This is a genomic window from Pseudomonas sp. LBUM1649, from assembly GCF_059716155.1.
Genome location: NZ_CP166807.1, coordinates 4,219,375 through 4,334,717, shown reverse-complemented (window position 1 = coordinate 4,334,717; position 115,343 = coordinate 4,219,375). Strand labels below are relative to the sequence as shown.

The 115,343-nt window shown below is 58.6% G+C and carries 106 protein-coding genes, 1 tRNA gene and 3 pseudogenes (2 of these 110 only partly in view); 57 read left to right on the top strand and 53 right to left on the bottom strand.

Annotated elements, in window-relative coordinates; all coding sequences use genetic code 11:
* The 3 genes in view from ACA058_RS20040 to ACA058_RS20030 are tightly spaced (at most 50 nt apart) and all read right to left on the bottom strand, a layout consistent with a single transcriptional unit that may run on beyond the window.
* A protein-coding gene (locus ACA058_RS20040; protein WP_162135896.1) for a FecCD family ABC transporter permease crosses the window boundary here: on the bottom strand, positions 1-263 show its 5' end (the start). 721 nt of this gene lie to the left of the window's left edge; 263 of the gene's 984 nt are visible here — the first part of the coding sequence; it begins with the start codon at positions 261-263; its stop codon lies beyond the left edge, outside the window.
* A 50-nt stretch (positions 264-313) separates the two neighbouring features.
* The gene (locus ACA058_RS20035; RefSeq protein WP_497635581.1) at positions 314-1,213 is read right to left on the bottom strand and encodes a heme/hemin ABC transporter substrate-binding protein; all 900 of its coding nucleotides are present in this window, start codon (positions 1,211-1,213) and stop codon (positions 314-316) included.
* A gap of 20 nt (positions 1,214-1,233) precedes the next feature.
* Positions 1,234-1,356 (bottom strand): hypothetical protein, encoded by a 123-nt coding sequence (locus tag ACA058_RS20030; RefSeq protein WP_497635580.1) that lies wholly within the window; start codon positions 1,354-1,356, stop codon positions 1,234-1,236.
* A 259-nt stretch (positions 1,357-1,615) separates the two neighbouring features.
* Here ACA058_RS20030 and ACA058_RS20025 point away from each other — a divergent pair, with 259 nt between their 5' ends.
* From ACA058_RS20025 to ACA058_RS20015, 3 genes are read left to right on the top strand one after another with little or no spacing between them, the layout of a single operon-like run.
* On the top strand, positions 1,616-2,164 hold the full coding sequence (locus ACA058_RS20025) for a PAAR domain-containing protein (protein WP_497635579.1): 549 nt from the start codon (positions 1,616-1,618) through the stop codon (positions 2,162-2,164).
* Entirely contained in the window at positions 2,161-2,886 is a 726-nt protein-coding gene (locus ACA058_RS20020) for an N-acetylmuramoyl-L-alanine amidase (protein ID WP_497635578.1), read from the top strand. Before ACA058_RS20025 ends, ACA058_RS20020 begins: the two co-directional genes overlap by 4 nt.
* A complete protein-coding gene (locus ACA058_RS20015) occupies positions 2,883-3,170 on the top strand; it encodes a hypothetical protein (protein ID WP_497635577.1) in 288 nt (95 codons plus the stop codon). Before ACA058_RS20020 ends, ACA058_RS20015 begins: the two co-directional genes overlap by 4 nt.
* A gap of 425 nt (positions 3,171-3,595) precedes the next feature.
* Here ACA058_RS20015 and ACA058_RS20010 read toward each other — a convergent pair whose 3' ends face one another.
* From ACA058_RS20010 to ACA058_RS19980, 7 genes are all read right to left on the bottom strand, one after another.
* On the bottom strand, positions 3,596-4,024 hold the full coding sequence (locus ACA058_RS20010) for a nuclear transport factor 2 family protein (RefSeq protein ID WP_497635576.1): 429 nt from the start codon (positions 4,022-4,024) through the stop codon (positions 3,596-3,598).
* Positions 4,025-4,078: 54 nt separating this feature from the next.
* Entirely contained in the window at positions 4,079-4,279 is a 201-nt protein-coding gene (locus tag ACA058_RS20005; protein ID WP_180203326.1) for a helix-turn-helix transcriptional regulator, read from the bottom strand.
* Positions 4,276-4,650, bottom strand: a complete 375-nt coding sequence (locus ACA058_RS20000) for a hypothetical protein (RefSeq protein ID WP_497635575.1) — start codon at positions 4,648-4,650, stop codon at positions 4,276-4,278. Before ACA058_RS20000 ends, ACA058_RS20005 begins: the two co-directional genes overlap by 4 nt.
* A gap of 268 nt (positions 4,651-4,918) precedes the next feature.
* Entirely contained in the window at positions 4,919-6,187 is a 1,269-nt protein-coding gene (locus ACA058_RS19995; protein WP_497635127.1) for an IS110 family RNA-guided transposase, read from the bottom strand.
* Positions 6,188-6,773: 586 nt separating this feature from the next.
* On the bottom strand, positions 6,774-7,343 hold the full coding sequence (locus ACA058_RS19990) for a chorismate mutase (RefSeq protein WP_497635574.1): 570 nt from the start codon (positions 7,341-7,343) through the stop codon (positions 6,774-6,776).
* Between the two features lie 103 nt (positions 7,344-7,446).
* The gene (locus ACA058_RS19985) at positions 7,447-7,731 is read right to left on the bottom strand and encodes a DUF7693 family protein (protein ID WP_497635573.1); all 285 of its coding nucleotides are present in this window, start codon (positions 7,729-7,731) and stop codon (positions 7,447-7,449) included.
* A gap of 120 nt (positions 7,732-7,851) precedes the next feature.
* Positions 7,852-8,253 (bottom strand): hypothetical protein, encoded by a 402-nt coding sequence (locus tag ACA058_RS19980; RefSeq protein WP_497635572.1) that lies wholly within the window; start codon positions 8,251-8,253, stop codon positions 7,852-7,854.
* A 236-nt stretch (positions 8,254-8,489) separates the two neighbouring features.
* Here ACA058_RS19980 and ACA058_RS19975 point away from each other — a divergent pair, with 236 nt between their 5' ends.
* The 3 genes from ACA058_RS19975 (at position 8,490) to ACA058_RS19965 (ending at position 11,770) form a co-directional block, all read left to right on the top strand.
* The gene (locus ACA058_RS19975) at positions 8,490-10,163 is read left to right on the top strand and encodes a tetratricopeptide repeat protein (RefSeq protein ID WP_497635571.1); all 1,674 of its coding nucleotides are present in this window, start codon (positions 8,490-8,492) and stop codon (positions 10,161-10,163) included.
* A gap of 175 nt (positions 10,164-10,338) precedes the next feature.
* Positions 10,339-11,274 carry a Ppx/GppA phosphatase family protein gene (locus ACA058_RS19970; RefSeq protein ID WP_497635570.1) on the top strand — a complete coding sequence of 312 codons (936 nt, stop codon included), beginning with the start codon at positions 10,339-10,341 and terminating at the stop codon, positions 11,272-11,274.
* A gap of 82 nt (positions 11,275-11,356) precedes the next feature.
* Complete coding sequence (locus ACA058_RS19965; RefSeq protein ID WP_497635569.1) at positions 11,357-11,770, top strand: arsenate reductase ArsC; 414 nt, start codon at positions 11,357-11,359, stop codon at positions 11,768-11,770.
* 6 nt (positions 11,771-11,776) lie between these two features.
* On the opposite strand, the gene ACA058_RS19960 is transcribed toward ACA058_RS19965, so the two are convergent.
* Genes ACA058_RS19960 through ACA058_RS19945 form a run of 4 tightly spaced genes read right to left on the bottom strand, consistent with a single transcriptional unit; the run spans position 11,777 to position 14,351 of the window.
* A complete protein-coding gene (locus ACA058_RS19960) occupies positions 11,777-12,469 on the bottom strand; it encodes an RES family NAD+ phosphorylase (RefSeq protein ID WP_497635568.1) in 693 nt (230 codons plus the stop codon).
* The gene (locus ACA058_RS19955; protein WP_497635567.1) at positions 12,463-12,867 is read right to left on the bottom strand and encodes an antitoxin Xre-like helix-turn-helix domain-containing protein; all 405 of its coding nucleotides are present in this window, start codon (positions 12,865-12,867) and stop codon (positions 12,463-12,465) included. Before ACA058_RS19955 ends, ACA058_RS19960 begins: the two co-directional genes overlap by 7 nt.
* A 50-nt stretch (positions 12,868-12,917) precedes the next feature.
* On the bottom strand, positions 12,918-13,382 hold the full coding sequence (locus ACA058_RS19950) for an MAPEG family protein (RefSeq protein WP_497635566.1): 465 nt from the start codon (positions 13,380-13,382) through the stop codon (positions 12,918-12,920).
* Positions 13,383-13,397: 15 nt separating this feature from the next.
* The gene (locus ACA058_RS19945; protein WP_497635565.1) at positions 13,398-14,351 is read right to left on the bottom strand and encodes a diiron oxygenase; all 954 of its coding nucleotides are present in this window, start codon (positions 14,349-14,351) and stop codon (positions 13,398-13,400) included.
* 212 nt (positions 14,352-14,563) lie between these two features.
* On the opposite strand from ACA058_RS19945, the gene ACA058_RS19940 reads away from it, so the two are divergent.
* Positions 14,564-15,520 (top strand): AraC family transcriptional regulator, encoded by a 957-nt coding sequence (locus ACA058_RS19940; RefSeq protein ID WP_497635564.1) that lies wholly within the window; start codon positions 14,564-14,566, stop codon positions 15,518-15,520.
* Positions 15,521-15,629: 109 nt separating this feature from the next.
* Here ACA058_RS19940 and ACA058_RS19935 read toward each other — a convergent pair whose 3' ends face one another.
* On the bottom strand, positions 15,630-16,055 hold the full coding sequence (locus tag ACA058_RS19935) for a hypothetical protein (protein WP_497635563.1): 426 nt from the start codon (positions 16,053-16,055) through the stop codon (positions 15,630-15,632).
* 158 nt (positions 16,056-16,213) lie between these two features.
* Here ACA058_RS19935 and ACA058_RS19930 point away from each other — a divergent pair, with 158 nt between their 5' ends.
* A complete protein-coding gene (locus tag ACA058_RS19930) occupies positions 16,214-16,876 on the top strand; it encodes a TetR/AcrR family transcriptional regulator (RefSeq protein ID WP_497635562.1) in 663 nt (220 codons plus the stop codon).
* 406 nt (positions 16,877-17,282) lie between these two features.
* Here ACA058_RS19930 and ACA058_RS19925 read toward each other — a convergent pair whose 3' ends face one another.
* From ACA058_RS19925 to ACA058_RS19895, 7 genes are all read right to left on the bottom strand, one after another.
* Entirely contained in the window at positions 17,283-18,167 is an 885-nt protein-coding gene (locus ACA058_RS19925; RefSeq protein WP_497639971.1) for a DUF2950 domain-containing protein, read from the bottom strand.
* Positions 18,168-18,205: 38 nt separating this feature from the next.
* Positions 18,206-19,738 (bottom strand): DUF3300 domain-containing protein, encoded by a 1,533-nt coding sequence (locus ACA058_RS19920; RefSeq protein WP_497635561.1) that lies wholly within the window; start codon positions 19,736-19,738, stop codon positions 18,206-18,208.
* 291 nt (positions 19,739-20,029) lie between these two features.
* On the bottom strand, positions 20,030-20,470 hold the full coding sequence (locus ACA058_RS19915) for a hypothetical protein (RefSeq protein ID WP_497635560.1): 441 nt from the start codon (positions 20,468-20,470) through the stop codon (positions 20,030-20,032).
* 287 nt (positions 20,471-20,757) lie between these two features.
* A complete protein-coding gene (locus ACA058_RS19910) occupies positions 20,758-21,078 on the bottom strand; it encodes an isochorismate lyase (protein ID WP_497635559.1) in 321 nt (106 codons plus the stop codon).
* Positions 21,079-21,582: 504 nt separating this feature from the next.
* Positions 21,583-22,023 (bottom strand): hypothetical protein, encoded by a 441-nt coding sequence (locus tag ACA058_RS19905; RefSeq protein WP_497635558.1) that lies wholly within the window; start codon positions 22,021-22,023, stop codon positions 21,583-21,585.
* A 196-nt stretch (positions 22,024-22,219) separates the two neighbouring features.
* A complete protein-coding gene (locus ACA058_RS19900; protein WP_497639970.1) occupies positions 22,220-22,597 on the bottom strand; it encodes a transposase in 378 nt (125 codons plus the stop codon).
* A gap of 290 nt (positions 22,598-22,887) precedes the next feature.
* On the bottom strand, positions 22,888-23,829 hold the full coding sequence (locus ACA058_RS19895) for a carbon-nitrogen hydrolase family protein (protein WP_497635557.1): 942 nt from the start codon (positions 23,827-23,829) through the stop codon (positions 22,888-22,890).
* A gap of 105 nt (positions 23,830-23,934) precedes the next feature.
* Here ACA058_RS19895 and ACA058_RS19890 point away from each other — a divergent pair, with 105 nt between their 5' ends.
* Both ACA058_RS19890 and ACA058_RS19885 read left to right on the top strand, forming a co-directional pair.
* Entirely contained in the window at positions 23,935-24,618 is a 684-nt protein-coding gene (locus tag ACA058_RS19890) for a winged helix-turn-helix transcriptional regulator (RefSeq protein ID WP_497635556.1), read from the top strand.
* A gap of 52 nt (positions 24,619-24,670) precedes the next feature.
* Positions 24,671-25,129: a metallophosphoesterase family protein gene (locus ACA058_RS19885; RefSeq protein WP_497635555.1), complete on the top strand. Its 459-nt coding sequence runs from the start codon at positions 24,671-24,673 to the stop codon at positions 25,127-25,129.
* Between the two features lie 189 nt (positions 25,130-25,318).
* Here ACA058_RS19885 and ACA058_RS19880 read toward each other — a convergent pair whose 3' ends face one another.
* The 14 genes from ACA058_RS19880 to ACA058_RS19815 form a co-directional block, all read right to left on the bottom strand.
* Positions 25,319-25,888: a GNAT family N-acetyltransferase gene (locus ACA058_RS19880; protein ID WP_497635554.1), complete on the bottom strand. Its 570-nt coding sequence runs from the start codon at positions 25,886-25,888 to the stop codon at positions 25,319-25,321.
* A 112-nt stretch (positions 25,889-26,000) separates the two neighbouring features.
* Positions 26,001-27,194, bottom strand: a complete 1,194-nt coding sequence (gene ampC, locus ACA058_RS19875; protein WP_497635553.1) for a class C beta-lactamase — start codon at positions 27,192-27,194, stop codon at positions 26,001-26,003.
* Positions 27,195-27,648: 454 nt separating this feature from the next.
* Positions 27,649-28,803, bottom strand: a complete 1,155-nt coding sequence (locus ACA058_RS19870) for an epoxide hydrolase family protein (RefSeq protein WP_497635552.1) — start codon at positions 28,801-28,803, stop codon at positions 27,649-27,651.
* A gap of 268 nt (positions 28,804-29,071) precedes the next feature.
* Positions 29,072-29,320 carry a hypothetical protein gene (locus tag ACA058_RS19865; protein ID WP_497635551.1) on the bottom strand — a complete coding sequence of 83 codons (249 nt, stop codon included), beginning with the start codon at positions 29,318-29,320 and terminating at the stop codon, positions 29,072-29,074.
* 308 nt (positions 29,321-29,628) lie between these two features.
* Positions 29,629-30,189: a PqiC family protein gene (locus tag ACA058_RS19860; RefSeq protein ID WP_497635550.1), complete on the bottom strand. Its 561-nt coding sequence runs from the start codon at positions 30,187-30,189 to the stop codon at positions 29,629-29,631.
* A 17-nt stretch (positions 30,190-30,206) separates the two neighbouring features.
* Entirely contained in the window at positions 30,207-31,862 is a 1,656-nt protein-coding gene (locus ACA058_RS19855; protein ID WP_497635549.1) for a PqiB family protein, read from the bottom strand.
* Positions 31,862-32,488, bottom strand: coding sequence for a paraquat-inducible protein A (locus ACA058_RS19850; protein WP_497635548.1), 627 nt, complete (start codon positions 32,486-32,488; stop codon positions 31,862-31,864). The genes ACA058_RS19855 and ACA058_RS19850 overlap by 1 nt, the downstream gene beginning before the upstream one ends.
* On the bottom strand, positions 32,485-33,081 hold the full coding sequence (locus ACA058_RS19845) for a paraquat-inducible protein A (RefSeq protein WP_497635547.1): 597 nt from the start codon (positions 33,079-33,081) through the stop codon (positions 32,485-32,487). The genes ACA058_RS19850 and ACA058_RS19845 overlap by 4 nt, the downstream gene beginning before the upstream one ends.
* A gap of 54 nt (positions 33,082-33,135) precedes the next feature.
* Positions 33,136-33,501, bottom strand: a complete 366-nt coding sequence (locus ACA058_RS19840) for a hypothetical protein (protein ID WP_497635546.1) — start codon at positions 33,499-33,501, stop codon at positions 33,136-33,138.
* Positions 33,502-33,616: 115 nt separating this feature from the next.
* Positions 33,617-36,712 (bottom strand): efflux RND transporter permease subunit, encoded by a 3,096-nt coding sequence (locus ACA058_RS19835; RefSeq protein ID WP_497635545.1) that lies wholly within the window; start codon positions 36,710-36,712, stop codon positions 33,617-33,619.
* Positions 36,709-37,821, bottom strand: coding sequence for an efflux RND transporter periplasmic adaptor subunit (locus ACA058_RS19830; protein ID WP_497635544.1), 1,113 nt, complete (start codon positions 37,819-37,821; stop codon positions 36,709-36,711). The genes ACA058_RS19835 and ACA058_RS19830 overlap by 4 nt, the downstream gene beginning before the upstream one ends.
* A gap of 30 nt (positions 37,822-37,851) precedes the next feature.
* Positions 37,852-39,369: an efflux transporter outer membrane subunit gene (locus ACA058_RS19825; RefSeq protein WP_497635543.1), complete on the bottom strand. Its 1,518-nt coding sequence runs from the start codon at positions 39,367-39,369 to the stop codon at positions 37,852-37,854.
* A gap of 116 nt (positions 39,370-39,485) precedes the next feature.
* On the bottom strand, positions 39,486-39,701 hold the full coding sequence (locus ACA058_RS19820; RefSeq protein WP_497635542.1) for a hypothetical protein: 216 nt from the start codon (positions 39,699-39,701) through the stop codon (positions 39,486-39,488).
* A gap of 246 nt (positions 39,702-39,947) precedes the next feature.
* A complete protein-coding gene (locus ACA058_RS19815; protein WP_497635541.1) occupies positions 39,948-41,408 on the bottom strand; it encodes an aldehyde dehydrogenase family protein in 1,461 nt (486 codons plus the stop codon).
* A 650-nt stretch (positions 41,409-42,058) separates the two neighbouring features.
* Between ACA058_RS19815 and ACA058_RS19810 the strand changes: the two genes are divergently transcribed.
* From ACA058_RS19810 to ACA058_RS19745, 14 genes and pseudogenes are all read left to right on the top strand, one after another.
* Positions 42,059-42,727 carry a haloacid dehalogenase type II gene (locus tag ACA058_RS19810; protein ID WP_497635540.1) on the top strand — a complete coding sequence of 223 codons (669 nt, stop codon included), beginning with the start codon at positions 42,059-42,061 and terminating at the stop codon, positions 42,725-42,727.
* 36 nt (positions 42,728-42,763) lie between these two features.
* The gene (locus tag ACA058_RS19805) at positions 42,764-44,038 is read left to right on the top strand and encodes an NAD(P)/FAD-dependent oxidoreductase (RefSeq protein ID WP_497635539.1); all 1,275 of its coding nucleotides are present in this window, start codon (positions 42,764-42,766) and stop codon (positions 44,036-44,038) included.
* 84 nt (positions 44,039-44,122) lie between these two features.
* On the top strand, positions 44,123-45,769 hold the full coding sequence (locus tag ACA058_RS19800) for an ABC transporter substrate-binding protein (protein ID WP_497635538.1): 1,647 nt from the start codon (positions 44,123-44,125) through the stop codon (positions 45,767-45,769).
* Between the two features lie 46 nt (positions 45,770-45,815).
* Complete coding sequence (locus tag ACA058_RS19795; protein ID WP_497635537.1) at positions 45,816-46,772, top strand: ABC transporter permease; 957 nt, start codon at positions 45,816-45,818, stop codon at positions 46,770-46,772.
* Positions 46,769-47,641: an ABC transporter permease gene (locus ACA058_RS19790; protein WP_497635536.1), complete on the top strand. Its 873-nt coding sequence runs from the start codon at positions 46,769-46,771 to the stop codon at positions 47,639-47,641. The genes ACA058_RS19795 and ACA058_RS19790 overlap by 4 nt, the downstream gene beginning before the upstream one ends.
* A 1-nt stretch (position 47,642) precedes the next feature.
* Entirely contained in the window at positions 47,643-49,487 is a 1,845-nt protein-coding gene (locus tag ACA058_RS19785) for an ABC transporter ATP-binding protein (protein ID WP_497635535.1), read from the top strand.
* Positions 49,484-49,792 (top strand): (2Fe-2S)-binding protein, encoded by a 309-nt coding sequence (locus ACA058_RS19780; protein WP_497635534.1) that lies wholly within the window; start codon positions 49,484-49,486, stop codon positions 49,790-49,792. Before ACA058_RS19785 ends, ACA058_RS19780 begins: the two co-directional genes overlap by 4 nt.
* The gene (locus tag ACA058_RS19775) at positions 49,774-51,165 is read left to right on the top strand and encodes an FAD/NAD(P)-dependent oxidoreductase (protein ID WP_497635533.1); all 1,392 of its coding nucleotides are present in this window, start codon (positions 49,774-49,776) and stop codon (positions 51,163-51,165) included. The genes ACA058_RS19780 and ACA058_RS19775 overlap by 19 nt, the downstream gene beginning before the upstream one ends.
* Positions 51,162-52,316: an NAD(P)/FAD-dependent oxidoreductase gene (locus ACA058_RS19770; protein ID WP_497635532.1), complete on the top strand. Its 1,155-nt coding sequence runs from the start codon at positions 51,162-51,164 to the stop codon at positions 52,314-52,316. Before ACA058_RS19775 ends, ACA058_RS19770 begins: the two co-directional genes overlap by 4 nt.
* Positions 52,313-53,470 (top strand): acetylornithine deacetylase, encoded by a 1,158-nt coding sequence (gene argE, locus ACA058_RS19765; protein ID WP_497635531.1) that lies wholly within the window; start codon positions 52,313-52,315, stop codon positions 53,468-53,470. Before ACA058_RS19770 ends, argE begins: the two co-directional genes overlap by 4 nt.
* 69 nt (positions 53,471-53,539) lie before the next feature.
* Positions 53,540-54,763, top strand: a pseudogene (locus ACA058_RS19760) (nitrate- and nitrite sensing domain-containing protein); the annotation flags it as partial.
* Positions 54,758-55,621, top strand: a complete 864-nt coding sequence (locus tag ACA058_RS19755) for a methyl-accepting chemotaxis protein (RefSeq protein ID WP_497639969.1) — start codon at positions 54,758-54,760, stop codon at positions 55,619-55,621. The pseudogene ACA058_RS19760 and the gene ACA058_RS19755, both read left to right, overlap by 6 nt.
* 200 nt (positions 55,622-55,821) lie before the next feature.
* A complete protein-coding gene (locus ACA058_RS19750) occupies positions 55,822-57,279 on the top strand; it encodes an NAD-dependent succinate-semialdehyde dehydrogenase (RefSeq protein WP_497635530.1) in 1,458 nt (485 codons plus the stop codon).
* A gap of 41 nt (positions 57,280-57,320) precedes the next feature.
* A complete protein-coding gene (locus ACA058_RS19745; RefSeq protein WP_497635529.1) occupies positions 57,321-58,403 on the top strand; it encodes a tartrate dehydrogenase in 1,083 nt (360 codons plus the stop codon).
* A 227-nt stretch (positions 58,404-58,630) separates the two neighbouring features.
* Here ACA058_RS19745 and tatA read toward each other — a convergent pair whose 3' ends face one another.
* The 4 genes from tatA to ACA058_RS19725 all read right to left on the bottom strand — a co-directional run bounded on the left by tatA (position 58,631) and on the right by ACA058_RS19725 (position 61,661).
* Entirely contained in the window at positions 58,631-58,822 is a 192-nt protein-coding gene (tatA, locus tag ACA058_RS19740; RefSeq protein ID WP_497635528.1) for a twin-arginine translocase TatA/TatE family subunit, read from the bottom strand.
* An 88-nt stretch (positions 58,823-58,910) separates the two neighbouring features.
* Positions 58,911-59,618, bottom strand: coding sequence for a cupin domain-containing protein (locus ACA058_RS19735; protein WP_497635527.1), 708 nt, complete (start codon positions 59,616-59,618; stop codon positions 58,911-58,913).
* 57 nt (positions 59,619-59,675) lie between these two features.
* Positions 59,676-60,533 (bottom strand): GNAT family N-acetyltransferase, encoded by an 858-nt coding sequence (locus ACA058_RS19730; RefSeq protein ID WP_497635526.1) that lies wholly within the window; start codon positions 60,531-60,533, stop codon positions 59,676-59,678.
* Positions 60,534-60,734: 201 nt separating this feature from the next.
* Entirely contained in the window at positions 60,735-61,661 is a 927-nt protein-coding gene (locus ACA058_RS19725) for a 2-hydroxyacid dehydrogenase (protein ID WP_497635525.1), read from the bottom strand.
* A gap of 288 nt (positions 61,662-61,949) precedes the next feature.
* Between ACA058_RS19725 and gabT the strand changes: the two genes are divergently transcribed.
* From gabT to ACA058_RS19710, 3 genes are all read left to right on the top strand, one after another.
* Entirely contained in the window at positions 61,950-63,242 is a 1,293-nt protein-coding gene (gene gabT / locus ACA058_RS19720) for a 4-aminobutyrate--2-oxoglutarate transaminase (protein ID WP_497635524.1), read from the top strand.
* Between the two features lie 91 nt (positions 63,243-63,333).
* Positions 63,334-63,990, top strand: a complete 657-nt coding sequence (locus ACA058_RS19715) for an HAD family hydrolase (RefSeq protein ID WP_497635523.1) — start codon at positions 63,334-63,336, stop codon at positions 63,988-63,990.
* Positions 63,991-64,036: 46 nt separating this feature from the next.
* Positions 64,037-64,525 (top strand): Lrp/AsnC family transcriptional regulator, encoded by a 489-nt coding sequence (locus ACA058_RS19710; RefSeq protein WP_048393171.1) that lies wholly within the window; start codon positions 64,037-64,039, stop codon positions 64,523-64,525.
* A gap of 106 nt (positions 64,526-64,631) precedes the next feature.
* On the opposite strand, the gene ACA058_RS19705 is transcribed toward ACA058_RS19710, so the two are convergent.
* The gene (locus tag ACA058_RS19705; protein WP_497635522.1) at positions 64,632-67,529 is read right to left on the bottom strand and encodes an ATP-binding protein; all 2,898 of its coding nucleotides are present in this window, start codon (positions 67,527-67,529) and stop codon (positions 64,632-64,634) included.
* Positions 67,530-67,866: 337 nt separating this feature from the next.
* On the opposite strand from ACA058_RS19705, the gene mhpA reads away from it, so the two are divergent.
* Positions 67,867-69,525: a bifunctional 3-(3-hydroxy-phenyl)propionate/3-hydroxycinnamic acid hydroxylase MhpA gene (gene mhpA / locus ACA058_RS19700; RefSeq protein WP_497639968.1), complete on the top strand. Its 1,659-nt coding sequence runs from the start codon at positions 67,867-67,869 to the stop codon at positions 69,523-69,525.
* Between the two features lie 2 nt (positions 69,526-69,527).
* Positions 69,528-70,175 (top strand): TetR/AcrR family transcriptional regulator, encoded by a 648-nt coding sequence (locus ACA058_RS19695; RefSeq protein ID WP_497635521.1) that lies wholly within the window; start codon positions 69,528-69,530, stop codon positions 70,173-70,175.
* A 4-nt stretch (positions 70,176-70,179) separates the two neighbouring features.
* Here ACA058_RS19695 and ACA058_RS19690 read toward each other — a convergent pair whose 3' ends face one another.
* Positions 70,180-71,418 (bottom strand): NADH:flavin oxidoreductase/NADH oxidase family protein, encoded by a 1,239-nt coding sequence (locus tag ACA058_RS19690; protein WP_497639967.1) that lies wholly within the window; start codon positions 71,416-71,418, stop codon positions 70,180-70,182.
* Between the two features lie 227 nt (positions 71,419-71,645).
* Between ACA058_RS19690 and ACA058_RS19685 the strand changes: the two genes are divergently transcribed.
* The 12 genes from ACA058_RS19685 (at position 71,646) to ACA058_RS19630 (ending at position 86,044) form a co-directional block, all read left to right on the top strand.
* Entirely contained in the window at positions 71,646-72,260 is a 615-nt protein-coding gene (locus ACA058_RS19685) for a TetR/AcrR family transcriptional regulator (protein WP_497635520.1), read from the top strand.
* Positions 72,261-72,345: 85 nt separating this feature from the next.
* The gene (locus ACA058_RS19680) at positions 72,346-73,437 is read left to right on the top strand and encodes a VOC family protein (protein WP_497635519.1); all 1,092 of its coding nucleotides are present in this window, start codon (positions 72,346-72,348) and stop codon (positions 73,435-73,437) included.
* A gap of 175 nt (positions 73,438-73,612) precedes the next feature.
* On the top strand, positions 73,613-74,569 hold the full coding sequence (locus ACA058_RS19675; RefSeq protein WP_497635518.1) for a fumarylacetoacetate hydrolase family protein: 957 nt from the start codon (positions 73,613-73,615) through the stop codon (positions 74,567-74,569).
* A complete protein-coding gene (locus ACA058_RS19670) occupies positions 74,569-76,470 on the top strand; it encodes an acyl-CoA synthetase (RefSeq protein ID WP_497635517.1) in 1,902 nt (633 codons plus the stop codon). Before ACA058_RS19675 ends, ACA058_RS19670 begins: the two co-directional genes overlap by 1 nt.
* 161 nt (positions 76,471-76,631) lie before the next feature.
* Positions 76,632-77,948: an outer membrane protein transport protein gene (locus ACA058_RS19665; protein ID WP_497635516.1), complete on the top strand. Its 1,317-nt coding sequence runs from the start codon at positions 76,632-76,634 to the stop codon at positions 77,946-77,948.
* A 553-nt stretch (positions 77,949-78,501) separates the two neighbouring features.
* Positions 78,502-79,299 carry a cupin domain-containing protein gene (locus ACA058_RS19660; RefSeq protein ID WP_497635515.1) on the top strand — a complete coding sequence of 266 codons (798 nt, stop codon included), beginning with the start codon at positions 78,502-78,504 and terminating at the stop codon, positions 79,297-79,299.
* Positions 79,296-79,844: a 2,4'-dihydroxyacetophenone dioxygenase family protein gene (locus ACA058_RS19655; protein ID WP_497635514.1), complete on the top strand. Its 549-nt coding sequence runs from the start codon at positions 79,296-79,298 to the stop codon at positions 79,842-79,844. The genes ACA058_RS19660 and ACA058_RS19655 overlap by 4 nt, the downstream gene beginning before the upstream one ends.
* 23 nt (positions 79,845-79,867) lie before the next feature.
* Positions 79,868-81,115 carry a CaiB/BaiF CoA transferase family protein gene (locus tag ACA058_RS19650; RefSeq protein WP_497635513.1) on the top strand — a complete coding sequence of 416 codons (1,248 nt, stop codon included), beginning with the start codon at positions 79,868-79,870 and terminating at the stop codon, positions 81,113-81,115.
* The gene (locus ACA058_RS19645) at positions 81,112-81,876 is read left to right on the top strand and encodes an enoyl-CoA hydratase-related protein (RefSeq protein WP_497635512.1); all 765 of its coding nucleotides are present in this window, start codon (positions 81,112-81,114) and stop codon (positions 81,874-81,876) included. The genes ACA058_RS19650 and ACA058_RS19645 overlap by 4 nt, the downstream gene beginning before the upstream one ends.
* Complete coding sequence (locus tag ACA058_RS19640) at positions 81,861-83,669, top strand: acyclic terpene utilization AtuA family protein (protein WP_497635511.1); 1,809 nt, start codon at positions 81,861-81,863, stop codon at positions 83,667-83,669. Before ACA058_RS19645 ends, ACA058_RS19640 begins: the two co-directional genes overlap by 16 nt.
* A complete protein-coding gene (locus ACA058_RS19635; protein ID WP_497635510.1) occupies positions 83,666-84,826 on the top strand; it encodes an acyl-CoA dehydrogenase family protein in 1,161 nt (386 codons plus the stop codon). Before ACA058_RS19640 ends, ACA058_RS19635 begins: the two co-directional genes overlap by 4 nt.
* A 123-nt stretch (positions 84,827-84,949) precedes the next feature.
* Complete coding sequence (locus ACA058_RS19630; RefSeq protein ID WP_497635509.1) at positions 84,950-86,044, top strand: SMP-30/gluconolactonase/LRE family protein; 1,095 nt, start codon at positions 84,950-84,952, stop codon at positions 86,042-86,044.
* Between the two features lie 278 nt (positions 86,045-86,322).
* Here ACA058_RS19630 and ACA058_RS19625 read toward each other — a convergent pair whose 3' ends face one another.
* From ACA058_RS19625 to ACA058_RS19615, 3 genes are all read right to left on the bottom strand, one after another.
* A complete protein-coding gene (locus ACA058_RS19625) occupies positions 86,323-86,817 on the bottom strand; it encodes a YbhB/YbcL family Raf kinase inhibitor-like protein (protein WP_497635508.1) in 495 nt (164 codons plus the stop codon).
* A gap of 337 nt (positions 86,818-87,154) precedes the next feature.
* Positions 87,155-87,988: a GntR family transcriptional regulator gene (locus ACA058_RS19620; RefSeq protein ID WP_497635507.1), complete on the bottom strand. Its 834-nt coding sequence runs from the start codon at positions 87,986-87,988 to the stop codon at positions 87,155-87,157.
* 118 nt (positions 87,989-88,106) lie between these two features.
* Positions 88,107-89,078, bottom strand: a complete 972-nt coding sequence (locus ACA058_RS19615; protein WP_497635506.1) for a ribonuclease Z — start codon at positions 89,076-89,078, stop codon at positions 88,107-88,109.
* A gap of 126 nt (positions 89,079-89,204) precedes the next feature.
* Here ACA058_RS19615 and ACA058_RS19610 point away from each other — a divergent pair, with 126 nt between their 5' ends.
* Together ACA058_RS19610 and ACA058_RS19605 are read left to right on the top strand one after the other, a co-directional pair.
* A complete protein-coding gene (locus ACA058_RS19610; RefSeq protein WP_497635505.1) occupies positions 89,205-89,813 on the top strand; it encodes a cyclodeaminase/cyclohydrolase family protein in 609 nt (202 codons plus the stop codon).
* Positions 89,804-90,115: a hypothetical protein gene (locus ACA058_RS19605; RefSeq protein WP_497635504.1), complete on the top strand. Its 312-nt coding sequence runs from the start codon at positions 89,804-89,806 to the stop codon at positions 90,113-90,115. The genes ACA058_RS19610 and ACA058_RS19605 overlap by 10 nt, the downstream gene beginning before the upstream one ends.
* A 53-nt stretch (positions 90,116-90,168) precedes the next feature.
* On the opposite strand, the gene ACA058_RS19600 is transcribed toward ACA058_RS19605, so the two are convergent.
* A complete protein-coding gene (locus ACA058_RS19600) occupies positions 90,169-90,519 on the bottom strand; it encodes a hypothetical protein (protein ID WP_497635503.1) in 351 nt (116 codons plus the stop codon).
* A gap of 213 nt (positions 90,520-90,732) precedes the next feature.
* Between ACA058_RS19600 and ACA058_RS19595 the strand changes: the two genes are divergently transcribed.
* The 3 genes from ACA058_RS19595 to ACA058_RS19585 all read left to right on the top strand — a co-directional run bounded on the left by ACA058_RS19595 (position 90,733) and on the right by ACA058_RS19585 (position 93,456).
* Positions 90,733-91,962 (top strand): acyl-CoA dehydrogenase family protein, encoded by a 1,230-nt coding sequence (locus ACA058_RS19595; protein ID WP_497635502.1) that lies wholly within the window; start codon positions 90,733-90,735, stop codon positions 91,960-91,962.
* Between the two features lie 37 nt (positions 91,963-91,999).
* Positions 92,000-92,509 carry a flavin reductase family protein gene (locus ACA058_RS19590; protein ID WP_497635501.1) on the top strand — a complete coding sequence of 170 codons (510 nt, stop codon included), beginning with the start codon at positions 92,000-92,002 and terminating at the stop codon, positions 92,507-92,509.
* A 215-nt stretch (positions 92,510-92,724) separates the two neighbouring features.
* Positions 92,725-93,456, top strand: coding sequence for a TetR/AcrR family transcriptional regulator (locus ACA058_RS19585; RefSeq protein WP_497635500.1), 732 nt, complete (start codon positions 92,725-92,727; stop codon positions 93,454-93,456).
* Between the two features lie 152 nt (positions 93,457-93,608).
* Here ACA058_RS19585 and ACA058_RS19580 read toward each other — a convergent pair whose 3' ends face one another.
* The 3 genes and pseudogenes from ACA058_RS19580 to ACA058_RS19570 all read right to left on the bottom strand — a co-directional run bounded on the left by ACA058_RS19580 (position 93,609) and on the right by ACA058_RS19570 (position 97,438).
* Positions 93,609-95,246, bottom strand: a complete 1,638-nt coding sequence (locus ACA058_RS19580; RefSeq protein ID WP_497635499.1) for a sensor domain-containing diguanylate cyclase — start codon at positions 95,244-95,246, stop codon at positions 93,609-93,611.
* Between the two features lie 390 nt (positions 95,247-95,636).
* Positions 95,637-96,017 (bottom strand): annotated as a pseudogene (locus tag ACA058_RS19575) (copper oxidase); the annotation flags it as partial.
* Positions 96,018-96,218: 201 nt separating this feature from the next.
* A protein-coding gene (locus tag ACA058_RS19570) for an IS3 family transposase (protein ID WP_497635498.1) occupies positions 96,219-97,438 on the bottom strand; the annotation gives its coding sequence in 2 pieces (ribosomal slippage) (positions 96,219-97,093 and positions 97,093-97,438; 1,221 coding nt in all).
* 577 nt (positions 97,439-98,015) lie between these two features.
* Here ACA058_RS19570 and ACA058_RS19565 point away from each other — a divergent pair.
* From ACA058_RS19565 to ACA058_RS19550, 4 genes are all read left to right on the top strand, one after another.
* Positions 98,016-98,091, top strand: a tRNA-Phe gene (locus ACA058_RS19565).
* A gap of 198 nt (positions 98,092-98,289) precedes the next feature.
* Entirely contained in the window at positions 98,290-99,066 is a 777-nt protein-coding gene (locus tag ACA058_RS19560) for an alpha/beta fold hydrolase (RefSeq protein ID WP_497635497.1), read from the top strand.
* 405 nt (positions 99,067-99,471) lie between these two features.
* Positions 99,472-101,244, top strand: coding sequence for an S-type pyocin domain-containing protein (locus ACA058_RS19555; RefSeq protein WP_497635496.1), 1,773 nt, complete (start codon positions 99,472-99,474; stop codon positions 101,242-101,244).
* Positions 101,244-101,516, top strand: coding sequence for a hypothetical protein (locus tag ACA058_RS19550; protein ID WP_497635495.1), 273 nt, complete (start codon positions 101,244-101,246; stop codon positions 101,514-101,516). The genes ACA058_RS19555 and ACA058_RS19550 overlap by 1 nt, the downstream gene beginning before the upstream one ends.
* 71 nt (positions 101,517-101,587) lie before the next feature.
* Here the strand turns inward: ACA058_RS19550 and ACA058_RS19545 are convergent, their stop codons facing one another.
* Positions 101,588-101,860, bottom strand: coding sequence for a hypothetical protein (locus ACA058_RS19545; protein ID WP_129442062.1), 273 nt, complete (start codon positions 101,858-101,860; stop codon positions 101,588-101,590).
* A 441-nt stretch (positions 101,861-102,301) separates the two neighbouring features.
* Between ACA058_RS19545 and ACA058_RS19540 the strand changes: the two genes are divergently transcribed.
* The gene (locus ACA058_RS19540) at positions 102,302-103,663 is read left to right on the top strand and encodes an MATE family efflux transporter (protein ID WP_497635494.1); all 1,362 of its coding nucleotides are present in this window, start codon (positions 102,302-102,304) and stop codon (positions 103,661-103,663) included.
* A 194-nt stretch (positions 103,664-103,857) separates the two neighbouring features.
* On the opposite strand, the gene ACA058_RS19535 is transcribed toward ACA058_RS19540, so the two are convergent.
* Positions 103,858-104,853: an IS110 family RNA-guided transposase gene (locus tag ACA058_RS19535; protein ID WP_497634894.1), complete on the bottom strand. Its 996-nt coding sequence runs from the start codon at positions 104,851-104,853 to the stop codon at positions 103,858-103,860.
* 542 nt (positions 104,854-105,395) lie between these two features.
* On the opposite strand from ACA058_RS19535, the gene ACA058_RS19530 reads away from it, so the two are divergent.
* The 6 genes from ACA058_RS19530 to ACA058_RS19505 all read left to right on the top strand — a co-directional run bounded on the left by ACA058_RS19530 (position 105,396) and on the right by ACA058_RS19505 (position 112,561).
* Entirely contained in the window at positions 105,396-106,064 is a 669-nt protein-coding gene (locus tag ACA058_RS19530) for a phosphoribosyltransferase (protein WP_497635493.1), read from the top strand.
* Between the two features lie 86 nt (positions 106,065-106,150).
* Positions 106,151-107,260 (top strand): DUF3616 domain-containing protein, encoded by a 1,110-nt coding sequence (locus ACA058_RS19525; protein ID WP_497635492.1) that lies wholly within the window; start codon positions 106,151-106,153, stop codon positions 107,258-107,260.
* A gap of 131 nt (positions 107,261-107,391) precedes the next feature.
* A complete protein-coding gene (locus ACA058_RS19520; protein ID WP_497635491.1) occupies positions 107,392-107,961 on the top strand; it encodes a YceI family protein in 570 nt (189 codons plus the stop codon).
* Positions 107,962-108,190: 229 nt separating this feature from the next.
* Positions 108,191-109,198 (top strand): patatin-like phospholipase family protein, encoded by a 1,008-nt coding sequence (locus tag ACA058_RS19515; RefSeq protein ID WP_497635490.1) that lies wholly within the window; start codon positions 108,191-108,193, stop codon positions 109,196-109,198.
* A 38-nt stretch (positions 109,199-109,236) separates the two neighbouring features.
* A complete protein-coding gene (locus ACA058_RS19510; protein ID WP_497635489.1) occupies positions 109,237-111,138 on the top strand; it encodes a hypothetical protein in 1,902 nt (633 codons plus the stop codon).
* Between the two features lie 4 nt (positions 111,139-111,142).
* Positions 111,143-112,561: a ComEC/Rec2 family competence protein gene (locus tag ACA058_RS19505; RefSeq protein WP_497635488.1), complete on the top strand. Its 1,419-nt coding sequence runs from the start codon at positions 111,143-111,145 to the stop codon at positions 112,559-112,561.
* Positions 112,562-112,715: 154 nt separating this feature from the next.
* Here the strand turns inward: ACA058_RS19505 and ACA058_RS19500 are convergent.
* Both ACA058_RS19500 and paoC read right to left on the bottom strand, forming a co-directional pair.
* A pseudogene (locus ACA058_RS19500) lies at positions 112,716-113,237 on the bottom strand (LysR family transcriptional regulator); the annotation flags it as partial.
* A gap of 39 nt (positions 113,238-113,276) precedes the next feature.
* Positions 113,277-115,343, bottom strand: the 3' portion of a protein-coding gene (paoC, locus tag ACA058_RS19495) for an aldehyde oxidoreductase molybdenum-binding subunit PaoC (protein ID WP_497635487.1). Its footprint extends 132 nt past the window's final position; 2,067 of the gene's 2,199 nt are visible here — the last part of the coding sequence; its start codon lies beyond the right edge, outside the window — the gene reads right to left on this strand; its stop codon occupies positions 113,277-113,279.

Genomic DNA, 115,343 nt, shown 5'->3' with positions numbered 1-115,343 from the left:
CCGCCGGACACCCCGACCAGCCCCGGGTCCGCCAGCGGATTGCGAAACAACCCTTGCATGGCCACGCCGGACAACGCGAGCACCGAGCCGACCGCGATGCCCAGCAAACTACGCGGCAAGCGGATCTGACCGAGGATCAGCTGCGCCTGTTGGCTGTCGCCGCCATCCACCGGCAACCCGAGCAGCCGCAGCCCGGCCAGCAGCGTATCGCCCAGCGGCAGGCTGACCGGCCCCAGGGCCAGGGACAGCCAGAACACCAGCAGCAGTAACAGACCCAGGGTAATCAACATCGGCCGCGGCCGAACGATGGCTGTCATCGGTTGCTCTCTGTTGTCTGGAGCTCGGCAGTCTGCACCTGTGCCGACGGATAGAATGCCTTCGACAGTGTGTTCAGTGCGTCCGGCACTCGCGGACCCAGACCGCCGACCAGTAGCGTCGGGTCGATTATCAGCACCCGACCTTCACGACCGGCCGTGGTTTGCGCCAGGATCGGATTCTGCTCGAGCAGCGCTGCCCGCGCGGCATCGCCTTCAAGCTTGCCACCGGCGAAAATGATCACCTGTGGGTCCAGGGCCAGCATGGCCTCGTTGGACACCGGCTTGTAGCCGTTGTGGTCGGTGAGATTTTTCCCGCCGGACTGATCGATCATCCAGGCGGCCAGGGTGTCCTTGCCGGCGGCCTGGAGATTGCCGCCGGCATGGCTGAGCAGCATCAATACCCGAGGGGCGGGGTTGTGCTGTTGTACCTGCTTGACCCACGCCGCCTGTTGCTCCAGACGCTGCTGGTAACCGGCCATCAGCGCCTGTGCTTCAGCCTGTTTGCCGAGCAGTTGTCCGAGCTCGGTCAGGTTGTGTTGCAACGAGGGCACATTGGCCTTGATCGACAGCAGCTCGATGCGCACACCGGCAGCCTTGAGTTGCGCCAGTACCGGCGGCGGCCCCATTTCAGCGCTGCCCACCAGGATGTCCGGTTTCAACGCCAGGATGCCTTCGGCCGCTAGCGCCCGCTGGTAACCGATGCTCGGCAGGCTGTGCAATGAGCGCGGGTACTGGCTGGTGCTGTCGACACCCACCAGTTTGCCCTGGCCACCGAGGGCGACCACCCATTCGCTGAACGCGCCACCGGCGCTGACCCAGCGCTGGGGCAGGGCGTCGGCCACGGCCATTTGGCTCAGGAGCACGCCGGCGCAGGCCAGCAGTGATTTGATACGCATCAGGACGCTTCCTTAGTCGATCAGGACAGTGGCGGTTTCGGCCAGGGCACGCCGAACAACGGGATGACCCATTCACCGTCGGCATCGAAACCTTCGAAGCGGGTGATGATGCCATCGACGCTCGGCTTGCGCACACGCAACATGTTTGCATTGTGTAGGGCTGGCCTTATGCCGGGGATGCGGCATTTGCGCAGGGCCACTGTCCTTCTGTGTTCCGTTCTTCAAACCTGCGTTTGATGGCCGCTGCATTCCAAGGGACTGAATCAGAAACGTCCTACTTACTTTCGATGAACCAGGCTCTATCATCGAACAGTTGGCCGTTCTTCTCGCCCTCATTGTCCTGATTATCACCACCAAAAAGCTCCAAGGATAAGGAGCATCGAAATTGCAGAGGGATTCAGATTGAGAGCATTAGCCTGTCTTGGAGACAAAACCACATACGGCGAAGTCCTATCGGCTTCGGCAACATGGTTTGAAGGTAATAAAGCAATTGCTCAAACGGGCGACCTCGCTCGTTGCAGTAAGTGTAAGGGGGCGTTCCCTATCATAGGGACGGCTTTTGACTGGTCTGAACAACAACCCTATATTGCAACGGGCGATAAGGTAGCCTGTAGTTGCGCTGATCATGTGGTGTACGGTTCAACTACTCAATACACTACTGTTGCAACCAACTCTGTGCATGCCTCTGTCCAAGCGTCGAGCGTCGGGATTCCCACCCCAACTTCAACTCACTTCGCAAAATCTTTCGCCATCACCGATAGCCGCACTGGTCAGCCGCTGGCTAACCGGACTTACATTGCGCTGGTTGATGGATGCCGGAAAATAGGTCTCACAGACACTAACGGCATAGCTATTGTCGAGGCACCTACTGCAGGCTCGATGATCGAGCTTCACGTGATGTTCCAGGCCCCTGCGCGCGAGCTGACTGAGTTTTCGGAGGCGACCCTATGAGCGGAGCGACCTTTACGACGACAGCAAAAGCGCAGGAGGTGAAACCGGGCCAGCCGGCAATTCCTGTCTCCATCACCGTTAATGATCGCGCCGCCACACGCGAGGCGATTATCAAAAAGGTTCGAGCACTGAACGCAACGTTCGTCGAACGATCATCCTGGGGAGCGCTGAACGGCAAGACGGGCATGGTCATGGATTGGGATTACTCCATGATTGCCCTGCACCATGCAGGGCGAAGTCATAGCTGCACACCCGGTGCAGAACAGATGCAGGAGATACAAAAGGGTCATCTGAGTCAGAAGTACGACGATATCGGCTATCACTACGGGATCGACTGCACCGGACAGATTTTCGAAGGTCGTGATATCCGGCTTCAGGGTTCGAGCGTTTGGAAGTTCAACACTGGGTTGATCGGTATTGTACTACTGGAAAACCTGACAACGCCGGAAGAAGGGGGCGACTGGGTTGCCAAGGGGCGCATCGCCCTCGACAGCATCGGCTACAGCACCACAAACGTGATTCCGGCGGCTCAAATTGTCGCACTGATGCACCTGATCGATTCGCTGAAAAGCGTGTTCGTTATCAAACATTTTGGTGGGCATAGGGAGTACCCAGGGCAGGCTTCCGAAGGAAAAATCTGTCCGGGTAATATCGGGATGGAGTTGGTGAGAAATCTTAGAGTCAAGACCCATCTGTTGCCCCCTCCGGCGCCGCGAGAATGAAAAAGTTGTTGATTGCCGCGGTATTGGCGGTGCTGGCTGTGCTCTACCTCGGCTACTACGAATCCCTTGAAGATGGCGATATTGAGACCCACTTGTTCATCAAGAAATACCCGACGTTTCAGATGAGGTTTTACAACATCCACGCCAATGATGGTGAGATCAGGGAAGTCGAACGTCTTACGGACAAAGAACGAAAGTGGATCATCGACTACTGCAGGTATAGGCTCGGGATCGACACTGAGTTAAAAGTACAGAACGACATCGAGATGTGCAGTAAGAAATAGAGTCATCGCGGAATAAGACTTTCACGTACCGGCTGGTCATGCCCGATGGGCGAATTAAGCATGTGCAGATGCTCGCCAACCCGCTGCCGAGGTCGGCGAGGGTTTGGGTATTGATCAGTATCCCGTACGCCACGATCAGCCACATCAGCCACACCAACAGGTTTTCCAGCGGCTTGAAACTCAGACCGAGCAAGAGGCGATACGTCTTCTGGCCTGAGTCGTGCTGCATCTTGCTGCCGGTTAATTTTAGAAGGGGGTGCGCGCTGCGGGCGTGGGCAGGATTTTTTGTTCGGGGGGGCGAGCATGCACGCCTCGGTTGTTCGTTCGGGCTGGGATCGGAGAATCGGTTGAGTATCCTGGAAGCACGCGATCTCATTCCGTTAGGACAAAAAACCCGAAAAAACAGCCAAGGCGCTGCACAACGATCAGGCTTTGCTGGCGGCCAGGTAGGCGCCGAGGCGCCGGCCCATTTCCTCGCCCAGCGCCTGCAAGCCACTGAGGGGTCGGACCATCACTTCGAAATCGACGATTTTTCCTTGCTCGTCAAAGCGGATCATGTCGATGCCCTTCAGCTGTTTCTCGCCGACCCTGGCGCTGAATTCGAGGATCACATTCAAGCCGTCGGCGCTCGCCAGTTCGCGGTGATAGGTGAAATCTTCGAACACGCTGAACACCGTGTTGAGAATCATCGAAACCACCGGCGCACCCGGATAGGGCGTGTGCGCCATTGGCGAGCGAAACACTGCTTGCGGGTCCAGCAGCGCAGGCAAGGCCTTCAAATCGCCGGTGCGGATCATCCCGTGCCACAGGCTCAAGGATTCTGCGGCTTTGGGGTGCAGTTGCAGTTCAGACATATTCAACTCCTGTTTTTTGTTGTTGTGCAAAGCTTGCCTGCTGGGCGCCATGGATCAGCCGGTGAACTCATCGTCGAAAATGCTTTCGATGGGCAATGCAAACGTCCGGGCGATCTGGAACGCCAGCGGCAGGCTTGGATCATAGCGGCCATTTTCGATGGCGTTGATGGTCTGTCGCGAGACATTGAGCATCGCCGCCAGATCCACCTGCGACCACTTGCGTTCAGCACGCAGTTCTTTGAGTCGGTTTTTCATTGGTAGCGACGTCGGGCGAGGGCAAGCCCGATGATCCACATCAAGCCCATCACCGGCCATACGCAGATCCAGGAGATGTGGGGGAAGCCGACATTCTCCAGAAAACCGTAGCTGAATGTCAGCAACGCGGAAGCGGCGAAGGCAAACCCGAGCGCCTCGAATTGAATGCGCAGGTGCATTTCATCCAGCGTACGCATCATCCGTACGATGGCCCAACACATCAGCGCCGCTGGAATCACTGGCAACAACGTGATGACGATACGCAAACCGGTACCCAGGTCTTGCGGATTCTTGAGCAGGGTCAGCGAAAGGATCAAGAACACCATGTACAGCGCCAGCGCTGCGCCCATTTCCATGTAGTAGCGTTTCATTGCATCGTCCTGATGTAAAAGTACCTTTACATATTCGCTGGAGTTTTTGTGAATGTAAAGGGTGTTTTACATCGGGGTTCTTTGGGATGCTCGCCGGCGAAGGCGCCTCGATAGCCTGATGAAACATTCAACGGCCCCATCGCCAGCAAGCCGGCTCCTACAGGGGAAATACGTACGGCTCCCGATCAGGCCGGCCGGCAGGCCGCCTCGCTTTGGCTTTTGCTTTGGCTGTTGATTTTCTTGCCCCCTCACGCCCTGAGCCTGTCCGTCAACCTGTGACTACCTCCATCGGCGCCTCTACCAACGTTGATCCGCGCCGCGTTAAAGCCTGCAAGTAAGCCATTTCGTCATAGACGGTGCCGTTTTTCCAGCAGCGATAGACGATTCTGATCCACTTGAAAGCAAGTGCTCTCAGGGTCGCCTGGTATGAGCAGCCTTTAGCCCGCTGCTGCCGATAATAAGCCTCGGCCCACGTTGATTGAGTGATGCTGTGAGCGGCCCATTCGACAAAGGTCTGACGCAAGAAGGTTGAGCATTGGTAGCGCCAATACACGACTTTCTTCTTTCCGCTACGCTCGGTAACGGGTGCGATTCCGGCATATCGCTGCATCGCATTGGCGTCGCTAAATCGATCACGCTGTTCACCAAAAGCCACCATCAGGCGCGGCGCAAGATGTTGGCCGGCGCCAGGGAGTGCCTTAAAGATCGGGTAATCGGCCAAGGTGCTGGCCGTTTCTTCGATCTCGCGATCAAAATCCTTGATGGTGGAAAGGAGCCCTTTAAGTTGCGACGCCAAGGCTGTTGCGTACAACTGCGAAGGACGTATTACCCCCGGGTCCTGTGTCAAAGGCATCGCTTGGGTGATGATTTCCCAGCGCGTTTGATTGAGTTGAGCGTGACGAGCGTTGTGCTCATTAAAGAACTTGAGAAAAGTACTCTGGCGAGAACGCTTGATGTGCTCAAGCGTGGGCCAGCGCATCAGAAAGTCACAGAACACCACGGTGTCATGACTGCTAAACAGCTCCAGGGCCAATGGATAATACTGTTTGAGCGTACAGATCAAGCGGTTGCTGACCTTCACTCGCTCATCAACCAGTGCACGTCGATGTTCTGTCAGGCTGGCCAAAATACGCATGGCCGGGCTTTGCGGCATCAGCTGCGCAAACCGTTGGGGATAGGTGAGCAACAACTCAAGCGCCCATTGAGCATCGGTCGGATCATCCTTGGCACCGCTGCGGACAAAGGTTTTACGGTGTTTGGCCAAGGTGCTCGGATTGATTGGAAACAGGCAAAAGAACTCGTACTTTTGCAGGGCCGCCACCAACGGGCCCTTGTTGAGCTCAAGAGCAATCGCGATCGGAGCGCCGTAGCGCTCAAACAACGATTTCGCCCAACGATCAATCGATTGGGGTGTGTGGTCGATGACAGAGAAGTGCCGCCGGGTTTCCCCCGCGACCTGCAAACACACGTCATGCTTGGTATCTGCCCAATCTATTCCGACATAAGCAGTGAATTTCTGAGACAGGAGCGTTTGCATCAACAACCTCCACAGGCGCTAAAGTACATGCAGGAACATGCATGCTTACGTCCAGCGAAAGCGATATAGAGAGCCGTGTCGGGCTTTCCCTGAGTATTCGTTAGAGGGCGCAAGCGCACCTGTGGGCTCGAAGGTGAGGAGGTAATCATCGCGTGCTTGAGAGGCATATTCGTAGCCCACAGGTGCATGCTCCTTCCCTTGATTAAAACTGACTTCCAGACACCGAAGTATGGAAGAGGAAAGGAACGGACAACCTATATCGAGAGGCTTCGTTCCGGTTCTGCGCAGTGGGTAAACCGGCATGGATGCCGGTTTAGCCGCGCACGGCCATGGATGGCCGATCGCGGCGGGCCCACGGAGCAGGACCGGAGCGAGGGTATGCCGAGCCACAGCGAGGCACCGAACGCCAGGGGCAAGAGCCCTTGGTTACTTGGGGCTTTTCCAAGTGACTCGCCGTAAGGGCGAAACCATAGGTGGCCGTGACCGCAGGAATGGATATGTACGCCGAAAGAAAAGGGTCGGCTGTCAGGCCGCCATCGCTGCGATGCGGCGACCCGACAAGCCTGCTCCTACAAATTGGCTTCGATTACAGATCCGTAACGCACAATTCCCCCGTAGCGCGAATCAGCGCCTGGCCATGCAGGGCATCCTTGATCAGCCCCGAGCGCTGCTCAGCCAGCCACTGCGGGCATTCCGGGTCGACGCGATAGGGCACGAAATCGGCGTATTGCTGCAACAGACGGGCTTGCAGCTCATCCTGTTTTACCCGCAGTTGATTAAGGTCCGGCCGTGGCAAGTCGGGTGCCTTGTGCGCCGCTTGCCATTGCGCGATCAGTCCGTACTGCACCAGTTTGTTGGCTTCGATCTGTGCGGCGATCAAGTCGGCGGCTTCGTCCGGATTCACGTTGCTACCGGTTGCCTGCTTCCGGGCGTTATTGATGAGCAGGGTTTCCCGGACGGTATCCTGGATCGGTTTGCCACTGTCCCACTTGGTCAGCGCCACCAGATCGGAAATGTTCAGGCGCTCGTTGATGGTGTTCAGCAGTGGCTGCAGCGTTTCGGGTGCCGGGGAGGGCGTGGCGGCATTGGCGACGCTGGCGAGTAAGCCGAACAGCGAGCAAGTCAGGACTTGTGGCAAGCGTGGGCAGTGGAGCATAAGCAACCTCTCGGGCACGGGATGCGCATCAAGTCCTATGTATCACAGCTGAGTCAGATGAACGATAGTTCAACGAGCACTTTCGCAATCGCCCGGCCCGGACTCAGTCGCCAGCCAGTATCCGCTCGATCTGCGCCAGCTCCCAGGTGCTGAGTAAACTCACAGGGTCGGTACCGAAACGCTGCCCACCGTCGAACACTCGGCCGTCCGCGCTCTGGCAATACAGGCAGTGGCGCAGGTGAGTGTGGTCGACATCGAGGCTCAAGCGCCAACCCTCGATGTCGACCAGTACCGGGCCGGGTTGCTCATCAAAGCGCTTGAGCGGGCGCAAGCCCAGGGCGGCATCGCGCAGTTGCTGGTAAACCTCTCGGGCTGTCAGGGTCGGCACAGATGTCTCCGGCGGGATGGCGGCAAGGGTAGAATCGGGCACACAGGATAGACGATTACAACGACGAAAAAGCCCGGCTGATCAGGCCGGGCTTTTTGTTGGTGCGGTGAAGCGATGAATTCAGGCGACGGTGTTGCCTTGCAGACGATCCGAGCCATCGGCGGCGACAGTGTTGCCTTGCAGACGATCCGAGCCATCGGCGGCGACAGTGTTGCCTTGCAGACGATCCGAGCCATCGGCGGCGACAGTGTTGCCTTGCAGACGATCCGAGCCATCGGCAGCGACGATGTTGCCTTGCAAGCGGTCCGAGCCATCGGCAGCGACGGTGTTGCCTTGCAAACGATCCGAACCATCGGCAGCCACACGATTCTCGATCAAACGATCCGAACCACCCTCGGCCACTCGGCTTTCAATCAGACGATCCGAGCCACCTTCAGCCACAACAGGCTGAACAGAGGTAGCGGCAAAAGCGTTAACTGCAAAAACCGAGAAAGCGATGCTGAGGAGGGTTTGGCGTTTCATGATCGTGTACTCCGGGGTGTTGTCAGTTGGTATGGAGCTGATGTTACGCCGCGGATTTTTTAAGAGAACTTCATTGACGTGATGGTGAACATCGATGGCATTGATATAGCCAGCGGCACACCTGTGGTGGGCGTGATGATACGACGCAGCCTGTCGTCGGCTGTGGCGCCCGATCAGGAGCGCAGGGGTATGCTGGTTTTTCGCAGGTTCCACACTCTGATCGAGAGGATAAACCGATGCACGACTACTACGATCTGGGCAGCTATAGCCGCCCCGTGACAACCAGTTCAGCCCAGGCCCAACTCTGGTTCGACCGTGGCCTGATGTGGTGCTACGGCTACAACCACGACGAAGCCATCCGCTGTTTCCAGAAGGCCCTGGAACACGACCGCAACTGTGCGATGGCCTACTGGGGCATCGCCTATGCCTCGGGGCCCAACTACAACAAGCGCTGGGACGCCTTCATCGAACAAGAGCTCAAAGAGGCCGTGGCCCAGGCGCGACTGGCGACGCAAATCGCGCTGGTGCACCTCGACGGCGCGACGCCAGTTGAGCAGGCCCTGATCCGCGCGCTGCAGCAACGCTACCAGGCCGAGCAGGCGAGTAGCGTTGAGGAGCTTTTCACCTGGAACGATGCCTATGCTGCGTCCATGCGCGATGTCTACCACAGCTTTGCCGACGATCCCGACGTGGTGGCGCTGTTCGCCGAAGCGCTGATCGACCGCACACCCTGGCAGTTGTGGGACCTGAAAACCGGTCAGCCGGCAGCCGGCGCCGATACCCTTGAAACAGTGGCCGTGCTCGAACGGGCCCTGCAACGCATGGAACAACACGGCGACGCACCGCACCCCGGCGTGCTGCACATGTATGTCCACACCCTGGAAATGTCGCCGTACCCGGAACGGGCCTTGCGCGCGGGCGATATTCTGCGCGACCTGGTGCCGGACGCCGGACACTTGCGCCATATGCCGTCGCACATCGACGTACTCTGCGGCGATTATCGCGGGGCCATGATCACCAATCACCGGGCAATCCAGGCCGACAGCCTCTATCTGGCCGAGGAAGGGCCGATCAACTTCTACACCCTGTACCGCAGCCACAATTACCATTTCAAACTCTATTCGGCGATGTTCCTCGGCCAGTACCAGCCGGCCCTGGAAGCCGCCGAGCAGTTGGCCGATACCATCAAGGAAGACCTCCTGCGGGTGGAAAAACCGCCCATGGCCGACTGGCTGGAAAGCTTCGTGTCGATGAAGGTCCATGTACAGATCCGCTTCGGTAGATGGCAAGACATCCTCGCCACACCGCTGCCCGACGACCAGGCGCTGTACTGCGTGACCACGGCCATGCTGCACTACGCCAAAGGCGTGGCCTTTGCTGCCTGCGGGCAAGTCGCCAGCGCCGAAACCGAGCATCACCTGTTCCTCGAGGCCTGGGCCCGGGTGCCGGACACTCGCTACCTCTTCAACAACCAATGCAACGATATCCTGGCCGTGGCCGCGGGCATGTTGCGCGGTGAAATCGAGTACCGCAAAGGCAACTTCGACGAAGCCTTCGCCCACCTGCGCGAGGCGCAATCGCTGGACGATCACCTGCCTTACGACGAGCCCTGGGGCTGGATGCAACCGGTGCGCCATGCACTGGGCGCGCTGTTGCTGGAACAGGGCAGGGTGGAAGAAGCCCTGCAGGCCTATCGTGCCGACCTGGGCCTGGACAACACCCTCAGTCGAGCGTCCTGGCACCTGGACAATGTGTGGAGCCTGCACGGCTACGTGGAATGTTTGAAGCGACTGGGTCGCGATGGCGAAGCGGCCGCTGCGCAGGTTCGCCTCAACCTGGCCATGGCCCGGGCTGATGTGGAGATTTCGGCATCGTGTTTTTGCCGGGTCGGCAAGCGTTGTTGCCAATGATGAGCCTCTGAAGTGTAGGAGCGCTTCAGCGATGTGACGAACCGGTGACGCAGATAAGGCAGCACAATTAATCGCAGTGTCATCTGGGTGTCACTGAACCCATGGCAACATCCGCGCAACCGCCACGGGCGATCAGACTCGTCCACGGGCCGATGAATTTGCCAGGAACCCCACCATGAAAGGCGACGCTTCGCTATTTGCGGCCATTGACCTGGGCTCCAACGCGTTTCGCATGATGATTGGCCAGCAAGTCAAGCACAGCCAGCAGATCCTGATCCAGGAAGTGAAAACCCTGCGTGAGCCCGTCCGTCTCGCGGAGGGTTTGCAGGGCGGCGCGCTCGACGAACTGGCGCTGGACCGCGGCTGGCAAGCCCTGGCACGCTTCGGCAAAAAACTGCGCGGTTTCGAAGCGGGCCGGGTGCGGGCGGTGGCCACCAGTGCCGTGCGTGAAGCCGAGAATGCGCAACTGTTCCTCACCAGCGCCGAGCGCCACCTGGGGTTTCGTATCGATGTCATCTCCGGGCATGAAGAGGCCCGCCTGGTGTACGCCGGTGTTGCCCATACGATTCCTGATCCCGAGCGCATGCGGCTGGTGGTGGACATTGGCGGTGGCTCCACCGAATTGATTCTGGGCAAGGGTTCACAGCCGCTCGTCACCGAAAGTATTGCCATCGGCAGCGGCACTCTGGGGGCGCGTTACTTCGCCGGAGGTGTCATTACGGCCAGGGCGCTGCTCGAAGCCGAGCGAGTCGCCACCCTGCAGTTCGAAAAGGTCGCACGGCGTTATCGAACGCTGGGTTGGCAGCAGGTCATTGGCTCTTCCGGCACCGCACGGATGCTGGCCAAAGTGCTCAAGGCCAACGGGCTGAACGACGACCGCCAAAGCGGTATCACCTACAGCGGCCTGCTGCGCTTGTCATTGCGACTGCTGGAGGTCGGGCATGTCAAACAACTCAAGCTGGCGGGCTTGCAAGCCCATCGCCTGAGCATCCTGCCCGGTGGCCTGGTGACGATGTTGGCGGCGTTCAAGGTGTTCGGTGTGTTGCACATGACGCCCTCCGAACCGGGATTGAGGCTGGGCGTGCTGCATGGGCTGATGTCCAAACACTAATATGGCTGCAGGCGCGCCAAGCCTTGGCGTCTAAACTGACTGGACACTTGTCCGCGAGATGGAATCAGGGGGGAAAAGAGTCATGACAGACAAACGTCGGGTGCTGTTCGTTTGCGCGCACAATGATGTTCGCTCACTGATGGCCGAAGCACTGCTGCGCCACACCGATTCCGAGCATTTCGAATCCTTCAGCGCCGGGCTTGAAGCGACTGAAGTCGACCCGCGCACCCTGGAAACTCTGGACCATATCGGTATCGATAGCACCGGGCTGCGCAGCAAAGCCATCGATGAGCTTGAAGATCGGCCCTTCCACTACGTCATCACGCTGTGTGACAAATCCTCGGAAGACACCTCGCGCATGCCCGCGTCCGACGAAGTCATCGTGTGGAATTTCGAAGACCCGACGCTCAGCGAAAGACATGAACCGTTCCGCCACACCGTCCAGGAAATCCACGACCGCATCAAAATGTTCACCACGGTGAAGACCCGGTCGTGATTTCCCTCAGGCCTCGCTGATCTGGCTGACGCTGGTGATCTGACCATTCCAGACCATCTCGTAATGGGCGGTCTGGATGATCGAAGAGACAGGCCTGGGCGTCATCAACGCCCAGCAAACACCGCCCGGCAGGCGCACCGAGCGATAACGCAGGCCCGGGCAACCGGCCTTCCGAATAGCCCGGCCCAGTGTGCGGGAATGGCTGTAATCGTCAGGCGCATACACCGGATCATTGATCGGCAGGGTAGTGGCGTCTTTCATCCCCGTATCCATGAATGAACACGACAGCCCCCGGAACACAAACCGCTCATAGTTCAGGCCCGGCACCTTCGACCAGTACAGGCTCTGGTGATGCCGCACCTCGGCCAGCGCGGTTTCCATCGAATCCGCCAGATACAACACCCCGAAGCTGCCATCGCTGAACCGCGAGCCCGCCGGGTTGATGTGAGTAAAGGGCGCGGTGGCGTACGAGCAGCCAGCAATCCCGAACGGGATTTCGCCCCGCGGGATCAACTCAAGCTGACCGACCTCATTCTTCAACCTGGGATTGGTCAGTGCCTGGATCTCGAACAGCACCTCAAATTCATCCGCGTTCGCTACGTCATCGAACAACGCAATCGGTGGAAACTTCGAATTGACCAGCCGGTAAGCCTGCAACGCCTGCCCGGCAAACACCGCCAGCGCGCTCAACTTCACCATTGCGCGCCCCGCAACATATCGATGCGCCGAAAGGTCTCATACAGCGAAATCATGTCGCCCTGGGCCATGATCGCCAGCGGCGAGCGTCCATTGAAAAACTCGTTGTCGTTGGCCATCGACACGAAGCCATACACGTTGTCCGGGTTGTCGAACACCAGGCGCAACGTGGCGTGAATGTTCAGCACAAAACTGATGCGCTGCATCTGGTCCGCATCCAGCGCCACCGCCCAGTCAGGGTCATGCTGCCGCGCGCGGGTGTAGGTGCTGCGGGAAATGCGCAGAATGTGGCAGGCCTGCTCGCTGCTGGCGTGCCACTTTTCAAGAATGCCTACGGCGGCGCGCAGGCCGGTGACGCATTGGTTTTTACTGAAAGATTGGGGCTGGGAGGCGACGGCCATGCTCATTACCTTTCTTTGAATCCATGGACTCAAAGATAGTTAGATTGCATCTACAGAACAAGGTCCTCTCGACCAGCGGCACAGCCTGTAGGAGCCTGGCCAAAACAGGCGGCCATGACAATGAGCGTGAGCAAACAGGCCAGTTGAACGAAAAAGAAGGTAAACCGAACCGCCACGAACCTATTGGTTTGCACATGGCAGACATGAACCAGCGACTGGCACACCCGAGCAACCAGGATGAGTATGGACAAATAGTTCACGGCAGGGCCGTCGATACCAAGGGCTGAAATCACGGCCACGATCGCGCCAAAGACAGGCAGATTTTCCACACAGTTCGCGTGCGCTCTGGTTGCGCGCCGATACCAATCCTCGCCTTCGAGCCGGTCGCTTCGGAAAGAGGCAATCGGCACATTCGAGAACAGTATTCTGACCCAGCGATATACCCCGACGGTTGCCATCAACAGCAGCAAAGTCCAGGTCGCAAATCCAAGCAACATCCACATAGGTATCGTCATGGCTGCCATCCTCGATCAACGGCTCATGATGGGTGCCAGTGCGGTCTGGATCCTGGACATCTGGGCTGGCGTTGTCATGCGCGTCAGTAGCCGGCCAAAATGTGGATGCTGCACGCCCGAGATAATGTATTGCCAGCGGTAGGCGCTCAGCACGCAGGCGTTGATGCGCGCTGTCTGGTCGACACTGAATGACCGTGAAGCATTGCGAGTAAAGTAATCGGCATCGGATGCCGATTGTGCCTGCAGGATGGCGTCGACGGCCGCCACCAGCGCAATCAGATCGTTCACCGCCTGGTCGCACTCGGTGGGCGAAAGTTTCGCGTGCTCGGCCTTCCACTCCAGTTCATCGAGCACGACGTGCCGGCTTTCATCGATCCAGTGAAATTTGAAGACGTCCTTGAACAGTGGGCATAACTCCTCGCGCGGGGCGATGCTTTGCGCGTAGTGCGTTTGAACGAACAGCTCGATATGACAGGTCAGCGCCAGTACCGACCAGGTGCTCGCCGCCAGTACCGCGCGCGCCACTTCGTTTGGATCGGCCACCTGACGATATCCCGCTGGCAATTGCGAGCCAATCATCGTCTCCATGCGCCGGAACAGCTCCTGATGCTTGATCTCGTCGTTGGAAAAGCGCACCAGCGCTTCGAGTGCGAGCTGATCGTCAAATACATGGGCGCGACCTTGATCGAGCATTTTGGCACTGATAAAGCGCTCGACCAGGCCAAAGAGGTACGCATAGGTCCGGCCTTGAATCTGACTGAGCAGGCGCGCCTCGTGCGCGGCGAGAAAGGTCAGGCGGTCGACCAGCGACAGTGAGTCGGGCAAGAATTTGCGCGAGAAGTCGAAACGCCGGTCCTGCAGCAAATCACGATCGATCTGCCATTCGGCTTTCTTCGATGATCTGACAAGTTGAGCGTAACGGGCGGCGTTGCCCGAATCAGGGGTGGGTAGGGTCGCGAAGGTGTTCATATCGATCTCCTGCTTTCCAGGTCGAGTTGCAATGGGGCGGTTACGGTTGCCGTCGGAGCCAATGACCCTGGGTGAAGCTTCTGGGGAGAGCCTCTGGGAAGAGCCTCGATCGCTGAGTCCGCGTTGGTGCTAATCTAGGCCTCGCCGTTCAGGCGAAGAATGACCGGTGCGCCTGATTACTTGCTCCAGACTCCGCAAAGGAGGGGTGGCAATTGCTGGATGCGCTTTCTGATGTCTTGCGTGTGATCCGGCTGTCTGGAGGGGTGTTCCTCGAGGCGGAGTTCACTGCGCCCTGGTGCATGAGCGGAAGAATCTCTGCCGACGATTGCAAACCGTTCCTGGCGGCACCTCGACATATCATTGCCTCGCATTTTGTCGCGGCGGGGCACATGCAATTGCGCATCGACGATGGCGCCCCCCTCGACGTGCGGGCAGGCGAACTCATTCTGCTTGCTCGCAATGACGTTCATACTTTTGGCAGTGATCTGGGCATTGCGCCCATGTCGGCGCGCGACGTCATTGCGCCGCCGCAAGTTGGCGGCATTTCACGAATCAAGTACGGCGGGGGCGGCGAGGCCACACAGTTGTTGTGCGGATTCCTCGGCTCCGAAACCCCCTTCAGTCCGTTGCTTTCGTCGCTGCCATCGGTATTGAAACTGGACGTGCGCGCGACGGCTTCGGGGGCCTGGATTGAAAGCTCATTCCGTTTCGCGGTGAGTGAGATCGCGGCGGGGCGTGTCGGCTCGACGGCGGTGATCGCCAAACTATCGGAATTGCTGTTCGTTGAAGCCGTCAGCCAGTATGTCGCGAGCCTCCCGGCCGAGCGGCGCGGGTGGTTGGCGGGTTTGCGCGATCCGCATATCGGGCGCGCACTGGCGCTGCTCCATGCTCGTCCGACCGAGGGCTGGACTGCGCAAACCCTGGCGCTTGAGGTGGGCATGTCGCGCTCGGTATTCGCCCAGCGATTCACCGCATTGGTCGGACAGCCACCGATGCAATACCTGACGCTCTGGCGTATGCACGTGGCGGCTCAACACTTGTGCGAAGGTCGCGGGAACGTGGCGCAAATCGGCTTTGCAGTTGGCTACGAATCCGAAGCGGCGTTCAGTCGCGCATTCAAACGCCAGTTCGGCACATCTCCCGGCGCCTGGCGCCGGCAATCAGCATGACCCGGATTAAATGGCACCGTTGCGCAGCCGGGTGACGAGCCTGGGGTTGCTTGGGCAAAGCACCGCCTGCGCGGGTGAGCTTACGGCACCCGCGGCAGCGGCTACCGGGTCATGACAGGCGCGATTCGCCTGTCGCGCGGCTCAAGTATCCGGCAGCAACGCCGATGCGCGAGTACACCAGCCAGACAAAAAGCAGCACACTCACGCCAATCAGGATCGATGCGACGCCAATCAGTGGCTCGATCGACGCGAAGCCCTTCAGGCGCAGGGTCAGTGCGCCGAGCATCACCGGCACGCCCAGGTTGTACGTCCAGAACTGCACTGCAGCGGCGCGACCTTCGGTCATGCACGGGTGCAGTGTGCCGATGACGCCGAACAGTGCCATCGACACCCATCCCAACAGATTGATGTGGGCATGTACCGCGAAGAGCGAGTGGTCGCCGGATGCGCCCATCACCACCCCCAGCATCACGCCAATGGCAAAGTACAGGGCAGCGAGTCGAAACCAGGCCCGCGAACGGGGATTGTGATTCATGGCATTCACCTCAAGCGCCCGGAGGCGCGCTCAGTTGCTGGAAAATCCCTGAAATCGTGATGCCCGCAGGTGCCGCGCACAGGGGCGGTGGCAGATCCCGTGCCGTGCGTCTATTATGAGACTTAAGTCTCATTACAAGACAAGGTATCATTTATTCCATGTCGAGCCCCCAGTCAAGACCCAAGCCAAGCCCGTCGATCGGCGAGGGCGATCTACAAGGCCGTGTCAACCAGAAGTTGCGCACCCGCCAAGCGCTGATAGAGGCCGCCGTCGCCTTGCGCGACGAGGGCCATCACCCCACGGTTGCACAAGTGGCCGAGCGCGCCAGGGTGTCGCGCGCCACGGCCTATCGCTACTTTCCCACGGTTGAGGCGTTGATCAGCGAGACGGCGGCCGATCGTGACATGCCGCCGCTGGAGCGCATCTGGCGGCCGGGTGACGATCCGGTAAAGGGCATGGGCCTGGCGGCGAACGCGTTGAACAAACTCTTGATCGACGACGAGATCGGCCTGCACGTGATGGAGCGTTCGTTCATGACCGTGTGGCTCGAAAGCGAGTCCCACGAGCCCCTGCGACCGGGCCGACGCCTGAGCTACATCGAGCCGATTGTCGACTCGATGAAAGACGTGCTTTCACCAAGGGCGCGCAAACGCCTGAAGCAGGCGCTGTCGATCGTCATGGGCACCGAGGCGTTGATCGCCGTGCGCGATATCGGTGGCGCGAGCCTCTCAGAATCACTCGCCACTACCGCCTGGGCGGCGCGGGCGCTGGTGCGCCAGGCGCTGGATGAGGATGAAAAAGCCCGTCGAAAACGTGGCTGACGACCTTTGCCCGCTACTGATGAAAGGTGCAGGATGAAGCAGAGGTGGGGCTGATGCCAATCAGGCAAGCCTGACGATGACCCTGTGGTGAGGGAGCTTGCTCCGGTTGCACACGAGCACGGGACGTTTGAACGGGAGCAAACTCCCTCGCCACAGGGTCATTTGTTGTTTTTTGGGTTGGTTGAGGTGTGTAAGAGAAATCGGGGAGAGAGTAGCCGTTAGCCATCATTGTTGAAGTGAGCGATGGCGTGCGTGGGCAATAATGTCAGATTTAGAGGCAAGTAATGCGCAATTGGCGCAATGGTGACGCGGAGCGTCACAGGATGCATTAGCACGCACAGCGTGGGAACGATCAACGGGCGTCTTGCGCGCCCGGTTTCATTGACTCTTGCGCCTGAGGTTTGAGTCAATCCGGCTTTTCTTGATCGGCCGGCACTTCTGTCCAGCTGTCATCCGGATCAAAGCGCTTCATCGCCGGCGCCAACTTTTCACCACCAGGTCCCAGGTCTTTTTCGAAGACCTGCCCTTCATGACTGATCATGAAACTCATCACCCCGGTTTCACCGTATTTCGCCGGCCAAGCGATCAGTGCAAAGCCGCGGCTCATCTTGTCACCGATGAGGTAGCTGTAGGCTCCGCCCGGTGCAGAAGGCCCCTGGCCAAGCAGGATGCGGAAGTGGTAACCATGCCAGGCTTCGCCGGCAATGGTTTTGCCGAACGAGGGGCCCACCGGGCTGATCTGCCCGCTATCGTCGTCCGCCCAATAGAGTCCGTCGTGCTTGCCGGGGGTGCTGAAGATTTTCTGCGCATACTCGAGTGCGCCGTCCCCGTCGCGATCCACCGAGGCATAGTCCATCTGGGCATCGTGATAGGCCAGTGCCGATTGCACCGCGGCCAGCTCGTTGCGGCCAATTTGCCGTGCACGAAGTTCGGCACTACCGGCCTTGACGTCGAAGCGCCAACCGTTCGCGCCTTTTACCATGGGTATCGGCAGTGTCCAGTGGTCACTTCCCACCGATAGAATCGCCTTGTTGTCGCCGGTTTTTTCGATCTGATGTTGCTCGTGGTATTGCTTCAAAAATGCCTCCACGTCTTCGCGTTCCGCGCCGTCGCGAGGGATGAAACTGCGCCAATCTTCACCCAGCAACTCGGTCAGGCGTTTCTGATCGGCGTTTTTCGTACCCAATGCTTCGACGAACGCTTGAGCGGCCTTTTCCGGCGTTGGAAACTCCTGCTGCGCCACGACAATGCACGACCATGCCAGGCCGACAGTGATCGCCAAGGCATGCACAATCACGCCCTTGCGTGCCTTTACTCGAGGATGGTTATTCAACGGCGGCCCCCCCTTGAACGCGCTGGTGGACTGGACGGCCGACTGATCTGATGGCCGGCTGCTCGCGAGGCGCTGGGGCGCTGATAGGATGCCTGGCTGGCCCGGCCACGATTGGCTTGCAGGTTGGCCTGGGACGGTGAGCGCGCGCCGGCGAAGGCATTGTTGCGGGCACCGCCTCTATTGGCGGCCGGCGCGGTCTGGCGGTTTTGCGCCGTCTGGCGCGCCTGAGAATTGCCCTGTGCGCGTTGATTCGCCTGGTTGGCCTGATTCCTCGGTTGCTGATTCTCCCGAGTGTTTCTGGCAGCGCCTTGGCTTCTGTCCGATGCCTTCGGTCTATCGGACGCTTTCGGTCTGTCTGTACCGGCCTGCATCCGATTGCTGGCCGAGGCCCGGGACTGGGCTTCGCGCGCCCGATCGCGGGCTTCGAGGTTGCTGGTGGCAGGTCGTTCGATACCGTGGCTGTCCATTGAACTACGGGCTCTATCACGAGCCTGGGCTCGTTGGGCATTTTCCCCTCTATAAGCTGCACGCTGAGTGGCACCGTCCAGTTGCCGACCGTACTGTTCACGGCTTCTGGTGTCTCGATAGGGCACGCCATTGCGATGGGCGGAGTTGTGCTGCCACTTGTTCTGATTATTGGTGATTCGGTTGTTGGCGTTGATGTTGTTGTAGCGATTGACGTCGATGTCGACGTCGTTATTGCCCCAGTCACAATCACCCCACAGCGCACCGACGATCGCCACCCCGGTACCAAACGCCAGCCCGGCCATCAGCGCCTGACCGGGGTAATAGGCGGGCGGCGGTGGATAGTACGCAGGAGGCGACGCGGGATAGGCCCAAGTGCCGTACGTGGTTGTCGGGTTATAGGTGGGGACATACACCACCTGAGGGTCGGACGGCTGAATGATGATGGTGGAGCTGCTGCTGGCAGGGGCCTGAGCAGGGGCCGGGGTCGCAGTTGTGGTCGTGGCGGCCGGTGCGGGTGCCGGTGCCGCAACGTTCTGGATCGTCACGTTCTGATACTGGTTGCTCTGCAGGTTGCCTGCTGCCTGGGCCTGATGACGCAAGCGTTGCACTCCATTCATGAGATCGTCGGGCTGCGCCAGGAAGGCATCACCCAGGCGTTGTACCCAGACGGGATCCTGTCCCAGCGTTGCCAAAACCTGCGGGAAGGCAACCAGCGCCTGCACACTCGGGTCCCAGGGCTGGTTCGCCACTTGCTTGACCGCGTCATCGCCCTTGGCGTCCGGGTGAGCTTTGGACCAGGTGACCGCTTCGGCCACTTCCCCAGGGTAGGTGGACGCCATCAGTACCTGCGCCAGCAGTGGGTCCGGGTAGAGCGCAATCGGCGCCAGCATTTGATCCAGCTGTTCCTGGGCAAATACCGGATCTTTGGCGGGCGCCGTGACCGGTGCTGTACCAGCAACGTTAGCTGTTGGGGTGGGGGCTGTATCCGCTGCCTGCGCCACGCAGGGAGGGCCGCTCAGAAAAAGCACCGCTGACAACACGTAAAATAGTGGAGTGCGCATCACAGCTCCCAGTGGTCAGGCAGATTTGAAATGAGTGGATCAATGCCAGGCAAATGCAAGCCGACTGTGCAAACCCCGGACCTCAGCTTCGACGCCGTCCATTGATAGTAGCAAACATAAAAATTCTGCCCGGAATACGTTCGGCTCCCAGGCTAATAGCAGTCGATGCGTCCCCGCCGCGCTGGACGGTGTGTGAGTATTGCCTCACATCATGCAGGCTGAAATGCAGAGAACACGAAAAAGCCCGGCTGATCAGGCCGGGCTTGTTTTTGGCGCGGTGAAGCGATGGATTCAGGCGACGGTGTTGCCTTGCAGACGGTCGGAGCCATCGGCGGCTACGGTGTTGCCTTGCAGGCGGTCGGAACCATCGGCGGCTACGGTGTTGCCTTGCAGGCGGTCGGAACCATCGGCGGCTACGGTGTTGCCTTGCAGGCGGTCGGAACCATCGGCGGCTACGGTGTTGCCTTGCAGGCGGTCGGAACCATCGGCGGCTACGGTGTTGCCTTGCAAACGGTCAGAACCATCAGCAGCGATGCGATTCTCGATCAGGCGGTCAGAGCCACCTTCAGCTACACGATTCTGGATCAAACGATCCGAACCACCTTCAGCCACTCGGCTTTCAATCAGACGATCCGAGCCGCCTTCAGCGACAACAGGCTGAACAGAAGTAGCGGCAAAAGCGTTAACTGCAAAAACCGAGAATGCGATGCTGAGGAGGGTTTGGCGTTTCATGATCGTGTGCTCCGGGGTGTTGTTGGTTGGTATGGAGCCAATGTTACGCCGCGGATTTTTTAAGAGAACTTCATTGACGTGATTGTGAACATCGATGGCATTGATAGGGCCAGCGGCCTACCTCTGGTGAGCCTGATGATGTGCCACCGAGCATTGATTTCATTGCTTATCATCTGTAATGCGCGATCACGCCGTTATTATCAATGCCAATCACCCATAGAGTCAGCGTGACGAATTTGTTTACGGCGTAGTCAAGGTAAAAGGCGCCTTCGGTGAATGCACGGGAATCAGGTTTTGGACAATTGCGCCGACCAGTGTTTCATCTCCTCGGCAATAAAATGCTTAACCAAATCGCTATACATCTTTTCGATTGCATCCGGGCTCAGACCTTCTGCCTCAGCCCATTCACGACGTGTCGCCAGCATGGTATCGAATCGCTCCTGGGCACGCACCGACGCCGCAGAGGTCTTGAATTTCGAAGCAGCAAGCACGTACTGAAAACGCCTGCCCAACAGCTTGATAACGGCTTGGTCGAGGGCATCGATCTCGCGTCTGATGTCCTCCATTCCTGTGCATTCTGCAGGTTGCAATTGGCTGGAAACTTCCATGTAGGTAACTCCGTCATGCCAGTGAAGGAGTGAGCTTGCTCGCGAAAAAATCCAAGGGTACCGCAGGTATGGGGTTATACGCGTTATCGTTTCACGACCAACGTCGGAGCTCCGCCGGGAGCCTGCTTCGCATTTAATTTCACATTGGAACTAGTTGCTTGTCCCCAATTTCATTGGGGTCTTGGCAATTGCTTGGCACCTTCTATCATGATTGCCTTCACATTTTTGTTCATGAGTTTAAGTTAAAAATAAATCGTCCCGTTTGTACGGTCATCGATACGTTCAAAGTCATCTCCAAATGAGGAGCGGGCGCCAAGGACCTGGTGGCTGCCATGGAGAATGGTAGAAACCCTGAACCTGGATTGCCGGTGAACAAGGTGGGTGCGGTGCCTTGATAGACGGTGTGTGAGTATTGCTTCACATCATGCAGGATGAAATGCAGTGAACACGAAAAAGCCCGGCTGATCAGGCCGGGCTTGTTTTTGGCGCGGTGAGGCGATGGATTCAGGCGACGGTGTTGCCTTGCAGGCGGTCGGAACCATCGGCAGCGACGGTGTTGCCTTGCAGGCGGTCGGAACCATCGGCAGCGACGGTGTTGCCTTGCAGGCGGTCGGAACCATCGGCAGCGACGGTGTTGCCTTGCAGGCGGTCGGAGCCATCGGCAGCGACAGTGTTGCCTTGCAGACGATCCGACCCATCGGCAGCAACGGTGTTGCCTTGCAGTCGGTCCGAACCATCGGGAGCAACGCGATTTTCGATCAGGCGATCCGAACCGCCTTCAGCCACACGATTCTGGATCAAACGATCCGAACCACCTTCAGCCACACGGCTTTCAATCAGACGATCCGAGCCGCCTTCAGCGACTACAGGTTGAGCAGAAGTGGCGGCGAAAGCGTTAACTGCAAAGATCGAGAAAGCGATGCTGAGGATGGTTTGGCGTTTCATGATCGTGTGCTCCGGGGTGTTGTTGGTTGGTATGGAGCCAATGTTACGCCGCGGATTTTTTAAGAGAACTTCATTGATGTGATTGTGAACATCGATGGCATTGATAGGGTCGGTTTCTGGTTGCTTATGTCCAGGCAGGCATACGGGGTAGCGCCTGAACCTGAACTGACCCCCAAATGTTGGACGGTCTTTGTCGCTAGCCAGCGGATCGTGTTCTGCATTCCACAGGGCTCAGTCCGCCGAGCTTCGATTTGATTCGGTCATGGTTGTAGTAACGGATGTACTTGTCCAGGCCCGTTTGGAGTTCTTCTATGCTTTCAAAACGGTTGAGGTAGAAAAACTCGGACTTCTGCGTTCCGAAAAAGCTCTCTATTACCGCATTGTCCAAGCAGTTCCCCTTTCTCGACATGCTTTGCTTTATGCCTCGATCCTTCAGGGCATGCCGGTATCGGGGCTGTTGGTATTGCCAACCCTGGTCGGAGTGCAGCACCAAATTAACCGGGCCTTGCAGCTGTTCAATAGCCCCATCCCCGGATGCTCGGTGAAGAGATGCCCGCCGCGATGCCCGCCGCAAAGTCGTGCACCACTTGCGGTAACTCTGTGGTGTCTTGTTGTAGGTGCCGATGTTGTCGGCACCCCGAGTCACTTGCACCGCCTCGGGTTTCCACAGCGTGAAGGCATTGACCGGCCCCGCTGACCAATGCCGGCACGACTCGTAATGGCGATAGCCCATCCCGGCCGGCTCACCGCTGACGGTGAACTCGACTGCACCGCAAAAACAACTGCCTTTGTAAGACCGTTCAATGTTCATGGAATCACGCCTTGATCAATGGTCAGGCGATGCCGCCGAATATGGCAGGACCTTCACCCGTCGATATAGCGCACCGCTGTCGCCGGAGTGCGCCGCACCTGCAGTTCGAAAATGTCCGGGCGCGCATAGTGCCCGGTGACGTCGAGCGCCCGCCGCGCTGGCGCCACGAGTGAGACGTCGATGTCCGCATACAGAATGCCTGCCTCTCGGTGCAATGGACCGGCCACGATCCGGCCTTGAGGATTGACCACCACCGAGTCGCCGTCGTTGATCCACTCGTCCGGATCGGCAAACAGTTGTGCGCGAGACGGGAAGTCATCGGGTATGTCACTGCCGCGCAGCGCGGTGCCACTGCCGAGCACCCAGCAACGGCCTTCGAGTGCAATGTGACGCATCGTGCTGATCCAACCCTCGCCGGTGTCATACGTGGGTGCGACGTAGATTTCCACCCCTTGGGCATACAGTGAATAGCGCGCCAGCGGCATGTAGTTTTCCCAGCAGATGAGCGCGCCCACGCGGCCGACCGGTGTATCGACCGGACGCAACCCGGTTGCATCACCAAAGCCATGCACCATGCGCTCGGGATTGGTTGGCATCAGCTTGCGGTGTCGGTTGAGCACGGCGCCGCTCGCGCCGATAACGACTACGCTGTTATAGAGCGTGCCGCCACCATTGCGCCGGTCGCATTCATTGATGCCGCACACGATCGTCACCGCGTGGACGCGGGCCACCTCGCACAATTGGCTCAGGTCACCGTTGGCGATATCGACGGCGTTGGCCAGCAGCCGCGCGTGCAACTGACCCATTACCGCCCCGTCCTTTCCCGCGGCCAGTCGCCAGATCCACGACGGGTAACCTGGAATGAACGATTCGGGTAAAACAATCAGCGAGGCTCCCGCCGCCGCGGCCTCAGCGACCGATTGCACGGCCCGGGCGATCGTCGCACTGCGATCGAGCAGCACGGGCGGGCGCTGAATGATGGCTATCTTGGTCATGGCGTTCTCCTGGGGCGGTTGACTGTCGGAGGCTTCAGCGTGCGCGTGGCGAAGTCGCGGGGCTAGTTCAGAATCTGAAGCGTTGCAGCGATGGGAGAGCAGGCGATGGACGAAAGCTACGGTCAGTTCTGCACGGTCGCGCGCGGTGCGGAAGCACTGTGCGAGCGCTGGACACCGTTGGTGGTGCGCGAACTTCTGTGTGGGAGCAAACGCTTCAATGAACTGCACCGTGGCGTACCCCGAATGTCCACCGGCTTGCTGGCACAGCGGCTGCGCCATCTGGAAGAAATCGGTGTCGTGCATCGCACGGCTGTTGGAAAAGTCTGGGAGTACAGCCTGACCGAAGCGGGCGAGGAATTGCGCCCCATCATCATGGCGCTGGGGCATTGGGGCGCGCGCTGGATCGGCAGTCGCCTGCGCGACGACCAACTCGACGCGGGCCTGCTGATGTGGGATGTACGCCGGTTCGTGCGCCTCGAGACTTTTCCGTCCCGGCCGGTAATCATCCAGTTCAAATTCCGCGACGCGCGGTCCGGCGAGCAAGAGTGGTGGCTCGTGGTCGAACAGGGTGTGGCAGACCTGTGCCGCGACGATCCCGGGCGTGAATTGACGCTCGTTGTCGACTCCAGCGTACGCGCGTTGACCGAAGTGTGGGCGGGCGACCGCACACCGCAGGAGGTGCTTCAGTCGCGAGAGCTGCGTGTAGACGGCGCAGTGCAGGACTCGGAAAACCTATGGCGCTGGCTTGGCACGAGTGCATTCGCGAGTACCCGGCGCGCTGCACGCTAGCCTTGGCCGCCTGAACCCTGTGTTCATTCTTGAATCTGGCCTGGAGCCTTGCATGATAGTTGGCGTGATCTCCGATACCCACGGCTTGCTCCGCGCTGAAGCCCTCGTGGCATTGCAGGGCTGTGAACGGATCATTCACGCCGGCGACATCGGCAAACCGGAAATCATCGAACAACTGGCGTCGATTGCGCCCCTGCATGTCGTGCGTGGGAATACTGACCTGGCGTTGCCTTGGGCAGAACACTTCGCTGACCACCTGAGTTTCGACCTCAATGGCTGGCAGACTCTGCTGGTCCATGACATGGCCGACGTCCCGGCCCTGCTTGATGCAGGCACAATGCTGGTAATTACCGGGCATTCCCATAAGCCACGCATTGAGTGGCGCGGCGAACGTCTATTCCTCAACCCGGGCAGCGCGGGGCCGCGGCGGTTCAAGTTGCCGGTTGCGTTGGCGTTACTTGAAGTGCATAAGGGCTTGATTGAATCGCGATTGGTTTCGTTGTTGGAATGAACGTTTTCTGAAGGGCTGGCCGTTCTATGCCTTTGACAAAGGGGACGACAGGTAAAGCTAAATCGGAGGGGTAAAGGGGCTGGGAACCTGACTTATCTACCCGTCAGCGTGGAAACAGTCACGGCCACGGATTTATCCGCCGCGCCATTCGGCGCCAGGCCGTGCTGGTCGATCACTGGCCTTATAAAACTAGGGCGCTAAAATATACTCATGAAAAATCTGCGGACCATGCTGGTCATCGTTTCTGCTGGTAAATCCCATACTCATGGCCAAGCCGTGCATCGGCTCGTTACCTGACGAATCCATTGAAGAGATTTTGCTGAAGCCCTGGCGTGTTGCGGTGTCCATCAAATGTTGTAACAGCGCAGTGGCGACACCCCGTCGTTGCCACCGGTCACCAACAGCAACGGCGAACTCGCAATGAGCATCGCCTTCGTATGCCCCGTAACGCGCGGTACCGATTTCAATGAGCTGGTTGCTTTCGTATGCCAGAGCAATGTAGGCCATGCGATTGTGCAGATTGATGTCCATGAGCTGGTCGTGGGGTTCTACCAGATTGCTGAACGAGGCAAGAAAATGAAAATGCGGTTTGCTTTTGCCCAGCTCGTTGAAAAAGGCTAAATCCCGCTCTCGATCAGACTCTGCCAACTCACGAATCAGTATGGGAGTACCGTCCGGCAAGAATTCCACCCAGTATTCGCCAGTCAGCCCATCAGTTTCATCCTTGAAGCGTGTGTTGATGTTTGCGTCATATGCCATGCGATGAACTCCGCCCATGAATGGAACTGCTCATTCACCCTAGTCTTATGCGACGTTAGCTGGAGCAATATCCGCTCGCTGACAGGTTTAAGGGACAGTCGGTATCAAGCGCTCACTGACGTGCACTCGAGCCAATCCGAGTATCCAGGGCAGTCAATACTTCATGGGCGGCTTTCACCTTCGCAGGGAGGGGATAGTTCTTGTTCGCCAGCGTCACGATGCCCATGCTCTTGGCTGGAACAAAGGCCACATAGGCGCCGAAACCGTCCGTCATGCCTGGCTTGTTGATGAGCACGTTACCCTGCGGTGGCAGCGGAGGGTTGAGCCGGGTAATTTCATGGGCCTCAAGGAGCATTGGGTACGAGTTGCCCGCGAGCAAGCGGTCGAGCTCTATCGGGAGTGGGTAAAACTCCCATCCCAAGCCCTGCGTCATATCTGCGACCTTGTAGTAGCCTGTATGCGTTGCAGTGATCGCACGTTGCAGAGGCTCATCCAGGTCCACCCCCTGCATGTTTGCCTCGACGAAATGAATCATGTCCGCCGAGCTGGATTTCACGCCATAACCCTCGGCATACAGAACACCTGGGACCATCCTGGACGGTACGCCCTCATTGCTATAGCCGTACGCGTAATGACTCATCTGCGCTTGAGGGACCCTGACGTAACTTTGCTTCAGGCCGAGCATCGGAAACAGCCTCTTTTCCAGTAGATCTTCAAAAGGCTCCCCCATGCTCTCGGCGGTCAGATAGCCGAGCAGACCGATGCTCGGGTTCGAGTAGAGCCTGGTTGTTCCGGCGGCATGGATCGGTTGCCAGTTTTTATAATAACCGATCATCTTTTCGTGACTGTCCACATCGCTCGGAAACCGCCGCGGCAGACCGCCGGCCGTGTAGGTTCCAAGATCGAGCAGGCTGATGTTGTCGAGACTCCTGCCACGCAGCGAAGGCAGGTATTGGCTGGTGGGATCAGACAGGGAGAGCTTTCCGATTTCCTGCGCGTAGGATGCGAGGGTCGCCGTGAAGGTTTGACTAATCGCGCCGATCTCGAAAATCGTCTCCTCGGTAACTTTCGGCTTCCCTTCCTCCATGGAGATGACGCCGTAGTTGAAGTAATACTGCTTCCCGTGGAGTGTCACGGCCACCGCCATGCCAGGAATGCCATACTCTTGGATAACCGGCCGGATAGCCGCGTCCACGACAGCCCTGATCCTGTTTTCTACATCATCCCCAGCGACGCAGCAGCCTGCGCTGAGGAAAAATGCGGTAATGGCAAAGCCGCCCAGCCTGGCCAGAATTTTTTCGTACATGATTGAAAGATCCTTCATGAATTATGAAAAGTAGTGGAACTTTCTTGATCTTCATGATCGACAAAAAACTCTACCAAGTATTATGTTTTGTGCCTCATATGATTAATATTGCTTACGTCGAACCGCCATATTATCTGGCGATAACTCAATCTTGCACATATATATTCAAGAGCATTTGCTCGTTGCCTTGATACTAGTCCGCCAATATAGATGCATTAGAATCAATGGAAGTATTTATTATAGTTAATAGCAGTACGCATTCGTTTTCACCGAGCGGCGCCGCACGCAATCTCGGATTTCGGGCCGATTGCTGCCTGTCGAGGCTCGGATTTGCGAGGAGGCGGTGCTTTTTCAAGTAACGCTGAGCGTCGGGGAATAACGAATTGTTTTAAATGTGAAACAGTCTGCCGGAAGGAATCACGGGCCCAATAAGGCGCCCTTTTTTTTTCTGGATCTAGCTCCTAAAAGGTCTAAAGAATGCCCTGATCTCTTCAGCAAGGATTTCGGGCTGCTCCAGCGCTGCGAAATGACCGCCACGCGCCATATGCTCCCATCGGTGGACATGAAATACGCGCTCGACCCAGCTGCGTGGTGGCATGGGCAGCTCTTTGGGAAATAACGCCACACCCAACGGAGTCTCCACTCGCTCGTTGTCTTGGAAAACGAGCGGATCAAGTCGATTTTCCTTGTATAGCCTCAAGGTTGCTTGAATGCTCCCGCTGAACCAATAAAGCGCTATGTCGCTGAGGAGAGAGTCAAACGGCACCACTTGTTCAAGATCGTCGGGATGATCTACCCATGAGTGGAATTTTTCGACAATCCACGCAGCAAGACCCGCTGGCGAGTCTGCAAGTGCGAAAGCCAGGGTTTGAGGTTTCGTACCGTGCAAAGCAGCGTAAGCTCCTTCGGTCGCCGCGAATTGGCTGCTTCGATTCAGAAAATCCTGTTCTTCTTCGCTCAAGGCGTCTTGGGTCCCCCCTAGAGATGGCCTGAAACTACCCGGGATATAATTGAGATGGGCACCTATCAAGTTGGGGCCGAAGTTACGAGCGAGCCACATTGATACACCAGCACCGATATCTCCTCCCTGAGCGCCAAATCGATCGTAGCCCAGTTCTCCCATCAACGATGCCCATAGTCCTGCGATTTGCCTGGAGCTGATACCCGCTTTGGTCGGAGCAGGAGAGCAACCGTAGCCTGGTAGAGATGGCACGACTACATCAAAGGCATCCGAGGCATGACCTCCGTATTTCGCAGGATCGGTTAGAAGCGGTAGTAACCGTTCCATCTCTAAGAAAGAGCCGGGCCAGCCGTGGGTAATTATCAGTGGCATAGTCTTGGGCCCAATCCCACGCTGGTGCAGAAAATGAATCTCCTGGCCGTCAATTTCCGCCAGGAACTGTGGCAATTGATTTATTCGCTGCTCATGAATGCGCCAATCAAATTGGTTGCCCCAATAATCCAGGAGGCGCGCAAGAAAACTCGCATTAGTACCGTCATCCCAACTGTCCGCTGCCAAGGTGTCTGGCAAACGTGAAGAGCGCAGGCGTCGATCAAGGTCGTCTAATTGCTCATTGGTAATGGCGAGCGTGAAAGGGCGGATAGACATGACGATTCTCTATGCGATGGGGTACGGCCCAATATCGGCTGTGTTCATGAAGGGAAAATTGTGGATTTCCTGGCATCAGGTGCAGCGCAATTGATGGTGAGTGACTTTGCAGCGTGAAGCTCCTTACTTCGGCCGCAGGTCACCGCCGGGCTAGCGATTGCAACCAAAACGTGACTAACCAAGCCTGAAATTTTACGGCTATTGATAGCTATCGAAGGCAACACGGCCTGAGGATGCTAGGGCGTAAAGCCCTAGCAGATAGCAAATGTCACTTTTTCTTTTTCGACGGCTTTTCTGCCTTCGCTGATTTCTTAGCCTTTTCTGGCTTGCTATCAGCTTTTTTTGCAGATTTCGTTGGTTCGGCATCTTTTTTCTTGTCTTTCTTGTCGGAAGATTTTGAAAGAGCCGAGGCCGCAGCTGATTTCTTTGCCGGTGATGACTTTTTGTCTTTCAATTCCTTGCTGGCGTTCGAAGCGTCACCTTTGCTTTTCTTCTCGTCTTTAGCCACGTTGACCACCTCTCGGAGTATGCCGGTATTGGCACATTGCCTGTGCGATTATCCACAAGCTGATCATTAGGCGACTGCGTCCAAAAGCGGTTCAAATTTTTTTGATGCGTCGAGATAGGCTTTGGGTGATGCACCGATAGGTACTGAGAGCTGAACATCCTAAAAAGCTCATCGGCTACGCCTCGGAGTACTCCAATGATTTCGCGTAGTAACGCAAACCTTGAATTTCATCGGGAGTTTTCACACAGCCTGGAGCCAAAGCTGGCATTCGCAGCAAAAAATAAATCAGTCCCCGTTTCCTGGCTTTAAAACATTTTTTACCGTTCGACGGGGCAGTCACCAGATGTCCTGCCCGAAGCCTCACTGATTACCCCGGCCAGGCGTTTTACATTGTCTTGGTGAGCTATCACCAAGTCATCGATGGTAGGGCCGGATGGCGAGCGAAGGGTCGTTCGGCAAGTCATCAGCGAGTTATTGGCTTCGCCTGTTGTGCGCAGGCGCCATTTCACGTCGAGCAAGGCGAACTGGTCGGGAATCGAGTCAAAGCGCTGCACGTCCAGCCGCACCGACAGTTTGCGCTGGGGCGAGCTGTTGGTCAGTTGATCGACCAACGCACTGCGCAATTCATCTACCAGACTCGCGGCCCACCATTGGGTTTCCAGAATGGCCAGGCCACTGTTTCCTTGGCGGATGACAATCTGCGGGCGATCGACCTGGGGCGGAACGCTGATACCTTCGATCCGGATATCCGCGGCGCCTGGCTTTGAACTACCGCTCAACTGGGCCGGCATTAGGGTGTGGAATTGAATCGGCTCACTGCGGCAAGCGGCGAGCAGCAACAATGCAGTGACCAAGCTGATCTTCAGCGGAAAAACCATGAGTGTTGCTCCTGTAGTCAGTTGCGTGGAGGGGCCTTCAGATCCATCGGCGCGGCATTTTCGGGACGACCGCGGAGTAGCGACTCCGGATTCCGGCCCAGGTAGTCTGAGAGTTCTCGCAAGGAGCGCGACATGCGTCCGAGTTCGTCGAGGGTCTGGGTCAACTGCTCCCGTTGCGGCGAATCTTCGGCGAGTGTCGAATTGGCCGATTGCAAGGTTTTGCTGACGTCCGCCAAGGTGGTCTGCACGCCGGGCAGGGTCTTGGCGTTGAATTGAACGAGACCTTTACGCAGTTCGACAAGGTTGCTGTCCAGATTGCCGGCAATGCGTTCGATCGGCAGATCGTTGATTTTGGTAACCATGTTTTCGAGTTTTTCCTGCAACTGCTCAAGGCTGCCAGGAATGGTCGGGATAGTGACGGGCCGAGCGGTCGGGTTGAACACGACCTTCTCGGCTTTCGGGTAGAAGTCGAGCGAGATGTACAGCTGACCGGTCAACAGGTTGCCGCTGCGGGCCTGAGCGCGCAGACCATTTTCAATGAACGTTCCCATCAGACGAACGCCAGCGGCTTCGTCATTGGGGTCATGCTTCAAGACCTCAAGCATTTTGACGTGGGCCTGACCCAGTCGTTGCGGGTAGATCACGATACCGACGTTGACCGGGAAGCTGCGTTTTTTCGCGTCGAAATCCAGATTGACCGAGACCACCCTGCCGACCTCGATGCCGAGGAATTCCACCGGCGCACCGACCTTGAGCCCGCGCAAGGCCTGATCGAAACGCAAGCTCAGGTATTGCGGCTTGCCGTTGGGCGGGGCGAGGGCGGTTTGTTGATCGTCGAACAGGTCGAAAGTTTTTTCTTCGGTGGCGGGTACATCGTTGGGGCTGTACTCCGGGGCACGGAAGGCGATGCCGCCGACCAATATGGAGGACAGCGACTCGGTCTTCACTGAAAAACCATTGGCGCCGACATTCACATCAATCCCGCTGGCGTTCCAGAACCGGGTGTTTTCGGTGACGTAGGCATCGTTGGGTGAATGAATGAAGACTTCGATGTTAACCCCTTTGCCGTCGGCATCCAGGGCATAGGCGACCACCTGGCCGACTGGAATCTTGCGGTAGTAAACGGGGGAGCCAATGTCCAGCGAACCCAGGTTCTGGGTGCGCAGGGTGAAGCGTTTGCCCGGCTCGCCATAGGTAATCGGCGGCGGGTTTTCGAGGCCCGTAAATTTTTTCGCACGAGCGTTGGACTGTCCAATATCCGCGCCGATGTAATCCCCAGAGAGCAGGGTATCGATGCCCGAGACGCCGCCAGCACCGATACGCGGTCGCACCACCCAGAATTGCGAGTCTTCGCGGGTAAAACTTTCGGCTTGTTTGGCCAGTTTGATGGTGGCGTTGACACTCTTCTGGTCGTCGCTCAATTCCACGTCGGACACTGTTCCGATCACCACGTTGCGGTACTTGACCACGGTTTTGTTCGCAGTCAGACCGCTGCCGGTCTTGAAGTTCAGAGTGATGGTCGGTCCTTCCTGCATCAAGCTGTGCACCACCAGCGAGATCCCTACCAGCACCGCAACGATCGGCACGATCCACACCAGCGATACACTGAAACGTCGGGTTTTGATGGGGGCTTGACCCGGGATTTTCGCGCCGTCAGCGGCTTGCAGCGTCATCAATTTTGCTCCTTGTTTTGTGGGTTGTCCCAGATCAGGCGTGGATCGAAACTCATCGCCGACAGCATGGTGAATATCACCACCAGGCCAAAAAATAGAATGCCCATGCGCGGCTCGATATCGCCCAGCGCCTGGAACTTCACCAACGCTGCCACCAGCGCGACGACAATCACGTCAAGCATGGACCAATAGCCGATCAGCTCGACGAAACGGTACAGTTTTGATCGTTCCTTGCGCGCCCATTGGCTGTTGCGTTGCACGGTCACCAGCAGCAACGTCAGGGCGACGAATTTGATACCCGGTACGGCGATGCTGGCGATGAAAATAATCAGGGCAATATCCCAGGCACCGTGCTGCCAGAAATCCAGCACACCGCTCATGATGGTGCTGTCGGCTCCGGAGCCGAGCATGGTTGTATTCATCACCGGCAGCAGATTGGCCGGGATATAAAACACCAGCGACGCCAGCAAGTAAGCCCAGGTTCGGGTTAGAGAATTGATTTTTCGCTCGTGCAGCGGAGCGTCACATCGGTCGCATTGATGCGCACGATTGCTCAAGTCGCAGGCCCGGCCACAGGTATGACACAAGCAAAGGTTGAGTTCGCTGGAGGTCGGTGGCGCATTCATAGGATGTCCCACAATTCTCGAATATCACGCCCGGCAAGGCGGATCATCATCAGGCTGAGCACGGCCAGGGCAAACAGGCCGATACCGGGCATTACCTCGAGCAAGCCTGCGAGTTTGAACACCGCCACCATCGCCCCCAACAGGCAGACTTCCAGCATGCTCCAGGGCCGGAGGGTTTCCAGCCAGCGCATACACGGCTTGAACGCCGGCGAACGTCTGTTCGCTACTGCGAAACTCAAGACCCACATTAATAAAAGCAGCTGAAAAATTGGCGCGATGATGATGGCAATCGCCGCCACCATGGCAATAAACGTGATCGGTCCCAGGCTGAGGGCCAGTATCGAATCCCATAACGTGGCGCTGCTTTTCATACCTTGGAGGTTGATACTCATGACTGGATAGAAATTGGCGAAAACCCACAGCACCGCCGCGGTAAAGGTCAACGCTAAACGCTGCTCTATCGACAGGCCGTTAAAGCGCTGCAGCACGCCATCGCAACGCGAACAATAGGAAGTTTGATAGTTGACGAGGGTAACTTTTTCATACACGCAGTCACAATGCTCACAGATGACCAAGTGGTCGCGATTTGCCATGGATCTTACTCATAAAAAGCTGGTGAATACTGAAGGTGAGCCAATACAAAGAGGTTATAAAAATTCGCAAATATCATTAAATAAAACGCCTAATTCTGTGGGTCGACGCAACTCCTGCCAAAGAATTCTCTTTCGACAAACTTCTGCGATTACGCTTTTCCCGACCGCCGGGCCCGAGTAGCTGTTTACGTCCTGGCGGCATAGTTCGACGGCATCTCGGACCTTCATTCTTTCCTTGTCTTGCGGCGTTTCACGGACATAAAAGCCGAAAGCCAAGTACAAGGCGATGGCAATAATGATTCCGACAAGGACCGTGCTGACACGGCCCGTTCTCTTTTCTGACGGTAGTGGACCCCCAGGCGGAATCCGTTTTTTCTGCCTCACGGATTGGCAGTGTTTGCATAACATGGCTTCAGCCATGATGGCTTCCGCGCAATAGGGGCAACTCTTTTTACCAGCCTCAGATGAAACTCCTTTTTCAAAACAAGATTCTATCTTTAGGCTTTAGTCCCGAGGCATAACGCCACGGCACTCATCACCCAGAAGCGAGCGTGGCCTCACCCCTCACCGGTTGGGTGTCAGCGGCCGTCCGGCGACCCACCTTGAACCATGCGGCGTACAACGCCGGGACGAAGAAAATCGTCAGCAGCGTCGCCACGGTAAGGCCGCCCATGATCGCAATTGCCATTGGTCCCCAGAACACACTGCGCGTTAGCGGGATCATCGCCAGCACGGTGGCCAGCGCCGTCAGCATCACCGGACGGGCCCGGTGAATGGCGGCATCCAGCACAGCATTCCACGGGTCGCGCCCTTCGGCGATCTCGATTTGTATTTGATCGATCAGGATCACTGCGTTGCGCATGATCATGCCACCCAATGCGATGATGCCCAGGATGGCGACGAAGCCCAGCGGCGACTGGAACACCAGCAGCGCCGGCACCACGCCGATCAGGCCCAGCGGTGCGGTCAGCACTACCATCCACATGCGGGAAAAGTTCTGCAGTTGCAGCATAAGCAGCAGCAGGATGGTGATCAGCATCAACGGGGCCACCGCGAGTAGCGCCTTGTTGGCCTTGTCACTTTCCTCAACCGCGCCGCCCACATCGATGCGGTAACCGGTTGGCAGCTTGGCTTCGATGTCTTTGAGTAATGGCAGGATTTCCTGAGTCACCGATACACCTTGCTCACCATCCTTCACGTCGGCACGCACCGTGATCGCCATGTCGCGATTGCGGCGCCACAGTACTGGCTCTTCCAGTTCTGAGCGCACCTGTGCGACTTGCGACAGCGGCACCACCGTGCCCTGGCGTGTGTAAAGGTTGATGTTTTTCAGTGTGTCGAGGTTCAAGCGCTCCTCTGGCACGGCACGGGCCACGATGTCGATCAGGTCCTCGCGCTCACGTAGCTGCGACAGGGTTGCGCCGTTCATCACGGTCTGAGTCGCCAGCGACACGTCGGCCGGCGTCAGGCCCAGCGCGCTCGCCTTGTCCTGATCAAGCTCCACTTTCAGCGTACGCACCGGGTCGTTCCAGTCGAGCTGAAGGTCGCGCACCTTCTGGTTGGACGCCACCACCTTCTCCACATCACGGGCAATTTTGCGCACCACCTGGGTATCCGGGCCTACGACGCGGAACTGCACCGGGTAGCCGACAGGTGGTCCCAACTCGAGCCGGGTCACGCGTACCCACGCCTGTGGGAATTGTTGGTCAGCCGAGGCCACCAGCCGCGCACGTACTCGCTCGCGTGCATCCAGATCCTTGGTCATCACAACGAACTGGGCAAAACCCGGATTGGGCAGCTCGGGGTTGAGCGAGAGATAGAAGCGCGGTGCGCCAGCACCGGTGTAGGCGGTATAGAAACGCACGTCCTCGTCTTTCGCCAGGATCTCCTCCATGTGCTTGACCTGCTCGGTCGTTGCGGCGAACGAGGAGCCTTCCTTGACACGCAGGTCAATGACCAGTTCAGGACGCGAACTGTTGGGGAAGAATTGCTGCGGTACCAGCTTGATACAGGCCAGAGCAAGCACCAGAGCGCCAACCGTCGCACCGATGACCACCCAGCGGCGCTCGATGGCGGCGTCGATCAGGCGGCGCAGGCTGCGGTAGAACTTGGTGTCGTGCGGATCAGCGTGCTGGTGCGCGCCCAAGTCGTTGGGCAGCATCTTGACCGCCAGGTACGGTGTGAAGATGCCGGAACATATCCACGAGAACAGCACCGCGGCGCCAACGATCCAGAAAATGCCACCCGCGTACTCGCCGGTGGTGGACTTCGAGAGTCCGATCGGCAGGAAGCCTACGACGGTGATCAGCGCGCCGGTCAGGCGCGGCATGGCGGTGGACTGATAGGAAAAGGCGGCCGCCTTCACGCGGTCCATGCCGGTTTCCATCTTCGCCACCATCATCTCGATGGCGATGATGGCGTCATCCACCAGCAGTCCCAACGCGATAATCAGTGAGCCGAGCGAGATGCGCTCGAGGTTCCAGCCCATCGCCAACATCACCAGCGCTACGCCGCCCAGCACCAACGGCACCGTGGCTGCGACCACGAGGCCGGCGCGCCAGCCAAGGCTGGCCAGGCTCACCGCGATCACGATGATCAGCGCCTCGGCCAGCGCACGCCCGAAGTCCAGGATTGCATCCTTTACCGTGGTTGGCTGGTCGGCCACCAGCTCCAGTTCCACGCCGTGCGGAAGTTCCGACTGGATCTTGGCGACTGCCGTGTCCATCGCCTTGCCAAGATCAACGATGTTGCCGTCACTGGTCATTGTGATGCCGAGCATCAGCACTGGCTGGCCGTTGTGGCGTACCGTGTAGGTCGGCGGATCCTCGAAGCCACGTGTAACGGTCGCGATGTCACCGAGCTTGATCAGCCGGCCGCCCGCGGAGATGGGCACGTTGCGGATAGCCTCTTCGCTGGCGAATTGGCCGCTTACGCGCACCATGACGCGGTCGCCGCGGGTGTCGACCTGGCCTGCGGGCAACATGGTGTTCTGGCTCTTGAGGCTGTCGGCGATGGTCAGCGGGGTAATCCCCAGTGCGGCCAGGCGCTCGTGCGAGAACTCGACGTAGACACGCTTGGCCTGCTTGCCGATGAGATCGATCTTCTTGACCATCGGCACCTTCAGCATCTGGCGCTTGATGTCCTCGGCCGCGTCCGACAGGTCGGCGTGGCCAACGCCGTCGCCCTTGACCGCGTACATCAGGCCATACACGTCGCCATACTCATCGTTCAGGATCGGGCCGATCACGCCGTCAGGCATCTCGAGGCTCAGGTCGTTGAGTTTCTTGCGCGCCTGGTACCAGGCTTCTCGCTGGTCAGCCTTGGAAGTGCCGCCGCGCACGGTGAGCGTCATGCCTGCGTAACCTTGCCGCGCGTAGGTGACCACCTTCTCGAAGTTGTCGATCTGCTCGAATTTCTTCTCCATGCGGTTGAGGACCTGGTCCTGCAACTGCTGGGCAGTGGCGCCCGGCCAGATGACCATGGCGGTCATGGAGGGCACGGAAAAGTTCGGATCCTCGAGTTGGCCGAGCTTGGTGAAGCTGAAGGCGCCAGCTGCCGCGACAATCAGAAGCATGAACAAGACGATGGCGCGATGGCGCAGCGCCCAGTCGGTGAGGTTGAGGTTGTTCATCGGGCGGCCTGCTGTGTGGTATTCGTGTCAGCGATCGCCGCACCGGGGAGCGCGACCTTCAGTCCGGACGTCATCTTCTGGACGCCGGCGGTGATGACCAATACGCCAGCCTGCGGCCCGGAGACGAGCACCTCGTCATTGCGGTAGCCCCAAACTGCCACAGGCTCCAAATCGACGATGCCTGCTGGATCCTTGCCCGTGGGCGTGACCACCCATAGCGCCGGCTGACCGCCGTTCTGCGTCAATGCCGTGGCTGGCACTGCCGCCACAGAGACACTTGTCATGACTCGCTCGGCCATCACTGTGGCGGTGGCGCCAAGCGGCAGCGCCTGTATCGGCTTGAGCCGCGCGCGATAGGTGCGCGTCTGCGCTGCAGCCTGTGGCGACAGCTCGCGCAGCGTGACATCGAAGATCTCCTTCGGCGCACTGGCCAGCGAGGCCTTGAAACGCGCCTCCTTGAAGTCGGCTAGCTGATCCTCGGGCACGTCGATAACGATCTCGGATTCGCCCGGATTCGCGATCGAGACTACCGGTTGCCCCTCCGGTACGACCTGTCCGGCCTCAAAGCGCACAGTCGTGACGACGCCGCTACGTGAGGCGCGCAGCACGGTGTACTTGAGGCGGTTGCGCGCGAGTTCGAGCTTTCGCGCCTCGGCCTCGGCGGTCGCGTGCGCGGTTTGGGCATTGGTCTGCGCGCGCTCGGCGTCGGCCGCACTGACCGAGCCATCAGTCTTCAACGCGGTCAGGCGCTGGCGGTCCGAGTCGGCTTGGCGCGCCTGCTCGACAGCAACCGACCACTGGTGTCGCGACGTTTCTTCAGCGAGGCGGTAGTCGCTGTCATCCAGTACAGCCAGGATGTCGCCTTCACGCACAAACTGGCCCACATCGACCTTGCGCTGGGCGACCTTGCCACCCACGCGGAAGGCCTGGTCGACTTCATGTCGCGACTGTACGGTGCCCACGTAGCGACTGGCGTCGCGGGCATTGTCGTAGTTGATTGCAACGGTGCGCACCGGTCGTGGTGCCTGCACGGTGGGCTGGTCAGGGCTGCACGCGGACAGCATGACGGCTACGGCCAGGGCGCCGGCCGCAGTAAGGGAATTCTTCAAGACGGTTCCTCTTTGGAAAACGACAGATTCTTAGGACAGTGGTGGCCGGTCGGCTTTGGCGGATGCGGTTGGATTGGAGGGTTGTTCGAACACCTGCCAGCCCCCGCCCAGTGCCTTGTAGAGCTGCACGCTATCGAGCAGCAGGCGGGTGTTGCTTTCGTTGGAATTCAGGCGTGCCGCCAGGCGCGCCCGCTGCGAATCCAGCAGCGGCAACAGGTCGATTTGCCCGCGGTTATAGAGCGACTGGGCGCGGTTCTGCGCAGCCTCGGACGACGCGGCGGCCAATTGCAGCGACCCGGAACGGCGGCGTTCCTGGGCCAGCGTGACCAGGGCGTTTTCCACATCCTCGAGCGCCCGCACGATGCCGTCTTCGGCGCGCAGCAGCGCCTCTTGTTGAGCACTTTCAGCCGCTTCGTTGATCGCTTGCGTGCGCCCGGCGTTGAAGAGCGGCATCGCCAGCAGGCCTGCGACGTTAGTGAAGCGCGCAGCACCGAGATCGGCTCCGTTCAGGCTCAGGCCCTGACGGCCAAAGGACGCACCAAGGAAGAGTTGCGGGAACCACTCAGCTTTCGCTTGCTGGCGACGCGCATTGGCGGCGTCGAGCTGTGCCATCAGCGCCAGTACGTCGGGTCGGCGCTGCAGCAACTCGGCGGGCTGACCGGGCTTGGCCTCGGGCACGTCGATCGAATCACCGCTTGAAGGCTGGATGTTTGTGGTGTTGAAAGACTGGTCGGCGATCAGCACTGCGATACGGTGACGTGACACCGCCGCTTGGGTTTCCAGCGGCGGAATCTGCGCCCGAGCCGACAAGGCGTCGGTCTGCGCGCGTTCTACGTCGAAGGCCGATGCCAGCCCTACCTGTTGACGCGCGGTAACCAAGCGCAGCGTTTCATCCTGCATCGCCGAGATTGCGCGCAGCGTCGCGACTTGGCGCTGTGCACCTACCAGTGTGAAATAGTTGCTGACGACATCGCTCATCACCAGCAGGCGCACTCCACGCATGCTGTGTTCCGCGGCTAGCGCATCGGCGTCAGCCGCCGCTGCTCCGGCTCGCAGACGGCCGCTCAGGTCGAGTTCCCAAGAGACGTCCAGACCCACACTGGTGGTCTTTGTATCCGGATAACCCTGTTTCGTGGTCGAGTTGTAGCCGCTGCTGCGGTCACTGCCGGAGACAGATGCTCCGACGCTCGGGAACAGCCAGGACTGGCTGACCGTTTCGCCGGCTCGCGCGGCACGCAAGCGTTCGGCGGCAATCTTGACGTCGCGGTTTTCTCGCGCGGCTCGGCGCACCAGATCCGTCAGCAACGGGTCGTGGTAGACCTCCCACCACGCCGCTTCGGGTTCCATCTCGGAGGCAGTGCTTGCGGCGAAGTTACTCGGCAGGTCGACCGATGGCTTGACGACCGGTGTGGAGCAACCGGAAAGGGCGAGGGAGATCGAAGTGGCAAGGGCTGCCGCAATAACGAAGCCGGTCATGCGCCTGGTGCACTGTACGGTTGTCTGACCGGTGTGATGGGGCAGCGGATGGCAGGTGGAAAGTCGCGGCATTAGAGTGGACTCGTGTAGATTCGAGGTTGCATCAGCGTAAGTTCGGGGGCGCGCGAAGTCGTCAGCGAACCGTCGCGGTTCGGTCGCCATGCACGCGTTTGCAGAGGTTGAAGGGGTCACTCGCGATGGGGGTCTGTCGCCTGCTCACTGACCGCCGCCGCTAGATCCAGGCCAATCGACTCCAGCAATTCTTCAGCGCACGAGAACTCTCGCTGACGGCCGGTGACCAGGTTTTCGAGGCGGCCCACCAGGGCCCCCGGCGCGGCATCACTACGCAACTTGACTACGTATGAGCGGCGGCTCGGGTACTTGGATTCAGGGTTAAGGCTCATCGCAGACCTGGGGATCGAGAAAGTTCGATGACAGCGTAAGCCGCCCCTTGGGCTGAGTCGTAAGCGAAAGGTCAGAATAAGGTCGGGACAGCGTTCGCCCTGTCCCCTCGGGGGGTGATCTGAATGGCGGTTTTTCAATCTGAAGACAGCAGACGTTCGTTCAGTCACGAAATTCGATTTTCCGGCGCCCACTGCCGAGCGCAAGTCCAGGCAGCGGAGCACGCGTTAAACCAGTAATAAAAGTGATCAGCCGAATCCAATGATTGCTTTGGTTTCCAGGTACTCCTCGAAGCCGTGGACACCAAACTCCCGGCCATTGCCGGATCGCTTATAGCCGCCGAATGGTGCCATTGGATTCCAGGCGGGATAATTCAGATGCACTTGTCCTGCGCGGATACGAGAAGCAACTGAACGTGCAAGATCAAGGTCCTGAGCCTGAACATGAGCGCTCAGCCCATACACCGTATCGTTGGCGATAGCGACCGCCTCATCGATGGTTTCGTAGGGAATGATGCACAGCACTGGACCAAAAATTTCTTCTTGGGCGATCCGCATTGCGGAATCTACCTCGGAGAAAACAGTCGCTCGGGCGTAGAAGCCCTTTGCATAACCCTGTACACGTCCAGGTCCGCCGCAAACGAGTTTCGCGCCCTCATTCAGGCCCGTCTCGATCATGGCTTGCACGCGATTGAACTGGGCCTCGTTGGCAATGGGGCCGAGTATCGTCTCCTCCGATTGTGGATCCCCAATGACGATCGCATTGGCCGTTGCGGCAGCCAGCGATTCGACTTCCGCCAGCCTGTCCTTTGGAACGATCATTCTTGTCGGGGCGCTGCACGATTGTCCGACGTTTCGGAACGCAGACATTACTCCCAGCGGAACGGCTTTGGCGAAGTCGGCGTCGGGCAGCAGAACATTAGGGGACTTGCCTCCCAGTTCTTGCGTGACGCGCTTCACCGTATGGGCGGCCGCTTGTGCGACCAGCGCGCCGGCGCGGTTTGAGCCGGTAATCGAAATCATATCGATATCCGGGTGCGCAGCGATTGCTGCGCCGACCTCGGGACCACTTCCGTTCACGAGATTGAAAACGCCAGATGGAAGGCCCGCGTCATGGACCAGTTGTGCAAAAAGTAGGGCGCTCAAAGGCGACAGTTCGCTTGGTTTGAGGACCACTGTGCATCCAGCAGCTATAGCTGGGGCGACTTTCGCGGTGATTTGATAAAGCGGCCAGTTCCACGGAGTGATGAGACCGCAGACGCCTATGGGTTCGCGTTCAATCGCGGTGCCTTCTTCAACCGTCTGGAAACGATAGGTGGACAGGAGATCACGTGCGACCCTAACGTGTTCGGCAGCGAGGGGCACTTGCATTGCCCGCGCGAAACCGATGGCAGCGCCCATTTCGAGAGAGAGCGCCTGCGCAAGAACCTCTTTTCGCTCAAGGATGAGGTCATGGATCTTTCCAAGGACAAGCGCGCGCGACTCTGCCGAGGTGGCAGCCCAACCAGGAAACGCTGCACGCGCCGCAGATACCGCCCGATCAACGTCCTCGGCAGACCCTTGCGCGACCTGCGCAACAACATCTTCGCTTGCCGGATTGACCACCGGCAAACTTGCCGGGATTGCCGGGGAAGACCAACAGCCATTGATATAAAATTTGTGAGACGTTTGCGGATCGACGCCGTAGCTATTCGAAGATTGTATTGTCATCCAACTGGCTCCCGAGAGCGGTAATAGGTACTGCAAGCAGCAGAGGGTGCTCTTTCTCGCGACCTGCAAGGCCGGTGAAACAAAGATCAAGCCGAACGCGGAAATCACCAGGACATCGCTATGTCGAGTCTTCTCAATAAGCTAACAAAGCGTGCCAGATAAAATGTGCTGTTCTTCCGGTTCGCAAGGGAGAATCTGCCGTATCTGCCAGGCTGACTTTGCATGAGGGCAAGTTGACCCGGTTTTCGGCTAATAAAAGCAAGGTTGTCCCCAAGCGCATTGACTCTTGACTGGCCCCGCCTGACCTCGCAGCACAATCAGCGGGCGCGCCCTCAGCGAATGCCCCGTTCTCCTTCAACCAGGCTTAAATACTGCCGCAATTCGCGTCGTGCGTGGCTTGTCAGTGCACCATGACAGCCCGCGAACGCTTGGAAACAGGGGTGGAACGCCCGAGTCTGGAGCATCCCGCAAAGTCTGCTGAGCAGGCCCTGTAAAACGGTGGTTTGTACCAAGCGGCCTATACTTTTAACCGTTTCTGCATGGTCTCTTGGTGTTGTAATAAATCCGTGATGCAGCGTTGCACCGATGCTTCCAGAGCGGAGTAACTGCTTGCCCCGTCATGACTTCAACAATCACAAAGGACCGCACTCATGAGCTTTCTTCGACCCAAGTTTATTACCTTTGACTGCTATGGCACGTTGACCAACTTTCAAATGGGAAATATGACGCGCGAACTGTTCGCTGATCGTGTCCCTTTCGAGCAAATGGATCAGTTCGTCAAGGACTTCTCCGCCTATCGCCTGGATCAGGTGATGGGTGACTGGCGGCCATATGATGAAATCATCAAGACCGCCTTGGCGCGCGTCTGCAAGCGTTGGGGTGTCGAGTACAAGGGCGAAGGCCAGCTCTACTACGACGCCGTACCGACTTGGGGTCCGCATGCCGACGTACCGGCTGGCCTGGCAAAAATCGCCGACAAGATTCCCTTGGTGATTTTCTCCAACGCGATGGACGAACAGATCATGTCCAACGTCGACAAACTCGGCGCTCCTTTCCATAAAGTCTTCACCGCCCAACAAGCCCAAGCCTACAAGCCGCGCCTGGCCGCCTTCGAGTTCATGCTCGATAACCTGGGCTGCGGACCAGAGGACGTTCTGCATGTGTCCTCGAGCTTCCGTTATGACCTGATGCCGGCCAGCGACATGAAGATCAAGAACAAAGCCTTCGTCGCTCGTGGTCATGAACAGCCAGCGAATGCGGTCTATGGCTACCATCAAATCCCGGATATCGGCGCATTGCCCGGGTTGGTCGGTCTCTAAGTCTCAGGGCTCTCTTCAAGGTAAAAGGGGTTAGACATGGGCAGTGAGTCCTATTGGCTCGATACCGCACCAGTATTCACCGGTGCTCAGCTCGGTGCGTTGCCCGGGCAGGTCGATGTGGCCATCGTCGGTGGTGGTCTCACCGGCCTGTCGGCGGCCCGCGCCTTGGCCTTGAAGGGGGCCAGTGTGGTGGTGCTGGAAGGGGGGCGGGTGATTGGCGAAGCTTCGGGGCGCAATGGTGGTCACTGCAGCACCGGGGTTGCCCAAGACTACGCGGCACTCAGCGCCAGCCTCGGCGCTGACAAGGCGCGTGCTTATTACCAGGCCTATGAAAGCGCAGTACAGAGCGTCGTCTCATTGGTGGAGCAGGAGCAGATTGCCTGCGACCTCAAGCGCAATGGCAAGCTCAAGCTGGCCGCCAAACCGATGCATTACGAAGGTTTGGCGCGCACCTGCGAATTGATTCGGCGGGAGGTCGACGCCGAGGTTGAATTGCTCTCTGCGCAAGAGGCCCGTGCTGAAGCCAACTCGGCCGAGTTCCATGGAGGCTTGTTGCAGCGCAACGGTGTGCAGATGCACGTCGGGCGCTTCGGTGTCGGGTTGGCCGAGGCGGCAGCACGACATGGCGCGTTGATCTTTCAGGGCGTGTCAGTGACGGACTGGAAAGCCAGGGTCGGCGGCTATCAGGTCAACACCACCAAGGGCTCGCTACACGCCAAGCAGATTCTGCTGGCCACAGGCACCTGCCAGCAGGGCGGATTGGGCTGGTATCGGCGGCGGATCGTGCCGGTGGGCAGTTTCGTGATTGCCACCGAGGTGCTACCGCAGGCCCTGATCGACAGCTTGCTACCGGCACGGCGTTCCTATGTCACCAGCCGCATGATCGGTAACTACTTCCGCCTGACGCCGGACAACCGCTTGCTGTTTGGCGGTCGTGCGCGGTTTGCCATGTCTGACAGCGTTTCCGACGCCAAGAGCGGCAAAGTGTTGCAAGCGGCGATGGTGCAGATGTTCCCGCAGTTAGCCAGCGTGAAGATCGATTATTGCTGGGGTGGGTTGGTGGACATGACCTCTGATCGGTTGCCCCGGGCCGGCCAGCATGGAGGCGTTTATTACTCCATGGGTTACAGCGGTCATGGGGTTCAAATGTCGGTGCACATGGGGCAGGTCATGGCCGAGGTCATGGCCGGAAAGGTCGAAGCCAATCCCTGGCGCGAACTCGATTGGCCAGCCATCCCCGGACATTTCGGCAAGCCTTGGTTCCTGCCTCTGGTGGGTGCGTATTACCGCCTGCAGGACTACTTGCACTGAGTTCGTGGGGACGCTTTACATTTCCACAAATTGCATTAATCGCGAGCAATCTAGCGTTATCCATTTGCCAAAGGTAGAACTGACATGACGGACAATAAAAAAAGTATCGACTCCCAGTTGATCACCGGTAAAGAAAGTCTGCGGGTTTTCGAAGGGCTCAATCGCGGGATGTCGCGCCGCAATGCATTGCAGATGCTGGGGTTGGCAGGGGTGGCTGTCGCGGGCGCCAGTAGTCTGTTCGGCGCCGCTGGCAAGCTGTTTGCCGATGATGAAGCTGCCAGTCCTGGCAAAGGCAAGCCCGGCGGTCGTATTCGCGTCGCAGGCTCGTCCAGTTCCACCGCCGACACCCTGGACCCAGCCAAAGGTTCGTCGTCCACCGACTACGTGCGTCATTACATGTTCTACAACGGCCTGACCCGTTTCGACAGCCATATGGTGCCGCAATTGGAGTTGGCCGAGCGTATCGAAACCACTGACGCTACGCTCTGGGTGATCAGCCTGCGCAAAGAAGTGACCTTCCACAACGGCAAGGCACTGACCGCCGCCGATGTGGTGTTTTCTCTGTTGCGGCACAAGGACCCCATCACCGGTTCCAAGGTCCTGCCGCTGGCGTCGCAGTTCGCCGAAGTCAAAGCCAACGGCTCCCACGAAGTGCAGATACGATTGAGCGGCCCCAATGCTGAACTGCCGTCTGTTCTTGCCGTCTCTCACATGTTGATCGTTCCCGAGGGGACGAGCGATTTCAGTCAGGGCATCGGTACCGGCCCGTTCAAAGCCAAGGAGTTCAAGCCCGGGGTGCGTTCGATTGGTGTGCGTAATACCAATTACTGGAAACCCGGCTTGCCGTATCTGGACGAGATCGAATTTATCGCCATTGCCGACGAGCCGTCACGGATCAACGCCCTGTTGTCGGGCGACGTACACATCGTCAACGAGGTTAACCCGCGCTCAACGGTTCGCATCAAGGGCAGCACCAAACATCGGGTCGTGGACTCGCCGTCGGGTAACTACACTGACTTGATCATCCGTCAGGACCAGATGCCAGGCCAGAACCCGGAATTCACCCAGGCCATGAAATTGCTGCTGGACCGGGAACAGATCAAGTCAGCGATATTCCGTGGCTACGCCAGGGTCGGCAACGATCACCCGATTGCACCCGGTGCGCGCTTCTTCAACGCTGACCTGCCACAACGTGCTTACGATCCGGAAAAAGCCAAGTTCCTGCTCAAAAAGGCCGGCATGGAAAGCATCACCATGCCGCTGATGTGCTCGCCGGCAGCGACCGGTTCGGTGGACATCGCTGTGCTGATGCAGCAGTCAGCCAAACAGGCCGGGCTCAAGCTCGACGTCAACCGTCTGCCGAGCGATGGCTACTGGTCCAACCACTGGGCGAAGCATCCGCTGAGCTTTGGCAACATCAACCCGCGTCCCAATGCCGACATGCTTTTCTCGCAGTTCTTCCAGTCGACAGCACCCTGGAATGAATCCGGCTGGAAAAACGATCAGTTCGACCAGCTGTTGGTTCAAGCCCGAGGTGAAACCGACGAGGCCAAGCGCGGCAAGATGTACGCAGACATGCAAACCCTGGTGCATGAGCACAGCGGCATAGGCGTGCCAGTGTTTATCAGCAACATCGATGGTGCCGATCAGCGAGTCAAAGGCTATGGCACCAATCCCCTGGGCGGTTTCATGGGGTACATGTTTGCCGAGCAGGTCTGGCTGGACGCTTGATGTCAGTCGGGTTTTTGCTGCAGCTACATTGCATGAGGATAGGGTGATGAATAGCAACACACTGTGGTTGATCGGCCGGCGCCTGGGCGCGGCGATCGTGACCTTGTTGATTGTGTCCATGGTGGTGTTCGCCATCACGGCGGTGCTGCCGGGAGACGCGGCGCAACAGTCTCTGGGGCAATTCGCCACGCCAGAACAAGTGGCAGCCTTGCGCTTGAAAATGGGGCTGGATCAGCCCGGTGTGTTGCGTTACCTGCACTGGTTGATGAACCTGCTCAGCGGTGACATGGGGGTGTCGGTGTCCAATGCCATGCCGGTCAGTGACTTGATGTCCGGACGTCTGCCCAACACCCTGATGCTGGCGGCCGCCACGGCGTTAGTGTCAGTACCGGTCGCGTTGATCCTGGGCATCGGTTCGGCCATGGGCCGGGGCGGACGTATCGACAGCGTCCTCAGTTTTTTCACCTTGACCATGGTGGCGGTTCCGGAGTTTCTGGTCGCGACCCTGGCGGTGTTGATATTCGCGGTAAACCTGGGCTGGTTGTCGGCGCTGTCCTACGCCAGTGACATCACGTCACCCTGGCAATTCATGCGTACTTACGCGTTGCCGGTGATGACGCTGTGCTGCGTGATTGTCGCGCAAATGGCGCGCATGACCCGGGCGGCAGTGATCGACCAGCTCGACAGCCCTTACGTGGAAATGGCCCGGCTCAAAGGTGTAAGCAAGATTCGGATCGTCCTGCGCCATGCCTTGCCCAATGCCATCGGCCCCATCGCCAATGCCATCGCCCTGAGCCTGTCCTACCTGTTGGGCGGGGTGGTGATCGTTGAAACGATCTTCAACTACCCCGGCATCGCCAGCCTGATGGTCGATGCCGTGACCAACCGTGACATGGCACTGGTTCAAGCCTGCACCATGTTGTTTTGTGCGGCGTATCTGACGTTGGTACTGATTGCCGACCTGTGCGCGATTCTTTCCAATCCGAGGCTGAGAAATCAATGAACAATCTCATTGTGAAATCGCCGGCTACTACCAAATTGGCGCTGGGCAAGGTTTCCCACGGATCGTCCTGGCTCGGCCTGATTGGCGCTGCGATGTGTGTGATCTGGTTGCTGGTGGCCATTTTCGGCCCTTGGCTGGCACCGCATCCGGTGGGGCAAGTAGTCTCTGATAATGTCTTTGACAACCTGAGTGCTGCTTACCCGTTCGGCACCGATTACCTGGGCCGCGACATGCTCAGCCGGGTCCTTGTCGGTGCACGATTCACTGTGGGCCTGGCGTTGGTGGCCGCGGTGCTGGCCAGCAGTCTGGGGACCGGTTGTGCATTGTTGTCGGTGGTGTCACCGAAGTGGCTGGATGAACTGATCAGTCGCCTGATGGACGCTTTCATTTCGATCCCCAGCAAGATGCTGGCGCTGATCATGGTCTCGGCCTTCGGCTCCTCGGTCACCTTGCTGATCTGCACGGCGGTATTGAGCTTCACCCCGGGTGCATTCCGCATCGCCCGCAGCATGGCGGTGAACATCGAAGCGCTGGAGTACGTGCAAGTGGCCCGTACTCGCGGCGAGCGTCGGCTATACATCGCCTGCGTGGAAATCCTGCCGAACATGCTCAACCCGGTGCTGACGGACCTGGGCTTGCGATTTGGCTTCATCGTGCTGCTGCTCAGCGGCATGAGCTTTCTTGGCCTGGGTGTGCAACCGCCGGATGCCGACCTCGGCTCGCTGGTGCGCGAGAACATTGGCGGCCTCAATCAGGGCGCACCGGCCATCGTGATTCCGGCCCTGGCCATCGGTACCCTGACCATCGGTGTGAATCTGTTTATCGACCGGCTGTCGTCGCGACGTAGTCGACGTTCGGGAGGTCATTGAAATGAGTGAATTAATTCGGGTTCAGGACCTGCGAGTGGTCGCCTGTGGCGAGCTTGGTGAGGTGGAAATCGTCAAGGGCGTAAGTTTCTCTCTGCGCAAAGGCGAAGTGCTGGCGTTGATCGGTGAGTCCGGCTCCGGCAAGACCACTATCGCCCTGGCGTTGCTCGGTTATGCCCGACGCGGTTGTCGGCTGGCTGGCGGCATGGTGCAAATCGGCGAGCACGACATGCTGGCGTTGAACGAAAGCCAGTTGCAAAAATTGAGAGGCAACCGGGTTTCGTATATCGCCCAGAGCGCCGCAGCGGCGTTCAATCCGGCGAAAAGACTCATCGATCAAGTGATTGAGGGCGCGTTGATTCATGGCTTGGGCAACCAGGCTGTACTTGAGGCCAAAGCCATAGAGTTGTTCCGCGACCTGGCCCTGCCAGACCCCGATCACATTGGCCAGCGTTACCCTCATCAGGTTTCCGGCGGGCAACTGCAACGTGTGATGGCTGCCATGGCGCTGATCAGCGATCCATTGCTGGTGGTGCTCGACGAACCGACGACGGCGCTTGATGTGACGACCCAGATCGATGTTCTGCGGGCGTTCAAACGAGTGGTACGCGAACGTGGCGCGACGGCGGTCTACGTATCCCACGACTTGGCTGTGGTGGCACAGATGGCCGATCAGATTGTGGTGCTCAATGGCGGCGAGATCTTCGAACAGAGCGCCACGGCACCATTGCTCAAAGGCCCGGCCCACGAATACACCCGCAGCTTGTTGGCGGCAGCACGGCCGGACACCACAATTCGTCCACCTTGTGGTGTTGCTGAAGACACGCCTTTGCTGACAATCCAGGGTCTGACTGCCGGTTATGGCAACAAGAACGGGCATGGCATGCCATCGATCCTCGTATTGGAGGACATTGATCTGACCGTGCGTCGGGGCCAGGCGATTGGAGTCATCGGTGAGTCAGGTTCCGGCAAGTCGACGTTGGCGCGGGTGGTCGCCGGGTTGTTGTCGCCAGCCCTCGGCGGGCTGACTTTCGATGGCCAGCCCCTGGGTGGCAGCCTGTCGTCGCGCACCGACGAGCAGTTCCGACGCATTCAAATGGTCTTCCAGAATGCCGACACCGCACTCAACCCGATGCACAGTGTCAGCGCTATTCTGAGTCGTCCGCTGAAGATGTATTTCGGCCTCAAGGGTGCGGCTTTGCGCGAGCGTATTGGCGAGTTGCTGGATCTCGTTCGTTTGCCGCGCACGATGGCTGAACGTCGTCCGAACGAACTGTCCGGCGGGCAGAAACAACGGGTCAACCTGGCCCGGGCCCTGGCCGCCAAGCCTGATCTGATTCTCTGCGACGAAGTGACTTCGGCGCTGGATACCGTGGTCGGTGCAGCGATTCTCGAACTGTTGCGCGACCTGCGCCAGCAACTGGGGGTGTCCTATCTGTTCATCAGCCATGACATCTCCACCGTGCGAGCCCTGTGCGACGACATTGTGGTGATGTACAGCGGCCACAAGATTCAGGCCGGTACTCGACAATCGTACGCTGAAGCACCATTCCATCCCTATACCGATCTGTTGATCCATTCAGTGCCGGAGTTGCGCCAGGGTTGGCTGGAAAGCTGTGGAACAACGACCTGTGGCACGCTGCCGCCCATCGGAGCAAAGGCCAATGTGCCAGGGCTGTGTACTTTCCTCAATCGCTGCCCGGTGCGGGTGGACGGTCTGTGCAATTGCGTCCCGCCGGAACGCCGGATGATTGTTGGCGGCAGTGAAATCCTTTGCCATCACGACAGTGCCGAGCTGATGAAAACCCAGCAGTATTCGAACAACATGATCGTGGGAGCCTATGCATGAACGGGCGTTTCGTCAGGCTGGCCGAACAAGCTCGGCCAACCGTCCAGTTGAAGGTCGACGGCATGCCCATCGAAGCGTTGCAGGGCGATACGCTGATGGTCGCGTTACTGACTCAGGGCTCGGCGTTGCGCCAATCGGAGTTCGATCCAGGTCGGCGCGCCGGATTCTGTCTGATGGGTGCCTGCCAGGACTGTTGGGTCTGGACCCGCAGCGGCGAGCGTCTACGCGCCTGTTCCAATGAGGTCCGTGAAGGCCTGGATATTGTCACCACACAACCGGAGGCGATATGGCCACTGCGCGGCTGAGCACTCATCGAGTCGTTATCGTCGGCGCCGGGCCGGCCGGTACGCGTTGTGCCGAAACCCTGGTCGCCGCTGGATTCAAGCCCATCCTGATCGATGAAAATCGCCGGGATGGCGGGCAGATCTACCGTCGCCAGCCCGAAGGTTTTACCCGGGATTACGCCACGCTGTATGGCACCGAAGCCGACAAGGCAGGGAACCTGCACCAGAGCTTCGACCGCTTGCGCGGGCAGATCGACTACCGCCCTGACACGCTGGTATGGAACCTGACACCGGGGCAACTGTGCTGTGTCAGCCAGGGCAAGCATTCGACGGTGGATTACGACGCGCTGATCCTCTGCACCGGCGCCACTGACCGCTTGATGCCGATCGAAGGCTGGCAATACGCGGGCACCTATAGCCTCGGCGGGGCGCAGATCGCCCTCAAGTCTCAGGCTGTGTCCATCGGCCACCGCGTGGTGTTCATGGGCAGCGGGCCGTTGCTGTATCTGGTTGCCAGCCAATACGTCAAGGCCGGCGCCGTGGTTGCGGCGGTGCTCGACACTTCGCCGCTGAGAAAACGCATCCTCGCCATGCCGAAACTGCTGGCGCGTCCCGGATTGCTGTTCTCCGGAATGAAACTGCTGGCGCAACTGTACCGAGCGAAGATCCCGGTGTATTTGGGGGTTGAACCCCTGCAAGTGTTGGGCGATGCGGCCCGTGGTGTCAGCGGGGTGCGGGTGCGTACCGCATACGGGAAGACCCTGGCGGTGGAGTGCGACGCCGTGGCGCTGGGTTACCACTTGCGTCCGGAAACCCAACTGGCCGACCTGGCCGGCTGCGTTCTGCGCTTCGATGAAGCGTCGAGCCAATGGGTCCTGGCCACTGACGAAGACGGTCGGACCTCAGTCAGCGGTGTATATGCAGCCGGTGACGGCTCCAGGATTCGCGGGGCCGATGCCGCTGAGTGCGCGGGGCGTCTGGCCGCACTGGCGCTGTTGCGCGATATGCAACATCCGGTGGATGCCAAACAGGTCGATGAACAACGCCATGCCTTGAAAGCGATGGATGAATTTCGCCTCGGTCTGGCCCAGGCATTTCCCTGGCCTTCCGCCCAGGCCAAAGCGCTGCCGGATGAGGCGATCGTCTGTCGCTGCGAAATGATCACGGCCGGCGAGTTGCGCCGGACCGTCAGTGAGAAGGGTGCCTGTGAAGTGAATCGGGCCAAAGCCTTCAGCCGGGTTGGCATGGGCCGTTGCCAGGGTCGTTATTGCTCCCAGGCCGGGGCTGAGGTGATCGCTGCCGCCGCGGGCGTCAGCGTGCAACAGGTCGGCCGACAACGGGGGCAGGCGCCGGTCAAACCCCTTTCGATACTCACCGAGGAGGTGGCGCCATGACGGTACAGAAAGCCGATGTCGTGATTGTCGGCGGCGGCCTGATGGGCTCGGCGGCAGCGTTTTTCCTGCGCCAGCGCGGGCAGTCGGTGATTTTGCTGGAACGCGACCAGATCGGTCAGTACGCCAGCGGTGTGAACTTCGGCAATGTGCGACGTCAGGGGCGTTACCTCGGGCAGCTTGAATTGGCCAATCGTTCCTGGGCGTTGTGGAAGCGTCTGCCGGAACTGATCGACGATGACCTGGAATTCATCGCCAGTGGGCATTTGCGGGTGTGTTACCGCGAAGACGAGATTGCCGAGCTGCAAGCTTACGCAGACGCTCCTGAGGCAGAGCAGCTGGACCTGAAGATCTTTCAGGGCGCCGAGTTGCACAAGCGCTTTGCGTTTCTCGGCCCCGATGTGAAGGGCGGCTCATACGCCCCACACGATGGGCACGCCAACCCACGTTTGGCAGCCCCGGCGTTTGCCCGCGCAGCTCGACGCCTCGGTGCGCGGATCGAAGAGCGGACTGAAGTGGCTGAGGTGCAGAAGGTCGGCGCAGAGTTCAACATCAGTACCACCGACGGCCGTCAGTTCAGCGCCGCTCAGCTGTTGATCACCGCTGGCGCCTGGGGCCAAAAACTCTCGGCGCAGTTCGGCGAACCGGTGCCGCTGGAGACCCATGGCCCGCAAATGGCCGTGACCGAGCCCGTACCCTACGCCTTGCCGACAGTTATCGGCGTCTACACCAAAATTCCCGAGGAAGTGATCTATTTTCGCCAGATCCCCCGCGGAAACATTGTCATCGGCGGTGGCTATCGCAGCAGACCGGACATGCTTACGCGTCGGGCTCAGGTTGAGCCGCGCAGCATCCTCAATCAGTTCGAGCAAATGCGTCGTCTGCTACCCGGTGTTGGCAACCTGAATATCATTCGGGTCTGGAGTGGTATCGAAGGCTACCTGCCTGATTCCCTGCCCGTGATGGGGCCGAGCGGCACCGTTGATGGTTTGTTCTATGCATTCGGGTTCTGCGGCCATGGCTTCCAGCTTGGCCCGGGCGTCGGCGATGTGATGGCCGAACTGATCAGCACCGGCAGCACCGGCACTTCGATTTTGCCATTCTCCATCAAGCGGTTCGCCACTAACGTCGAGCAACGGAGCAAGGCCTCATGAAACCCCGTGTACTGGACATCCTCAATCGCCTGATGGCCTTTGAAACCGTATCTTCGGAATCGAACATGGCCTTGATCGAGTATGTACGCGATCTGCTCCTGACCAAGGGCATCGAGTCGTTGATCGTCAAAGACGCCTCAGGCAAGAAAGCCAACCTGTTCGCCAGTACCGGTCCGCGGGAGGTGCCGGGGATTCTGCTGTCCGGTCATACCGACGTGGTGCCGGCAGCGGGGCAGGCCTGGACCGTTCCGGCGTTTCAGGCGACCGTGCAGGACGGACGGATTTATGGCCGTGGCAGTTGCGATATGAAGGGCTTTGTCGCCCTGGCAATCGACGCCATGCTCGATGCCGCCGATCATCCGTTGAGTCGGCCGTTGCAACTGGCGCTGTCCCATGACGAAGAAATCGGCTGCGTGGGTGTTCGACGCTTACTGGATGTGTTGCATCTGGCGCCGGTGCGGCCGTTTCTGTGTGTGATCGGTGAGCCAACCAACATGCAGTTTGTGCTTGGGCACAAGGGCAAGGGTTCTTACCGTTCTTACTGTCGTGGCCTGGAGGCCCATTCCTCCCTGGCACCACGCTCGGTCAATGCGATTCACGTGGCTTGCGATTTCATCGCCGCGCTGCGTCAGGGCCAGCAGCAACTGCAAGAGCAGGGCGCTCAGGATGCCGAATACGATGTGCCCTACAGCACCGTGCATGTCGGGCAGATCGTCGGCGGCAAGGCGCTGAACATCGTGCCGAACTTGTGCACCCTTGATTTCGAAGTGCGTAACTTGCCGGCTGACGACCTGGATCAATTCCTGGAGCAGATGCGCGAGCGGGCCGAAGTGATCGTGCGCGAAGCCAAAAAGTTGTCTAGCGTGGCGGATATCGAAATTGAGACCCTGAATGTCTATCCAGGCCTCGATACCCACCCGAGCGTCGAAGCGGTGCGGTTTCTGAAAAACTTCGCCGCCCCAGACACCGGTACTGCCAAAGTCTCATTCGGCACCGAGGGCGGGTTGTTCAAACAACGCCTGGATGTGCCGGTGGTGGTCTGCGGCCCAGGCTCGATAGAACAGGCACACAAGCCTGACGAATTCATCGAGATCAGCCAGATGGAAGCCGGCGAGCATTTCCTGCAAGGGTTGTTGGGCTCAATGCGGCTTTAGCGTTCTGTTTGCCTACTGCAAACACTTGATCACTGCGATAGCCCCTCGCAACCCTTGCGGAGCCCCTCCATGAAAGTGCTTGAACGCCTGTCATTTTCTGGCAAGTTCGCCTTGCTCGGCTTGCTGGCCGTGACCCTGATTGCCACTCCAACCACCCTCTGCGTGCTTGATGCGTATCACGACAGCGACCAGACGAACCTGGAGCTGCGCGGCATACGGCCGGTGCAGGCGTTGCTCCAGTTGATCCACTTGACGCAGCAGCATCGCGATTTGTCCTCCGTCGTGCTGGGTAACAGTTTAGCCTTGGGCCAGGCGCGTCTGGACAAACAGGCCGAAGTGGCTAGCGCCGTCGAGGCAACCGAGCGCGTGCTACAGGAGGCCGAGGTCGGCCCCGACATCCTGACGGCCTGGCGGCAGGCGCAACAACAATGGCGCGAGCTGGCCGGCGAAGTTGCCCAGGCAACAGTCAAAGGTCCGCAGAGTCTGGCCCGACATAGCCAGTTGATCGCAGCCTTCCTGCTGATCGAGGATGCCCTGCTTGATCACTTCGAACTGTCACTGGATCCGGTGTTGGGGACTTACTCGCTGATGGCGGGTGCCCTGATCGAATTGCCGCAAGCCACCGAGTTGTTAAGTCAGTTGCGCGGTGCCGGCGGCCTGTATCTGGCACAAGGCCGGATCCTGCCCGAGCAACAAGGTGCGCTGCGTGGCTTGGCCACCCAGACGCTGGGCAGCGTTGACAAGACGGCTCGCGCCATGACCAAGGCGAGTGCCGCCGAACCGGAACTCAAGGCTCTGCTTGAAGCTCCGCTAACGGCACTAGGTCCGCAAATCCAGCAGGCGCTCGAACTCACCAGTGCTCGATTGGTGTCGGCTGTGGAAATGGACCTGGATTTCGCGCCCAGCGTTAGCCCGGCAGGAAATAACGAGCCTGCCGATGCCTTGTACGCGCTTAAGCTGAACTACCCGGTTGCCGACTATCTGACTGCTTACAACAAACCTCTTGACGCTTTGTATGCCCTTGGCCGTTCAGCGCTGACGGCGCTCGATGAAGCGCTCATAAAGCGTCGCGACAATGCCCGACAGAGCCTCATCGTGATGTCTGCAGGTTTGCTGGCGCTGCTGTTGGCGGGCGGCACCTTGGCCACCTTGATCGTGCTGCGTCTTCTTGAACAGTTGGCTATTGCCATGGCGGCAGCCGAGCGTATCGCCGAGGGTGACTTGACCCAACCATTGGATACCATGGGTACGGATGAAGCGGCGCGCCTGTTGCAGGCGCTTGAGCGCATGCAAATGAACCTGCGCAGTACAGTCAGTCAGATTTTGAGTTCCTCCGAGCGACTGGCCACGACGTCCGCTCAGTTAAGTTCAGTGACCGATGACGCCACCCGTGGTGTGCAAAGGCAGAGCGCTGAACTCGACCAGGCGTCCACTGCGGTCACAGAAATGAGGGGTGCGATCGAAGACGTGGCGCGTAATGCCGCCTTGGCCTCGCAGGTTTCCCAAGCAGCAGACCAGCATTCGCGTCAGGGTCAGGAGCGCGTCAGCCGTACAGTCGGTGCCATCGAGTCGTTGACCGAAGATATCGGGGATACCGCAAGCGCCCTGCAAACCCTGGCAGGCCAGATAGGAGACATCGGCTCGGTGTTGGATGTGATTCGCGGCATTGCCGAGCAAACGAATCTGCTCGCCTTGAATGCGGCGATCGAGGCGGCTCGCGCGGGCGAAAGCGGACGGGGGTTCGCCGTGGTGGCCGATGAGGTCCGGGCCTTGGCGCAACGAACCCAGGAGTCGACCAAACAGATTGAGACCATCATCGGCTCGGTGCAAAAAAGCAGTCACGGCACCCTGCGAGCCATGCAAAGCAGTAATGGTAAAACCCGAGAGACCCTGGAGGTCGCCCGTGCGGCCGGCGCGGCACTGAATGCCATCGTAGACGGCATCGCCCAGATCAATGAACGCAATCTGTGTATTGCAAGTGCCACTGAAGAACAATCCCATGTCGCCCGTGAGGTGGATCGCAATCTGCTCAATATCCGTGATGTTTCCCAACAGGCCTCGGCCGGGGCCAATCAGAGCCAGGCCTCTAGCCGAGAACTCGCGGGCTTGGCCAGCGAGCTCAATAGCATGGTCAGGCATTTTATCGTCTGATCGAAACTGCGCTTCATTCATGCCCGATAACTGGCTGTATCTCGGCACCGGGAACCGTGACGTTAGCCATCACAAACCAACAGTAGAGCCTGCTGTCGAATGCTGATTTTCAGCATTCAAGGCTGCCGGAGCGATGCTTTCAGCATCCTCGCCTGTGCCGACAAAATAGACTGAAGGCTGTCTCGGAACAGGACTCGACCATGCTCAAGAATCGCCTGAAAGACCCCAGCCTGCTGGTAGAACTCGCTTACATCGACGGTCAGTGGATCAGCGCCGACAACGCCGCCACCCTGGACGTCATCGACCCGGCCAGCGGCCAGTTGCTAGCCCGCGTACCCGCGATGCAAGGCAGCGAAACCCGACGCGCTATCGAAGCTGCCGAATGCGCCTGGCCCGCTTGGCGCGCACGCCCCGCAGCAGAACGGGCGGTTCTGCTGGAGCGCTGGTATCAGGCGATGATCGACAATCTCGACGACCTGGCGCTGATCATGACCTGCGAACAGGGCAAGCCGCTGAATGAAGCCAAGGGCGAGATCCGCTATGGCGCCAGTTTCGTCAAATGGTTCGCCGAAGAAGCCCGCCGGGTTTACGGCGAGACCATACCGGCACCCAGCGGCGACCGCCGCTTGCTCACGCTCAAGCAGCCGGTCGGGGTTTGCGCCGCGATCACCCCGTGGAACTTCCCCAACGCGATGATCACCCGTAAGTGCGCGCCAGCCCTGGCCGCCGGGTGCCCGGTCATCGTCAAACCCTCGGATCTGACTCCGCTGTCAGCCCTGGCTTTGGCGGTGCTCGCCGAGCGCGTCGGTATTCCGGCCGGCGTGTTTAACGTAGTGACCGGTATGCCCGCCGGCATCGGCGAAGAACTGACCGGCAACCCGACGGTGCGCAAGATCTCCTTCACCGGTTCCACCGCTGTCGGTCGGCTGCTGATGCGCCAGAGTGCCGAACACATCAAGCGCTTGAGCCTGGAACTGGGCGGTAACGCGCCGTTCATTGTGTTCGACGACGCTGATCTGGAACAGGCAGTGGCCGGCATCATGCTCAGCAAGTTCCGCAACGCCGGACAAACATGCGTATGCGCCAACCGGATTCTGGTGCAGGACGGGATCTACGAGCGCTTCGCCCAGCGCCTGGTGGAGGAGGTGGGCAAGCTCAAGGTTGGCAATGGCCTGGACGCCGACGTGACCATCGGCCCACTGATCAATGCGGCGGCGGTGAGCAAGGTCGCTCGACATATCGACGATGCTTTGAGTCAGGGCGCCCGTCTGCTCTGTGGTGGCATCCCCGAGGGCGACAGCCAGTTCGTCCAGCCGACAGTGCTCGGTGAGGCCCATGCCGGGATGTTGCTGGCCAACGAAGAAACCTTCGGCCCAGTTGCACCGCTGATGCGCTTTACCACTGAAGAAGAAGCGCTGGCCCTGGCCAATGCCACGCCTTATGGCTTGGGCGCCTATTTCTTCACCCAGGACTTGCGCCGTTCATGGCGATTCGGCGAGGCGCTGGAGTTTGGCATGATCGGTCTCAACACCGGGCTCATTTCCATGGAAGTCGCTCCATTCGGTGGTATCAAACAATCGGGTCTGGGCCGTGAAGGCAGCAAGTACGGCCTGGATGAATACCTTGAAGTCAAAGCTTTCCACATCGGTGGGCTGTGATCGGATCACCGTTTGAACAGGACATTGAGGAGCCACCATTGATGAGCAAACCATTCAGAATCGCCGCGATCGCCGGCGATGGTATCGGCAAGGAAGTCTTGCCTGAAGGGCTGCGGGTACTGGAGCAGGCCGCGAAGAAATGGCAACTGGATTTGAGCGTCGAAGTGCTCGACTGGGCACACTGCGATTATTACCTGGAACATGGGCAGATGATGCCCGCCGACTGGTTCGAACAACTCAAGGGCTTCGACGCGATTTACTTTGGCGCCGTGGGCTGGCCGGACAAAGTGCCGGATCACATTTCCCTGTGGGGTTCGCTGCTGAAGTTTCGCCGTGATTTCGACCAATATGTGAACATCCGTCCGGTGCGGCTTTTCCCCGGCGTGCCGTGTCCGCTGGCCGGACGCGAAGCGGGGGACATCGATTTTGTGGTGATCCGCGAAAATACCGAGGGCGAGTATTCCTCGGTCGGCGGCAAGATGTTCGAAGGCACCGAGCATGAGTTCGTGCTACAGGAGTCGGTGTTCACCCGGCGCGGCGTGGACCGGATTCTCAAGTTCGCCTTCGATCTGGCCCAGACCCGGCCGCGCAAACGTCTGACAGCGGCCACCAAGTCCAACGGTATTTCCATCAGCATGCCTTACTGGGACGAGCGCACGGCGCTAATGGCGCAGCAGTACCCGGAGGTCAGCTGGGACAAGCAACACATCGACATTTTATGTGCGCGCTTCGTGCTGCAGCCAGATCGTTTCGATGTGGTCGTGGCGTCGAATTTGTTCGGCGACATTCTGTCCGATCTGGGACCCGCCTGCGCCGGCACTATCGGCATCGCTCCTTCGGCCAACCTTGATCCAGAGCGCCGCTTCCCCTCGCTGTTCGAACCGGTCCATGGCTCGGCGCCGGATATCTATGGGCAGAACATCGCCAACCCGATTGCGATGATCTGGTCCGGTGCCTTGATGCTGGACTTCCTGGGCAATGGCGATGAGCGCTACCGTGCAGCCCATGACGGTATTCTCAAGGCCATCGAACAGGTCATTGCCGAAGGACCGATCACCCCTGATCTGGGTGGACAGGGCTCGACCCAGGATGTCGGAATGGCAATCGCCGCGGCGTTGAACTGAGCAAACACCAAGGCGGCTTGACCGCTCCATACATTCTTGTGTGTCACTCTATTAGCCCGTCTCACTGCGGGCTTTTTTTATCACGCACAAATACCCCTCTGACAGTCTTCGCTCAAGGTGATCTACCGGGCGCCGCGCGTGGAACCGCATCGAACGGCTCGTTCCCGTGTTGCGAAGCGCCAGCGAAGAGGGATCAAGGAATGTGAGGGAAGTTGAGTAGGCGGATGTTATTGATGGTTTTGGCGCGCTGCGTTGGGCTCATCAGTGACTGGCTTATCGTCGCCCATGGATTTACGCAATCCCCTGATCGTTTCGCCGAGATCCGACCCCAAGCCTTTCAAGCGCCTGGTTCCGAACAGCATGACCACGATCAACAGGATGATCAGGATTTTTCCGGTACTGAAGCCACCTAATCCCATTATCTGTACTCCGTAACAAATGATTGAACAATTGGGTGGTGGGGCCGGCGCAGGATAAATCCATCTGCCGGCGCTAACGCAATTCGAGTTATTTGACGACGTAGAATTTGCGCACATAAACGCTGCTCTTCCAGGCGCATGGCGCGCCTCGGGGCACGAATACCGTATCGCCAGTGTTGACCGTCAGATGGGTCCCGTCCGCCACCTGGAGGGTGACGCTGCCTTCGATCAGGTGCATCAGTTCATGCAGCATGTGTGGCCTCGCCCTGCGGGTATAGGGTGTCGAGTCCCAGACGCCGATGCGCAGGTTGGTCGCTTCTTCGACAAACACATTGTGCGAGCGGCATTGCGGTGCCGGGCTTAGCAGAATTTCTGCATCCGGTGCTGCGGAGGGAGAGAGCAAGGTTTGCTGGGGGAGAGGCGTTAGTCCGCGATTGCGCGCCTCAACGGGCTGGGTATCCGCGCAAAATGCCCAAAGAGAGTCGGGTTGCGCCTCGACCTGAATCGATGTCCCCCTGGCAATCACTGCGCTGTCACCGGGATTGAGTTGGAGCGTGCCATCCTGGCTCTGCAGGGTGACTTGTCCCGTGTGTACGACGATCATTTCGCTGTAGGGGTATTCATTGACGCTGAATTGTCCGCTCGCCTGGACCACGCCGGCAGCAATGTCATCCAGCCCGACATAAGCAATGTGCCTGTCGAAAGGATCATTGGCCCCCAACGAACCGCGGGTGAATTTTGTCAGAACGGGACTGCCGTCGGCGTGTGCCAACAGCACTGCAGTGGGCTCTAGCATGAAGGTGTATCTCCAGGGAAAATGCATTGTGTCGCGTTGGATGTAACCGTGGGGTTGTCAGCCGATGGCCTGAGTCACCAGAGCAAACTGGCGCACTCCGCCGATCGCCTGCGGTGGAGTTCCACGAGCCATTTGGGCAACTGTGTCGACCTGCTTCAGCCCAGCCTCTTCCAGCCAAGGGGCTAGTCCGCTGTCGGAGGGTATATCCATGCGGACGAATGCGTTCGGCACCTGGGCCAACAACACCGCGATCAAGTGCCTGGCCTGATCTGGATTTTCCGCGATGACCGGGCCGATGCAGCGACCACGGCCGAATGGACGCAGTACGGCGAAGGCGCGTAGCTGACCATCGCGCTCGATACCGACCGAATGTTCGACAATATCGAACAGATCGTTGAGTACGGCGTTTCTGTTCAGGCCGCTGCCGGCGTTGGCCAGTTCGATTTGATCGCTTCGATCGGCTTCGATCAGCGGGCGGCAGCGCTCACCGGCTGGCAGATCCTTTGGTAAAGGGGGCATTGCGTTGCCCTGATGTTGTTGGATATGGCCAAAGTCAACGAATCCCTGACTGGCATAAAGTGGGGCGCCGGCCAGCGTCGCATTGAGCATGGCGGAGCGCGATCCGCAAGCCTCAAGTGCCTGTTCCATCAGCTTGCGACCTATCCCTTGGCCCTGATACTCATCACTGACAATCACCAGGCCGATAGTGGCGTAATCTCCCTGCGGGCAGGTGAACGCGGTACCGATCAAGCGGCCTGCGTCTTCTACGACAAAACCCTGCGCGATACGCTGCAACATGGCCCAGTCTTCCAGGCGGTGGGGCCACTTCAACTGCACCGATAAGGCATGGGCTGATGCCACATCGGCAGAAGTCATGGGGCGATAGATATACGCAGGGCGTTGCGATTTGGACATGACAGATATCCGTAGACAAGGAGCGTGACCGGTCGGATTTCTCCGCCGAAAGTATTTGTATCTCACCTGCTGCCAGGCCTGACAAGAGACGAACATTGATTCGGCAGATTCTGTAAGCGACGGCTCTGCAGGCCACAGTAATTGCTCAAATGAGAAGCAGGATCGGCAGCAAATACCGGGTCGATTTTCAACACCCGATGCTTAATAACTTCGCTTGCGGTCAACCTGGCCAAGCATTGACTCACCGCGTTGATGGCGGCGGATATTCTCCAGCAACACGCTAAACGCACTTTCCGGTTGGGTCATCGCAGCAATATGCGGTGTCAGCAATATCTGCGGATGGTGCCAGAAGGGATGGTCCGGCGCTGCCGGCTCCTGTTCCAGTACGTCGAGTATCGCCGCGTTGAGCTGGCCGCTGGCCAAAGCCTCGAGCAGATCCTCTTCTATGAGGTGCCCACCCCTGCCCATGTTGACCAAGGCAGCGCCTTTGGGCAGGTGCTGGAACAACTCACGGTTGAGAATCCCTTTAGTCTGTTCGGTCAATGGCAAGACACAAACCACGATGTCGCATTGGCCGAGGAAGGCCGGAAGTTGCTCGTCACCCGCAAAGCAGTCCACCCCGACAATGCGATGCTCGCTGCGTGCCCAGCCCGACAAGGCGAAACCAAAGGTCTGCAAGGTGGCCAGAATCTGTTGAGCCTGCGTGCCGAGCCCCATGACACCTACCCGACGTCTGGCTGCCGGTTGCAGCAAGTGAGCCTGCCAGCACCGAGCCATTTGTTGCTGGCGATAACGGAGCATATCCCGGTGCAGGCTAAGCACCGCAAAACTGGCGTACTCGCACATGCCCCGGGTGATACTCGGGTCGAGTAAACGTACCACCGGCAGGGTCGTTGGCAGACGGTCAAGGTCAAGCTGGTCGACCCCGGCCGACAAGGCAAAGAGTACCTGCAGGTTTGGCAACAGTGTGTCGAGATCGTCCGGCGCCTGCCAGGCTGCCAGGTAGCGAATATCCTTCGGATCGCCGATGTCCGGCCAGGCACGCCATTCGATATCCGGAGCGTGCTCAGCGAATAGACGCTTCCATTGTTCGCCGCGTACCGGGTCAGCTTTATAGAGCAGGGCCATGGGTAACTTCTCGCATTGGATTGGGAAGTATCCAGCATGCCCGATTGGCAGAGCAGGATATGTCGAAAGAATCTGCGTAAACGCATAACGTTGCGTTGTATGGGGCGCATGTCGGCAGATTCCATGGGGGCCAGCAACAGCTGAAGGATTCTGCTGTTTACCGGGGTGAAAACAGTCGTTCCGGATTTCTCAAAGGCCAAGTTCGGCTTAGACAATTGCGTCGAAAGCTTAACCTGTGGAACACATCGCAGCCGCTTCCCGGTTGCCAGGTTCACTATGGGAGATGCCATGAACATTAAAGTCGAAGAAACCCCGAGTTTGCTCCGTCAGCGCGATCAGTTCGTGCCACGGGGTTTGGTCACGGCACACCCGCTGGTCATCGACCGGGCCCAGGGTGCTGAGGTGTGGGACGTGGACGGAACGCGCTATCTGGACTTCGTCGGCGGCATTGGCGTTTTGAACATCGGTCATAATCACCCGAAGGTGGTGGCGGCAGTGCAGGCCCAATTGCAAAAGATCAGCCATGCTTGCTTCCAGGTGGTGGCCTACAAGCCTTACATCGACCTGGTACAGCGTTTGTGCGAGTTGGTGGGTGGTCAAGAAGCCTACAAGGCGGCGCTGTTTACGTCCGGTGCGGAGGCTGTGGAGAACGCGGTGAAGATCGCCCGCGCACATACCAATCGTCCAGCCGTTATCTCCTTTCGTGGCGGCTTCCATGGGCGTACTTTGCTGGGCACGACGCTGACTGGCATGAGCCAACCCTACAAGCAGAACTTCGGGCCCTTCGCTCCCGAAGTCTTCCATACCCCATACCCTAACGCCTATCGCGGTTTCAGCAGCGAAATGGCGCTGCAAGCCCTGAACGAATTGCTGGCGACCCAAGTTGCTCCAGATCGAGTAGCTGCGATCATCATCGAGCCGGTGCAGGGCGACGGAGGTTTCCTTTGCGCGCCACCGGAGTTTCTCCAGGCGCTGCGGGCTCTGACCGAGCAACATGGCATCGTGCTCATTCTCGATGAAATTCAGACCGGTTTCGGCCGTACCGGCAAATGGTTCGGTTTTCAGCACGCCGGGATTCAGCCGGATCTGGTCACTGTCGCGAAGAGTCTTGCGGGTGGTTTGCCAATATCGGGCGTGGTGGGGCGTGCGCACATCATGGACGCGCCATTACCCGGTGGTCTCGGCGGTACCTACGGCGGTAACGCCCTGGCTTGTGCGGCCGCATTGGCGGTGATCGAAACCTACGAACAAGATCAGTTGCTCGAGCGTGGCGAGGTATTGGGTGAGCGGCTGCGTCAGGGCCTTCTGCGCTTACAGGCGCGTCATCCTCGTATTGGTGACGTGCGTGGCACCGGCTTCATGCTGGCAATCGAATTGATCAAAGACGATGAGGCCCGCAGCCCCGATGCAGAACTCACCCAACAACTGATCGATCAGGCCAGGGTTGGCGGGCTGTTGGTGATCAAATGCGGGGTGTACCGGAATGTGCTGCGCTTCCTTGCCCCACTGGTAGCGCAAGAGGATCAGATCGACGAAGCGCTGACAATTCTTGAAGCGGCATTGTTACGAGTGTTGGATTAATCTCAGGTCTCGGTTGGCGCAATGTAGCAATGCGCCGACCGAGGGCATTTAGAGCACATGGATTGATGAATGCATCATGGGAGGCTAAACCATGTATCTGACTGATTATCGTGCACTGCTGATCGATTGCGACGAGGTCCTGGTCGATCGGGATTCCGGTATCTGGACGGCCCTGCAACCTTTGCTCGAAAACCACACGGGCAAGGCAGGCAGGGAAGAGGTATTGGCTGAGTTTGACGAGGCGGTGCGCACGCTCTATCCACGTTTTGCCGAGTTGGGTTTCAGTGGCTTATTGTGCTTTGCCCATCGTCAGCTGGCAGAGCGTTTTGGGCTCCAGGCCAGTTGGGAAGAGGGCATGAGTTTTGCCCGTTCGGCATCCAACTGGTCACTGTTCGAAGATGCGCCCGGTGCCATGTTGTATCTGCGTAAATTCTATCGGTTGCTGGTGTACTGCGATCGTGATGCCGAGGATCGCGAACAGCTCTGCGAACGGTTGGGGATTATGCCCGAAGACCTCTATTCCCGAATCAGCAATCCATTGGAGGACAGCGAATGGTTGCTGGCCAACAACCTTAAGCCCCAAAATATTCTGCAGGTTTCCAGACCTCCTGCGCAGCCGCCGAAAGCGGCTGGCTTGTGCCTGATCCGCCGTGGCCAAGAGAGTTATACTAAGGAGTATTCGGCAGATTTTTACATCACTAGCATGGCGGATCTGGTCACTCAGCATCAGCTATCTTTGCGACGTTGAGTTTGTTAAAACCACTGCCTAACTGAACGGTAACCAAGAGGATGCGATGGAAGGTTTAATTAAACTAGACCGAATTGATATTAGTATCCTGGTTGAACTTCAAAAAGACGGCCGAATGACCAACGTCAGTCTAGCCGATGCGGTGGGGCTGTCGTCCAGCCCATGCTTGCAACGGGTCAAGCGGCTTGAGTCGGCGGGTTATATTTCCGGATATAGAGCCCATCTCAATCTTGCCAAGATCACTGACTCGGTCACGGTATTCACGGAGATCACGCTCAGCGACCACAAGCGGGAGGACTTCGCCAAATTCGAGTCTAATATCCGCTTGGTCGACGAGGTGCTCGAATGCCACTTGATCAGCGGCGGCTACGATTATCTGGTGCGTTTCATGACCTGCAGCATCCAGCATTATCAGGAAGTGATGGAAGGCCTGCTGGACAAGAACATCGGTATTTCAAAGTACTTCAGTTACATCGTCATCAAATCGCCCGTACTGAAAGATGGGGTCCCGCTACGCAGGTTACTGCGTCACTGAGTGAAAAAATAAAGTGGCTATTGCCTCGGGGGCAGGCGGCCATGAATGCAGGTGAGATAAAAAGGTGCCCTCCATTGCGCATGGAGGGTGAGCCCTTCACATCACATCATGTCGCCTTTGCATCCTGAATCAGCGACCGCGCACGTTTTACCGTTTCAGTCCCATGCGTTTCGGGCAATTGGTCAATCAGCGTCAGCAATGTCTGGTGGTCCTCGGATGTAGCGTCATGGTGCTCGCACAGTTCGACCAGCGCTTGCAGTTCCAGCCACGGTGCATCCTGGGCGCGAGCTTCTTCAACCGCGCGCCGCACCGCGGCGATGCCGGCGTCGGGCCGCCCCTGTGCTTGCGAGATCGCTGCCTCCAGCAGCAATAGCTGCGGCAGGTAGACGCGCTCGCCCAGTTCCTCGCCCACCCGAAATGCTTCCTGCAGCTCGACTTGCGCTGCGTTGCAATCACCTGCGAGCAGCAACGCCTCGGTGGCGTAGCCGAGTACCTCGCTGGCACCGGAGCGCATTCCAAGCCCGGTGTGTTCTTCATAGGCCTCACGGATGCGAAGGTAGCCATCGCGCGACGCACCGTTGCGCGCGTCGGCCCAGCCGCGCCACCAGCGGCAAGCCGTCCGCCCGAGTGCGAGCGAATATTCATCGACCAGCGCCTGCATGTCGTCAGCCAGCGCGGCTACACGCCGAGGGTTCCCCAGCCGTACCTCGATCAGCACCTCCTGCCAGGCGGCGACCAGCCCGGTCATGGGTTGACGCAACGCCTGCGCGCGTGTCCGCGCCTGCTGCATGTGGGCTCGGGCTTGCTCAACCAGACCAGAACGCACGAGTTCTATAGCCAGCATGCCGTGCAGCGTAACCTGAGGATCAGCCGCAAAAATCTCGTTCGTCCCGATGTCCAGCGGCTCAGCGATCGCAAGGGCGCGTTCGAGCCAGCGGCGAGTCGTTTTCGTGCGTCCCTGGAGGTGATGCACCTCGCCCTGGACGATGCACGCCGCCAGCATGAGCTCTTGATCATTTGCATCTAAGGAGAGGGCTTCAGCATGCTTCGCCACCTCAAGCGCCAACGCATAGTCGCCGCGCAGCCCTAGCAGATAGCCGAATCCGTGCAGCAGGCGACCACGCATGGGGTGCTCGGGTACATCCGCCAGCAGCCTGTATGCACGTTCGAAGGCGCTACTGGCTTCGCTGCCGACACCGAACATGTGGAATGCCGAAACTCCCTGCAGCGTAGCCAGGGTAATTTCGAGGGAGTTGCGCTCCGTCCCTTCGGGTGTCTGCATGAGCAAGACCAAGGCGCGCTCAGTGAGGCCAATGCACAAGTCCGGGCTGAAGTGCAGTAGCGCGGCTTCTGCGGCCTCGGCGTAGTAGCGCAGCGCGATCATCGGCAGCCGGGCACGGTCGAAGTGCATCGCCAGCTCCGAGGCAGCAACCGGCACGCCGGTGGTGCGCTCGCGTTCGAGGGCACCGCCGACCTGGCGATGAAGATGAGTGCGCAATGAACGTGGCGTGCGTTCATACAGCACCTGGCGAAAGAGCGCATGCCGGAACGAGTAGGGTTGCTCTACCGTGTCTTCAACCTTGGTGGCCCGGGACTGTGTGAGCCAGACCTGCTCGCGCATCAGCTCCTCACAAGAGCTGGTGACCGAAGAGAAGTCGCATTCGAGGGCCAGCGCAACCGTCTCAACCCGGAATTCGACCCCGCACACTGCTGCTGCCGAGAGGAGGGTACGTTGCTCCGGACCCAGCCTGGCGATGTAGTGATCAATGATGGCGGCGAGGTTTTCGGGGACCGCCAGATCCGCAAGCCGAGCCTCGATGGTGGCTTTGTCGTCCTTCGGGTCCATCACTTCACTGGTGATGGACGAAACGAACAAGGGCACACCGTCGGTCCGCTCGTGCAGGGCGCGCACGAAGGCTTCATCGCGTGCCAGCGAGACTGAACGCAGCGCAACATAGGCGGCGACCTCGGTTTCCGAAAAGGGGTCGAGCACCACTTCCTCGCACAAACGCTGCAGGCGCAGTTCATGGCGCAACGAGTTGAGCGGATGCTCGAGTGCTACAACCTCGGCAAGGCGGAAGCTCGACAACCACATAAGCCGCGCGCGGCCACGTCGCCGCGCCACATAGTCGATAAGCTGAACCGTAGCCCGATCGCTCCAATGCAGGTCTTCGGTCACCAGCATTAGCGGGCGCTGCTCTGTGTATTGGTCCAGTAATTCACCCATTTCCCTTAGCATGCGATCCGGGCCGACGCCGGCAAGCTCGCGCCGCAATACGTCTTTCTCCTGCGTGGTACTCAGCCACGGGAGTTGCAGCAGCCAGGTCGGTGCCACTGCGCGCATCAGCGCCGGCAGGGTGGGGTCGCTGCGGCACAGATCGGCTAACGCCTCCAGCACCGGCAGATACGGTTCGCCGGCGCCGTAGTGCTCCACGCAATGGCCGCGAGCGCAGGCGATATCGCCAAGGTTCGCGAGGAAATATTCGATCAGCGTCGTCTTGCCAATCCCCGGCTCTCCGGCGAGCCAGACCACTGCGCGCTGTCCGCCATACGCCCGCTCCCAGGCCCGTTGCAGCCTGGAGACCTCCTCGGTGCGGCCGATGAATGACGATGACGGATGCGTGCCGGCCGCTGTAACCGTAGCGGGTGCAGGCGGTATCGAAAGTGCGCAGGAGGGTGGGGCGATGAAGCGATACCCACGCCGCGACACAGTCTCGATGAAGCGAGGCTGCCTGGGGTCGTCGCCCAGCACCTTGCGCAGATCGCTGATGGCCGTTTTCAGGACCGAATCGCTGACGAACCGATGCCCCCACACGGCATCAAGCAAGGCATCCTTGGTCACCAGCGAGCCTGGCTGGCGTGCCAGCACACATAACAACATGAAGGGCGTCGGCGCCAACGCCACCGCTTGCCCATTACGCGACAAACAGGCGTTGGTCTCGTCGAGCTCGAACTCGACAAAGCGGAGCAAGATTGGGTTTGGATGGGGTTGCGGACGTGCCACTGTTGATTCCTGAAGACTAAAACATGGTGTGCGCCGCGAAGCTTCACATGGGGTTCGATACTAAACCGATGTACCCGGCTTCCTGGGCCAGTGCTCCCATGACAACGCTGATCGGCACAGAAGCCAAGCGTCGCCGGTCGGAAAAAGGCACGCGCGCAAACTTGGTTCACGCCGCGCATTTCGGCTCGTCCCTTGGCCCCAGCGCGGCTTGACCATGATCCCAAAAAACAATGACAAAAACATCAATATTGAAATATTCCTCAATTTTGCATACCTTTCACCTTGCCTGACGATGAGACCTCGCGTCTCACGACTTCAATCACAACAAGGGCTCGAGATGAACAACAACAAGAAAGCTTCCGTATTGCCTCCCGCTGCCGTCGACGTGCTGGTCATCGGTTACGGTCCGGTAGGTGCGACAATCGCGGCGCTGCTCGGCCGCTATGGGATAACGACCCTGGTACTGGACAAGGTCCATGAGATCCTGTTGATGCCTCGTGCCATTGCTCTGGACAACGAGGCGCTGCGTATCCTGCAACTCGCCGGGTTGTCGGAAGACGCGTTCGAGAAGATCGTTATCCCTGAAGTGAAGATGCACTCCCCGGTGCTCGGGCAATTTGGTCGAGCCAATACTGAGGGGTGTATCGACGGCCATCCCAAGCTGGTGACGTTCTATCAACCCGACCTCGAGCGAGCGATGCGCGGCCAGGTTTCCCGGCTCAAGTCCGTAACCAGCCTGGGTGGCTTTGAGCTTGAGAGCCTGGTCGAGGTGTCGGATGGCGTCTTCGCTTCCGTACGGGATGAAGATGGGCAGTCGCATTCCGTTCGCGCCCAGTACCTGATCGGTGCGGATGGCGCAAGCTCCAGGGTCAGGGCGCTGATTGGCCAGGAGTTCGAAGGGCAGACCTATGCGGAGGATTGGCTGATTGTCGATGTCAAGAACCGGCACAAGACAGCGATTGATCACGTTGAGTTTCTCTGTAATCCGCGCCGCCCGACGCCGCACATGCCTGCACCCGGCGGCAGGGAACGCTGGGAGTTCATGCTGCAGCCCGGCGAATCCCGGGAAGAGCTGGAAAGCCCGGAAAGCATAGCCCGACTGATCTCGCCATGGATCAACCCGCAAGAGCTGGAAATCGAGCGCAAGGCGGTGTATCGATTCCACGCTCGCTGCTGCAACAAATTCAGCCAGGGGCGCGTTTTTCTCGCCGGCGACGCCGCGCACATCACGCCCCCTTTTGTCGGGCAAGGTCTCGTCGCGGGACTTCGGGATGGCGCCAACCTTGCCTGGAAACTGGCTTGGGTCCTTCGCGGCCATGCCGCGCCTGCAATACTCGATACCTATGACGTAGAGCGCCGCCCCCATGCTCAGGCGATGATCAATCTGGCGAAACTCATGGGGCGCCTGGTGATGCCCAAGAACAAGATCGCCGCATTCTTTATCCACGGCCTGATGCGTACGCTGGCGTTGACTCCCGCTACCAGGAGGTACTTCGAACAGTTGGACATCAAGCCGAAGAACACCTTCAAAAAAGGCCTGTTCGTACAGAATCGCCGGGGCGACAAGCTGGTACGTGGCAGCCTGTTTCCCCAGGCCTGGATTCGCAACCTGCAAAAGCAGATCAAACTGAGCGACGATGCACTTGGAGATAACCTGACCCTGGTTGGATTCGGTGTTGACCCGTTGTCACTGCTTACCCCTGATCAGATCGTTTCCTGGGAAAAAATGGGCGGCCACTTTTTAGAGGTCAGAGCACGTGGCCAACGCTCCGGCGGCAGCTGTGACTTCATCGAAGACATGAACCATGAGATCCTGCCCATGGCTGCTAAAGGTACGCTCGTCGCGGTTCGCCCCGACCGTATCATCATGCACCACGCCCCTGGCGCAGAGGCAGGAAGCCTCCTTCGAGACTGCAGGGACTTGCTGGTCAGCGAAGACGCCACGCCAAACAGCGTTTCCGTTACCATCAACGAGCCCATTAAATTACGAGCTTGATAATGCATTCTCCCACTCTTCCTTCAGAAGCTGATGCGCCGGAACCTCTCACGAGAGGTCACAAGAAGCGTGAGCGCACCCGTCGCGGCCTGGTGGACGCGGCATTGCGTCTTATCGCACGTAAGGAAGTGGGGGAGATCGCACTGCTCGAGGTGGCTGCGGAAGCAGCGGTATCCAACGGCACCATCTACAACTATTTTCGAACTCGCGACGAAGTACTGGAGGCGGTGGGCATCGCCATGGCCGCCGAGTTCTCCGATGCCATTTCCGCCATGAGCAGGGACGTGCACTGCGGCGCACAGCGGCTTTCGATCGGGGTGCGCATGTTTGTGTGCCGGGCCGCTGCCGACCACCAATGGGCGAATGCGCTGCTGCGCATCATCCATTTCGACCAGGCAATGCGCTCGCGTCTGGCTGACCATGTACAGGGCGATCTGCGTGAAGGACTGCGTGCGGGCACGCTTGCTTACGAGGACGAAGGGGTCGCCCTGGATATTGTCTTGTCGTGCACAACCGGAGCAATGCGCTCGGTTGTCGAGGGGCGGGCAGTGGCGGAGCACGATCTGCGGGTCGCCGAAATGGTTCTCCAGGCTCTGGGCGTCACACCTGCCAGAGCCAGGAAAATCGCCAGCAAGCCGCTACCGGCCTGAACCTCTACCTGGCTTGATCAATCCATTGCCGATAGCTCTTCGCCTGGCGACGAGCTTTCAGTTGATTGCCGATCAATGCCATGAGTGGCGAAGTCCCGGGGTTTGTCCGTTTCCCTTGACTCAGCAAGCCGAGCTGCTTCTTGATCACCGATGCCAATGCCAGCGATGCCAGCGTCTTGTTCTTCCAGCGGACGACGATGGGCTCCACCTTGATGTCCCGGCCTGCCATCCACTGTTTCGGCAGGGCTGGCTCGATTGCCAGCGCAGTGGCAAGGCCGACCATCGACACCGAGCCGCTCACCACTCGCTCCGCGACCTCCTTTCTACGTACGCCGCCGGTGACCATCAGCGGCATGCGCGCTATTTCTCCTATTTTCTCCGCGAAATCAAGAAAATAGGCCTCTCGAGCCAGGCTGCTGCCATCGCGGGTCTGTCCCTGCATGGCCGGACTTTCGTAGCTGCCACCCGACAACTCGACCAGGTCGACCGCCTTGGCGTTAAGCATTTTCACCACGCGAGCCGCATCCTTGGCGTCAAAACCGCCGCGCTGGAAGTCCGCGGAATTGAGCTTCACCGCGACGCAAAAGGTCGGTGCCACTTGCTGACGTATTGCGTCGATGGTTTGCAGGAGAATTTGTGCACGATTTTCCAGACTGCCGCCCCAGCGGTCGTTACGCTGGTTGGTCAAGGGCGACAGGAATTGGCTGAACAGGTAGCCATGCGCGGCATGAATCTCCACGCCGGTGAATCCGGCGCGCTCGGCCAGCACCGCCGCTTGGGTATAACGCCCGATCAGCTCTTCGATCTCCTGCTCCTCCAAAGCCCTGGGCGGCACAAAAGCTTTTGAAAGTCCGGGGATATCGACCGCAACGGCGGAGGGGCCTCTTGCCGGCTGTCCCATTGAAGCCAATAGCTGCCGTCCGGGATGATTGATCTGCATCCAGGCCTGCGCCCCACGACTTCGGCAAGCATCGGCCCATAGCTTGAATTTACCCAGGTTCCGATCGTCCTCAAGCACTACGCCAGCGGGTCCGGTCAAGGCGTGGCGGTCAACCATGACGTTGCCAGTGATGATCAGGCCGGCACCACCCTCCGCCCAGCGCTGGTAGAGCTTAACCAGCGCTTCCCCCGGAGCGTGTTCCTGATTGGCAAGGTTCTCCTCCATGGCAGCCTTGGCGATTCGGTTTGGAATCACCGTGCCGTTGGGCAATCGAAGCGGTTTGAAGAGATTTGAGCCGGTCATGTTCTGTCCTTCAGCTGATAAAAGTCGGCCAACATAATTGAACACGCGTGTTCAATTGTGTCAATGTGCAGTGCTTTTATTGATTCGGCGACCTCGATCCAGGCATCAGGATTATTAGGTTTCAGGCCGGTTTCAGACAGAAGAACCAACAGGCCATAAAAATATGGTTGACGCGGAATGAACACGAGTGTTCAATCGGTTCATAAGGTAATCCTGGAGAGAGAACCGTGGAATCCCTGAATCCAACACAGCGCCGCATTCATCAAGCTGCCTTTCGCCTATTCGCCGAGAGAGGCACCTCACAAGTGAACATCCTTGACCTCGCGCAAGAGGCTGGCGTAGCGCGCGGAACGGTTTATAGCAACATCGACAGCATGGAAAGCCTGTTCGAGGCGGTCGCCAGCCATCTCGCGAAGGAGATGCATGAGCGCGTCAACAAGAGCTTCAATTCCCTCTCTGATCCGGCTCAGCGCCTGGCCAATGGCATTCGATTGTTCATTCGTCGAGCGCACGAGGATTCCCAGTGGGGCGCATTCATCCATAAATTCGCCATGAGTAATTCTTCGTTGCGCGAAATATTTAGCAGCCAGGCGACCAAGGATCTTCTGAGCGGGCTTTCCATTGGACGGTACACGTTTGCGCAGGAGCAATTGCTCTCGGTACTGACCTTGATATCGAGCAGCACCCTGGGCTCGATTTTCCTGGTACTGGAAGGTCATAAAACGTGGCGCGAATCGGGCTCCGACACCGCCGAGCTGGTACTGCGCGCATTAGGTGTGCCGTCAGAGGAGGCTCGTGCGTTGGCGACCAAAGAGTTGCCGGCACTTCCAGCTCTCGACTGAGCCCGTAACTGACTTGATTGGCTAAACCCCTTATTTTTCATGGGTTTGGGACAGTTTTGCCCTAAAAAACCGGAAAACAACAACAATGAACAACAAAATCGAATTGCACCGGTTGGCCACGCCACAACCCGCCCGGCATCCGCAGCCGACGGTAAAGGCCCAGGATCTGACTCACCTGATCTTTCAACGGCCGGACTTGAACGAGGCGGCGCGTTTCCTGAGCGACTTCGGTCTGACGGTAAGACGGCAGGACGCCGAAACGCTCTATCTACGAGCCACCGATGCCACTTCATATTGTTACCGTGTCCATCGTGCAGAACAGGCACGTTTTATCGGGTTCGGCCTGGCAGTCCGATCTCTCAAAGATCTGGAAAAACTCTCTCGAATCCCAGGTGCGTCATCGGTAGAGAAGTCGGAACATCCTGGCGAAGGGTATTACGTCAGACTGACCGATCCTTCCGGTTTCGTTGTGGAAGCCGTTTTTGACCAGACACCAGGCAAGACGCTGGCACACAGAGCTCCTCTGCACTGGAATCTGGCGCAGGAGCAACCGCGAATCAACACCACGCAGCGCCCGCCGATTGCTCCCCCTGAAGTGCTCAGGCTAGGCCATATCGTGATCGAAGTGGCCGACTACCAGGCGACCTGTGCCTGGTATACGCAGCACTTCGGGTTTATTCCCAGTGATGTGCAGGTACTCCCCGACGGCACGCCTATCGTCACTTTCATGCGCCTGGATCTCGGTGACATTCCCGCGGCTCACCATACGCTCGCGATTGCACAAGGGTTCATGGCGACCTATAGCCACAGCGCCTATGAGGTCGTCGATGCAGACGCCGTGGGGATGGGGCAGCGCGTCCTGCGCGAGCGCGGTTGGGAGCACTCATGGGGCATCGGCCGGCACATCCTGGGCAGTCAGATCTTCGATTACTGGCAAGACCCTTGGGGCGACAAGCACGAGCATTACTGCGACGGGGATGTCTTCACGGCCGCTCGACCTATGGGCATTCATCCGGTGAGTCCCGAGGCAATGGCCCAGTGGGGGCAGCGCATGCCCAAGAGTTTTACCAAACCCAAGATGAGCCTGGCCAATCTGATTCTGCTGGTTCGCAACCTGCGGCGCAGCCCGGACCTGACCTTTCGCAAGCTGATAACACTCATGCGGATGTTCGGGTAGAGCTGCCGCCATGTCGGACAACTCAAACCGGTTTGGCCGGCGGGACGTGCTTAAAGCCGGCGCTGTGATTGCTGGCAGTGCGTGGGTCTACACCCTTGCCAGCGCTCCCTCAGAACAACACCACAATTCCCGCGCCACCGAGCGCGAGACAAACACCGCTCCAGGAGTACCTTCAATGTCTGCTGTACACGTAGTTCGCTTTGAGTTTCAGAACGGTATCCACTGGGGCGTACTTCGCCAGGGCCGTATCACAGTTGTTCCCGGTACTTTTGATACCACCGGTGACTTCATTAGCCAGAACAGTATCGACGACCTCGCTCAACTGAAAGGCACGGAGCTGGATGCGGGCGAAGTGAAACTGCTGTCGCCGGTGACCCGTAACCAGCAGTTCGTCTGCCAGGGCGCCAATTACCGTCAGCACATGATCGAATCGGGCATGGACCCGGATGCGAAGAAATTCAACATGATCTTCACCAAGGCAACCAGTTGCCTGGTGGCGGCTGACAGCGACCTGATCAAGCCGCGCCACGTGCGCTTCCTTGACTACGAGATCGAACTGGGCCTGGTGATGAAGCGCGCGATCACCGGCGCTGTTTCTGTCACCGACGCCAATCTGCATGAGTTCATTGCAGGCGTCGTCATAGTCAATGACTACTCGGCGCGTGACATTCAGATTCCCCAAATGCAGTTCTACAAGGGCAAGAGCTACCGCACTTTCGGCCCGGTCGGCCCGTACCTGTGCCTTCTGGATGACAAGAGCATGCATTACCTGAAAGAACTGCAGCTGCGCCTGACAGTCAACGATCAGGTGCGACAGAACGACAGCACGGCCAATCTGGTTTACGGCCCCGCTGAAACCCTGACCGAACTCTCCGCCTTGCAGGATCTCGCCGTTGGAGACCTGATCGCCACCGGTACGCCTGCAGGCTGTGCTCTGACGATCCCTTCGCCTGCCAAAATGCGCATTGCCGCCATGCTGCCCGAAGCCACCAAGTGGAAGCTTTTCCTCAAGGCGCAGGAAGGCCGGACGCAGTACCTCAAGGCCGGTGACGTGGTCGAGGCGCGCATTCGCAGCGCCGATGGTGTGATCGACCTCGGCGTACAACGCAACCGCGTCGTGGGGGAAGCCTGATGGTTGTGCAGACCCTGGATGACATCGAAAGTCTCGAACGAGTCCCTTTGTCGGAGCGTGGTCTGGCTTGCAGCACTTATGAAGCGCTGCGTCAGGCGGCCGAGCGCACCCCCCAGGCACCAGCGCTCAGTTTCTTCGCTGATGCCGCCGATTTCAAACGCACCTACAAGTGGAACTACTCCCAGCTTTTCGCGGATATCACCCGCGCGGCAAATGCCTTCCATGACCTGGGCATAAAACCGGGTGAGGTGATTGCCTTTGTTTTGCCCAATCTGCCGGAAACCCATTTCACGATATGGGGCGGGGAGGCGGCGGGGATCGTCATGGCGATCAATCCTCTACTTGAAGCCAAGCAGATGGCTGGCTTGCTGAATGCCGCGAAGGCATCCGTGGTGGTGACACTTGCGCCGACGGCGGGCAGTGACCTGTGGCCTAAATTGGCGTCGCAACTGGATCAGTTGCCCATGGTCAAGTCTGTTGTCTGGGTCAGCATGGAGCCCTATGTCGCGGAACCTGTACGTGAGGCCCTGAAAGCCGTGGCACTGAAGGAACGAGACTTGCACAGCGGCATCGCGATCCACGATTGGCAATCGCTGATGAATGCTCAGCCGCACACACACCTGCAGAGCGGTCGGCAAATCCGCCAGGATGAGTGCTCCTCCTACATCTGTACGGGCGGCACCACGGGACTTCCCAAGATCGCCGCGCGTACCCATGGCTCTGAAGTATTCAATGCATGGGCCATCGCCGCTCACATGCAGCCACGCAGTGGTGTCCAGGTTATGTTTTGTGGCCTGCCGCTGTTTCATGTCAATGGCCAACTGGTGACTGGACTGATGCCTTGGACTCAAGGCGACCATGTGATCCTCGGGACGCCTCAGGGGTATCGTGGCGAGGGCGTGATCCCTCGATTCTGGGAGATGGTCGAGCACTTCGGTATCAACCTCTTTTCCGGCGTGCCTACTGTCTATGCCGCACTTTTGCAAAATGAATGGCAGGGCCGCGACCTGTCCAGTCTTCGCTATGCAATCTGTGGCGCCGCACCGATGCCGGCTGAGCTTTTCCGGGAATTCGAGCGCCGTACCGGGGTTAAAATTCTTGAAGGTTACGGTCTGACTGAGGGCGCCTGCGTGTCCTCAATCAATCCGCCCTATGGCGAGCGCCGTATCGGCTCCATTGGGATACGGCTCGCCTACCAGAACATGCGCGCGGTCGTGCTCAATGATTCCGGAGAATACGTGCGCGACGCCAACGTGGATGAGATCGGTCTGATCACGATCAGTGGTCCGAACCTCTTCGAAGGTTATCTGGATGAGCGTCATAACCAGGGCCTTTGGATCGATATCGACGGCCAGCGCTGGCTCAATACCGGCGATCTGGGTCGCCAGGATGCGCAGGGTTATTTCTGGCTGACTGGACGCAAGAAGGAGTTGATTATCCGCGGCGGCCACAACATCGATCCCAAGCAAATCGAGGAGGCTCTGCAGGCGCACCCCGCCGTCGCCCTGGCCGCTGCCATCGGCAGCCCCGATGCCTACTCGGGCGAGGTGCCGGTCGCCTACGTTCAACTGCGTCCCGGGCAAGCCTGCAGCGCCGAAGAACTTGAGGCGTTTGCTCAATTGAACATCAGCGAGCGGGCAGCCGTTCCCAAGCGCATTGAAATCCTCGAAGCGTTGCCACTGACTGCCGTGGGCAAGATATTCAAGCCCGCTTTGCAGCAGCGCGAAATTGCCAAAGTGGTCCTGCAGGAAGTGGAACGTCTGGGGCTTTCGGATATTGCTGTTGAAGTCGTGCAGGACAATCGTCGTGGGCAGGTTGCCTACGTCAGGGCCGGCACTGGCCAGGAAGTCCTGGCTCCGCTCTTGGGGCGATATAGCTTTGCTGTCGAGTGGCTTAATTGAGTTTCTGAATCGCATCTGTAGTACAGCAATGATGCCCTGGCGCTGTTCAGCCAGGGCCTTTTACACAACTTCGATCAACTCCAACCGGCACTGGGAAGGGTACGGGAAGGCAAAGCTTTGCCTGCGTGCGATTAACAAAAACAATAAACAAGAGGTGGAAAATGCAGCTGAATAACCGTGCGATCCCATGTTTCTCCGCTCAGCGAAAATGTGCTGTATGGATTAAATTCAGCAGTGCCATGGCACTCCTCAGCGCCTCTACAATGGCAGGCGCCAACGGCATCGGCCTGAATGAACAAAGTGCCAGCAGTGCAGGGACTGCTTACGCGGGAAGGTCGTCTTCGGCGCTGGACGCCAGCACCATTTATGGAAACCCCGCAGGCTTGACCAAGTTGAAGCGCAGTGAGATTTCCGGCGGCACCGCGGTCGTCTCGGCCAACATCGACATCAGTGATGCGCAGAGCAGTGCCGCAGGGACGAATGAGGGGGACTCGGTACCTTTGGGGGTGGTGCCCTTCGCTTATATGTCGACGCCGCTTGATGATCGATTTTCGATAGGTGTGGGCCTGTATGCGCCGAGTGGTCTGATCAATGATTACGAGAGCAGTTTTCAGGGCCGCTACCATGGTTCCTATAGCACAACCAAAGAAATAACCCTGCAGCCCACCATTGCCTATCGGATCAATGATCACGTGTCCATTGGTGGCGGACCGACCATAAACCGTTTCAATGCCAAGCTTCAGAATTATATGGCCACCGGCGCCCTGAACAATGGCGAGGATACACTGGTCACCATCAAAGGCGATGACACGGCCATTGGCTACAACCTTGGCCTCCTGGTTGACTTTAATGAGGCAACCCGTTGGGGAATTACTTACCACTCGAAGGTGGACTATCACCTCAAAGGGCATACGGAAGTTTCCGGCTCCCCGAGCGCTGTCATGGACGGAAATTATGACAACAAAGTAGACATTACTATGCCCGAATCCGTGGATACGTCCATCACCCATCGATTCAATAGTCGCTGGACCGGATACCTGGGAGCCACCTGGACACGTTGGAGCCGGATCCAGGAGGTCAAGGCAATCAACAGCGGTGTTTCCCCCGTGGGCCAGGCGGTTGGCATGGAGACCATGACCGAACTAATGAACTGGCACGACACGTGGAGCACCGCGGTGGGCGCATCCTATCAATTGAACCCCCAATGGCTGCTGCGCGCAGGATACGCCTATGATCCATCGCCAGTGGGAAATGAGGATCGCAGCGTGCGCGTTCCGGTTGGCAACCGCCAGGCCGTCACCTTCGGCGCCGCTTATTCACCGAACACCGATCTGACGATAGACCTTGCTTATGGTTATCTCTGGGATTCCAAAGTTTCAGTAAACCAGTCGAACGACTCCGGTCTGCAACCGGCATACAGTGCCAACTACGAAAATAGCGCGAATGGGGTTTCTGTGCAGGCGACCTATCGGTACTAATCGATTTGACCCAGAGCATTTCCACTACGAATTGATTGAGTAGTTTTTCCAGCGCCCATTACTGAACCTGTCATGGGGGCTCTTTACAGCGGGCGGACGCTACGCGTTCCACGGCGTTAGTAGCCATGCCTGATCGAGGCGCTTTACCAAGCTCCTTGCTGTCGGTGCACTCTCCACAAGAGAGTCTCTGTTTTATCTCTGCGCCTGTCTGAAGGTCGTCGCTATCCGTGGCGATTTGAAAGACTCCGAACTCGCGCTCTGCGAGTTCGGGACGGCGCCACCGAAATACGCAAATCAAAGTCTAGAGGTGTTGTGTTGCCAAGCCGCTATCACTTACTTAAGTGGATGGCAGCTTTTGGCTGTGCTGTCTGTCGGGAAGGGCAACAATCGACCCGCAGGAGGCGTTTAATCCATTGAAAACAGATCCGCCTCTGCTTCGTACCGTCTGGCCAGAATCTCTGTGGTCACCCCAATGAGGTGCTTGACGAGGGTCATTTTTCATGGCAAAACTCCTAACATTAGATCTTTAGGTTTAAGTCTCGTAGGAGGTTCTATGCTTACGCATAACGTTCAGGATCCAGCTGCAATAAAAGCCATCCCCACTGTGATCAGGGCGGCGGACCTTGCTGCCTACTCGCCGGCGAACCACACCGGCACCTCCAATGTGCGCGTGATCGGCCCTGAGACCGTGGGCGCGACGGCACTCGAAGTGCTGGTCGGTACGATCGTGAAATCCCATGGCGCGAAGCCGCACGCGCATCCGTACCTGGAGCAATGCGCCTACATGATTGAAGGCACTGGCGAGTCGCAAGCGCAGGGGCGCGTCGACGTGATGGGCCCCGGAACCTGGACCTACGCGCCGGCGGGCGTGTTCCATACATTTCGCGTGACCAGCGACCAGCCCGGACGGCTGCTGGTGGTCTATGCGCCGCCTTATGGCGAGAACCCGGCGCAGACGATCACGGAACCCGACCCTGCGGTTGCTGAGTGCGGCGACGTCCGCTTGCTGACCGTCGACGCGGCCGCTACCGGCAGGGTTCCACTGATCGATCACGACACCGTCGGCGCGCAGTGGGTCGACATCTCGGCGCTGCGGATGCTTGCCGGCAGCGCATTGGCCTGCCCGACAGAACCCGACGCCGAGCAGGTTCTCTACGTCGAAGACGGACGGATCGAGGCGCACGTCGACGGGCAGGACTTCCTGCTCGCGGCGGGCGACTTTCTGTTTTTACCTTGCGGGGTTTCCACAGCCTTGCGCTGCCCGCCGGAGCAGCCCGCATCCGGCTTTCTCATTCAAGGACGGCTTCCCACCACCGCTTCATTCCCAACAACAAAAGGAAACAACGCATGAACGCTAAATTTCCCACCCAGCAAAAAACTTCCACCGGCGCGTTGCTGCCGGTGGTCGGCCTCCCGCAGGACACTCTGCTGACCGTCAACATCGAGCAGATCCCACTGATCAAGAATGTCTTCCCGGGCATCCACATTCAGCCGCTACGCATCGACCCTGAGCGCGGCGAGTGGGTCATCAAGGCCATCGTGGAGCCCGGTTGCTCCCTGCCGATTCACTACCACACCGGTACGGCGCAGGTGTGGACGATCCAGGGCTGCTGGAAGTATCTCGAGTACCCCGACCAGCCGCAGACGGCGGGCTCCTACCTGTTCGAGCCGGGCGGCTCGGTACACACCTTCTACACCCCCAAGGAAAACACCGAGGACACCATCACCATCGCCTGGATCGAAGGCGCGCAGGTCAGCTTCAACGACGACGGCACCTTCCACTCGATGAATGACGCGGCTTCGATCCAGTACGCGATCGAGACTATCGCTGCAGCGCACGGCCTCGGACCAGTGCCTTACATCCGTGGCAACAGCGCCGACATAGCCGGTTCCTGACCGCAAAGAGGAGCACGGACCGAATGAATAACAACTCAAGCCAGGGTGGGCCGCTCGCCGGCCTGCGCATTATCGACATCACCGAAGTCGTCATGGGACCTTCAGCCACGCAGATGCTGGCTGACCTTGGCGCCGACGTGATCAAGGTGGAGCCGCCCGGTGGCGACATGCTGCGCGCCACCGGGCCCGGTGGCCGAGCTGGCGCCGGTCCGCTGTTCCTCAACCTGAACCGCAACAAGCGCAGCATCGTGCTGGACCTTAAGAATCCTGTCGGCAAGGAGGCGCTGCTGAAACTGGCGCAGACTGCCGACGCACTGATCTACAACGTTCGGCCGCAGGCCATGCAGCGGCTCGGGCTGGATTACGAAGCGGTACGGCAGGTGAACCCGCGCATTATCTACGTCGGCACCTTCGGTTTCAGCCAGCGCGGCCGCTATGCGTCCTCGCGCGCCTTCGACGACCTGATCCAGGCCGCCGTCGCGATCCCCGAGGCCAGCGTGCGGGCGGGGTCCGAGGTACCGCGCTATGCACCGCTCAACCTCTCGGACCGGGCGACGGGCCTGTACGCGTTCGGTGTGATCTGCGCGGCGCTGCTTGCGCGCGAACGCACGGGACGCGGCCAGTCGGTCGATGTGCCGATGTTCGAGACGACCGCGCAGATGATGCTGGGCGATCACCTCTACGGCCACACGTTCATTCCGCCGCGCGGGGGCTTCGGCTATCCGCGACTGCTCAACCCGCATCGGCGGCCGTACGCCACGCAGGACGGTCTTGTATGTCTGGTCGTCTACACCGACGACCAGTGGAAGGCCTTCATGCGCGTGGTCGGCGAGGCCGAGCGGTTCGAGAGCGACCCGCGGTTTGCCGACGGCGAATCACGCACGCAGCATGTCGAGGTGCTGTACGAAATCCTCTCCGACAACCTGAAAACCAAGACCACGAAAGAATGGGAAGAGCTGCTGGGGCCGCTCGGCATCCCGGTACTCCCGGCGCATACCTTCGAGACCCTGCTGGAGGATCCGCACCTGAAGGACATCGGCTTCTTCCAACAATTTGAGCATCCCACCGAGGGCGTGTTGCGGACCATGGCGGTACCGAGCGAATGGCCGCAATCACCGCTGCCGCCGTTGCGCCCGCCGCCGCTTTTGGGTGAGCACAGCGAGGAAGTGCTCGCGGAGGCTGGCTACTCGCCCGAGCAGATCCGCGAGATGGTGTTGACCAGCGTGACCCAGGTGACGACGGTACCCAAGGAAACGGAGGTCAAGACATGACGACGGTCCTTCAAGAAAGCCGGCAGGAGGGTCGGCTGATTCTCACCATCGACCGCCCGGAGCGCCGCAATGCGCTCAACGCGGACGTCATCGCGGCGCTGCAGCAAGCCCTGCAGCGCGCCCGGGCGGACGACTCGATCCGCGCTGTCGTGCTCACCGGCGCGGGCGACGAGGCGTTCTGCGCCGGTGCCGACCTGGGCGCGGATTCGTTCGCGTTCGACTACGCCACGCCAACCATCGCCTATGCCGACCTGCTGCGCACCGCCCGCACGCTCGACGTGCCGCTCATCGCCCGGGTCAACGGCGCCTGCATGGCCGGCGGCATGGGCCTGCTCGCGATGTGTGACCTCGCCATCGCTGCCCCGCACGCGATCTTCGGCCTGCCAGAAGCGAAGGTCGGCGTGTTCCCGATGCAGGTGCTCGCCGTGTTGCAAGCCCAAGTGCCGCAGCGCTGCCTGGTACAACTTTGCCTGACGGGTGACCCGATCGATGCCGCGAGAGCGCGCGAGATCGGCCTGATCAATGACGTGGCGGATGACCTCGACGGTGCGATCGAGCGCCTGCTGTCGCGATTGCTCGGCAACTCGCCCACCGCGCTACGCCGTGGGCTGTATGCGATGAAGGCGATGCGCTCGATGTCGTTCGAAGAGGCTATCGCGTTCGGCGAAGGCCAGATCGGCCTGCTGGCCATGACCCAGGATGCGCGCGAGGGCATCGCCGCATTCAAGGACAAAAGGAAACCGCAATGGACCAACAAATGAATTCGAAAGCCGCGAACAAGCTCGTGCGCATCGGCGGCGCCTCGGGCTTCTGGGGCGACAGCAGCCTCGGGCCTATGCAACTGGTAAGCCAGGGCGACATCGACTACCTGGTGTTCGACTATCTCGCCGAGCTGACGATGTCGATCCTTGCTGGCGCACGCATGAAGCGTCCCGAGGAAGGCTATGCCATCGACTTCGTCACGGTGGCGCTGCGCTCGGTGCTAAAGCAGGCTGTAGAGAAGGGCATTCGCATCGTCAGCAATGCCGGCGGCGTGAACCCGAAGGGCTGCGCCGCGGCGGTGCAGGCTCTGGCCGACGAACTCGGCGTGGCGGTACGCATCGCGATCGTCGAAGGCGACGACGTGCTGCCACTGGCGGCCGCCATGCGGGCGGCCGGCACGGTCGGAATGTACAACGGCGAACGGATGCCGGAACGGTTGGTGACGGCCAATGCCTACCTTGGCGCGTTGCCGGTCGCGCAGGCACTCGACGCAGGTGCCGACATCGTCATCACCGGCCGTTGCGTCGACAGTGCGGTCACGCTCGGCGTGCTGATGCACGAATTCGGTTGGGCGCCTGACGACTTCGACCGGCTTGCCGCGGGCAGTCTCGCCGGCCACATCATCGAATGCGGCTGTCAGGCCACCGGCGGCTTGCACACCGACTGGGCCGCGGTGCCCGACTGGGCCAACATCGGTTATCCGATTGTGGAGTGCCGCAACGACGGCAGCTTCGTCGTCACCAAGCCTGCGGACACCGGTGGGCTCGTCTCGACCGGGACGGTCGGCGAGCAACTTTTGTATGAGATCGGCGACCCGGCCCGCTATCTGCTACCGGATGTGATCTGCGACTTCCGCCAGGTGCGCCTGGAGCAAGTCGGGCCGCATTGCGTGCGGGTGACCGGTGCGCGCGGCCTGCCGCCGACCACTACCTACAAGGTCAGCGCCACTGCGCCGGCGGGCTTCAAGGTGTCCGGGCAGCTCACCATCGTCGGGATCGATGCCGCCGCAAAAGCCCAGCGCACCGGCGAAGCGCTGCTCGAGCGTGGCCGCCGGTTGCTGCGCGAGAACGGGTTCGCGGACTTCCTGGCGACGCGCATCGAGCTGCTCGGCACCGAGTCGGCCTACGGCCCGCACGCCCGGCCGTTGCCGACGCGCGAAGTCGTGCTGCGCCTGACCGCGACGCATGCCGACCGACGCGCGCTGGAGTTGTACAGCCGCGAGTTCGCCGCCCCCGGCACGTCATGGTCGCCGGGCACGACCGGTTCAGGTGGCCGTCCCTCCGTGTCGCCGGTCTTGAGGCAGTTCGCCTGGCTCATTGCGAAAGAACAGGTAACGCCGACGGTCACGCTCGGCGAGACGACGTTCACCGTGACGTTGCCGCCATCAACACCGGAGGTGTTGCCGGAACGGCTGGCGCCCATCGAGGGTGCGCTGCCCGCCGGTCCACGCCAGACCGTGCCGCTGGTGAGAATCGCGCTCGGGCGAAGCGGCGACAAGGGCGACACGTCCAATATCGGCCTGATCGCCCGCCATCCGGCACTGTTGCCGGTGCTGATCGAGCAGGTGACGCCCGAACGCGTGAAGGATTACCTCGGCCACCTGGTGCTGGGGCCGGTGCACCGCTACGAACTGCCCGGCATTCATGCCATCAACCTCCTCTGCGAGCGCGCACTGGGCGGCGGCGGCATGGCGTCGCTGCGCAACGACCCGCTCGGCAAGGGCATGGGGCAGATGCTGCTCGACCTGCCGGTCGAGGTGCCCGAAAGCCTGCTGCAGGAACTGCCCGCATGAATTTCGATTTATCGCAAGACCAGCTCGCGATCCGCGACGCCGTCGAGGCGATCTGCGTCGACTTCGGTGCCGATTACTGGCTCGAGCGCGAGCGCGACGGACGCTGGCCGAGTGAATTCTGCGACACCATCGCCCGCGGCGGCTGGTTCGGCGTGACCATGCCCAAAGAGCATGGCGGCGCCGGCCTCGGCATCTCGGAAGCCGCAATGGTGATGCGCACCATCGGCAAACTCGGCTCGGCGGCGGTGTCGTCGGTGCATCTGAACCTGTTCGGCCCGCAGCCCGTGGTCGTATTCGGCAGCGAGGCGCAGAAGCGGCGCTTTCTGCCGCCATTGATCGAAGGCACGGATCGCGCCTGCTTCGGCGTGACCGAGCCGAACATCGGTTCTGATACCACACGCATCAGAACCTTCGCGCGCCGCGCGGGCGACCGCTACATCGTCAACGGCCAGAAGGTCTGGACCTCGACCGCGCAGCACGCCAACAAGATCCTGCTGGTGGCCCGGACGACGCCGATCGAGGAATGCGCGAGGCCGATGGACGGCGTCACGCTGTTTTATACGGACCTCGACCGCAAGCGTGTGCGCATCTGCGAGATCGAGAAGATGGCGCGCAAGGCCGTGGACTCGAACGAACTGTTCATCGACGGTCTGGAGATCCCGGTCGAGGATCGCATCGGCGAGGAAGGCCAGGGGTTCAGGTACCTGCTGCACGGTCTGAACCCGGAGCGCATCCTCGTCGCGGCCTCTGCGCTCGGTGCCGCGCAGACGGCGCTGACGAGTGCGACGGACTATGCCAGGGAACGCGTCGTGTTCGGGCGGCCGATCGGCATGAACCAGGCGATCCAGCATCCGCTTGCCGAATGCTGGATGCGCCTGCAAGCGGCCGAGCTGCTGATGTGGAAGGCGGCGGCGCTCTACGACGCCGGCAAGTCCTGCGGCGTCGAGGCCACGGCGGCGAAGTACTTGGCGGCCGAGGCCAGTTTCGAGACGTCATTGCGTGCGGTGCGCACACACGGCGGATTCGGCTATGCCACGGAGTACCACGTCGAGCGCGGCCTGCGCGAAAGCGTGCTGTCGCTGGTCGCGCCGGTGACGCAGGAACTCGCGCTGTGCTACGTCGCCGAACAGGCGCTTGGCCTGCCTAAATCGTATTGATCTGCGCAATACGATAAACCGCATCCAGAGCTTGAGTGCGCGGGCGCTGCCGTCGCCCGGGTTACGGCGCACCTGTGCGCATCCAGAAACACTTATAACAATAATGAGAACGTCGACATGAGAATGAACAAAGCGAAGACGATGCCGATATTGCTGGCGCTGGCGTTCCTGGCGACGCCGCTCGCCACAATGGCCTGGGAGCGGGGCAAGGTCGAGACATTCGCCACGTTGCCCGCCGGTGAGGCACATCCCGAGGGGATCACGGTGGACCGCGAGGGCAACGTCTATGTCGTCACGGTGGCGGCGGACAAACCCAGTACGAGCGAGGGAGCGCTTCTCGTGTTCGACCCGCTGGGCAAGCATTTGCGCACTGTCGACATCAAGGGATCGAGCAGGTTGTTGCTTGACCTCGGCTTTCATCCCCGGACCGGCCAGTTGCTCGTGGTCGACTTCAAGGCCGCGAAGGTTCTGAGCGTCGATCCCGTGTCGGGTGCCTCGTCCGTGTTCATGACGGTCACGGGCCAGCACCCCGGCCTCGACGGGATAACGTTCGACGCCGCCGGCAACGTATACGTGACCGATGCGCATCAGGGCATCATCTGGAAAGTCGGCCCCGAGGGCGGCGAAGCGTCGGCATGGGTCAGCAGCCCACTGCTCAAACCGACGCGTATACCGCCAACCATCGGCGCCAATGGTCTGAAGTTCAATAACCAGAAGACGGCGGTGTTCGTCGCCAATACGGCGAACGACACCATTGTGAAGATTCCGGTGACAGGCCCGACGCTCGAGCCCGGTACGCCTGAAGTCTTCGTCAACCGTGTCGGCGGCGGGCCCGACGGTCTGATCATCGACGAGCACGACAACCTTTGGGTCGCGTGCAACCAGTCCAACGAGATTCTCGTGCTGGAGCCGACCCAGGGTCGTGTGATTGCCAAGCTCGGCGATTTCGGCGGAATCAATCGCGACGGTGCGCCTATCGGCTTTCTTTGGTCGAACAGCCTCGTATTTCACGGTGACGACGTTCTTGTCACCAACCTGTCCTTCGATATAGAGACGGTTCTATCGCAGCTTAGCGATGAGCTCGGCTTGACGCATCTCGTACCCAAGACTCTGCGAACCATTGATGGACCGTGGGCTCGCCAGGTGAAGGTTCACACGATCTCGAAAATCAAGAAGCGGATACCGGCAGGAATGGACGTCGCCGGGAAAACAGAATGACAACCATTGCGCGCACTGCGTTGTGAGCGGCGTGAGCATGAGCAAAGCCAGGAGGACAGTTTCATAACATGGTTTGAGGGCCAGGTCGTGAGCGTGGTCGGCGCTGCCGGCAAAAGTATTGCGCGTACCAATCCATAACAAAAAATATAGATGGAGTAGCGTCAATGACAACAACCAAGTTCAGGCGCCGGCAAGATTGCCCTTGGCCGTAAACCGGCTTAACCGCAGCCCCTGCGCGCGGGAACGGATGCGCGCAGGGTGACCACCGGCGCGTGCATTCAGCGTTTGTAAAGGCCGGTCAGGGTGGCCGTGGCGAGTGTGTTCTGGTGGATCAGGAAGCGCACCACCGCGTTGGTCGGGTTGGCCGGCAGCTCCAGCTTGGGAACGCTCAGCGCGTGCACAGTGAAGATGTAGCGGTGCGCGGGCAAGCCCGCGGGCGGGCAGGGACCGCCATAGCCGGCGGTGCCATAGTCGTTGGGGACCTGAGTGCCACTGGCGCCCAGGTCAGTGGCGTCGGTGGAGCCCAGGCCCGCGGCGAGCTGGGTGACGGACAAATCGATGTCGAACAGAATCCAGTGCCAGAAGCCGCTGCCGGTAGGCGCGTCCGGGTCGTACAGCGTCAACGCGAAGCTCTTGGTGCCTTCCGGCGCGCCCTGCCATTGCAGCGCGGGCGAACGATTCTGGCCGGTGCCGTAGAAGCCATCGAACTCATGCACCCGTTGCAGCGGTTCCTGATCTTTAAATTCAGGCGATGTTACTGTGAAGTTACCCATGCCATTTCCTTTCATTTGATCTTGGTAGTGGATTGGCCTCGATCTGTCCGTCTTCGACATGGAGAACCTGCTCAGCGTCGGGTTCTGTCGTGCAGGCCAATGCACTGCCGACATTCATCCGCATCGAACCTCCAACGAGACTTAAACCTAAAAATCCAATGTTAGGAGTTTTGCCATGAAAAAAGACCCTCGTCAAGCACCTCAAGGGGCGTGACTGCAGAGATTCTGGCCGGCCGGTACGAGATCTGGCGTACACGGCAGGACGAGTTAGCGGCGACTGTTCAAAGAAGGCGGAAGTAGCCGCGCCGGGTTTACGCAGAGGTCCGCACGAGCGCTTCTAATCGCGCTTGCGCTCACCCACCATGCCCGGTTGGGGTTCGGTCATGCCGGGCATGATCTTCAATGTGGACGCAGGGAAGTCGATCTCGGCAACGTAGCGGTCGCCTCGATACCAGGTGACACCGGCGTACAGCACGTTGCCTTTGCCGTCGACGAGGCACCGTGACATTTTCGCCACGGGAGAGGCAAACGGGATCTTCAGCAGGTCGCACAGAGGAAAATCCGCAGGCATCACAGAAACGCGTTGTCTCACGCGTTTGCCGCGGGTGCCCAGTTTGTCGAGCACCGCGGCGAGCAGCTTCCTTTTCCTGGCGATGTCCTTGGGCAGCGACTCGAAGACCGCGGTGGACACGTAAATCTCGGCATAGCAGAACGCCTCGCCGGAATAGGTATGCAGCTTGCGGACACACACGTTGTCGTCCGCCGACCGATCGTCCGCACCCAGCAGTTCTTGGGGCAATTGAGTGTGGTGCCGGACTTCGAGTATCTCGTAGGAAAGCGCCTGCGGTGCGGCGAACGGATCGTTGATCGTCAGTTCGAGGTCGCCCGTGGCGGCGGGCAACGCAGCCACGTGGGTGCCGACACCCCGTTGGCTGCGGATCAACCCTTCCTTGGAAAGCAGCTCGTACGCTTGCCGGACAGTCACGACCGCGACGCCCAAGTCGTCCGCCAGTTTCGTGATCGTCGGCAGCTGTGCGCCGAGTGGGTATTCACCCTTCGCGATCTGGTGCCTCAGCAGGGAAGCTAATCGCTGATATTGGGTAACGCCGCGTTCGGCCCCCAGCATCGGTCGCTCGGTCTTGAAGTCTGCATCACTGTTGCGCTTGTTCACGCTGTCTTTCACCCAAGTGCCTAACATTAGGTTTATGGTATCAGGACCGGCGCTGGCCGTCATTTGTGCGCCGTGAGGCTGCTGACCGTGCCCTTGGATTCCCCGAGCGTGATTACTATTACGCCAAGCGGCCCATGACGACTTTCAACCGACCGTCCAGGTCGAGGTGATAACGCTGCAGATCTCGCGCCAGGACCAGCTCTCCGGTGAAGTGTGCTGCTGCTTCCTTGTGTATATCTTCGATGGACGGACTTCGCTCGGGATTGCACTGGTAGCGCGCACTGAAGTGGGTAAGAACCAGATTGCGAATGCCGGCTGACTCGGCAAAACGCGCCACGGCGGCGGCACTGCTGTGCCCGTAATTCTCGCGATTATGATCGATCAATGCCTGAGTGAAAGTCGCCTCATGTACCAGCACATTCGCACCAGCAGCCACTTCTGCCAACAGTTCAGGGGTATCGTTATCGCCGCAGATAATAATCCGTTGAGCGGGGCGCGCAGGGCGCAAATATTTCTCCGCACGGATTACACGTCCGGCGTGTTCAACCTCACGTCCATGCGCCATCTCGCCCCACAGCGGGCCACGAGGAATCCCTTCGGCCTCCAGACGTTGAATATCCAGTCGCGGATGAGGATCTGATTCGGCAAAAACATAGCCATGGCAGGGAACGCGATGGGAGAGGGCAACGGTGTTGACCTGAACCTTGCCATTTTGCCAGCCATTGAATGTTTCGCTCGCGTGCAGATGCAATTCGAAGGGCAGCCAGGACTTGCTGACGGTCAGGCTGAGGCGCACCCAGGGATGTAGTGCAACCGGCATCACTATATCGAGTGGTTCGAAACGTCCCGACATGCCGGCACTGGCCAGCAAGCCGGGTAAGCCGAAGCAATGATCGCCATGTACATGGGTGATGAAGCACCCGCGTAGCTCCCGTAGAGACAGCGGGGTGCGCATCACTTGATGTTGAGTGGCTTCACCGCAATCCACCAGATACCAACCCCTGCCAGAGGACTCTATGAGAGCGGTGCCACTCACATTTCGATTTCGGGTCGGAACACCTGATGAGGTACCCAGAAATATGAGATCCATGGCCGACTCTTTATTCAATTTCGATGGTTCCTGAAGTGTATACCCAGACCGTTTGTCCCTTGCGTTGCACTGGGGATGCACTGGGTTACTCCAAAGAAAACCCCTGCCTTGAAGGATATGCTGCGGATGAGCATCTGGTTATCAAGCCTTGAGTCTTTTCGAGACAAAATCGCGGCCGATACATCGGTACCAAGCTGTGGTGCCACGTCATGCGTCTGTGCCAGCTTCGGCCTTGCGCTTCTGCTCATGGCGCTACGTAAATCCGATACCCGCAGCCTGGAAGACGAGCGAAAAAAATCCATCCATGAGGCGGAGCAACTGATGGACGTCATGAAGGCCCACGCCGACAATGATGTTCGAGCGTTCAGTGCTTATATCGAAGAGCCACTGGCTGACGCTCAAGGTCACAGTCAGCAACGCACCCTGGAAGTTACCCTGGGTGCACTCGCTGCTGCGAGAGGCTGCCTTCAAGGCATCGAACTTGCGCAGAGAGGCTTACCCTGTGTAAAGCCATTCTTGCAATGCGATGTGGTCGCCGCCGTCTTGATCATGCACGCAAGCCTCTCGGCGCTATTGCTGAATGTCGATTCGGACGTCGATCAGATCGTACCGTCAGCCAGGAGAACTGAACTGGCACATGACCGCTGCGACCTTCAGCGAAAAGCCGATGAAGCGCTAGCTCGCGTCTGGCGTCAGGACAAATCGCTCCTGGAGAGGTCATCATCATGCACTTGATCGAGGTCTTCCTACCGCTCAACACCAACGATGGCACACCGCAGCCGGTCGAGCTTTACCGCCGTGTGCGGGAGCATTTGACCGACCAGTTCGGAGGAGTGACGGCGTTCATCCGCAATCCAGCGAAAGGTATCTCGTTACAGGAAGGCAACGAGAGATCAGAGGACGACATCATCATCTATGAGGTCATGGTGGAAGTTGTTGATCGGCTTTGGTGGCAAAGTTACAAACGTGATCTTGAAGAGCGTTTTCAACAGGAAGAAATTTTGATCCGTGCCACCGCCGTGAATCTCATTCGCTAACCCTGGCACAACACATCCGCATAACGTCCAGGCCGACATCGTTCGCTCCTTGCTCATTGTCTGGCAGGGCCGATTACTCGGTGGTCGTGGTTAGCCAGAGCGAGGCTGACGACTTCTTTGTCTTGGCGACCTCGCCGCAGTAGTCCATGGCCTGGAAGTTCTTCACGGCGCGCGAGGCGGGCACCGGTACCCAACGCACATTGAGCAGACTCCTTGACCTGCGTATTGGCGTCGTCGCGTTCGGCATAGGCGACGGTGATCTTTCCAGGCGCGCGCTGGTCGTCGAGCGGCCAACCGCACACCATCGCGTAGAGCGGCGTGGCTTTGGGGTCCAACGGGAACTTCGCGGGCTTCACGTTGCGCCGAGCCACCATCTGCTGCATCGAAGGCAGGTACTCGACCATGTGCAGCAGCTGCACCCCCCAAGCCCGCGTCACAGACACAAGGCCGAGTACGTTTAGAACGTATTGCGCACCGATGTTGTGATCGTAAGAGTCAAACACTCTAAGAAAACTATTGATGACATCATCAAATATGATGACTATATCAATAACTCCTGCCCCGGCCTTCGCTCCTGGACATGAGCATCACAAAACAACACCAAAAAAGGATGAATCATGAACGCGATTTACCCAGCAGCCCCAGTGCAAACCATCGATAGCCCTAGCGATCGCGGCCTTGCTTTGCAGGACTACGCTCGCTCTCTGATCCCTACGCTCAAGGCTCGCACCCAGGAAACCGCAGCCCTCGGCCGCCTGCCCGCCGAGACCATCGCGGACCTCGAAGCCGGCGGTCTGTTAAGCATGACTACGCCGCGCCAGTTCGGTGGTGAGGCTGTCTCGGTGCGCACTTTCCTCAACGTGGTGGCCGAACTGGGTCGCGCCGACGCCTCGGTAGCCTGGGTAACGGCGCTGATCAATGTCACCACCTGGTCCGCCGCTACGTTCTTTGGCGAAGCTGCGGCGCAAGAGGTATTTCGTGGCAGCAAGCCGGCGCGCGTAGTGGGCGTGCTGTCGCCGCGCAAGGCGGTGGTCAAGAAGGTGGAAGGCGGTTACCTGATTGAAGAGGGGCTGTGGGGCTTTAACTCCGGGGTTTATCACGCTACCTGGGACATGCTGGGAATTCCCTTGGTGGACGCCAGCGGCAATATGGTCGACCAAGGCGTTGCGCTGATTCCCGTTGAACAGATCGAAATTCTGCACGACTGGAATGTGATCGGGATCAGCGGCAGCGGCAGTTCCAGCGTTGCGGTGAAAAACGTGTTCGTGCCGCAGGCGCGCATCGCGTCAGTCTCCCAGGCCATCGAGGGGAAATACCTGTCCACCCACTTGGCGGATGAACCGCTGTTCCGCACTGCGTGCATGCCGATGCTTTCGATAATCCTGGCCTTCCCGGCGCTAGGACTGGGCGTAGCAGCGCTGGAAACCTTTCTGGAAACCCTGCCACGTCGGGGCATTCAATACTCCTGGTACGCCAAGCAGTCCGAGGCGCCGATCACTCACCTGCAAGTCGGTGAAGCCTCCGCCAAAATCGATGCGGCGCGCACCATCCTCGAACGCCATGCAGACGCCATGGACATCAGCGCCGCTTCCGGCAGCTACATGGATTTTCTCGAACGCGCCAAGGTACGCCGCGATGTCGGATACGCCGAAAAGCTTATCTGGGAAGCCGTCGATTTGTTGGCCTCAGCTTCAGGCGGCTCGCTGGCGGCGGTCAATAACCCCATGGCCAAGATTTGGCAGGATGCCCGCATCGCGTCGCTGCATGGCATCGTCAGCCCCAACACCAATTTCGAAACCTACGGCCGGATCCTCTGCGGCATTACCCCGGGTACGCCTTTTATCTAAGCGGCGTGATCGTGCGTATCGACGAGGAGTCCAAGTTATGCAAGTTTGTGACGTAGATGCGCGGTCGTTTCGCCGCGTGATGGGCAAGTTTGCCACGGGCGTTACCGTGGTCAGCTTCATCCATGAAGGCCAGCCCACCGGTATGACGGCCAATGCCTTCATGTCGTTGTCGGTGGACCCGCCCATGGTGCTGATCGCGGTGCGCACCCAGGCGCGTTTTGCCAGCAGCATTCAGGCGGGCGATGCCTTTGGCATCAGCTTTCTGCGGGAGGAGCATGAGGCGGTCAGCAGCCATTTCGGCGGTCGCCCCATCCCTGATCAGCAGCCCGTATTCAGCCAGTTGGCCCAGACGCCGGTGTTGGACGGTGCGTTGGTGCAATTAGCGGTGCGCGCCAATGCCGTGCATGTCGGCGGCGATCATTTGATCTACACCGCCGATGTCGAGGCACTGGAGGAGTCGGACGGCCGTCCGCTGTTGTTCTTCTCGGGGGCCTACAAACAGTTGCATGCCCTCGACCCGGCCACCTGCTGGTTTGATCTTGGCTAGCTGAAACACCGCTCTGGCGGCGGCTACCCGGCGTGTTTTTTGCCGGGCTGGGCAAGAAATTTTAGTGACGTCATTGCGTGGATGCTTCGTTATCACCAGGGCCAACCTGGGATAACGAAGCACCGCCATTCGCGCACTGGGCTGGCCACTGTCATGCCCCTGCGGACTCGAGTATCCTTGGGCCGATTGCTCTAGCGCCGATGATGGTAAGTGACATGAAAGACAAGGTAACGCCCGAGGCCAAGCCGCCCAAACGCCCGAAAGCGCAAGCCCCGGCTGCTAAAAAGGGCAAGGCCTTACCCGCCGCTTCCCCCGATGCTGTTGAAGCAACCCCGCCGCGCCAACCCCGTATCCATGAAAAGGCCCGCTTGCGTACCCGCAACAGACTGCTGCGGGCCGCCCGCTCGGTAATGGGCCGCAAGGGCATCGAAGCCACCGCGATCAACGACATCACCGAGGAAGCCGAGTTGTCCTTCGGCTCTTTCTACAACTACTTCTCCAGCAAAGAAGAAGTCGCCCGCGCGGTCTTCATCGAAGACGCCATGCTGATGATCGAGGCGCTGGATGCGGGAACCTCGCCAGAGGCCGGCATCGCCGAAAGAGTCGGGGTCAACATTCGTAGAACCATCCACCGCGGTCTTACCGATCCGGTCTGGGGCTGGTTTCTGGTGCACTCGGTGTACAGCATCAACGACATGATATCGACCATGGGCAACCCCCTGGCTCGGGATATTCTAAGTGGAAACAACTCCAAGGTCTTCGACGTCGTCGATATCACCTCAACCGTCGACTGCATCATAGGCGGCATGCTTTACCTGCTGCGCAAGATCCTCGAGGGGGAGCGCCCAGCGAGTGCAGTGGAGAGCATGGTGCAGTACATCCTTCGCGGCCTCGGCGTTCCTCACGATGAAGTTGAGCGGATTATCCAGATCGATCTCGCCAGTTGAGGTGTCGTTTTCTAAGCAGTCGAGCCTTCGCCGGAGTTTTTACACAATCTGGGCCGTTTGCAGCCCTTCGCGACAGGCCACCATCAGCTGATTTTGTTGAAAAAGTTGGACTTTCAGCTTGCCTGAACTCAGGTACGACACCATCGGAGAGCCTACTCACCACCTGTGAGGTTTCTCGGCCCTTCGTTGACCTTTGCTGATCCGTTATGGGGTTCGTTGGCGATCACACTCATGTTTCTTCCGCTGGCTTTGGCTACATAGAGAGCCTTGTCAGCGGCGCCGATCAAGGCTTTGGGTAAGTCTTCAACTGTTGGTTTACATGCACTTACGCCAAGGCTGACCGTGACGATGCCCTGGGCACTTTCGCTGTGCTCGATTCCCGCTTGCTGCACGGCATGCCGGATTTTCTCTGCCACCAGAAATGCCCCCACATAGTCAGTTCCAGGCAAGACCACGGCAAATTCCTCGCCGCCATAGCGAGCGGCGAGATCGCCGGGCCGTTTGATGTTCGCTCCGATGATCGCGCTGATGGTGCGTAGACAGTCGTCTCCAGACAAATGACCGTATTGATCATTGAAGCACTTGAAGTCGTCGATATCGATCATCAGTAACGCAAGGCTCTGTTGGTTGCGTTTGGCGCGCCCCATTTCTGCACGAAGGAAAAGGTCGAACTGACGCCGATTTGCCAGCCCGGTCAATGCGTCCTCCAGCGCCAACAACTCAAGCGTTCGATTGACCTCAATCAATTTTTCTTGAGTGCCCAGCAATTCGTTCTGAATATGATTCTGCCCCTTCATCAGTCTGATAAAGCGAAAGCCGAGCACACCCAGAATTGCCATCAGCAAAGCAACTATCATCGCGGTCAGCAACGACTCTTGCCGCCAGCTCGCCAGGACTTCCTCCTTATGGTGAGCTGCAAAAACGATGAGTGGATATTCATCGACTCGCCGAAATCCCACGATTCGTTCCACACCGTCCACATAGGATTTAACGATTGCCGAGCCAAAAGGTCCCTTGGGCAAGAGTTGCATGAAGAGCGGGCCTTTGGCGACGCTGGTATCGAGTACAGCTTCATTAAAAGGGCGGCGCGCCACGATCCTGGCATCGTCGGAGATCAAACTGATGACCCCATTACCGCCGATATCGATGCTGTTGTAGAGCTTGAGAAAATGATCGAGATACAGGGTTGCCACCACAACGCCGGCAAAACTGCCATCGGGATGATTAATCCTGCGCGACACCGGCATGACCCAGTCGCCCGTGGTGCGACTTTTTATCGAGGGCCCGATATGCGGACCACGCTCTGGATGATCGCGATGAAAGATGAAATATTCGCGGTCGGAATTATTGGTGCTTGATGGGGGAAATTTACTCGAACTCGCTACCCACTCGCCTTTTTCGTCATGGATGAACAGGCCGTGTAACTGAGGCAGTTCATTGCGCTGGGCAGTGAGCAACAGTCCTAATCGGGGTAACCGGTCGCGGCCCATACCATCGATTTCAAGGCGCTCTACCAGGCTGAACAAAACGGTGTCGGCCTGCTTGATCGACGCTTGTGCCTGGGATGACAGGGTTTGCGCAAGGTTTGACATAGCTACTTCTTTGTCATGCAAACGATACTGGCGGGAGTTCCAGCCCTCCCAGATAGCCACCGCCACCAGGGACATGCAGACGGCCATCAAAAAGAGGATTGCAGACCGAACCTTGAGTTTTGCCGCAAACTGCTTAGCCGTTCCGGATCCGACGTCCTTTATTGCAGCGAGAGGAACTGCCAAAGGCTGATGAGGCATGTTGCTTCCTTAAATAGTTCTGAAACGGCGACACCCTTCCTTTGAAAAGCGCCACCGGCGCATTTGGCGCCTTCAGGGCAGAGTTTATACATAGTCCAAGAGACCTGGGGTGATTTACAAGAGAAGAGTCATGAGGGTTCAGAGGGTTCATGGGAAGTTCTGAAACTCGGACTCAACATTCCCCAGCAGGGGAAACAGGCAATGATGGAAACACTGGCGGGCCTTTGAAGTTCGTGCGTCAAATTGACACTGTCTACAGGGTACTTGGTTGGCAAGAGGTCGTGACCTGCACGACAGACACTTCGTATTGATCGATGAGATCCGCTGATTTGCTTATAGCAGAAGGGCCTCGAAACCTATGAGGCCCTCATCGCTAAAGTAAGTTGAAACTCAGCGGAAGGTGATCGGCACCGTCACGGTCTTGCCGAAGGCCGACTTGATGGTCACCGTCGGACCAGGCGACGGACCACTGCCGGTGGTCGTCACCGCTATCTGCCAGCGCGCGCCTGTGGGCGTAAGCGTCAGGGTGGCGGTGCCAAGGTTCAGCGGACCGGATGTGGTCGTGGCAGTCGCCGTGATGGTATTGCCCGTGCCACGCGAGGTGGTGCCGGACAGGACCCAGTAGTAGCGGCTGTTGCTGCGGGCGGTGACTGTAGCGCTGGTAACGATCAGGTTCTCGACGACCGCTGCCGAGACCGCCACGGACACCGTCGCCGGAGCCGACTCCGCGCGCTTGGCATCGCTGGCCTGATAGGTAAAGGTCGCGGTGACAGCTGATGCGGGTACCAGGGGCGGTAGTGCAACTAATGAGCCATTACCATAGGGCGAAGAAAAAATTCAAATTAATTAACAAGCTGTTTTTGAGTGCTTTAAGCGAGAGAAAGGGGGAGTGGGGAATATTCCACAAATTAGGTGGTAAACGCCCGATTGGGTGGTGGACTTGCCCCTACAAAACCGGACACCAACTCCCTGTTAAATTGATGCTGCCGCCAATCGCCTGAACTCCCTCGGTGAGCGATAGTTCAAGGCGCTGTGCGGATGCTGCTCGTTGTAGTGTTCGAAGGCAATGGCCAGGTTACGCAGCGCCGTTTCTCGATCCGGCTTGGGCATGTGCGCCACGTAGTCACGCTTGATCGTCTTCACGAAGCTCTCGGCCATACCGTTGCTCTGCGGGCTGCGCACTGGCGTGGTCACCGGTTGCAAGCCGATCTGCCGTGCAAACAGGCGCGTCTGTTCGGCGGTGTAGGCCGAGCCGTTGTCGCTTAGCCATTGCACCGGCGTGGCGGGCAGTTGATCACCGAAGCGCTTCTCCACGCTTTCCAGCATTAAGTCGCGGATATCATCGCCGCTGTACCCGGTCGGGCTCGCGACCCAGCCGATGGCCTCGCGGTCACAGCAGTCCAAGGCAAAGGTCACGCTCAGTTTGGCGCCGTCCTCGCAGCGGAACTCAAAGCCGTCCGAGCACCAACGTGTATCGCTGGTTTGCACCGCAATACGGCCTTCGTGCCGCCGCGGCACGCCGGGCTGTTTGAGTCGACGCTCCAGCAGCAAGTTGTGATCACGCATGACCCGGTAAACCCGCTTCACGTTGATCGCCGGCAGCGACTGGGTTTCACGTTCCCGACGCAGTAATCCCCAGACACGACGGTAGCCATAGCTGGGCAACTCCCTGACCTGCTGTTGGATTTCAACCACCAACTCAGCGTCGTCCACAGGTCTGCTTCGCCGTGCCTTGGGCGATACCGATTGTTTGATTCGAACCGTTAATTGCGAGCGCGCCACACCGAGACATTCGCTGACCAGCTTCACTGGTCGTCCCCCGGCAACAAGGGTGAGTGCGCAATCCATTTTCGCGACCGGGCGATCTCCACGGCCTCTTTGAGGATTTCTGCTTCCATCGTTTTCTTGCCCAGCATCCGTTGCAGTTCACGGATCTGCTTGAGCGCATCGCTCAGCTCGGAGGCAGGCACCACGGCTTCGCCAGCACTGACCGCCGACAGGCTGCCGTCCTGGTAAAGCTTGCGCCACTGGAACAGCTGGTTGGCATTGATGCCGTTGCGCCGAGCCACCACCGAAACGCTTTGCCCTGGCTCAAGACTCTCGCGAACCATGGCCAGTTTTTGCTCTGGGCTCCAGCGGCGCCGCCGCTCCTGGCCCAAAAGCTCCCCACTCTTATCATTGCTGTTAGTCATAAACATAACCGTTTGCCTATCCCTTATCGTAAGGGGGAAACGGTGTCCTGTCTTTCATGGGGCTCGTTCAGGTGGGTGAAATACCCCATTTATGGAGATAGTAGCGGCCCTGTTTCACCGACCGCTTTTGGTAGGGCTGCTTGCCCTAAGGCGACATGGATTTAACTGGTCGTGAAGGGCCGCTTTTGGCCGATCAGTGCCCGTCGTGAAGGGCAGCAATCGGACCCGTAATGGACTCACAGAGCGAAAACGTTTCCGGGGGGTTCCAAAAGATAGAAGATGATTTTGCTACTCATGAGAAGTCATTAGTAGATGCCACGTAATCAGGGCGAAAATACTGATGAAGCGCTTCATTCAAGGTGAAAAACGCGGCCAGAGCACCGGGGGCTTCCCGAAAGCCTCGACGACTAAGGGACACAGGGGACAGGTTAAAAAATAAATTCCTTTTGTGGTCGGTCCCTTTTGTGTTCCTTTGTGCTTTTCCAAATTACGGAAAATCATAAGTATAGGTATTCATTAAGTTTTTTTGATTTGGTGCTTGACGCCCCAGCAGTAAAAAACGTTTAATTGCGCCGCGGCCCAGATAGCTCAGTCGGTAGAGCAGGGGATTGAAAATCCCCGTGTCGGCGGTTCGATTCCGTCTCTGGGCACCACCTTTCGTTTTCAGGTGGTTCCAACACCATCCGAAACACCCAGGAAACCCGCCTAGTGCGGGTTTTTTGTTATCTACGGTTCCCGACCGCTCCCTTGTAAACCCAAACAGTTTGTCTAGTCCTGTAATAGGTTTACACCTATTTCAGTCTCAAAACGCCAGACGCTGTCTTAATAGCGGGTAGGCCAAGGGGGAAACCATGACAACGCACAAATTAACCGTTAATGACTTGCAGTTGAACGTTTCAATCCGCGGCCAAGGCTCACCGCTGCTCTTGCTCAACGGCCTGGGGGGGTTGATCCGTACCTTCGATCCCTTGCGCGATGAATTGGTGGACTACAGGACCATTACGTTAGACGTGCCTGGGGTCGGCAAGTCGCAAATGCCCCACTGGCCGATGCGTCTGCCGCGCCATGCCGACCTGATCGCCGAGATGCTCAGGCAATTGGAAATCGACCAGGTCGATGTGTTCGGCGTGAGTTGGGGCGGTGCGTTGGCGCAAGAATTCGCCCTGCGTTACCCGAGCATGGTGCGCCGGCTGATCCTCGCGGCGACCTCGGCCGGCCCGGCGATGCTGGTGAAGCCCGCCGACATCCTGGATTTTTTTGGCAGGAGCAAAAGCGCCAAACTGCGCAAGCAAAAAGGCTCGCGCAATTCGATACAGACGCTGCTGCGTTTCGGTGTGGTGAACGGCATGCTCACGGTCAACCCGCGAACCTATTACCACCAGCTCACCGCCTTGGTCGGCTGGACCAGCCTGCTGCGGCTGTTCCGTCTGCGCCATCGCACGCTGATCCTCACCGGCGAACGCGACACCCTGGTGCGGCTGTACAACGCGCACATCCTGCGACGCACCATACGCCGTGCCGAACTCCACGTTCTGCAGGGCGAGGGGCATTTTTTCGTGGTGACCAGCGCCAGGCGAACCGCGGAAGCGATACGCGAATTCCTCTGCCGGCAGCACGGCGATGAATAGAAAACGGTAGAAACGGGCACAGAAAGGGGATTTATCTTTTCGTCAGGCCGAAGAAACTGACCCTTTAAGCGCCCGTTTTCATTTATTTCGCCGCCAAATCACATCTATCAACTCACAACCATCCCTTTGTTCTCTGCACCTGAGGTAGACCGGTTGTGTGTGTTGCTGCTGAGTCAAATTCGGGTAGCAGCCATCAATCTATACGAAATGCACCAAAATATTCGCCTGCAATCGGAATTTTTTAAGTAAGAAATTTTACTATGGATAACAGTTGGTATTGAAGTTTGGCCATCTCTAAGCACGGCATATGCGGTAAATATTTTACGGTTGATAGAGTTTCGTTGTTGCGGCATAAGTTGGCTGCTTCAAATCGCGTGGAATTCAAATTATTGCAAGGGATGCTGCATGCAAAAATCTACTGCTTTTCCTCCGCCTTTAAAATCGTCGAACGCTCTGTTCAATTCACACAAGGAATATCCCGGATTTCCTTCAAGCTTTGACAGTGTTCTATATTGGGATGGAGCTATTCCGACGGTTACTGTGGATTACCGAATTGAAACTATCGATAAAGAACACAACCCATATTCAAAGTTGGTAGCTATAGGGCATTCGGTGCAAGATCAAATAGGAGGCATATTTTCGAATGGCACGATGAGTGTGCGAAATGAAATAGAGATGCGCATAAATGCGACTATTGATACTCACCTATTCAATGAGTTGGAAAACGCCTTAAAAAAGAAAGCGATGATTGTCGAGCTTCTGCAACAAGTTCGAATGAATGCGAGTTGGTCTGAGGCGAATATATTTTTTGGCATAGATGCTTTGTCGTTAGACCGTATGGAAAGTGCCGAGCTATTCGCGGCTTATGTGGATACCGTAGAACACGAGGAAGAACGCCTAGGCCTTTATGAAAGCTTCCTGAGATCTCTGACGGCCGCCTATGTTAAACGAATTCTTGTCGAGGCTGTTTCCATCTTAGAGGACGCTTCTCCAGCTATAGATGCTGCGATCCATTCTGCCCTGGCTAGAGGTGAAACTGCCCGCAGCTTCAATTTAACCTTTGGTCAAGCCGCACAGGTGGTAACTGTCGCGGGTGCCGCTGCTCTCCAAAGCGCGGACGGCTGGACCTTCGAGGCAGCGATCCGTAGAAGCATTCTGTTGTTGGCAGGTTTGGGAGAAGCACTTCTCAGTCGAGCGACGGCCATTGGTATTGGCACCTTACTCTATTCACCCGCTCTGGGTAATGGCGAGCGTTATCCTCAAACGGTTCTCAAACTCTCTGGTGGTGCGATCTTGCCAGATGCACCGACTAATCTGATCGAAATCGCCGCTGTCCAGGGAACCATCGATCTTCCGTATCGGATTTATGGTGACCTTGGCCAATACACACTCGTTGCAACACCGGGGGGAGGGAGGATTTCGCCAGCGGTGCCAGTTCGAGCGCTAGAGTTCGACCAGAAGACTAACAGCTACAGTTTCACCTCCGCCGACATGCCACCCATCACCCTCAGTTTTCCTATTATCCACTGGGAAAGCAGTTCGACAACGTCACCTGCCAGACCAGTGGAGGTACCGCTTTATACAGGCGTTGAGCTGTTGCCACTACTCGTGCAGCCCGAAACATTGCCTGCGTTCGAGTCGCCTGACTTCAGGGATTGTATTTACTGCTTTCCGATCGCCAGCGGCTTGGCACCGATTTACGTTGTTTTCAATAGTCCTTATGAAGGGGCTACCACGAGAGGAAAGTACAGCGGTCGATTGTACAATCCCGCCAAAGCGGGAGGCCCGATCCTTGATCTCGATTGGACGAGTGCTACCGTGACTCAAGCGGGTATTGACCTGGTGAAAGTGCATACGGGCCGATTCGATCCTTCGGATGCCAATGCCATCATGATTGAGCGCTTGGAAAAAATTCTCCAGGGTAAATTAGTAGTCACGGCTATCGACAAGCGTTTCTATACTCATGAACTCAGAGAGCTTGAACGTTTCAGAGCATTAGGGGTGGCTGACGGCGTAAATCCGAAGGATGAAGGTGTCATCTGGAACAATACTCATGCCGCAACACTGGAAGACTACAAACTAAATGTTGAATTTGAGTCACTTTACACGCCTGAAACTATAGAGGCAGATAACAAGCAAGTCGATAGAGAATACAAACAATTAGGAGGAGCAAAGTAATGAGTGTCATAACAACCATCGTGCTCAACGAGAAACCTGAAGAGGTAATTCTATTTCTTACCAAAAATGAATTAGGCATCGATCTTCCTCGGCTTGATGGACTTTACAATCGGGCTAGCTGGGCGCATGTGAATGACAATATGGGGTTGTTGTATCTTGTCTGGAAGATGCGTGATGCAGGGTTCATAGAAATGAGTGGTACCCGAATTACCAGGGGCGTCAACTGGAGAGAACCTGCGTTTATGTTAGAGGGGAAATATACCTTTGATTGATATGACTGAGTGTCTGCCTCTTTAAGGGGCGACGGTTAACAAGAAGCGGGCGCCTTGGCGCCCGTTTTCATTTACTCCGCCGCCTGCGCCCGCAAGCGCCGCCCAATTACATCCATCAAGTCACAACCATCGCGCAATGGAATCGCCAGCAGCTTGGAAAAGTCCGACAACACCACCGTGTCGCAACCAATCTCGGCGCGAAAGGCGATGTTCTCAAGTACCTGCGTCACCGTGCGAATGCGGTAATCCGCCATGGCTTGCAGGACGTCGAGTGGGGCTTGGGTGTCGATGAGCAGGGAGGCCGGGATCAGGTCGATTCCGGTGAGGGGCATATATCGATTCATTTGAAGATCTCTGTTTGATTGGCTCCAGGCCGTCACCCAGTCGTCGCCAAACGAATGGGTGGCAGCTGTGCGCAGGTTGGCGAACCGGCACAGAGAAAACCGGCAGACCCGAAGGCCTCCCGCGCACAGCCGCCATTACAGCGGCTTTGCGGGTGCGATGATACCTGCAATGAAGCGGATAGCCTTCGCATTCTCTGTGATCAGGTCGCCAAACCTGAATCGCCATTTGGGCGACGAGGCTGACTATAAACCGCATGGGATCAACGCGGTAGGTGAGGCATTCCGAACTTTATGTAGGACCCGTGATGATGAAATCTCAGACCGTTCACACCACTTTGCTGGAAATCTAAACACAGACCTGAGATGTTCATCGCCCGTTGGTTTCAGCCGCCGAAGCTATCCTCAACTAACACGCCCGCCGTCGAGATGGACCTCTACCCAATGCAAACCCCAACCCAATCCCAACACTCCCTCTGGAAAACCTACCTGCTGTTCCTCGCCCCCATGGTCCTCTCCAATTTCCTCCAATCCATGTCCGGCACCGTCAACAGCATCTACATCGGCCAAATGCTCGGCACCCAGGCCCTGGCCGCCGTGTCGGGCATGTTCCCCATCGTGTTCTTCTTCATCGCCCTGGTCATCGGCCTCGGCGCCGGCGCTGGTGTGTTAATCGGGCAAGCATGGGGTGCGCGGGAGACGCATTCGGTCAAGGCCATCGCCGGGTCGACTTTGTTGTTGGGGCTGTTGATCGGGTTGGTGGCGGCGGTGGTGGGGAGTGTGTTTGCGCGGTCTTCGTTGGTGGGGTTGGGAACGCCGGGGGATGTGCTGGACGATGCGGTGGCCTATGCGCATGTGATGTTGTGGTTCATGCCGACGCTGTTGGTGTTCGTGTTGTTCACGCAGTTGTTGCGCGGGGTGAGTGATACGTTGTCGCCGTTGTTGGCGCTGGTGGTGTCGACCTGCATCGGCTTGGCACTGACGCCGGCGTTGATTCGCGGCTGGTTGGGGTTGCCGCCGATGGGGATTCAGAGTGCGGCGTTTGCCGGGTTGGCGGGCAACCTGGCGGCGATGGGGTGGCTGGCGTGGCGCTTGATTCGCAAGGGGCATCCGTTGGCGCCGGACCGGGAGTTTTTCGCGGCGATGAAGCTGGACATGGCGATCCTCGGCAAGGTGTTGCGCATTGGCTTGCCGACCGGGTTGCAGATGGTGGTGTTGTCGCTGTCGGAGCTGGTGATTCTGGCGCTGGTGAACCAGCACGGTTCCCAGGCGACGGCGGCGTATGGCGCGGTGACGCAGATCGTCAATTACGTGCAGTTCCCGGCGCTGTCGATTGCGATCACGGCGTCGATTCTCGGCGCGCAGGCGATAGGGGCAGGGCGCCTCGAGCGTATCGGGCCGATCCTGCGTACGGGGCTGATGATCAACGTGTGTTTGACCGGTGGGTTGGTGGTGTTGGGGTATTTGCTGTCGCACTGGTTGCTGGGCTCGTTCCTCACTGAAGACGCGACGCGCAGCATGGCCGAGCACTTGTTGCACATCATGCTCTGGAGCCTGTTGGTGTTTGGCTTCCAGGCAATCATCGGCGGCATCATGCGCGCCAGCGGCACGGTGATGGTGCCGGTCGCGATCTCGATTGTCTGCGTGGTGGGCGTGCAGTTGCCGGTGGCGTATTTGTTGGACGCGCGGTTTGGGTTGCAAGGGGTGTGGATGGCTTTTCCGGTGGCGTATCTGGGGATGCTGGCGTTGCAGACTTTGTACTACAAGCTGGTGTGGCAGCATCAGAAGATTGAGCGGTTGGTGTAGGTAGTTTTGTGTTTGTTTTAGGGGTGTGATGGTTGGTCGGACGCCAAGATCGCAGCCTTCGGCAGCTCCTACAGGGGAACGCGTTCACCTGAGATCAGGCAGGCCGGTCGGCCGCCTCGCTTTTGCTGTTGCTTTGGCTTTTGATCTTTCTTGCCCCCTCGCGGCGGGCCGCCCTGTAGATACTCTGTTCACGGTCAAGCTTTCGCGAGATGTTTTTTGCTAAAAAGCTTGGCCGTATTAAATTCTTCTCCAGAGCGCATGCATGCCCATAACCCGGTTAGGTATTTGCGCATGACCGCGCCGATGGCCTGCATTTTCTTCTTGCCGCGCGCTACCAGTGCCTCGTAGAAGGCCTTCACATTCTCATCACAACGGATTGCCGTCATCGCCGGCATGAACATCGCTGCACGCAAGTAAGCATTACCGCACTTGGACATTCGTCCTGGCCGGTTCACGCTGGTGCCTGACTGGGTCAGTCTGACATCCAGGCCTGCATAGCGGCTTACCTGTGCCGATTTAAGCGTCACTGGAAGGGTCGTCAGCTCAGCCAGTGCGGCGATGGCCGAGGCCTCTCCAACGCCGGGCGCCGCCATCATGCAGCGAAATTGCAGGCTCAGATCAGGGCATTTGGCGATGGCGTCGCGCGCAGCCTGTTTTAATCGATCGATTCGAGCGTCCAACGCGCTTATCGCGTCTTTCTCATCCTCGATCAGCAGTGCGATGCTCGTTTCTGTCGCTTGTAGCGCATGCAGCTCGTTCTTGGCTCGCGTCCGATGGCCAATCAGTCGGTTGATGTGGCGACCAATCGCACGCAGCATCATCTGTTCCGCAGTGGGCGGGACCCACAGCCTAGGCCCCATACGCTCGCCGTATTCGGCCAGCAGTTGGGCATCGATCTGGTCAGTCTTGCTGTTTTGCAACATCAGCTTGGCAAAGTTGTGGAAGCTTTTGGGGTTGATCACCGAGACCGGCAAGCCGGCGGCGTGCAATTCCATCGCAAGATCCAGGTAGTAAATACCGGTAGCCTCCATGACAACGCTCAGCGGCTTGAGACGTAGCAGCTTTTCCACAGCGGCCTTGCGACCTTTGGGCGTGTGCAGAATGTCTCCATTGCCTGCTGCTTTGCCGTTCTGCCGCCATCCCATGGCTGAACTGCGAGCACTGATATCTATGCCGACATGCGCATTCATTGCTTTTCACTTCCTTGGCTTTAGGTAAGATTGCACCTGGTTCCCCCGACCTCGAACTTCATGCCACTGCAACCTTGTAATGCGAAGTCCGACTTGTCGGCTTCTCGATACTCTTCGTGGTGGGCAATGAGGCGGGGGGGCCTCTCTACAGACAAGGTCAGGAGCAAATCCTGCCTTCAGGAGCGATCGGCCTCCCCCAGAAACGTACTTGCTGTTGAATGAATCCTTGAGCGTAACCTCTCTCATGGAATCAAGGTCAACATACAAGGAGCGAGCATGCTCGCGAAAAACCTGAGAACGCCGCGGGGTGTCAGATAGCCCACGTTATCGTTGGCCTCCATCGCGAGCAAGCTTGCTCCTACAAGTACCGCGGGGTGTCAGGTACCCCGCGTTATCGTTGGCGTTCATCGCGAGCCCGCTCCCACAGGGAATTGGGGCTGAGCACTGTCCTTGTGTTCGGGCTTGCTGACAGCCCCCGTCGAACCGACAATTGATGATGTGATGCGAACCGACAGGCGTTGATCGCCTGGGGAGGTTTTCAAATGAATCACTCATCGCAAACCATCCTGCAGGACCGTGCCGCCGCCGGTCGCCGCCTGGTGGAGCCGCTGCTCCCTTATGCCCATCGCGCCGATGTGATCGTCCTGGCCTTGCCCCGGGGCGGGGTGCCGGTGGCCTATGAAGTGGCCACGGCGCTCGGCGTGCGCCTGGACCTGCTGCTGGTGCGCAAGCTGGGTGTTCCGTCTCACCCGGAGTACGCCATGGGCGCCATTGCCAGTGGCGATATTCAAATTCGCAATGAGCGGGCGCTTCGGGCTCACCCCATTGAAAAATCCGCGTTTGAGGCCGTAGTCGCCCGGGAAACCCGTGAGCTGTTGCGCCGTGAGCAGGTTTACCGAGGCACGCGGGCGCCGATGCAGCTCAAGGATCAGGTGGTGATTCTGATCGACGACGGGTTGGCGACAGGGGCTTCGATGCTGGCGGCGGTGCGGGCGGTGCGTTTGCAGGCGCCGGCGCGCATTGTGGTGGCGGTGCCGGTGGCGCCGGTTGAAACGGTCGAGGCGTTGCGCAGTGAGGTGGATGAGTTGGTGTGTCCGATCATGCCCGATTGGTTCATGTCGATCGGTCATTGGTACATGGATTTTTCCCAGACGTCGGATAAAGAAGTCATGGATCTGTTGGCACGGGCGTGGCAGCGTGAGCGTGGGTAGGTCGGGATGCGTTTGCGTATTACCAGACGTTTTTGGTTCGACGCAGCCATTCTTCGCGTTCGGTTATTCATTCTTAGGTGGATCGCATGAAACGCAAGAGAACAGTGTTACTTCAATTTAACGGTCAAATCGATTCTTTCGAAAAGAAAATCAGGGATGGACTATCAACGGTATTGCAGACGGGGTCGACCCTTTGGCTGGCCAATGATGAAACCTTGAGTCTGGAGCGTCTAACCTATCAAGGTCGGTCCACTGAGGATGAATTGGTTTTTGCAGATCATCGACGGTTTGCTCTGAACGATTTGTTGTACCTGCCTGTGCCACCGACGTCGCCGCAAAAGTTCGAGGAGGCTGACATAGAGGGGTTGGCCCATGATGAAAAGGAGGGGTATCTCTGGTTGATCGGTTCCCACAGTCTCAAGCGCAAACAGGCCGATGAGAAGAAAAGCAGCGCCAGGAATATCGAGGGACTGGGCAAAGTGAGTAGCGACGGCAATCGTTATTTGTTGGCGCGTATTCCGGTTGTGGAACAAGACGGCGTCTGGAGTCTAGTGCGACAGACTGCGTGCCTGCAGAGAGCCGCTGCTCAACTGGACGGCCAGGAATCGTGGAATGCACTGACCGAATCGCTTAAGCATGATGTGCACCTGAGGGATTTTTTTGCGGTTCCCGGTAAGGACAACGGTTTCGATATTGAAGGCCTGGCCGTGGCCGGCTCACGGCTTTTCATTGGTTTGCGGGGGCCTGTACTCAGAGGCTGGGCCATTATCCTGGAGATCGAACCGGTTGTGGACAAGGCCGATCCCTGCAGGCTGAAGCTGGGAAAAATCGGTCAGGATGCTCGTCCCTATCTCAAGCACTTCATCCAGTTGGGCGGCTTGGGTGTGCGCGACTTGTGCGTGCAGGGGGATGATTTACTGATTCTGGCCGGCCCTACCATGGATCTCGATGGCCCCGTTACAGTGACTCGCTGGCCTGATGGCGTGCACACGAGCGGCGACAGCGTGGTATTCAGTCAGGACCTCGAGAAGGTTCTGGATGTTCCCTTTGGCCAGGCGAATGACCACGCGGAAGGTCTATCCCTTTTTTCAATGGCCGATTTGCCCGGGCCTTCGCTGCTGGTAGTGTATGACGCGCCCGCCGACCATAGAAAAGGTGATGATGGCAGTGTGCAGGCGGATCTATTCGATCTGTGACGATCGATGGCAGCAGCGCTGGATGAAGTCCGTCCGCCGGCTGGAACAAGCGGCGGTTGTTTGCTTTAGTCCATCTACTGCTGGCTTGCGCGCCCTTCAACCCATGAGAGGGGCTTGGCCCGGAGAGTTCCATGAGCCCTCGATCTCTGCGCTTTACCGCATTGACTGCCCTCCTGGCGCTTGGCTTTTGTCTCTGCGCTGATGCGGTCGAATACACCACCGTGAATCCCACCGCCAGTACCATCAGCTTCACCTATAACCAGATGGGGTCGCGGGTGTATGGCACATTCAGCAAGTTCGAGGGCATCCTCGATTTCGATACAAACCGCCCCGAGGCCGCCCGCGCCAAATTGACCATCGAACTCGCCAGCATCGATGCCGGCAGCAGCGATGCCAACGAGGAACTGCAAAAGCCTGCCTGGTTCGATACTGACACTTATCCAGTGGCGATCTTCGAGTCGACCCGCATCAAAGACCTGGGCAACAACCGCTATCAGATCTCCGGCAACCTCTCGCTCAGGGGGCAAACCCTGGAGGTCACGGTGTCGGTGCTCCTGAAATCGGAGCGCGCCATCGGCATATTCGATGGCGAGTTGGTACTCAAACGCAGTGACTTCAATATCGGTGCTGGCGAGTGGGCTGACAGCGTGGTTTCCGACGACATCGACATACGTTTCCGAATGGTTGCGCCGGAGCACTGAAGGTGTTGTTTGTTGATTGATGCTGGTTGAAAAAGTTGGTTGGGCGATAAATGACTTATCTACTTAATTGAAATAAGGCGCGGTCTGTTAATTACTTTTGCCTTGCTTGTTGATATTGAGGGCTCAGCTAGTATTTGCGGTGGTGTTTATTTTTTTTCGTTTCAAAGTTGAGCGTTTGATTCTCTCGATTTTCTTACACTCATGGGTTCTCGAATCAAGGGAGCTGATCATGTCAATCGTGATAAACGGTGAAACCAAACGCATCGGCCTGGCCATGTCGGGAGGCGGGTTCCGAGCTGCCGCCTTTCATTTGGGTGTTATGCAGGAGCTGAAACGCAATGGACTTCTCGACAAAATCGACCTGTTGAGTTGCGTGAGCGGCGGCAGTATCGCGGGGGCCACGGTTGCCTTGAACTGGGGCTCTGCAAACAAACTCGAATTGCTCGATACTTACTTGCGAACTCGTTCAATCGCGGTGTCGTCATTTATCGTGGGGGCTCTTGATCCCTTCGAGTCTCGACTTGAGAAACTGGCCGAGTCTTACGATAAGGACCTGTTCAAGGCGAAAAAGCTGTCGGCACTGGGCAATGGCCCTCGTATTTATTTGAATGCCACCAATCTTGCGACCGGCAACATGTTTTTCTTCGTTGTCGGCGGTGGTAAGGAATGCGTGATGGGCGATCATGACCTCGGGGAAGCCTCGGCACTCGATTTCCCTATCTGCAACGCTGTTGCGGCTTCATCCGCCTTTCCGCCGGTGTTCCCTCCCTTAAGGCTCGACTCCCAACCATTCGACCCCAAAGACATCGTTGAGTACGTGACACTGACCGACGGTGGCGTCTACGACAACATGGGGATCAACCCGTTAGTGCGCGAGAAGAATGAGTTGGACTACGTCATTGTCAGCGACGGTGGAAAGCCGTTTGTAAACAGCAGCCAGCCGACGGAGTCTGGTGCCATCGTGCTCAAGGCGGCGCTGGACATCATGATGGAGCAAATACGTGGTCTGGAGTTTGACCGACTGCAATATCGTTTTCTGTCAGGGAAGGGACCCAAGCCAATGTGGTTTTCGATCGACAGTAAAGAAGGTCAAGCGCAGCAGGGCGACGCGGCGTTTGCGTCCGCCATTGATACGAATCTGCGCCGGTTGTCTGCCGAAGAGATGGACGTCTTGACTCGCCACGGTGCGGCTCTGGTTAAAGCACGACTATTGGCCTACGCCCCGGAACTTCTTTAGCGTGTACCGCCATGAGGATTGCTGCAAAGGGAGGGCATATGACCGACTACCCACCACCCGCCATGCGTAAACTGAGGGTTTATGCATTTGACCCGCAGGCCTCCACGCAGCTTGATACGGCTCGCATCAGCCACGCGACCATTCAGATTCCCTGGGAAGAGCGGTGGGAAGCCAGGGTGAAACCCGGCCCGGTCAACGAGTATTTTGAAGTCATAGACATCGATCCGAGCAGTGGGCAGTTTTACGACCCGGTGGATCTCAATGATCGTCATTTGCTGGCGCAGGACGGACTCACGCCTTCGGAGGGTGACCCACGCTTTCATCAGCAGATGGTGTTTGCCGTGGCGATGAAAACGGTGAAGCTGTTCGAGCGGGCGCTGGGGCGCAAGGTGTATTGGTGCCCGCAGTGGGATGAACGGTCCGGCTCTTACCAGCAGGTGCGCAAACTGCGCATTTATCCTCATGCGCTACGCGAAGCCAATGCTTATTACAGCAAAGAAAAAAAGGCTTTGTTGTTCGGTTACTTCAAGGCGTCCATGACCGATCCCGGCGTCAATCTTCCGGGCAGCTGGGTGTTCACGGCGTTGTCCCACGACATCATCGCCCACGAAACCACCCACGCCATTCTCGATGGTTTGCACCGTCGCTACAGTGAAGCGACCAGTGCCGATAGCCTGGCGTTTCATGAGGCGTTTGCTGACATCGTCGCCCTGATGATGCATTTCATGTTGCCGGAGGCAGTGTCCCAGCATGTTGCCGGCAATGGCGGCAGCCTCAACCAACGCTCCTGGATGAGCGGCCTGGCCCGGCAGTTCGGTGAAGCCACGGGACGCTATGCTGCGTTGCGCGAGGCCATCGATGACAAGGACAACCAGCAGTTGCCCGACCCGACCCTGTTGTCCAGGACAAGCGAGCCACACGCACGCGGTGCAATCCTGGTTGCCGCGGTCTTCGACGCCTTTATCAGTATCTATGAGCAACGCTCGGCCGATCTCTTGCGCCTGGCCGATGGGGCGGGGCGCACAGGCAGTCGCCTGCCACCGGAACTGGTTCAACGTTTAACCCGCGAAGCGACCAAATCGGCGGACCATGTCTTGCGCATGTGCATTCGTGCACTGGACTACTTGCCACCCGTGGATGTGAGGTTTGGTGAGTTCTTGCGTGGAATCATCACCGCTGACAGCGACCTGATTCCGGACGATCCGATGCAGTATCGCCTGGCGATGATTCAGGCATTCCGACGTCGCGGCATTCTGCCCGAAAAATGCCTGTCACTGGCACCGGACAGCCTGTTGTGGGAATCGCCTCGGGGTGCGCTGGCGGCCACTGAACTGCTGCATGCGGCGAAAGGGGAGGATGCGCTTGATATCACACCGCAATATCAACGGCACAAAGGCTTTCGCCAGGCCGAGAGTAATCGCAAGATCGTCTGGCATTGGATTATGAAGGTCTGCAACTCGGATTCCGGTTGGGCCGATGCACTGGGTGTGGTGTTCAATACCCATCGCACAAAAGACTACATTGCCGGCAGTCTCTTCCTTGGAGGGGACGTCAGTCGGCCTGCGGTCGAGGTACATTCGGTGCGTACCTGCCGTCGTGCAGGGCCTGACGGCCAGGATTTGCGTCAGCTGGTGATCGAAGTCACGCAAAAACGCCATGGTTTCCTCGATCCCAAGGTGCAAGCCACTCAGGATCAGCAGGACCTGGTCAGGACAGCGACACCTCCGGCCAGCGACTTCCAGTTCCGCGGCGGTGCGACGCTGATCATTGATCTGCGTGATGGCCAGGTGCGTTATGTCATATGCAAGCGCATCAATGACAACGATCGGCTCGAGTTTCAGCGCTGCTTTCTCGAGACGGGCTTTGGCAGTCTGGCGCTGACCTACCGTGGCGCAAACACTCAGGATAATCCGTTCGCCATGACCCATCGTGGAGTCTGAGGCCATGAGTACAAGTACCCCATCAGGGTCGGTGTCGGTGCGCATGTATCGCGGCATTCTGGGTGACTGTTTTTTGCTGCGCCATGAGTTGGACGCAGCCGCGGTCAAATACATCCTGATCGACTGTGGCGTATTGCAGGGCGTCAAGAATGCCAAAGACCGGATGACTGAGATTGTCCGTGATCTTCTGGAAACCACAGGCGGTAAACTTGATCTGCTGGTGGTGACCCATGAGCACCACGATCACCTGTCGGGGTTCCTGTATGAGCGGGAGTGCTTCCAGAGCAGTTTCGAGATCCGTGAGTTCTGGCTTGCCTGGACGGAGAGTCCCAATGATCCCACGGCAAACGCGTTGCGCGAGCGTTTCGACAAAACCAGGCAAGCGCTGTCGGCGCTGGCTAACCATTCAAAAATGGCCGCACTGAAGGGCAGTAACTTTCGCATAAAGACCATTCTGGAACTCAGTGCGTTCCTGGGCGAGGAAGGGCGTCCGACCGGTGCCAGCACGTTGCGCATGCTCAAGGAAAAAGCCACATCGGCTCGAACCCGTTATCTGGAACCGGGCGATGTCGTCAGTCCGACAACCATTGACGGGCTCAAGGCCTACGTCCTGGGGCCACCCAGGGACCAGAAGTATTTGCGCAAGGATTCGCCCGCCCGGGGCGCGAACAAAGAGGTGTACCTGAGCAATGAGGAGGATGCACACGCGATCAGTCTTCACCTCAAACAACTCGATGACGCTTGTATTGATAATGCTGACCTCCCATTTGCGAGTCCCCATCATCGGCCACTGGCCGAGGTGAAACTGCAAAATCCAAAGGACCGTACCATTACCCAGAAGCTGTACTTCGACCCCGCATCGGCGTCGCGACAAATCGATGACGAATGGTACTCATCCGCCGAGACGATGGCGTTGAAGATGGACTCCGACACCAACAACACCAGCCTGGTGCTGGCCTTTGAACTTCCGGACGGGCAGATCCTGCTGTTTCCAGGTGACGCTCAGGTAGGTAACTGGCTCTCGTGGGCCGAGCAGACCTATCCGCGAACTCCGGATCCGCAGCAGGGCGGTGCATTGACCGTCGATGACATCCTCGCACGTGTGACCTTGTACAAAGTCGGCCACCATTGCAGCCACAACGCCACACTGCGGCAGTTGGGGCTGGAGAAAATGACCGACGGCAGGTTGGTGGCGATGATTCCGGTGGTCACGCAAGTCGCTCAGGACAACGAATGGAACATGCCGTATCCCGAGCTTTATCAAGCCTTGAAGGACAGGACCCAAAAACGCGTTGTGATCGGTGACAGTGTGATCGCCGATGAAACGGCAACGTTCATGACACACCCAACCGCAGAAAAAAAACGAGCTGTTCTGGACTATCACCCAACGGGTTTGTGGGTGGAGGTCAAGATTTCCTTCTGAGCCGGATTTAAACGATCAAAGGTACAATCAGCGGTTTTGCAGCAAGCAAAGGGTTGGTCGCTGTGGTTTGTCTGAAAGACCGAGTGTCGCCTTCACGAGCAGGCCGGTACATTCAACATCACCCCCGATACCGCAGTGCCTCCAGCAACAATGCAAACGCCGGCGAACCCACCACCGCCATGCGCATGTCCGGCCCGATGCGCGTGGCGATCATACCTTGCGCCACGTCCTCGCCGAGGCGCACCCCGGCGTCGAAACCCTGGGCGGCGATGTCGACAAAGCCGTAGTCACAGCAGACTTCCACCGAGATATCCGGATACTGTGCCAGGAAGGGTTTGAGCACTGGCCACAGGATGAACTCCAGTGCGTGGTCCATCGCATTGATGCGGATATTGCCGGCGGGTGTGTCGCGCAGGTTGCTCAGCGCCGCCAAGCCGATTTCGATTTCCTCGAAGTGCGGGCCTATGGTTTCCAGCAAGTGTCGGCCGGCTTCGGTCGGCGATACGCTGCGGGTCGTGCGCGTCAGCAGGCGCAAACCCAATCTGCTTTCGAGGGCACGAATGGTATGGCTCAGCGCCGACTGGGAAACCCCGAGCTTGCCGGCCGCTTTGGTAAAGCTTCGCTCCCGCGCCACCGCGAGGAAGGCAAGCAGGTCATTGGCGTTTTCCCGCAGCATTCATGACGCTCCCTCATGGGTCTGACCTGATCTTAGCGCTTAAATCATCGGTGGCAATTTATCCAGCATCTTGTCCAGCGTGATCGGGTAGTCGCGCACCCGAATCCCGGTCGCGTTGTACACCGCGTTGGCGATGGCCGCACTGACGCCGCAAATACCCAGCTCGCCAACGCCCTTGGCTTTCATCGGCGAGGAAATCGGGTCGGTTTCATCGAGGAAGATCACCTCTTGGTGGGGGATGTCGGCATGCACCGGCACCTCGTACCCGGCCAGGTCATGATTGACGAAAAAGCCCAGGCGCTTGTCCACGACCAGGTCTTCCATCAGCGCCGCGCCGACACCCATGGTCATCGCGCCAATCACCTGGCTGCGTGCCGAGGTCGGATTGAGAATACGCCCGGCTGCGCACACCGCCAGCATCCGGCGCACGCGGGTTTCCCCGGTGGCGCTGTCGACCGCGACTTCGACAAAGTGCGCGCCGAAGGTCGATTGCTGGTACTTCTTGCTCAGCTCGCCGAATTCGATGCTGTCCTCGGCGACGATTTCACCCGTCTGCGCCGCATTGCGCAACGGCATGCTTTTGCCTGCCGCGCGTACCTCGCCATCGGTGAATACCGCCTCGTTGACCTTCACCCCCAGACGTTGCGCAACGGCCTCACGAAGTTTGACGCAGGCGGCATACACCCCCGCCGTCGAGCAGTTGCCGCCGAACTGCCCACCCGAGCCTGCCGAAACGGGAAAGCTCGAATCGCCCAAGCGCACGACCACGTTGTCGAGGCTGACGCCCAGCATTTCCGCCGCCGTCTGGGCAATGATCGTGTAGCTGCCGGTGCCGATATCGGTCATGTCGGTTTCCACGGTTACGATTCCCTGATCATTCAAGCGAACACGGGCCCCGGACTTCACCAGCAGGTTATTGCGAAAGGCGACACCGACCCCCATGCCGATCAGCCAGCGGCCCTCGCGCTGTGAGGCCGGTTGCGCATGCCGTTGGCTCCAGCCAAAACGATCGGCCCCGGTGCGCAGGCATTCGACCAAATGGCGCTGGGAAAAAGGCCGATCCGGTTTCGTGGGATCGACCTGGGTGTCATTGATGATTCGAAACTCTACCGGGTCGAGTTTCAGCTTCTCCGCCATCTCGTCCATGGCAATTTCCAGCGCCATCATTCCCGGCGTTTCGCCCGGTGCACGCATGGCGTTGCCTTCCGGCAAGTCGAGTGTCGACAGGCGCATGGCCACCCGACGGTTTTCCCCGGCGTACAGCAGTTTGCTCGGTTGCGCGGCGAGTTCCACCTTGCCGCCGGGCAAGTCGCCGGACCAGCCTTCGTGCGCCATGGCGATGATCTTGCCGTCGCTGCCGGCGCCGATGCGGATGCGTTGAATAGTCGCCGGGCGGTGGGTGCAATTATTGAAGATCAGTGGCCGTGCCAGCGCCACTTTCACCGGCCTGCCGGCCATGCGCGCCCCCAGGGCTGCAAGGACTGCGTCGGCGCGGATGAACAATTTGCCGCCGAATCCTCCGCCGATGTACGGCGAGATCAGGCGCACATTTTTCTTCGGTATACCGAGGGTGGTCGCCAGGTCGGTGACGGACCAATCAATCATCTGGTTCGACGTCCACAGGGTCAGGCGGTCACCTTCCCAAGCGGCCATCGAGGCCATGGGCTCCATCATCGCGTGGGCCTGATCGGGCGTGGTGTAGGTTGCGTCCAGTTGCACCGGTGCCGCCGCGAACGCCGTTGCAAAATCCCCATGCAGGGTGTCCGCCATCTGCTCCTTGGGTTCCACCGCCGAGCCGCGGGAGCTGGCGAGATCGAACGCCCCATCCGTGCTGGTGTAGGTAATGTCCAGCCGTTCTGCGGCGGCGCGTGCCTGTTCGAAGGTTTCTGCTACCACCAAGGCCACGGCCTGGTGGTAGTGCTGAATGTCCGGCCCACCGAGCAGCTTGGCGGTGTTGTATTTGCCTTTGCCGAGCTTGCCGGCATTCGCGGCGGTGACGATGGCGATCACCCCTGGCGCCGACTGTGCCGGCTCCAGGTTCATCGAAGCAATGCGGCCCTTGGCAATGGCCGAACCGACCACCACGCCATAGGCCTGGTTTGGCAC

Coding starts and splice junctions, on each gene's coding strand:
- ACA058_RS20035 (WP_497635581.1), bottom strand. CDS start 1,213: ATGCGTATCAAATCACTGCTGGCCTGCGCCGGCGTGCTCCTGAGCCAA.
- ACA058_RS20030 (WP_497635580.1), bottom strand. CDS start 1,356: ATGTTGCGTGTGCGCAAGCCGAGCGTCGATGGCATCATCACCCGCTTC.
- ACA058_RS20020 (WP_497635578.1), top strand. CDS start 2,161: ATGAGCGGAGCGACCTTTACGACGACAGCAAAAGCGCAGGAGGTGAAA.
- ACA058_RS20015 (WP_497635577.1), top strand. CDS start 2,883: ATGAAAAAGTTGTTGATTGCCGCGGTATTGGCGGTGCTGGCTGTGCTC.
- ACA058_RS20010 (WP_497635576.1), bottom strand. CDS start 4,024: ATGTCTGAACTGCAACTGCACCCCAAAGCCGCAGAATCCTTGAGCCTG.
- ACA058_RS20005 (WP_180203326.1), bottom strand. CDS start 4,279: ATGAAAAACCGACTCAAAGAACTGCGTGCTGAACGCAAGTGGTCGCAG.
- ACA058_RS20000 (WP_497635575.1), bottom strand. CDS start 4,650: ATGAAACGCTACTACATGGAAATGGGCGCAGCGCTGGCGCTGTACATG.
- ACA058_RS19995 (WP_497635127.1), bottom strand. CDS start 6,187: ATGCAAACGCTCCTGTCTCAGAAATTCACTGCTTATGTCGGAATAGAT.
- ACA058_RS19990 (WP_497635574.1), bottom strand. CDS start 7,343: ATGCTCCACTGCCCACGCTTGCCACAAGTCCTGACTTGCTCGCTGTTC.
- ACA058_RS19980 (WP_497635572.1), bottom strand. CDS start 8,253: ATGAAACGCCAAACCCTCCTCAGCATCGCTTTCTCGGTTTTTGCAGTT.
- ACA058_RS19975 (WP_497635571.1), top strand. CDS start 8,490: ATGCACGACTACTACGATCTGGGCAGCTATAGCCGCCCCGTGACAACC.
- ACA058_RS19970 (WP_497635570.1), top strand. CDS start 10,339: ATGAAAGGCGACGCTTCGCTATTTGCGGCCATTGACCTGGGCTCCAAC.
- ACA058_RS19965 (WP_497635569.1), top strand. CDS start 11,357: ATGACAGACAAACGTCGGGTGCTGTTCGTTTGCGCGCACAATGATGTT.
- ACA058_RS19960 (WP_497635568.1), bottom strand. CDS start 12,469: ATGGTGAAGTTGAGCGCGCTGGCGGTGTTTGCCGGGCAGGCGTTGCAG.
- ACA058_RS19955 (WP_497635567.1), bottom strand. CDS start 12,867: ATGGCCGTCGCCTCCCAGCCCCAATCTTTCAGTAAAAACCAATGCGTC.
- ACA058_RS19950 (WP_497635566.1), bottom strand. CDS start 13,382: ATGACGATACCTATGTGGATGTTGCTTGGATTTGCGACCTGGACTTTG.
- ACA058_RS19945 (WP_497635565.1), bottom strand. CDS start 14,351: ATGAACACCTTCGCGACCCTACCCACCCCTGATTCGGGCAACGCCGCC.
- ACA058_RS19935 (WP_497635563.1), bottom strand. CDS start 16,055: ATGAATCACAATCCCCGTTCGCGGGCCTGGTTTCGACTCGCTGCCCTG.
- ACA058_RS19930 (WP_497635562.1), top strand. CDS start 16,214: ATGTCGAGCCCCCAGTCAAGACCCAAGCCAAGCCCGTCGATCGGCGAG.
- ACA058_RS19920 (WP_497635561.1), bottom strand. CDS start 19,738: ATGCGCACTCCACTATTTTACGTGTTGTCAGCGGTGCTTTTTCTGAGC.
- ACA058_RS19915 (WP_497635560.1), bottom strand. CDS start 20,470: ATGAAACGCCAAACCCTCCTCAGCATCGCATTCTCGGTTTTTGCAGTT.
- ACA058_RS19910 (WP_497635559.1), bottom strand. CDS start 21,078: ATGGAAGTTTCCAGCCAATTGCAACCTGCAGAATGCACAGGAATGGAG.
- ACA058_RS19905 (WP_497635558.1), bottom strand. CDS start 22,023: ATGAAACGCCAAACCATCCTCAGCATCGCTTTCTCGATCTTTGCAGTT.
- ACA058_RS19895 (WP_497635557.1), bottom strand. CDS start 23,829: ATGACCAAGATAGCCATCATTCAGCGCCCGCCCGTGCTGCTCGATCGC.
- ACA058_RS19890 (WP_497635556.1), top strand. CDS start 23,935: ATGGACGAAAGCTACGGTCAGTTCTGCACGGTCGCGCGCGGTGCGGAA.
- ACA058_RS19885 (WP_497635555.1), top strand. CDS start 24,671: ATGATAGTTGGCGTGATCTCCGATACCCACGGCTTGCTCCGCGCTGAA.
- ACA058_RS19880 (WP_497635554.1), bottom strand. CDS start 25,888: ATGGCATATGACGCAAACATCAACACACGCTTCAAGGATGAAACTGAT.
- ampC (WP_497635553.1), bottom strand. CDS start 27,194: ATGTACGAAAAAATTCTGGCCAGGCTGGGCGGCTTTGCCATTACCGCA.
- ACA058_RS19870 (WP_497635552.1), bottom strand. CDS start 28,803: ATGTCTATCCGCCCTTTCACGCTCGCCATTACCAATGAGCAATTAGAC.
- ACA058_RS19860 (WP_497635550.1), bottom strand. CDS start 30,189: ATGGTTTTTCCGCTGAAGATCAGCTTGGTCACTGCATTGTTGCTGCTC.
- ACA058_RS19855 (WP_497635549.1), bottom strand. CDS start 31,862: ATGACGCTGCAAGCCGCTGACGGCGCGAAAATCCCGGGTCAAGCCCCC.
- ACA058_RS19850 (WP_497635548.1), bottom strand. CDS start 32,488: ATGAATGCGCCACCGACCTCCAGCGAACTCAACCTTTGCTTGTGTCAT.
- ACA058_RS19845 (WP_497635547.1), bottom strand. CDS start 33,081: ATGGCAAATCGCGACCACTTGGTCATCTGTGAGCATTGTGACTGCGTG.
- ACA058_RS19840 (WP_497635546.1), bottom strand. CDS start 33,501: ATGGCTGAAGCCATGTTATGCAAACACTGCCAATCCGTGAGGCAGAAA.
- ACA058_RS19835 (WP_497635545.1), bottom strand. CDS start 36,712: ATGAACAACCTCAACCTCACCGACTGGGCGCTGCGCCATCGCGCCATC.
- ACA058_RS19825 (WP_497635543.1), bottom strand. CDS start 39,369: ATGCCGCGACTTTCCACCTGCCATCCGCTGCCCCATCACACCGGTCAG.
- ACA058_RS19820 (WP_497635542.1), bottom strand. CDS start 39,701: ATGAGCCTTAACCCTGAATCCAAGTACCCGAGCCGCCGCTCATACGTA.
- ACA058_RS19815 (WP_497635541.1), bottom strand. CDS start 41,408: ATGACAATACAATCTTCGAATAGCTACGGCGTCGATCCGCAAACGTCT.
- ACA058_RS19810 (WP_497635540.1), top strand. CDS start 42,059: ATGAGCTTTCTTCGACCCAAGTTTATTACCTTTGACTGCTATGGCACG.
- ACA058_RS19805 (WP_497635539.1), top strand. CDS start 42,764: ATGGGCAGTGAGTCCTATTGGCTCGATACCGCACCAGTATTCACCGGT.
- ACA058_RS19800 (WP_497635538.1), top strand. CDS start 44,123: ATGACGGACAATAAAAAAAGTATCGACTCCCAGTTGATCACCGGTAAA.
- ACA058_RS19795 (WP_497635537.1), top strand. CDS start 45,816: ATGAATAGCAACACACTGTGGTTGATCGGCCGGCGCCTGGGCGCGGCG.
- ACA058_RS19790 (WP_497635536.1), top strand. CDS start 46,769: ATGAACAATCTCATTGTGAAATCGCCGGCTACTACCAAATTGGCGCTG.
- ACA058_RS19785 (WP_497635535.1), top strand. CDS start 47,643: ATGAGTGAATTAATTCGGGTTCAGGACCTGCGAGTGGTCGCCTGTGGC.
- ACA058_RS19780 (WP_497635534.1), top strand. CDS start 49,484: ATGAACGGGCGTTTCGTCAGGCTGGCCGAACAAGCTCGGCCAACCGTC.
- ACA058_RS19775 (WP_497635533.1), top strand. CDS start 49,774: ATGGCCACTGCGCGGCTGAGCACTCATCGAGTCGTTATCGTCGGCGCC.
- ACA058_RS19770 (WP_497635532.1), top strand. CDS start 51,162: ATGACGGTACAGAAAGCCGATGTCGTGATTGTCGGCGGCGGCCTGATG.
- argE (WP_497635531.1), top strand. CDS start 52,313: ATGAAACCCCGTGTACTGGACATCCTCAATCGCCTGATGGCCTTTGAA.
- ACA058_RS19755 (WP_497639969.1), top strand. CDS start 54,758: ATGCAAATGAACCTGCGCAGTACAGTCAGTCAGATTTTGAGTTCCTCC.
- ACA058_RS19750 (WP_497635530.1), top strand. CDS start 55,822: ATGCTCAAGAATCGCCTGAAAGACCCCAGCCTGCTGGTAGAACTCGCT.
- ACA058_RS19745 (WP_497635529.1), top strand. CDS start 57,321: ATGAGCAAACCATTCAGAATCGCCGCGATCGCCGGCGATGGTATCGGC.
- tatA (WP_497635528.1), bottom strand. CDS start 58,822: ATGGGATTAGGTGGCTTCAGTACCGGAAAAATCCTGATCATCCTGTTG.
- ACA058_RS19735 (WP_497635527.1), bottom strand. CDS start 59,618: ATGCTAGAGCCCACTGCAGTGCTGTTGGCACACGCCGACGGCAGTCCC.
- ACA058_RS19730 (WP_497635526.1), bottom strand. CDS start 60,533: ATGTCCAAATCGCAACGCCCTGCGTATATCTATCGCCCCATGACTTCT.
- ACA058_RS19725 (WP_497635525.1), bottom strand. CDS start 61,661: ATGGCCCTGCTCTATAAAGCTGACCCGGTACGCGGCGAACAATGGAAG.
- gabT (WP_497635524.1), top strand. CDS start 61,950: ATGAACATTAAAGTCGAAGAAACCCCGAGTTTGCTCCGTCAGCGCGAT.
- ACA058_RS19715 (WP_497635523.1), top strand. CDS start 63,334: ATGTATCTGACTGATTATCGTGCACTGCTGATCGATTGCGACGAGGTC.
- ACA058_RS19710 (WP_048393171.1), top strand. CDS start 64,037: ATGGAAGGTTTAATTAAACTAGACCGAATTGATATTAGTATCCTGGTT.
- mhpA (WP_497639968.1), top strand. CDS start 67,867: ATGAACAACAACAAGAAAGCTTCCGTATTGCCTCCCGCTGCCGTCGAC.
- ACA058_RS19695 (WP_497635521.1), top strand. CDS start 69,528: ATGCATTCTCCCACTCTTCCTTCAGAAGCTGATGCGCCGGAACCTCTC.
- ACA058_RS19690 (WP_497639967.1), bottom strand. CDS start 71,418: ATGACCGGCTCAAATCTCTTCAAACCGCTTCGATTGCCCAACGGCACG.
- ACA058_RS19680 (WP_497635519.1), top strand. CDS start 72,346: ATGAACAACAAAATCGAATTGCACCGGTTGGCCACGCCACAACCCGCC.
- ACA058_RS19675 (WP_497635518.1), top strand. CDS start 73,613: ATGTCTGCTGTACACGTAGTTCGCTTTGAGTTTCAGAACGGTATCCAC.
- ACA058_RS19670 (WP_497635517.1), top strand. CDS start 74,569: ATGGTTGTGCAGACCCTGGATGACATCGAAAGTCTCGAACGAGTCCCT.
- ACA058_RS19665 (WP_497635516.1), top strand. CDS start 76,632: ATGCAGCTGAATAACCGTGCGATCCCATGTTTCTCCGCTCAGCGAAAA.
- ACA058_RS19660 (WP_497635515.1), top strand. CDS start 78,502: ATGCTTACGCATAACGTTCAGGATCCAGCTGCAATAAAAGCCATCCCC.
- ACA058_RS19655 (WP_497635514.1), top strand. CDS start 79,296: ATGAACGCTAAATTTCCCACCCAGCAAAAAACTTCCACCGGCGCGTTG.
- ACA058_RS19650 (WP_497635513.1), top strand. CDS start 79,868: ATGAATAACAACTCAAGCCAGGGTGGGCCGCTCGCCGGCCTGCGCATT.
- ACA058_RS19645 (WP_497635512.1), top strand. CDS start 81,112: ATGACGACGGTCCTTCAAGAAAGCCGGCAGGAGGGTCGGCTGATTCTC.
- ACA058_RS19640 (WP_497635511.1), top strand. CDS start 81,861: ATGGACCAACAAATGAATTCGAAAGCCGCGAACAAGCTCGTGCGCATC.
- ACA058_RS19635 (WP_497635510.1), top strand. CDS start 83,666: ATGAATTTCGATTTATCGCAAGACCAGCTCGCGATCCGCGACGCCGTC.
- ACA058_RS19630 (WP_497635509.1), top strand. CDS start 84,950: ATGAACAAAGCGAAGACGATGCCGATATTGCTGGCGCTGGCGTTCCTG.
- ACA058_RS19625 (WP_497635508.1), bottom strand. CDS start 86,817: ATGGGTAACTTCACAGTAACATCGCCTGAATTTAAAGATCAGGAACCG.
- ACA058_RS19615 (WP_497635506.1), bottom strand. CDS start 89,078: ATGGATCTCATATTTCTGGGTACCTCATCAGGTGTTCCGACCCGAAAT.
- ACA058_RS19610 (WP_497635505.1), top strand. CDS start 89,205: ATGAGCATCTGGTTATCAAGCCTTGAGTCTTTTCGAGACAAAATCGCG.
- ACA058_RS19605 (WP_497635504.1), top strand. CDS start 89,804: ATGCACTTGATCGAGGTCTTCCTACCGCTCAACACCAACGATGGCACA.
- ACA058_RS19600 (WP_497635503.1), bottom strand. CDS start 90,519: ATGGTCGAGTACCTGCCTTCGATGCAGCAGATGGTGGCTCGGCGCAAC.
- ACA058_RS19595 (WP_497635502.1), top strand. CDS start 90,733: ATGAACGCGATTTACCCAGCAGCCCCAGTGCAAACCATCGATAGCCCT.
- ACA058_RS19590 (WP_497635501.1), top strand. CDS start 92,000: ATGCAAGTTTGTGACGTAGATGCGCGGTCGTTTCGCCGCGTGATGGGC.
- ACA058_RS19585 (WP_497635500.1), top strand. CDS start 92,725: ATGAAAGACAAGGTAACGCCCGAGGCCAAGCCGCCCAAACGCCCGAAA.
- ACA058_RS19580 (WP_497635499.1), bottom strand. CDS start 95,246: ATGCCTCATCAGCCTTTGGCAGTTCCTCTCGCTGCAATAAAGGACGTC.
- ACA058_RS19560 (WP_497635497.1), top strand. CDS start 98,290: ATGACAACGCACAAATTAACCGTTAATGACTTGCAGTTGAACGTTTCA.
- ACA058_RS19555 (WP_497635496.1), top strand. CDS start 99,472: ATGCAAAAATCTACTGCTTTTCCTCCGCCTTTAAAATCGTCGAACGCT.
- ACA058_RS19550 (WP_497635495.1), top strand. CDS start 101,244: ATGAGTGTCATAACAACCATCGTGCTCAACGAGAAACCTGAAGAGGTA.
- ACA058_RS19545 (WP_129442062.1), bottom strand. CDS start 101,860: ATGAATCGATATATGCCCCTCACCGGAATCGACCTGATCCCGGCCTCC.
- ACA058_RS19540 (WP_497635494.1), top strand. CDS start 102,302: ATGCAAACCCCAACCCAATCCCAACACTCCCTCTGGAAAACCTACCTG.
- ACA058_RS19535 (WP_497634894.1), bottom strand. CDS start 104,853: ATGAATGCGCATGTCGGCATAGATATCAGTGCTCGCAGTTCAGCCATG.
- ACA058_RS19530 (WP_497635493.1), top strand. CDS start 105,396: ATGAATCACTCATCGCAAACCATCCTGCAGGACCGTGCCGCCGCCGGT.
- ACA058_RS19525 (WP_497635492.1), top strand. CDS start 106,151: ATGAAACGCAAGAGAACAGTGTTACTTCAATTTAACGGTCAAATCGAT.
- ACA058_RS19520 (WP_497635491.1), top strand. CDS start 107,392: ATGAGCCCTCGATCTCTGCGCTTTACCGCATTGACTGCCCTCCTGGCG.
- ACA058_RS19515 (WP_497635490.1), top strand. CDS start 108,191: ATGTCAATCGTGATAAACGGTGAAACCAAACGCATCGGCCTGGCCATG.
- ACA058_RS19510 (WP_497635489.1), top strand. CDS start 109,237: ATGACCGACTACCCACCACCCGCCATGCGTAAACTGAGGGTTTATGCA.
- ACA058_RS19505 (WP_497635488.1), top strand. CDS start 111,143: ATGAGTACAAGTACCCCATCAGGGTCGGTGTCGGTGCGCATGTATCGC.